Raw genomic sequence first — 103,382 nt, forward strand, 5'->3', positions numbered from 1 at the left:
TGGGGATCGGGCTTGGGGTTGGGCTTCGGGGCCGAGCCGGTGGCGGCGGGCGCCTCGTGCGGGGCGGCCATCGCGGTCGGCGGGGTCTCGGCGGGTGCGGCGCCCTCCCCCGGGGCCGGCTTCGGCTTGGCCGGATCGGCGGGGGCCGAGACCGCGATGCGCAGGGTCGGGCAGGCCTTGGCGAGGGCCGCCAGGGCATCGAGAACGGGGTAGAAGGACGGCGCCAGCGTCGCGCTGCCGGCCGGGAAGCGCAGGGACGCCCGGTCCAGCGTCGCGGCGGCCTCGGCCCGGCAGGCGGCCGGGTCGCGGGTCTCGGCGGGCTGGCGCGCGGAAACCGCGGCCTGCCCGGTCCAGCCCGGGGGAAGCGCCTCGGCCAGCCTGTCCGGCAGCCGGGCGGCGGCCTCGCGGTAGAGGCTCTCGCCGGTGAGCGTCAGCGCCCGGTCGGACACCGCGACCTCTCCGATGGCGAGGTTCACCACCAGGGGGGCGGCCGCGGCCAGCGCCGTGCCGAGATCCGGCGGGGCGCCGTCGGCCAGCCGGGTGCGGTCCACCACCGGCTCGCGGAACAGGCGCGGCCGTAAGGCAGCGAGCACCCGCTCCCGGGTCGCGTCGTCGGGCAGGTGGCCGGTCAGCGTCACCGCCTCCGGGGTCCGGCGGATCGCCACCCGGTAGGGCGAGAGCGGCCGGGCCGCCAGCGCCACCCGCCCGGCCTTCACCCCGGCGGGCCGGGCCTCGCGCATCAGCGCAGCAGCGTCGGGAATCGCCTGGGCGTCGATGGCGTCGCCGGTGACCGCGATGGTGTCCTCCGCGAAGGTGACGGTGCCGGTCTGGATCAGCTCGGCCAGCTTGAACGCGAAGCCGATCAGGGCCTTCGGGTCGATCGCCGGGTCGAGCCCCCGTGCGGTGAGCAGCCGGTCCTGCACGGTGCCGCCGGGCACCGCCTCCGCGGCGGCGCGCAGGGCCGCCTCCCGGTCCACGGCGGAGGGCGCGAAGCCGTCGAGCACGATCCCCCGGGCCGATTTCTCCACCGCGAACCGGAACTGCGCCACCGCGGGCGGCACGATCTCGATCCGCCCGATGCTGAACCCCGCGGGCGGGTTCGCCAGGGCGGACCGCAACGCCTCGTAGGCCGGCACGTCCAGGGCCTCGCCGGACAGGTTGAGCACGGTGTCGCTCACCGCCGCCCGGCCGCCCTTGGCGAGCCCTGACAGCCGGGCGGCCAGGAACGCCGCCGCGCTGGCGAAGTCCGGGGGCGCGCCCCGCGCTGCCCGGGCGGTGTCGTCGAGATAGGTCCCGGGCGCCAGCGCCCCGGTGATCCGCGCCTCCAAAGCCCGCCGTCCGATCTCCACCGGTCGGCTGCCCTCCAGCTCCACCCGGGCGGTCCCGGTGCGGATCGCCGCCCATTGGAACGGCGTGGCCGTCTCGACCAGCCCGACCTCCGAGACGATCCGCCGGGGCCCCTCCAGGGCGGCGAGCTTCGCCAGCACGGTCTCGCGCTCGCCGACATCGGGCGCCTCGCCCTCCGCTGCCAGGTCGCGCCCCCGTGCCTCCAGCCGCAGCCAGGGCTCGCCGGTGGTGGTGGCGGTGCCGGCGGCAACGCGCGCGCCGGCAGCCTCGAGGGTCTCGGCGATCTGCGGGGCGGCGTAGAGGGTCGCGCTCGCCCAGATCAGCGCGAGCGCCGGCAGCCCGGCGAGCCAGCCGGCGCTGCGCAAGCCTTGAGCGAACACATCTGGCAAGGGCACAATCGTTGGTTAAAGCGGATCCGGACCGCGAGACCATACCGTCAATCCGGCAGGATGAAGGCCAATTCTTCGGCGGGACGGGGCCGAATTCTTCGCCGGAACGCCGATCCGGTCGCCGAAAAAGCCGCTGCCTTCGCGGGATCCGCCTCAAAAATGCACGGCGCTTGCATCATCCCCGCAACCACCGCGAGACTACGCCACGGAGTTCGTCGCTTGGCCCGGACCGTCTGCCCGCATGATTGCCCCTCCGCCTGCAGCCTCGACGTGCAGGTGGCGGACGGCCGCGTTGTCTCGGTGAAAGGCGGCGACAACCCCTACACCGCCGGGGTGATCTGCGCGAAGGTCAGCCGCTACGGTGAGCGGGTCCACCATCCGGATCGGATTCTGCAGCCGCTGGAACGGGTTGGCCCCAAGGGCAGCGGCCAGTGGCGCCCGATCGCGTGGGACGCCGCCCTTGACCGCCTGGCCGGCGCGTTCACGGAGGCCGCCGAAAACCACGGTCCGGAGGCGGTCTGGCCGTACAATTCCGGCGGCACGATGGGGCTCGTCCAGCGCGACAGCATCCACCGGTTGACCCATGTGATGGGGTATTCCCGGCGCAAGCGAACCATCTGCACATCGATCGCCATCGCCGGCTGGAGCGCCGGTGTCGGCCGCGTCGCCGGCCCGGACCCGCGGGAAATGGCGCTCTCCGATCTGATCGTGGTCTGGGGCGGCAACCCGGTGAGCACCCAGGTCAACGCGATGAGCCACATCAGCCGGGCCCGCAAGACGCGGGGCGCCAAGCTGGTGGTGATCGATCCCTATCGCACCGGCACCGCGGCGGCGGCCGACCTCCACCTCGCGCCGCGGCCCGGCACCGACGGCGCCCTGGCCTGCGCGGTGCTCCACGTGCTGTTCCGCGATGGCTACGCGGACCGGACCTATCTCGCGGCCCATGCCGAGGACACGGCGGCCCTGGAGGCCCATCTCGCGACCCGAACCCCGGACTGGGCGGCGGCGATCACCGGCCTCACGGTCGCCGAGATCGAGGCCTTCGCGGCGCTCTACGGCGCGACGCCGCGCAGCTACATTCGCTGCGGCTTCGGCTTCACCCGGACGCGCAACGGCGCGGTCAACCTCCACGCGGTGACCTGCCTGCCGACGGTGACCGGCGCCTGGCAGCACGAGGGCGGCGGCGCCCTCTGGCAGAACGCCGCGATCTTCAACTGGGACAAGACCCTGACCGAGGGTCTAGACGTCAAGGCCCCGGGGGTGCGCGAGCTCGACATGAGCCGGATCGGCGCGATCCTGGCCGACGATCCTGACGCCCTGCAGGGCGGGCCGCCGGTGCGGGCCATGCTGATCCAGTCGGCCAACCCGGCGGCCTCCGCCCCGGACAGCAACCGCGTGCGCGCCGGCCTGATGCGGCCCGACGTGTTCGTGGCCGTGCACGAGCAGTTCCTGACCGAGACGGCGGCGCTCGCCGACCTCGTGTTGCCGGCCACGACCTTCCTGGAGCACGACGACATCTACGGGGCCGGCGGCCACAGCCACATCCAGTCCGGGCCGGCGCTGCTGGAGCCGCCGGGGGAATGCCGCTCCAACCACGACGTGATCGCCGCCCTCGCCGGCCGGCTCGGGGCCGCCCATGCGGGCTTCGCCTTGAGCGCCCGGGGCCTCGCCGACGCGACCCTGGCCCGATCCGGCTGGGGCGGCCTCGACCGGCTGGAGCAGGAGCGCTGGATCGACGCGCAGCCGAGCTTCGCCGAGAGCCACTTCCTCACCGGCTTTGGCCATCCGGACGGGCGCTTCCGGTTCAGTCCGGACTGGTCGGCACTGGGGCCGCGGGCCGCCGGCATGCCGGCCCTGCCCGACCATTGGGCGGTGTCCGAGCCCGGCGATGCCGAGCGTCCGTTCCGGATGGTGGCGCCGCCGGCCCGCCAGTTCCTCAACACCACCTTCACCAACAGCCCGGAATCGATCCGGCGCGAGGGCCGCCCGACCTGCCTGCTCCATCCGGCGGACGGCGCCCGCCTCGGGATCGCCACCGGCGACGCGGTGGAGATCGGCAACACCCGCGGCCGGGTCCGGCTGCATGCCCGCCTCGCCGAGGGGCAGCCGCTCGGGATCGTCGTCGTGGAGAGCCTGTGGCCGTCCGCCGCCTTCTCGGGCGGGCGCGGCATCAACGCGCTGATCGGCGACACCCCGGCCGCCCCCAACGACGGCGCCACCTTCCACGACACCGCGGTGTGGGTTCGGGCGGCCTGAACCGCCGGAACCCGCCAGAGGCGCCAGGGTTGGCCACGGACACACCGTCTCGTGGAAGCCGTCAGCCATGCGCGCCCTCCTCACCGCCGCCATGCTGCTCCCGTTCGCCACGTCGGCCTGGGCGCAGAACCTGTCCGCCACCGCGACCGCACCCTCGGCGGCCTCGCTGGAGCCGGTCACGGCGATTGCCAATCCGGGGCAGCTCAGCCTCGGCGGCGGATCGACCACAGGCCCGTTCCCGAGGCTCTCGGCGCAGGGCGGCGGCCTGGCGAATGCCGGACAGCTCAGCTTCGGCGGTGGCGGCTCCGGGGGCGGCAGCATCGCGCCGCCGACCAGCGCGAGCACCAGCACGCGTCAGCTCGGCCTCACGGGGTCCGGAACGACCGGTGGCGCCGGCATCACCGGTACGACGTCCCGGTCGGGCGGGACCGCGAGCACGATCGGGGCGACCGGGGCGCGCAGCGGCTTCAACACCGCCTCGCGTTCGGCCTCCGGGTCGATCTCGGGCAATGCCGTCTCGTCTTTCGGTCTGGGCGGGATCGGCGGGGGGGCGGCCATCGCCACCGGTCTGAACACGAACGGCAATGCGGCCGCGTCGGTGGCGTCGTCCGGGACGGGCGGCTTCGGCTTCGCCAGCGGCGCCGGGATCGGTGCCAGCGCGACGGGCCTCAACGTCGATCCGGCTGCGACCGCGACGGCCACCGCCGGCGCGGGCGGAGCTGCTGGCGGCGGCGCCGGCATCGCCGGCAGCGCGAGCGCGGCGATTGGCCGGGATCTCGACGCGGTCGACGCCGCCGGGGTGGCCCGCGGTGGCGGCGGGGCGGTCGGAGGCGCCGGGATCGCGGCCGGTTCCGGGCAGGTCGATACGGCCTGCAACGGGCCCCTGGCGGTGGCCTGTCTCGGCGGGGCGAACACCTTCTGACGGCCCTGCCGAAGCGGGCGGAACCGGGTTGGAGCGGTGCCGTTCCTTGTGTTCCGGCACCTCGGCCGGAGCAGGAGGCGACGATGCAGAGAGCCATGAGACCCGTCATGCTGGGCCGCGTTTCGCTCGCGGCTGTTCTGTTCGTGGGGCTGTCGAGCGCGGCTCTGGCGCGCGATGCGGGCGCACCGGCGCAGGGCGCCAAGGGCCGCGCGGGGAGCCTTCACGGCATCGGGTTCAACGCGCCGAAATTCGGCGCCGATATCCGGACCGGCAAGGACCAGCCCTATACCTGGCCGGTGAGCGACCGCTATCACCCGGTATCGAAGCCGTTCTACGGCCGGGCCTACTAGAGCGCTTGCCGCCGAAGTCGGTACTGGTCCGACGGAAGCGGGCACGTCACTTTGAAAGCCCACCCGGCCGGCGCGAGACGGCGCGCCGGCTGCCATCGAGCGGAGAGCCGCGGAGAGAGCGTCATGCCGGTGCGGTGTCGGCCGATCGTCTTAGCCCTGGTCTGCATGCCCCTGCAGGCTCAGGCGGGCGAGTTCGCTCACGTCCCGTCGGCTCAGGGGATGGTGATGCCCCTCCCCGATCCCGGCATGGCGAACAGCGCGCCCAGTCCGGCTCAGGAGCCCGAAGCGGCCCCGCCCGCGCCGCCGCCTCCGGTCGTCGATCCGGCCGGCGGTCGGCGTCGGTATCAGGCGCTCGGCAGCGGCTTCCCGTCGACCGATGGCCGGCTGCCGAACCAGCGGACCGGTCCCCGCCGGGAGCATGTGGTGCACGACATCTGCATCGGGTGCTGAGCGGGCCGCCCCGAAGCGGCGGGCAGGTCGGACCTTCCGATCACTGCAGCGCGTGGGATTCGGTGTTCGCCCGGATCCAGCGCGGCGACAGCACGTCACCCGCCTCGGTGATGATCCAGGGCTGCGCGTCGTCGGCGGCGATCGCCTCGGCTGCGGCGGCGAGCGCCTCCCGCAGCGTCGCGAACGGACGTCCCTGGGCGGATCGACCGAGCGAGCGGCTCGGCCACACGGTCAACTCGGCACGCTTGTCGAGGTCGGCGGGCGTCATGGTCGCGCTCCGGGCATTTGAAGATTGGATTCCGTCTAACCCACCTATGTGACGTGGGGCTGGCGATCGTGTTGCTGATTCGTGTCAGCGGGCTCGCGCGGTCGATCCGGGGGCGTCGGCCGCTTCGGCGAGGCGCCAGCCGCCCTTGCGATCTCATAGAGGCGGCTACGGACCTTCGGCGCAGTCGTGAGGCCGGTTTTACCGCCGGGGTGGAAAATTAAATCTCGATGCAGCGCAATTTATATTTGAGAGTTCATCGGATGAAATTTAGTTCATTTGCTGGGAACGCATAGCGCAAATCCTGACGGGACTGTTTTTTCCCCTGCGCAGCACGCGCGAGAACTGCAAAACTTTGCCGACGTAGCGGTATGTTGCAATGCGCAATCAGCATGCCGCAGCGCACAAATCCGTGGTCTCATGCACTCAGCGATTGCATCCCGCGATCGAACCGGAGTCGCACCATGCGCACGATCCTCATCCTCGCGTCGGCGGCGCTCACCTCCGCCTCCATCTTCACCGGCCCCGCCGCCGCCGACGACAGCCTGCACCTGACTCCGCCGCTGTACCGGGAGCAGGCCCGCGCGACCACGCAGGCCCGCGCCGTCGGCGACCTGACGACCACACCCCAGCCGGTCTCGGCCGCCCGTCCCGGCAGCCGCCCGGTTGCGGCCCTTCCGCGCTCGATCGTCCAGGCATCCGCCGACACGACCCGCTGAAGCCGCTCGCGGCGCTACGTTCGGCCCCCTCTCTCGGGGCCGTTTCAGACGATGTGCAATTCTTGGGCGGCGACGCTCGGGGAGACGCCGCGCTGGATCAGGCGGCGGGTCCGGGCCTGGTGCCCGAGTTCGCTGCTCACCGCAGCGCCCGTCGCGCGATAGCCCTCGAGGTACAGGTCCAGCCAGGCGTATTGCACCGCGACTGCGAGAAGGGCGGCATTCTCCGCCTGGCGGATGCTCAGCCGGATGGTCTCGTCCATCAGACGGCCCACCTCGCCGTACATCATCGGCAACTCCACATCCTAGATGGGCCGGCGGCACCAGGACACGTCGCCGGCCCAGGACCGGAGGCACCGGCTCCGAAGAACCCGCGCCTCAGGTCCGCGCGCTCAGTGCGACGCCTGATCGGCGGCGTGCTGCGTCTCCTGACCCATCTGCTGGGCCGCGTCCTGGCCCTGTTTTACCGCCTTGCGGGTCTCCTCGACACCCTGCTGCATCGCGGCCTTGGCGCGCTCGGCACCCTGCTGGAACGCGCCCTGGGTGAGGCCGCCGAGATCCTTGGCCTGCGCCTGCATGGCGGCGAAGCGCTCGCGCACGTATTCGGCCTGAAGCTGCATCGCCTCCGGGAAGGACTTGGCCGCGGCGAGCTTCTGCGCCAAGTCGAACGCCGCGCGGACGTTCTGCTCGGCATAGTCCAGGCTGCGCGCGTAGATGTCCTGCGCATTGGTCCGGGCCACGTCCGTCGAGCCCTGGAGGGTATCGGTCGCGCGGCGGGCGGAGCCGATGAAGGTTCCGAACGCCTTGCGGGCCTGCTCGACGCTGGTTTCGGCCAGATCGCGCATCTGCGGCGGGACCTCGAAGCTGGGAATATTCGCCATGACTGGTCTCCTTCGGCCGCACGTCTGGCCGCGGCCATCGCCGTTGTGCACTGCACAAGCGAGAAGGTCCAGGGATCGACGGGTGACGGGAACCCGTCTCTGTCAGATCTCGGTCTCGCGCCGGATGATCGCATCCTCATCGCTGCCCTTTTGCGACAGACCGACCTCCGGCTCGTCCTCTCCGGTCGGCAGTGGCTTGGTAGAGGGGCTCGACGCGATGTCCGCCAGTCCGGCCTCCGAAGCCCGATCGATCGGAGCAAGGGGCGGTTCCGGAACAGTCCTGGGCTCGCGCGGCTCTGTCATTCGAGGCCTCCCTGTCCCAGAGCAACGCGGCGCCGGCCCCGCGGGTCCCGGGGGCTCAGTATCGGTAGAGCGCGATCGCCTGCGCCGCGCTATATGCGGGCGTGAAAGCTAAGGAGAGCGTCGTGTTCACCGTTAAGGGGATCGATCCGTCCGGCCGCGTCATGACCTTCGCGTGCGGGACCGACGAGCAGGCCATGGAGAAGACCTGGGAGCTCGCCCGCCGCGGGTTCCGGGAGATCATGGTGGCCGATCCCAAGGGCAAGGAGATGTCCGCGGCCGCGTTCGAGCGGTCGCTGGACATCGATTGGGGCGAGTGAGCCGCAGCCGGGTTCGTCGCAGTCGACTGATGATTCGGCGCCCTCGCCCGCGCCGAATCGGTATTCGCGCCCGCAGCGTGCGCTTTAGCGGTTGCCGAGCGCCGGACCGCCCGCGGTGCCGCCGGTGCCGGGCGGCCCGCTCGTCGGGGTGCCGCCGATATTGACCCCCGGCGTCGTCCCCGGGACGGAGGAGTTGCTGGGGTTGGCCGTCGTGCCCGTGGTGATCTGGGCGTTCGGGCCGTTGCCCACGGTGCCGGCTCCGACGCCGCCCGTGGTGGGCGGTGCGGTCACGCCGGTATTGCCGGCACCGCCGGTGGTCACCTGCGCGGCGGCCGGGCCGGCCAGCAGGAGGGTCAGGGCGCCCGAGAGCGCCAGCGTCATGCGTGTCATGGATCCGTCCGTTGTCGGGTTTCGGACGCCAACGGATGCGAGCCGGCGAAGTTCACGGCGGCACGGCCGCGAACGAGCTCAGTGCAGTGCGTAGCAATTCGTGATGACGCGCGGGTTGCGCGTCACGTCGTACAGGATCGAGCACTGGACGAGGTATTTGGTGTCCTTCTTCCGAAACAGGATCAGGGAAGACCGATTGTCGAACGTGCCGGTATAGCCGGCGATCTCCCAGCCATCGGCGCTCAGCCGTTCGATGGTGAGCGGCTCGGCGGCGGAGGCCGCCGGGACCGCGCCCAGGGGGAGCGCGAAACCGAGGCTCCAGCGCATGGCCTTCACGGTCCCGGCACCGCGGCGATGTCCGGTGCGGGGTCGGGCTGCGGCGACCCGGAATCGTCCTCGGGAGGGGACGGGAGCCTCGGGGGCGGCATCTCGCCGGTGTTCGGCGGCGTCGGCAGGCCCTGGGGCAGATCGGGCACGGGCGCGTCGTCGGCGTTGGGCGATCGTTGATCCGGCATGGATGTTCCTCGCAGCGGCGCCGCAACCGGGATGGAGCGGGCCCGGCACGGAGTGAACACACGGTGCGGTCGAAGGTGACCCATCGGCCGCCGCAACCGTTCGACGGCTACGCGGTTCTGTCCCCACGTGGCCGATCCCGGCTACGCCAGCATGAGAGCCCCCGTGACCCGCTGCCTCGTTCCGTTCCTGACCGCCACCCTGATCGTGGGTGTCCTCTCGCCAGCCGCTGCGGTCACCCGGAAGGTGAAGGTGCCGAACCGCTACGACGGCGCCTGGACCATCGTGGCCACCACGTCCGAGGGGCCCTGCGCGGCGCAGACGAGCTATCAGGTCCAGATCAAGGACAGCGACGCCTCGATCCCCGGGGACGAGGTCGATATCGATGGCGGCGTGTCGTCGAGCGGCAGCGTGCAGGCCACGATCACCAGCGGCTCGAACACGGTTCCGATCGCCGGCAGCCTCGACACCCAGGGTGCTGGCAGCGGCACCTGGCGGACGACCGGCGGCGCGATCAGCTGCAGCGGCCGGTGGAGCGCGCGGCGCTCGAGCTGAGTCGCGGCGGGCGCGTCAGACCGAGGTGATGCCGCGCCGGATCCGCGATCGGGCCGACCGGTCGGCCTCCGGCTCGTTCGTCACCGCGCCGATCTCCTCCGCCTTACGCCAGACCGAGCGGCAGACCAGGATCTCGTTGCTCGCATCGAGGCTGAGGACAAACCTGTCCGGCACGATCTCGGCCTCCGGCAGGGCGACCCGAACGCCGCCCAGGGAGCGATCGTAGACGATGCAGGGCAGGCTGCGATGCTCGTCGATCGAGATGCTGCCGGTCTCGTTCAGGACCGTGCGCGGCGCATTCCGTCGATCAAGCATCGCCGTCTCGTGAACCTCGAAGCGCACAGCTTCGGCGCTGCGGGTTCAGATGACGTGTCGGAAACCCATCGGATTGTCCGCAATCCGGGCCTGCAGGCCGGCGCGCTATCCGGTGACCACCTCGACCAAGGTCGCGAGAAAGCCGAGCGCGACGGCGCCGATCCCGCTCATGAACATCACGTCCCAGCCCGCGAAGTCCTTCGACCGGGGGGCGCGGGTGAAGGCGAAGGCCGTGAGCGCAGCACCGCATACGACGAGCGCGACGGCGATGGTGATCGGTGTCGACATGGCGCAATCCTCCGACGCCGGTCTTCTAGCCCTTGGGGCTCTTGTCGGAACGATCACAGCCGGCGTGATCTGCTTTCACTCGTCCGCGCTCGAAACATGACAGACGTTCCCAGCGCGAACAAGGAGATAATCTGTTCTGCACTGCAGAACGGATGTTGAGGTCCGCGCCGATATCTCGTCTTCGGCGCAACTCTGTCTCGGGCCCGTCTCGGATATCTCGAACCGTGCGTTGCAACGGCCGGAGAGCATTGGGCGCCTCAGTCGACGAACACCCGGACGCCGTCGGTGTTGAGGATGTCCCGCTGGTCCGCGCACCATTGGTCCGCGCCGACCTCAGCGATCGTCCTGGCGACGCGCTGGCCTTCCTCGGCGATGGCGGCCTTCGCCTGACGACGGCCGATGGCGGAATCGAGCGCCCGTCGGACGGTCCGGGACAGGCCTTCGGAGACCGTGTCGTCCACGGTGTAGAGCTTGCGGCAATAGAGGACGATTCCGGCCTGGGCGCCGACGATCCGGACCAGCCCGTCGATCGTCTCGGTCCGCTTCGCGTCCTGCGCGGTCGCGGCTCCCGGAGCCAGGATCGAGGCGGCCAGCGCGGCGGCGAGCAGGGCGCGTCTCATGGGCGGGCGGATCCTCTGTGCTGGGGCCGGACCCGCGCCTGCCGGCACCGGTCCGCGACAGAGAGATAGGGCCGACAGCCCCGGATGCCGCCCCGGTCGAGGGCCTGGCGAAGCGACATCGGATCGCGGTTCGGCCGCTGCGCCGCGCGAGGCCCGTCGCGCCCGACCGTGGCCACGGCCCGCGGGGGCGATCTTAATCGGCGGCCGCTTACTTGCGGGCCGACATCATGTCGTGGGTGAGCACGGTCAGCTTGCCGATCAGGCTGGTGATGTCGGCGCCCTTGCACGACCATTGCGTGCCGATCGCCTCGCCATCCGTCGAAACCGAGACGACGGCCACCGAGCGCAGACGCCCCTCGCGGGCGAGGGCCAGTTGCTCCTGCAGCACCGCGATCACCGATGCGGTGTCCTCGTCGGCCACGGTCGGGGCGATATGCGCCGGGAAGGCCACGACGGAGTTCGGGTTCGTCTGCTCACGCTTCATCATGCTTCGATCCCGCACCTGTCACTCTCGGGAACCGGCGTGGGCATCTGCTTTGTGCAGAGTGTGGCAGCTTGTCCGTGTCACGCTACGTGCCGGACGTGTGTGGCCGCGCGGCAACGTTCGGGGGCGTCGGCAGGGCCGGGTTATCCACCGCGGCGGTTCATCGGCAGGGACGGCGGCACGCGGTCGACGAATGAGGGGCCGGATTGCGTGCGCGCCGGTCCAAGCGCGCGGCGGAACGACCTCGGCGGCGCCTGCCGCCGGAGGCGTTCAGGTGGTTCAAGCGGCCTTGCGGCCCTTGCGCTCGCGCTCGGCCATGGCACCGGGCTGACCCAACCCGATCGCCTTGGCGAGGGCGGAGCGCTGCTCGGCATAGCTCGGTGCGACCATCGGATAGTCGGCCGGCAGGCCGTAGCGCTCGCGGTAGCTCTGCGGGCTCAGACCGTTCGCGGTCAGGTGCCGCTTCAAGGTCTTGTAAGTCTTGCCGTCGATGAAGCTGACGATCCCGTCCTGCTGCACCGACTTGCGGATCTGGGCCGGGCTCGGCTTGTCGACCGTCTCGCGCGGCGCCGTACCGGCCGGAGCCGTGCCCGTACCGGAGGCGAGACCGGCGATCGCACCGTGCACGCGGGCGATCAGTGCCGGCAGCTCGGAGGCCGGAACGGGGTTGTTCGACACGTAAGCGGCGACGACGTCGCCGGCCAGCCCGATCAGATCTGGCGTGTGCACAATCGTTTCTTCTGTCACTTCATGGTTCCCAATGTGCCCCTCACGCGCGATTTGCTACCTCTCAGGGCCGAATGCAAGTTACAAAACCCTACAACGGGGTGCATCTCGGTCATGATCGCTGCGCATGCTCAAGCGCCGAGTCGGGAAATTCTGGCACAACCGCCAGGTGAACTGTCCTGATAGGCGGAGGTTTTGATAACCACTGCGCCAGTGTTTCCAGATCGTGGCCGCGGGCTCGCCGGTTTGTGGATCGAACCAGACGCCGGCACGGCGGGTGATTCGGCCCGTGCGCGGGCACGTACACGCGGCGACGATCTGGCTGAGCATCGCATAATTCGGCGCCGCATGCGCCGTTCTTCGACATTAAATAGTGTGTTCGTCCGGTTTAAGACAGATCTCGCTGATGGTGCGACAAATCTGTTCGGCGTTGTTCCAGTCCTCGACCGAGAGCCACGGCGGAGACCGGGCGGTCGTCGTCGAGCGTGCCGCGGAAAACCGAATCCTGATACGCCGTCGGAGGCTGCGATCGCGATCCGCAGCCCGATCAAGACTTTGATCCGTCAGCGGATCTCGATCCTGCCCGAACCCGCAACATGCGTAACCGGGTGACGGAGCTGTCCCCAAGTTCTCAACTTTCGAGCGAATAGCTTGGGCGGGTCGTGCCCCGCGCGCGGTGACGCGCGGGCGCGGCCGTGGCATTGCGCGCGGATGCTGCTGCTCGCTCTCCTTCTCGCCCTTCTGGTCGTCCTGGCCGTCATGATCATCACGCGGCGCTGGACCGGCCGGCTGGCCTCGCTCGCCACCTTGATCGCGGGGGCGATCATGGCGCTGTGGCTGGCCCAGGTCGGTCTGCTGCCGGGCTCCACCGGACCGCTGACGCCGGACCGGCCCCGTGTCCCGGGGCTCGACCGGTAACGCCCCGGTAACCGTCCCGGCGCGAGCATGGGCCATGCCCACGCTGTCAGCCCCGCGCCTGCTCACCTTCCTGGTCTCGGCCGTCCTCATCGGCCTGGCCATCGCGAGCCTCTACACCCGCATCCCCATGGTCGGACGGACCGTGGTGGCGCACCGGCAATGGTTCTTCATCGGCGCCTACGCGCTGCTGGCGCTCGGAGTCACGACGCGCAGCCTGTGACCGACGCGGCGCCGTGCAGCCGGCCCGCCTTCGAGATGCCGGCGGCCTTTGATCGCACGGCATCGGTTTCCGAATGCCGGCCACCACCTCTTGGGGCGATGCTCTATCGCAACCGTGCGGCGTGCTTCAAAGGTGGCGGTATGGCGATGAAGACGACATTCGTGGTGCAGCCGTTCGAGCTGCACCGGAAGCGGCTGCGGCCGGCTCGACAGGAGCCCGCCCAGAGCGAGTTCGGCGCCCTCAAGAAGGCCGAGGCCTTGGCCGGACGCATGCCGGGCGCGGCGGCCTTAAAGGTGGTCGCAGACGACGAGACCGGCGAGCTCGAGGGCGTGACGATCCTGGGCCAGTTCGGCGAGGTGCCGGAAGATTTCGCCGAGAGCCTCCAGGGCGGCTGAGGCGATCGGGCGCTCGCGCCCGGGTGCGACACAGGCGACGGCGGCTGGACACTACGTAGAAACAACGTAGCACGAAGCTGGCGAGCGAACGCGCGTCCAGAGCCACACTCCGTGCCCCGATACTTTATCGATCTCCATGACGGCACCAATCTGGTTCGTGATCAGACGGGTGTCGACCTGCCCGATCTCGCCGCCGCGCGGGATCAGGCGGTCCGCATGATGACCCGGATCGCGCAGGGGCTCTCGGATCCGCAGGTGCGCCAGGATTACGTGATCGCCGTCCGGGACGAGCAGGGAACCGTCCGCCTGCGGCTGCGCCTGTCCTACGATGTCGAGCCCGGTTGAAAGCCGGGGCGCCGGATCGCGACGGAAGCAATCCTGCGCGCGTTGGTGCCGTATCGGTTCGCTTACGATCAGGAGGCTGTATGGGACGCTCGAGGATCACGACCGGAGCGGCCCTGGCGGCCCTCGTCCTGCTGGTGTCCGCCGCCGGGCCGGCCGCGGCCCAGACGACGCCGCCACCGCAGGCCGGCTCGGCCGTGGCGACGCCCGACAACGGGATCCTGCTGACGGTCTTCCTGCGGCACGACCAGTCGCGGCCCCTGGCCGAGCTGAACGAGCAGCTCGCCAAGCAGGGCTTCTACAAGGCCTTCCCGCCGCCCGGCATCGAGGTCGTCTCGTGGAACGTCGTCATGGGGATCGGGCAGATCATCACCCTGCGGCTGCCCGCCACCCGGCTGCGCGAGATCAATCGCGTCCTAGAGGACACCGCCTGGGGCGCCTACCGGACCGAGTTCTACCCGACCTACGATTACAAGGCCGTGGGCCTCGCGGAGCACGACAAGGCCCGCTGAGCCGCATCGTCGGCGCTCACACCGCCCCTTCGGCAACCCGGACCGGGCCGGAGGCCAGCGCGTCGCTCCACAGGCAGGGATGGCCGAGCCGCTTGGCCCGGTACATCGCCGCGTCGGCCTGCTCGAGCAGCGCCTGCGCCTGGCAGGCGTGCTGCGGCGCGCGGGCAATGCCGATCGCGGCCCCGATCAGCACCGGCTGCCCGGCGCCGACATCGTAGGGTTCGGTGAGACGCGCGTGGAGACGCTGCGCCCGATCAAGCACGGTCGAGGCCGGAGCCTCGTCCAGGAGCAGGACGAACTCGTCGCCGCCGAGGCGTGCGGCGGTATCCCGGTCGCCGAGACCCTCCTGGAGCCGCCCGGCCATCTGCCGGAGCAGCGCGTCGCCGGCGGCGTGGCCGTAGAGGTCGTTGACCGGCTTGAACCCATCGAGGTCGATGCACAGCAGCGCGCAGCCCCGGCCGGCAGGCTCGGCCGTGGCCTGGTCGAGCCGCGCCTCGAACAGGTAGCGGTTGGGCAGGCCGGTCAGCGGGTCGTGATGGGCCCTGTGGCGCAGCAGCGACTCCGCTTTTCGGCGCTCGGTGACGTCCTCGTAGAGGGCGAGCCAGCCCCCGCCCGGTTGCGGCTGAAGCGCCAGGGCGATCTGGCGCCCGTCCGTGAGCGTCTGCAGCACGGTGCCGGGGTCGCGCCGGGCCAGGGCTCGGGACCGCTCCGCCCAGATCTGCGCCGGATCCCGCTCGGCCTTCAGGCCCTTGGCGGCGTTGAGCGCGATGAGCGTCCGGGCGTGCATGCCGGGACGGAGCTGCCCGGCGGGCTGGCCGAAGATGCGCCGGTAGCCGTCATTGGCGAAGAGCAGGCGGTCTCCGGCATCGAACAGGCAGAAGCCGTGCGGCAGGCTGTCCAGGGCTCGCATGATCCGGGTGCCGAGCCGCCGGTCCCAGCAGAGCCCGTAGGGACGGGGGATGACGATCGCCTCCCGCTCGCGCCGTGGCAGCCGCGCCGAAACCCTGTTCGCTCGCGCCATGATGGCGAACCCCCTTCAGGCGCCCGGCCGAGCCCAAGCCCCGCTCACGGCCGAACGCGCCGCCGAAGACTGCTCCTGGGCGGTCATAGAATGGGATTCCTTTCGCCAACCTTGACGAGATTATGTTTCGCTCAAGGAAGCTCGGTCATCGAGGCAGCCGCGCCCATCGCGGCACGAATTCCTTCCGGCCTCGGGGAAGTTCGCCCCAAAGAAAACCCCGCGGTTCGGCACCGCGGGGCTGGGGTCGTCTCTATCGGCGCGCCGCCTCCTCTCGGTGCGGCGGCGACCGTCGTCGTCTGTAGCCTTAAGGGGCGTCGTGGACGCCGTGATGCCCGTCGAGGACGGTGTCGCTGGTCGGGACCGTGTCGGCCACGGCTTCCGCCCGGCGGCGATCCGGGGCGGTGGCCTCGTCGACGAAGGCCGCCACCGCCTCCGTGAGCGGCAACGTCCGGGTCTGCTGGCTCCCGAGCCGACGGATCGAGACCGTGCGCTCCTCGGCCTCGCGGCGGCCCAGCGCCAGCAGCACCGGCACCTTGGCGAGGGAGTGCTCCCGGACCTTGTAGTTGATCTTCTCGTTGCGCAGATCGGCCTCGACCCGCAGGCCGGCCCGTTCCAGGGCGCGCACGACATCCCGGGCATAGGCATCGGCCTCGCCGGTGATCGTCGCCACCACCACCTGGACCGGCGACAGCCAGAGCGGGAAATGCCCGGCGAAATGCTCGATCAGGATGCCGGTGAACCGCTCCATCGAGCCGCATATCGCCCGGTGCACCATCACGGGCGGCTTCCGGGCGCCGTCGGCATCGATGTAGAAGGCGCCGAACCGCTCGGGCAGGTTGAAATCCACCTGGGTGGTGCCGCATTGCCAGTCGCGGCCGATGGCGTCGCGCAGGACGTACTCGAATTTAGGCCCGTAGAACGCGCCCTCCCCCGGATTGACCTCCGTGCGGATCCGGCCGGCCGACTGCGCCTCGATCTGCGTCAGCACCCGGGTCATCACATCCTCGGCGTGGTCCCAGAGCGCGTCCGAGCCGACGCGCTTCTCCGGCCGCGTCGAGAGCTTCACGACGATCTGGTCGAAGCCGAAATCCGCGTAGGTCGAGAGGATCAGGTCGTTGATCTTCAGGCACTCGTCCGCGAGCTGGTCCTCGGTGCAGAAGACGTGGGCGTCGTCCTGGGTGAAGCCGCGCACGCGCATCAGCCCGTGCATGGCGCCGGACGGCTCGTAGCGGTGGACCACGCCGAACTCGGCGAGCCGCAGGGGCAGGTCGCGGTAGGACTTCAGGCCGTGCTTGAAGATCTGCACGTGGCCCGGACAGTTCATCGGCTTGAGGGCGAACCAGCGCTTGTCCTCGGCCTCGTCGCCCGCCGATTGCGCGGCGAACATGTTCTCGCGGTACCAGCCCCAGTGGCCGGAGGTCTCCCACAGGGCCTTGTCGAGGATCTGCGGGGCGTTGACCTCGGCGTAGTCCCCCCGGAGCCGCCGGCGCATATAGGCGATCAGCTCCTGGAAGATCGTCCAGCCCTTGGCGTGCCAGAAGACGACGCCCGGCCCCTCCTCTTGGAAGTGGAACAGGTCCATCTCCCGGCCGAGCCGGCGGTGGTCCCGGCGCTCGGCCTCCTCGAGCCGGTGCAGGTAGCCGTCGAGATCGGCCTGGTTCGCCCAGGCCGTGCCGTAGATGCGGGTGAGCATCGGGTTGTTCGAATCACCGCGCCAATAGGCGCCCGCGACCTTCATGAGCTTGAAGGCGGTGCCGACCTTCCCGGTGGAGGTCATGTGCGGACCACGACACAGGTCGAACCATTCACCCTGCCGGTAGATCTTGAGATCCTCGCCGGGCGGGATCGCGTCGACCAGCTCGACCTTGAACTTCTCCTGCTTGCCCTCGAACAGCCCGCGCACGTCCTCGCGCGTCCAGACCTCCTTGGTGAAGGGCGCGTCGCGAGAAATGATCTCGCGCATCTTCGCCTCGATCTTCGGGAAGTCCTCCGGCGTGAACGGGGTCTCGCGATAGAAATCGTAGTAGAAGCCGTTCTCGATCACCGGGCCGATCGTCACCTGCGTCTCCGGCCACAGGCTCTGGACGGCCTCGGCGAGCACGTGCGCGCAATCGTGGCGGATCAGTTCCAGGCTGCGCGGGTCGGTCCGGTCCAGGAACTCGATGCGGGCATCCTGGGCGATCGGATCGTCGAGATCGGTGACGGTGCCGTCGAGCGCCATGGCCACGGTACGCTTGGCCAGCGACTTGGCGATGCCCTCGACCACGCTGCGGCCGGTGGTGCCGGCGGCGACCTCCCGCGTGTTGCCGTCGGGGAAGGTGAGAATCGGCATGGCTCAGGCTCTCCAGGCTCAGTCCTGCATACGCAGCAGGTAAGCGTTGTCAGGGTGCGTCTTCGGGGAGCGGCCGTGTAGACCGAATTTTTTTCCTTGGCGAGGGAATGGCGCGCAGTGCAGCCTCCCCTGTGGACGCCATCCTCCGGAGTTGTCCGGGGCGGGCCAAGCCGGCCCTCGGCCGAGACGGCTCCAAAGCCCCATTCAGCGGCGCGATCTTACAATCGGGCGCCGCATCGTCCTGGACGGGCCGGCGCGGGACCGTCTTCCCGTGTGATGACCCGTGCGGCATCGGTAAGCGGATCACGGCGGGCACGGACAAATCCGGAACCTTGTCCAGGTTGGGCGTGGGGGATTTGCGCGAACATCCGGATCCCGGCCCGCCGATACCGTGGCTGCGCTGCAAAGCTCGGGACCCCGAAAGCACCCACGTATCAAAATCTTGGACGCCTTTCGGCTTCGAAGTGCTTGCGGGCCTGCTGCACCCCGAACTGACACGGCGTTTTGTCCTGCGGCCGTGACAGCGCAGATCGGCGATCGGGCGCGGCAACGCCGGTTTCGGTAACGCCCCTCGACTTTCCAAATGGCCGGCCCGCCTCACCCCACGCGTTCGAGCCGGCTCGCGAAGAAGCCGTCCAGGCCGCCGCGGGCGCCCGGGACGTCCGGCAGGTGGCACGGCAGGGTGCGCAGGTCGCCGTTACCGTCGATCATCTCGGCCGCGCCGCCGACCTCCTCCGGCTGGACCGGCACACGCCGGTATCGGGCGTCGCGGGCCAGGAAGGCTGCGATCTGGGCCTCGCCCTCCTCGGGTTCCAGCGAGCAGGTGCAGTAGACGAGCCGTCCGCCCGGACGCACCAGCCCGGCCGCGTGGTCGAGGAGCTTGGCCTGGAGCGTCGCCAGCCGGGCGATGTCGGCCTCCGACTTGGTCCAGGCCACGTCCGGATGGCGCCGGATCGTGCCGGTGGCCGAGCACGGCGCGTCGAGCAGCACGGCGTCGTGGTCCTGCGCCTCCAGGGCCAGGGCATCGGCCACCGCGACGGTGACGTCGAGGCCGAGCCGGGCGACGTTCTCGCGCAGGCGCTCCAGCCGGGGCGCCGAGCGATCGACGGCCGTGACCTGTGCGCCGGTGGCGGCGAGCTGCATCGTCTTGCCGCCGGGGGCGGCGCAGAGGTCGAGGACGCGGGTGCCGGGCTGCGGGGCGAGCAACCGGGCCGGGATCGCCGCGGCGGCGTCCTGCACCCACCAGGCGCCCTCCTGGAATCCCGGCAGGTCGGGGATTGCCGGGCCGTTCTCCGGTAGCCGCAGGGAGCCGGTCGGCAGCCGCACCGCGCCGAGCGGCTCGACCCAGGCGGCGGCGTCCCCGCGCGGGGTCAGGTCGATCGCCGCGCCCGTGAGATGCGCCCGCGCGATGGCGGCAGCCCGCTCCGGCCCGTAGGCCGCGGCCCAGCGGCGGGCGAGCCAATCGGGCGTGTTGACGGCGAGCGCGTCGGCGGAATCCGCCAGGATCGCGTCGCGCTCCCGGGCGACCCGGCGCAGGACCGCGTTGACCAGTCCGGCGAGATGGGTGGTGCGATTGTCCCCCTTGGCGAGCCGCACGGCGCAATCGACGGCGGCATGATCGGGGACCGCGAGGTCGAGGATCTGAGCGGTGGCGGTGGCGAGCAGCGCCGTGAGCCGCGGCTTCTCGACCGGCAGGCCGCGCTCCAGCCGGGCCGCCAGGGCGGCGCGGATCAGCCCGTAGCGCCGGAAGGTCGCCACCGCGATGGCTCGGGCCAGGGCCGCGTCGGCCGGGCTCAGGGTCTCCGCCCGGATCGCCAACGCCAGCGTCTCCTCCAGGGCCGGGGGGCGCTCCTGGCCGATAATCTCGGCCACCGCCTGCAGGGCGGCCCGGCGCGCGCCGAGGCCCGCCGTGTCGGGCGCGCTCGTGCCCGTCGATGTCTCGCCCCGCGTGTTGCGACCTGTGTCCCGCGATGCCACTTCTACTCCTGACCCGATTGCCTTCAGACTCACGCCCTCACACCCGAGCGACCGCGATGCAAGACCCGAACGGACATGACGTGACCGAAGACGCGGCCACCCCGCGCACGCTCAGCCCCGCGGCGGAGCGCGCGCTGGCCGAGGCGGCCGAGCGCCGCGCCGCGATCGACGCCCGCGCGGCCGAGATCCGCGCGACCCCGGAGCGCCTGGGTCGCGGCGGCCTGGAGCCGGTCCGCTACCAGGATTGGGAAGTGAAGGGTCTCGCGGTCGATTTCTGAGGCCGCCAGCTGCCCTACTCGGCCGCGACGCCGCCATAGACCACCGGCGACGGTTCGGGCCGGGCCTCCGCGGCCCCCGCCCCGAACCGTCGGTACCAGAGCCCGGTCAGGATCGGCACGAGGATCGAGGTGACGATGATGCAGATCGTCACCAGCACGGTGGCGGTCTGCGCCACCGGAGCGAATTGCGGTGCCACGGCCGCGATCGCCAGCGGGTTGGCGGCGGCCGCGCCCGCCGTGGACGAGGCCGCGAGCCCCGCCGTCCCGGTGCCGCCGCCGATGGCCTTGTCGGCCAGGATCAGCGGGATGCCGGTGAGCACGATGACGGCCAGCGCCAGGACGATCCCGAGCCCGGCCAGCGGCGAGAGCAGGTTGTTGAGATCGACCGTGTTGCCGAGCGCGAAGGCGAAGAACGGGATCATCAGCTGGCTGCCCGGCGCGAAGAAGGCGCGCAGCTTCGGGTCGAGATTGCCCAGCAGGAAGCCGACGAGGAACGGCAGCACCGCGCCGATGAAGATCTGCGGCTCGAAATGCGCCGCTCCGGAGGCGCCGAGGATGATCATGCTCATCAGCGGCCCGGACTCGATCGAGGTCAGGATGAAGGCGCCGGCCTCCTCGCGGCTGCCGTAGGTCTGCATCAGCGAGGCGTAGAGGCCGCCATTGGTCATATCCATCGCGCACACGATCGCGAGGATCGACAGGCCCGCGAAGAACCCGGTCTGGATGCCCTCGGGCGGGATGAACAGCGACGCGACCAGCACGATCACCCAGGCGGAGAGCAGCTTGGTCACCACCAGGGTGCCGGATTTGCGCAGGACCGTGCCGGTGGCCTTCAGGCTGACCGACGCGCCCATGCAGAAGAACCAGACCGCCAGGATCGGGATCACGCCGGTCATGATGCCCTGCGTGAAGCCCTTGAAATAGGCCGGGGCACCCGGCGTGAACGTCTTGCACAGGGCGCCGAGCAGGAGTGGGACCAGCATCAGGCCGCCGGGAATCCTGTCGATCGCCGCCTTGATCTGCATGGCGCGTTCCCTCCGGTTGGTTCGCCGACGCGCCGGATCCCGGGTGTCGTGCCGGCCCACGCCTCTGTCGGGCGCCTGTTTGGACCGGTGCGACATCCTGTTGCGGCGAGCCGCAGGCCGTCAAGCGGCGGTCCGGGCTGTGGCCGCGACACCGGGCGCGGAACGTCGCGCGGCGGGCGCCGTTGGGCTCGTTCATCACCAGGAGGCTCAGATGGCGACGAAGGTATCGGCTCACGGCGCGGCCGCGGGACCGCATGGCGAGATCGCGCTCGCCCGCGGCGAGCGGCTCGGGATGCGGATGTGGCGGGCCGAGGAGCCGAACGCCGACAAGCCGATGACGTCCTCGCCGCACGAGACCGTGGGCTACGTCATCAGCGGCCGGGCCGAGCTGGCGGTCGGCGGCGAGACGGTCGCGCTTGCGGCGGGCGATTCCTACTGTGTGCCGGCCGGCGCGGAGCACACCTATCGGATTTTGGAGACCTTCACGGCCGTGGAGGCGACTGCGCCGCCGGCCAAGTAGGGCGCAGCGGCCGCCCGATCTGCGCGCGCCGCGGCTCGGGCGTCGGCGCGCGCCTGCGCATCGGTGCGGCATGTTGTACATCACGCGTCATGAGCCACGCCCTTGCCCGGGACAGGCTGTCGACGCCGCTCGCCGCGGCGAGCGCGTGATCCTGTTCGGAAGCCGGGCGCGCGGGGACCACGACGCGGATAGCGACTGGGATCTGTGCGTCCTGCTGAACGACGAAATCGCGCCGGGCCGCTATACGCCGGGCTTCCTGTGGGAGGCCGTGCGCGACCTCGGCGCGTCGATCCAGGTGTGCCGATGCGCAGGAGCGTATTCGAGGCCACCCGTCGCGACGTCAACGCGCTCGGCGCGACGCCTGCTGCTCGATCCGCCCGAACTTGAGGATGCCGCGTTCCACGTCCATCAGGCCGTCGGGAAGGCCACCTAAGCGGTCTTGTGGCGGAGGGCATTCGGTATCCGCGCGGCCGTGGGGCCGGCCCTGATCTCGACGCTCCGACCAGGCTGATACCGATCGCCAATTCGTTCCATGAACAGGCGAGGCAACTCGCGGGTCTGACGCCGTGGGCGACCGCCTTTCATTAACCCACGGATGATCGCCTCGCGGCCGAGCCGCTACCCTCTAAGGCGGACCTCGAACGCCATCTCGACGGTGTGGAGGCTCTCGTGGAAGCCGTGGCGCGCCATGTCACCACGGCGACCTGATCACGCCGTTGCTCCGATCCTCACTGGGTCACGTAGACCTGGGCGCCGACATCGACCCGGGCGTAGAGATCGACCACGTCCTGATTGTACATGCGGATGCAGCCGTAGGAGGCGTAGGTGCCGACCGAGCTCGGCCGGTTGGTGCCGTGGATGGCGTATTCGCCGCCGGCCAGCGTCATGGCGGCGGCGCCCATCGGGTTGTTCGGCGAGCCGCCGGCGATGAGGTTCGGCAGCCGCGGGTTGTCGCGCTTCACCTCGGCCGGCGGCGACCAGGCCGGGGCGACGTACTTGCCGTCGATGGACGCCGTGCCGAACCATTGCTTGCCGGGCCGGCCCACCGCCACGGGATAGCGGATCGCGGTGCCGTCGCCGTTCACCAGGTAGAGCTTGCGCTGGGACACGCTGATCACCACCGAGCCCGGTGCGACGCCGTTCTGGAACGGCACCACCTCCCGGGCCTGTGCCGTCCCGAAGCACCCCGCCAGCATCGCGCCGGCCATCCCGAATAAAGCCGCCACCCGACCCGACATCACCGACTTCCTCGACAAGCAAGAGATCATGCGGGCCAGTAATCCACGGCCGAGCTTGCCGTTCCACGAAAAGCTATGGTTGATGTGGCGTTGATCCCGGGAAGTCTTGGGGAGGGTAAAGGAGTAGCGTAAATCCGGGATCTCGACGGATCAGCGCTCGATCAACGCTGCGCCGCGCGGGTCTTCGACCTGCCAGCCGTGCCGCTCCAGTTCCGGGTCGAGATGCTCCTCGACCGGGTGGCCGACGCAGAGATAGGCGACGAGCCGCCAGGTCGCCGGCACGGCCAGGATCTCGGTGACGCAAGCGGGCTCCAGGATCGAGACCCAGCCGACGCCGAGCCCGCGCGCCCGCGCCGCCAGCCAGAAGCACTGCACCGCCCCGACCACCGAATAGGCCAGGGTCTCCGGCATGCTGGCCCGGCCGAGACCGAGGCCGGTCTCGGTGGAATCGTCGCAGAACACCGCGAGGTGCTCCGGCGCCTCGTTCAGCCCGGCGAGCTTGAGCGTTCGGTAGCGCGCCGCCCGCGCGGCGTCGTAAACCGTGGCGGCGGCGGCGTTGCAGCGGGAGAAGTCCTGCGCGACGGCGGCGCGCCGGGCCGGGTCCGACACGCGGACGAAGCGCCAGGGCCGGCTGTTGCCCACCGAGGGCGCCCGATGGGCCGCGGCCAGGCAGGCGCGCAGATGATCCGGATCGACCGCGTCCGGCCGGAAGCGGCGCACGTCGCGGCGCCACGCGAACAGCGTGTCGAGAGTCTGGATGAAGGCGTCGTCGAAGGCGGGCGGACCCATGATGCGGCTCGCCATACCTGTATCCCGCGGTCAACGGGAGACGGAAAGACGGCCATCCGGTCCGGCGGCCGGGAGAATCATAAAAAAGGCCGCCCGGAGGGGCGGCCTGAAGTCATTGGGTCTCGAAACCTCGGAGTGCCGAATCCTGGGATCTCGACCGGTGACCGAAGGCTGGGGAGCTGGGTTACGGTCGCCGGCCGGGCAAAACCCGGCGAGGTTCAGCGATTGTTGTGCCGCCGCAACGCGGCTCGCAAAAGGCACAAATCGGGCGGAACCGTGTTTTTTGCCGCTGGCCTGTGTCTCACGCGACACGGAGACCCGCCGCGACCACCCTTGCGGGGCGCGGCGGCGGGGGCCATCATCCGGCAAAGCATGAGCGCCACGGAGTGATGATGACGGAGCGGACGAGCGCGGGGTCGCGGCCCGACGATGCGGCGGGCCATGTCATTCCGTTTCCCGCCCGTGCGGAACCCCCGCAGATCGCCTTCAACCGGGACGAGCTGCGCACGATCTTCAACCTCTACGGCCGGCAGGTCGCCGCCGGCGAGTGGCGCGACTACGCGATGGATTTCCGCCGGGACAAGGCGGTGTTCTCGATCTACCGCCGCAGCTCCGAGATGCCGCTCTACCGGATCGAGAAGGATCCGAAGCTCGCCCGCCGCCAGGGCGCCTACGCGGTCATCGCCGCCAGCGGCCTGGTGATGAAGCGCGGGACCGAGCTGGCCCGGGTCCTCGCCGTGCTAGAGCCGCCGCCGCGCGCCGTCTGAGGTCTCAGGCGAGGTTCAAGGTCCGGACGGTGGCGACGATCTCGTCCCGGATCGCGGGCGCCAGCGGCAGGATCGGCCGCGGCGGCTCGGCCCGGCACAGGCCGAGGGACTCGGCGAGCGCATAGGCCACCCGCAGGCTCGAATGGGTCTGGAACAGTGTCCAGAGCGGTGCGAGTTCCGCGTTCAGCGTCCGGGCCTGCGCGATGTCGCCGGCCTGGACCGCGCGCGTGATCGCCAGGCACGTCTTCGGGAACAGGCCGCCCGCCACGCTGAACCAGGCCGTGCCCCCGGCAATCAGAGCCGCGGTCGCATTCCAGTCGCCGCTGACCCCGAGGGGAAAACCGGCGGGAACCGCGTCCGTGAGAGCCGAAACCCCGGCCACGGTAGCCTCCGGCGCCGGCGCGGGACATTTGGCCGCCACGACACCGGGCAGGCGCGCGATCCGGCCGATCAGGTCCGGGGAGAAACGGAAATGCGTGGTCGCCGGGTTGTCGTAGATCACCAGAGGCAGGCCGCCCTCGCCTGCCACGGCCTCGAAATGCCGGAACACCTCGTCGTCGGTGAGCGGCGTGTAGGAGACCGGGGCCAGCAGCCCGGCATCGGCGCCGGCTGCCCGGGCGTCCCGGGCCAAGCGGATCGCCTCGTCGGTGCGCAGAGCCCCGATTCCGACCAGGATCGGCACCCGGCCGCCGACCACCTCGGCAGCGATGGTCACGGCGCGGCGGCGCTCGTCCCGGGACAGGTAGGCGTAGGTGCCGGTGCTGCCGAGCAGCCCGACCGAATCGACCTGCGCCTCCGCGAGCCGCTCTAAAAGCCGGCGCAGGCCCGTTTCATCGACGCGGCCCTCGGCGTCGCTGGGGGTGATCGGGAAGGCGGAGAGGCCGGAGATCGACAGCATGCCGGCACGTTAGCGGCTGGCCACTGGCAGTACAGATAAAAAGAAACCCCGGCGGTTTCCCGCCGGGGCTTCCGATCAAGTCCGGTCTCTATCAGGGCCTAGCGGCGGTCGCCCATCAGGCTCAGCAGGAACTGGAACATGTTGATGAAGTCGAGATAGAGGGTCAGGGCGCCGTTCACCGACATCTTGGCCGCCATCTCGCCGTCGAAGCCGCCGTAGAGATACATCTCCTTGAGCTTCTGCGTGTCGTAGGCTGTGAGGCCCGCGAAGATCAGCACGCCGAGCACCGAGATGGCGAACTGCAGGGCCGACGACGCGAAGAAGATGTTCACGAGCGACGCCAGGATGATGCCGATCAGGCCCATCATCAGGAACGAGCCCATGCCCGACAGGCTACGCTGGGTCGTGTAGCCATACAGGCTCAGCGAGCCGAAGGCCGCCGCCGTGATGAAGAACACCTGGATCACGCTCGCCCCGGTGAAGACCAGGAGAAGCGAGGACATCGAGGCGCCCATCACCGCCGCGAAGGCCCAGAACATCGTCCGGGCCGACGAGGCCGACATCCGGTCCATCCGCATCGAGAAGACGAAGATGAACGCGAGCGGAGCGAGCATCAGGACCCACTTGAGCGGGCTGTTGTAGAGGGTCTGACCGAAGGGGGTCAGGATCGGGCGCGTACCCTGGTAGGCCGCGACCGACGCCATGTTCAGGCCGAGGGCAACGAGACCGGAGATCCCGAGCCCGACGACCATGTTGTTGTAGACGCCGAGCATGAAGGTCCGCAGGCCCTGATCGACCTGGACCTGGCTGCCCGCGCCAGCGTAGCCGGACGGCTGCTGGGCGCCGTACCGGAAGGGAGAGTTCTCGAATGCCATGGGAGTTTCCTTGCGGAGGCTCTCTCAGCGTGGTGTTTCGGGCGAGGCCCACGCAGGACCTCTGGCGCCAGGCTGGCGCCTCGGACAGGAATATGTTGCGCGGCCGTCCCCCGCACAAGTCCCCGGCCACGGTTGCCGGGCCGCTTTTCAGGTCCCGGACGATGTATTTTTGTCCATGATCGCAGGGATTAAAATGGATTCCCGTGATCACGATCGTCGGTTCGACTGACGGTTGCCCGGGTCACACCGTTTCGATGACTCGCGGTGAAGTCTTAACCACCCGCCGCGACCGGCTGGCCGGCCACGAAAACCGGCTCCTAGATCTGCCGAAGATAGGGCGCCGGCTTCTGGCCGAGGATGCGCCAGGTGCCGGCCAGGCCGAGAAGGATCGCCAGTGCCACCGCGGCCGTGGCGGCGACCAGCGCGCCCCACAGGTCGAGGCGGAAGTCGAGATGCATGACCTTCGCGACGATGACCCAGCCGGCGACGCTGCCGGCGGCGAGGCCGAACAGGGCGGTGGCGAGCCCGAGCGCCGCGTATTCGATGGCGTAGGCGGTGAGCAGCCGGGCCCGGCTGGCGCCGAGCACCTTGAGCACCACGGCGTCGTAGAGGCGGGCCCGATGGCCCGCCGCGATGGCGCCCGCTAGCACGAACAGGCTCGCCAGCACCGCCACCGCGCTGGCCCCGCGGATCGCCAGGACCAGGCGTCCGACGAGGTCGCCGATCGCGTCGAGCGCGTCCTTCACCCGCACGGCGCTCACCGACGGAAACGCCTTGGCGACGTCGCGCAGGATGTGGTTCTCGGCCCCTGCATCGGTGCCCCCCGGAAGCGACAGGGTGGCGAGGTCCGAATGCGGCGCGCCGCGGAAGGTGCCGGGCGAGAACACCATCACGAAGTTGATGCCGAGATTGCGCCACTCGACCCGGCGCAGGTTGAAGATCGTCGCGGTCAGGTCGCGGCCGAGCACGTTGACGGTGACGCTGTCGCCGACCTTGAGCCCGAGCTGGCGCGCGAGCTCCGCCTCGAACGAGACCAGGGGCTTGGCGCCCTGCTCGGCGCTCCACCAGGCGCCTTCGGTGAGGGTCGAGCCCTCCGGCACGGTGTCGGCGTAGGTGATGCCCCGGTCGCCGTCGAGGACCCAGGCGGCATCCTCCGGGGGCCGGATCTTGTTGGCCGGCACGCCGTTCAGGGCGACGATCCGGCCGCGCATCATCGGCACGTCCTCGATCTTGCCGTTGGGGGCCGAGCGCGCCAGGAACGCCCGGAACTCGGCCGCGTCGCGGGACGGGATGTCGAGGAAGAACAGGTTCGGCGCCCGCGCCGGCAGCGTCGCGCTGATCGTCCGGCGGACATTGGCGTCGATCAGGCTGAGGGTGACCAGCAGCGTCACCCCGAGACCCAGCGACAGCACGATGGCCGGGGTCAGGGCGCCGGGCCGATGGAGATTGGCCAGCGCCATCCGGGGCGCCGGCCAGCGCGGATGCGGCAGGCGGCGGGCGAGCGCCATCAGGCCGAGCGCCACCCCGTGCAGCAGCGCGAAGGCGATCGCCGCGGCGGCGATGAAGATCAGTGCCACCCGCCGGTCGAAGGCCGTGGCGACCGACAGGCCGACCAGCGCCGCCAGACTCAGGGCTAGCCATACCCGGTAGCGCCAGCGCGGGCTGACCCGGGCCGGGTCGACCGTGTCGCGGAACAGGCCGGAGACCGGCACGTCATGGGCGCGGCCCAGAGGCGTGATCGCGAACGCGAAGGCGGTGAGCAGCCCGTAGGCGGCGGCGAGCGCGAGTTCGAGCGATGCGAGGGTCGGGTTCAGCGGCAGGGGCAGGTCGGCGGAGAACAGCGCGTCCAGCACGAACGGCAGGCTCGCCCCGATCACGAGCCCGATCAGCGTGCCGATCCCGGCGATCAGCATCACCTGGGTGAGATAGATGGCGACCACCTGCGAGCCCGGCGCACCGACGCTCTTGAGCGTGGCGATCGACGGCCGCTTGCGCTCCACGAAGGCGTGGACGGCGTTGCCGACGCCCACCCCGCCGACGATCAGCGCGGTCAGACCGACCAGGGTCAGGAACTGGGTGAAGCGCTCGATGCTCTTGGCGAAGCGGGGATCGGCGTTGGTACGCGACCGGATCTCCCAGCCCGCCTCCGGGGTCGCGGCGCGGATCCGCGCCTGCGCGGCGTCGATATCCGAATCCCGGGCGGCGTCCTTGGGCAGGACGATGCGGTAGCTCCAGCGGTTGAGGCTGCCCGGCTGGACGAGGCCGGTCGCCCGCAGCGCCGGCTCCGAGATTAGCAGCCGCGGGCCGAAGCCGATGCCGCCGGCGATCTTGTCGGGCTCGGACGTGAGCGTGCCGCGGATCGTCACCGGGTGACCGGCCAGGGTGATCCGGTCGCCGACCTTCACGTCGAGGCGGGTGAGCAGGGCCGGGTCCGCCAGGGCGCCCGGCGCGCCGTCGCGCTCCGCCAGAAGGTCGACGAGCCGGCCCGGCGGGTCGGTGACGGGCTCGCCCGCCGCCGGGTAGGTCGCGGGGTCGACCGCCTTCAGCTCGACCAGCGCGGCGTCGCCGCTGCCCGCCACCGCCATGGCCCGCAGGGAGGCCACCGCGTCGATCCGGCCCTCCCGGGCCAGAGCCTGCCGCTCCGGGTCGGTCGCCTCGCGGTTGATGAGGTTGTAGGCGAGATCGCCGCCGAGGATCCGGCGCCCCTCCCGGCCGAGACCGTCGGAAAGCGAGCGCGAGATCGAGGCCACGCCGGCGATCGCCGCGACGCCCAGCGCGATGCAGGCCAGGAACACGCCGAAGCCGGACAGGCCGGCGCGCAGCTCGCGGAGGGCGAGGCGCAGGGTCAGCGGGATGCGCCGGGGCGCGGGTTCGGGACGCGGGATCGTGCCGTGCATCAGGCGGTCACCGCCTCCTCGATCCGGCCCGAGCGCAGGCGCACGGTGCGGTCGCACAGGCGCGCGAGGCCGTTGTCGTGGGTGACGAGGACGAGGGTGGCGCCGCGGTCGCGCTTGAGCCGGAACAGCAGGTCGACGATCTGGCGGCCGGTGGCCTCGTCGAGATTGCCGGTTGGCTCGTCCGCCACCAGGATCGCCGGATCGGGGGCGACGGCCCGAGCGATGGCGACGCGCTGCTGCTCGCCGCCCGAGAGCTGGGCCGGGTAATGGTGCAGCCGGTGGCCGAGGCCGACCGCCTCCAGCTCGGCGCGGGCCCGCTCCAGCGCGCCGGGCCGGTCCGCGAGTTCCAGCGGCAGCGCGACATTCTCGAGGGCCGTCATGGTCGGGACCAGGTGGAAGGCCTGGAACACGATGCCGATGCGCCGGCCCCGGAAGCGGGCGAGCGCGTCCTCGTCGAGGCGGGCGAGGTCGGTCTCCTCGATCACGACGCCGCCGGAATCGGGCCGCTCCAGCCCGGCCATGACCATCAGCAGGGTCGACTTGCCCGAGCCCGAGGGGCCGACCAGCCCCACCGCCTCGCCGCGATCGACGCTGAGCGAGATGCCGCGCAGGACGTGGACCCGCGCGGCGCCGCGGCCGAGGCTGAGATCGATGTCGGACAACGCGATCGCCGGCTCGCGCAGCACCTTGTCGTGGCTCACGAGGCGGCCGATCTGTGGGCGATGACGAGCATGGCGCGCGAGGTCCTGACTTGGCTTCGAACTTGGCTGCGAACTTGGCTGCACGGGCCGTTGATGCACCGCGATATGGGGGGCGCATTGGGGCCGCGCCATGACGGCACCCGCCGAGCCCGACGGGCGGCCCTGTTTGTCGCAGCGCTAGCGGGTCTGGTGCTCCCTTTCATGACAGAGAGTCACGCGGCATCACCCGGCCCGATCAAGCTCGTGGCGCTCGGCGACAGCCTCACGGCCGGCTACCGCCTGCCGTCGGACGCCGCCTTCCCGACCGTGCTGGAGCGCCTGCTCAAGGCCAAGGGCGCGGATGTGACGGTGGCCAATGCCGGCGTCTCCGGCGACACCGCCACGGGCGGGCTCGACCGGGTCGACTGGTCGGTGCCGGACGGGACCGCCGGGGTGATCCTGGAACTCGGCGCCAACGACATGCTGCGCGGCACCGACCCGAAGGTCACCGAGGGGGCGCTCGCGGCGATCATCGAGCGGCTGAAGGCCCGCGGGATCCCGGTGCTGCTGGCCGGCATGCAGGCCGCGCCCAATCTCGGGCCGGATTACAAGGCGCGGTTCGACGCGATCTACCCGACGCTGGCCAAGCGCTACGACCTGATCCTGTACCCGTTCTTCCTGGACGGGATCATCGGCGACCGCGCCCAGCACCTCGATGACGGGCTGCATCCGAATGCCCGGGGCGTCGAGACCATCGCGGCCCAGATCCTCCCCACGGTCGAGACTTTTCTCGGGGGCCTCCGGCAGGGGGCGTCGCGCTGATGCCGCGGCTGTTCACCGGGCTCGCCGTGCCGCCCGAGATCGCGGACGCGCTCCGGGTTTTCCGGGGCGGCCTGCCGGGTGCGCGCTGGATCGAGCCCGGCGATTACCACGTCACCCTGCGGTTCCTCGGCGATGTCGAGATCCCGGTGGCCGAGGACGTGGTCGAGGCGCTGGCCGAGATGCGCCTGCGCGCCACCCTGATGGTGACGCTCGACGGGCTCGGCATCTTCGGCGGCGACCGGCCGCGGGCGCTCTACGCCTCGGTGGCGCCGAGCCCGGACCTGATCGACCTCCAGGCCGAGCAGGAGAGGCTGGTGCGCCGGGCCGGCGTCGAGCCGGAGCGCAGAAAATTCACCCCGCACGTCACTTTGGCTCGCCTGCGGCGCGACGCCAGCCCGGAGGCGGTGGCGATGTACCTCTCGCAAGGACCGGCCTTCGCGTCGCTGACCTTCACCGCCGACCGGGTGACGCTGTTCTCGGCGAAGGAATCGACCGGGGGCGGACCCTACCTGGCGGAGGCCGAATTCCCGTTCGTGTGAGCGGTTACAACCGCCGCAAAGCCACGCTCTCGATCCGGTGGCTCGCGCCCTTGGTCAGGATCAGGCTCGCGCGCTGGCGGGTGGGTAAAATGTTCTCGCGCAGGTTCGGCAGGTTGATCGAGGTCCAGAGCCGGTCGGCAATGTCGAGCGCTTCGTGCTCGGGCACCTCGGCGTATTTGCGGAAGTAGGAGCGCGGGTCGCGGAAGGCGGTCTGGCGCAGGCGCATGAACCGGGTGACGTACCAGCGGTGCAGGTCGTCCTCGTGGCCGTCGAGATAGATCGAGAAGTCGAAGAAGTCGGAGACGAACGGGATCGCGGTGCCGTCTCGCGGCAGGCGGGCGGGCTGGAGCACGTTCAGGCCCTCGACGATCAGGATGTCGGGGCTCTCCACCACCCGCTCCTCGCCGGGCACCCGGTCGTAGACCAGGTGGGAGTAGAGCGGCGCCGTCACCCGCTTGTGGCCGGCCTTCACGTCGTGGAGGAAGCGCAGCAGCGAGGCGGTGTCGTAGCTCTCCGGGAAGCCCTTGCGCTCCATCAGGCCGTGCTGGGCCAGCTCGGCATTGGGCAGCAGGAAGCCGTCGGTGGTGACGAGGTCGACCTTCGGGGTGTTGGGCCAGCGCGCGAGCAGGGCGGCCAGGATGCGCGCGGTGGTCGACTTGCCCACCGCCACCGAGCCGGCCAGGCCGATGATGTAGGGCGCTTTGGTCTCGCGCTCGGCCAGCAGGAAGCGCTGGGTCGCCTTGAACAGCCCCTGCGTGGCCGCAACGTAGAGCGAGAGCAGCCGCGACAATGGCAGGTAGATCGCCACCACCTCCTCGACCGAGATCGGGTCGTTGATCGATTGCAGCCGCTCGATATCCTCGGCCTTGAGGGTCAGCGGCGTGTCGGCGCGCAGCTGTGCCCATTCCTCGCGGCTGAAGCGACGATAGGGCGAGAGCCGATCCGATTCGTCGAGGATCGCCTCGACCGAGCCCGGCAGCGCGGCCGCGTTCACGCGGGGCGCCTCGCGGCCTTCTCGGCGAGCCCGCTCTGGGCGGTGCGGCGCTCCAGCTCCGCCATGACGGCGTCGAGCTCGACGCCGCCCGCCCGGAGCAGCACGACCAGGTGGTAGAGCACGTCCGCGGCCTCGTTGCGCAGGCCAGTCTTGTCGCCCTGCACCGCCGCGATGGCGGCCTCCACGGCCTCCTCGCCGAGCTTCTTCGCCGCCTTGGCGGGCCCCTCGGACAGCAGCTTGGCCGTGTAGGAGGTCTCGGGATCGGTCCCGGCGCGGCTCGCGACGAGCTTGGCGAGGTCGGCGAGCGTGTAGGCGGTCATGAAGCGATCTGCATGTGAGGTCGGCCTTGCGGGTTCGGCCGAGGCCGTATTCGGCAGGAAACTGCGCTACGGCCGCCCTGTGGGCAAGCCGCGCGGGTGAAGGCGTCCCGGCTTTGTCCGACTTAAGCTTGATTTCGAGCGAGTCGGACGGCGGGCTCAGCTGTTCGGCAGGTGCCGGGCCAGCGCCTCCAACACGGCCATGCGCACCGCCACCCCCATCTCGACCTGCTCGCGGATCAGCGACTGCGCGCCGTCGGCGATCTCGGAAGAAATCTCGACGCCGCGGTTCATCGGGCCGGGATGCATCACCAGGGCGTCGGGCTTGGCGAGCGCCAGCTTCTCGCCGTCCAGGCCGAAATAGTGGAAATACTCCTTCACGGAGGGCACGAACGAGCCGTTCATGCGCTCGCGCTGGAGGCGCAGCATCATGACGATGTCGCAGCCCTCCAGGCCCTTGCGCATATTCGTGAAGGTTTCGACGCCGAAGCGCTCGATCCCGGCGGGCAGCAGGGTCGAGGGCGCGATCAGGCGCACGCGCGCGCCCATCGCCTGCAGCAGAATGATGTTCGAGCGCGCCACCCGCGAATGCAGGACGTCGCCGCAGATCGCCACCTGAAGGCCCTCGATCCGGCCCTTGTTGCGGCGGATCGTCAGCGCGTCGAGCAGCGCCTGGGTCGGGTGCTCGTGGGCGCCGTCGCCGGCATTGACCACCGCGCAATCGACCTTGCGGGCGAGCAGGTGGACCGCACCGGCCGATTCGTGGCGCACCACGATGATGTCCGGCCGCATCGCGTTGAGGGTCGCGGCGGTGTCGATCAGGGTCTCGCCCTTCTTCACCGAGGACGAGGCCACCGACATGTTCATCACGTCGGCGCCGAGCCGTTTGCCGGCGAGCTCGAACGAGGATTGCGTCCGGGTCGAGGGCTCGAAGAACAGGTTGATCTGCGTGCGGCCCCGCAGCGTCGTGCGCTTCTTCTCGACCTGCCTTGAGATGTCGACGGCGGCATCGGCCGCGTCGAGCAGCGCCTCGATATCGGGCCGGGTCAGCCCCTCGATGCCGAGGAGGTGCCGGTGCGGGAAGGCCGGGGGCGCGGAGGTCGTCATGATGAGTCCGGGGTGTAGGTCCGGCACGCTCTCCCGGCAAGGCGCGCCAGCCCCTGCGGCCTTTTTTCATCGGTTGGTAACTTGAGCATCCGCGCCACGTATCAGCCGGATCGGACGGAACCCGCACCGTCGCCACCCCCGCGAGACGCACGCTTGAGACCCGACAGCCTGAGAGCCGAACCTTTGGCCGGCGCCCCCGCGCTCGCAGCGCCCGAGACCGTCGACGCCTCCGGGCGCCGCTGGTTCTACCGGCATCCCGTGGTGATCCGGGTGGCGCACTGGATCAACGCCGGGGTGCTGCTGGTGCTGCTGATGAGCGGCCTGCAGATCTTCAACGCCCACCCGGCTTTGTACTGGGGGGCGGTCTCGACCTTCGACGATCCCGCTCTGGCGATCACCAGCGAGCAGGGGCGCGACGGCACGAATCGCGGCGTCGTGACGATCGGCGCGCACAGCTTCGAGACGACCGGCGTGCTCGGCCTGTCCCGCGAGGGCGGCACCGTGGTGGACCGGGCCTTCCCGGCCTGGGCGACCCTCCCGGCGGACCAGGACCTCACCACGGGGCGGCGCTGGCACTTCCTGTTCGCGTGGTTCCTGGTGATCAACGGCGCGGTCTATCTCCTCTACGGGCTGTTCAGCGGCCAGCTGCGCCGCCGCCTGATCCCGGACGGCGACCAGATCCGCGACTTCGGCGGCTCCGTGAAGGAGCATCTGCTGCTGCGCTTCCCCGAGGGCGAGGAGGCCAAGCGCTACAACGTGATCCAGAAGCTCACCTATCTCGTCGTCGTGCTGGGTCTCCTGCCCGCCATGGTCCTGGCCGGCCTCGCCATGTCGCCCGGCGTCGACGCGGCCTGGCACTGGCTGCCGGAGCTGTTCGGCGGCCGCCAATCGGCCCGCACCATTCACTTCATCGCCGCCGGGCTGCTGGTGCTGTTCGTGGTGGTCCACGTGGTGCTGGTTCTGGTCTCCGGCTTCGTCAACAACATGCGCGGCATGCTCACCGGCTGGTTCAGCCTCGGCCGTCCCGAGAAGGAAACCGCGCGATGATCCTGCACCGCCGCAAGCTGCTCACCGCCGGCGCCGGCCTCGCCGGGACCGCCCTGCTCGGCGGCTGCGACCGCTTCGCTGGGACAGAGGCCGGGCGCCGGACCCTCAAGGCCGGCGAGGACGCCAACCTGTTCGTCCAGCGCCTGCTGATGTCGCCCGCAACGCTCGCCCGGGAATACCCGGCCGCAATGATCTCGCCTTGGTTCAAGCCGAACGGCACCATCGACCCGCCGGACCGGGCGTTCCGCGCCCTGGCGGCAAAGAAATTTTCCGAGTTCAAGCTCACGGTTGACGGATTGGTGCAGACCCCGCTGTCGTTCAGCATGGCGGATCTGCGCGGGTTGCCGGGCCGCACCCAGGTGACCCGCCACGATTGCGTCGAGGGCTGGTCCTGCATCGGCCAATGGTCCGGCGTGCCGCTGGCCGAACTCCTGAACCGGGCCGGGCTGAAGCCCCAGGCGCGCTACGCCGTGTTCCACTGCGCCGACACGCTGGAATATGCCGGCGGCGGCCTCGAAGGCGGCGACGGCGCCTCCCTGTGGCGGCCCGAACATCCGGGCTCGGTCCGCGACGGCTATATTCAGCTCGCCGCCGCCGAGGATTGGGGCGGCGCACCGACCGCCACCGATGCGCCCAAGGACGATTGGGGCCAGGGCGCCCCGGAGCCCGAGCCGCCCGAGGATAAGCGCACGCCGATCCGCTACTACGAGAGCATCGACCTGTTCGACGCCTTCAACCCGCAGACGATCCTGGCCTACGACCTCAACGGCAAGCCGCTGCCGGTCTCGAACGGCGCCCCCTTGCGCCTGCGCGTCGAGCGCCAGCTCGGCTACAAGCAGGCCAAATACGTGATGCGGGTCGAGCTGGTGGAGTCGCTGTCGGGCTTCGGCCAGGGCAAGGGCGGCTACTGGGAGGATCGCGGCTACGAGTGGTACGCCGGGATCTGAGGCTTCAGCGACGCTTGAGTGCGCGCTCGCGCTCGACCACCTCCATCAGAAGGGCGTTGACGCGGGCCTGCCAGCCCGGGCCCTGGGCCTGGAAATGCTCGGCGATGGACGGAAGGAGATGGACCGAAACCGCCGCGTCGGAGCCCTCCGAAGGCCCGCGCCGCACGAACCGGTCGCCGACGTGAAACTCGGCACGCTGCAGCATCTCGTCGGTCAGCTCGGGGATCTCATCGTATTCCTCCGCCGTAATCTCGTGCGCGTCCACCTTCGCCAGATCGCTCTTGATCGAGGCCTCAGCGGATGAGCGGTGCGTAGCGCTTCTGCTCTCTGACATTGGCCTTCCTCATCGAAACGACGTGGCGGTCCCGGCCGCGTGGGGTCCAGATCACGATCACCATCCGGCCCGCCAGGACGCCGACTGTGACGATGCGATGCTCGCCGTAATCGCGGCGGATGTCCTCGAACGTGAAGCCCGGCCCTGCGAAAACGAGCTCCGCGTCCTCGAAATCGAGCCCTCGCTCGGCCAAGGTTCGGTCGCGTTTGGCCGGATCGAAGGTGATCGCCATCGATCGGCTATCATATCGGATTCGCGTGCTGCGTACGATGGCCCCAGTTGGCCGCTCGGCCGCGACTGCCATTTGACAACCCGCCGCCCGTAACCCACTTGTCCCCGGCGCGCGGCCCCGGCCCGACGGCGGGCACTCGTCCCACGCGAATTTCGAACAGAATTCGTCCGTCGCGCCCAGGCTCCGTCGAGGGGCAGAGGTCTGAATGAAAGTCGTCGTCGTCGAGTCGCCGGCCAAAGCCAAGACGATCAATAAGTATCTTGGCCGCGACTATGAGGTGATCGCCTCCTTCGGGCACATCCGCGACCTGCCGGCCAAGGACGGCTCGGTCGATCCCGAGCAGGATTTCCACATGGTCTGGGAGCTCGCGGACCGGGGCGCCAGCCGGGTCAGCGAGATCGCCAAGGCGGTCAAGGGCGCGGACAAGCTGATCCTGGCCACCGACCCGGATCGCGAGGGCGAGGCGATCTCCTGGCACGTCCTGGAGGCGCTGAACGCCCGCAAGGCGCTCAAGGGCATCCCGGTCGAGCGCGTGACCTTCAACGCCATCACCAAGGCCTCGGTCGAGGCCGCGATGCGCAAGCCGCGCGAGATCGACCAGGCTCTCGTCGACGCGTATCTGGCGCGCCGGGCGCTCGATTACCTCGTCGGCTTCAACCTCTCGCCGGTGCTGTGGCGCAAGCTCCCCGGCGCCCGCTCGGCCGGCCGCGTGCAGTCGGTAGCACTCCGGCTCGTGGTCGAGCGCGAGATGGAGATCGAGAGCTTCAAGCCGCGCGAGTACTGGTCGATCGTCGCTACCCTGACCACCACGGACGGCGCGACCTTCGAGGCGCGCCTGGTCGGGGCCGACGGCAAGCGGATCCAGCGCCTCGATGTCGGCACCGGCGACGAGGCGGCCGCGTTCAAGCGCGACCTCGAACTCGCGACCTTCCAGGTGGCGAGCGTCGAGGCGAAGCCGGCCAAGCGCCACCCGCAGCCGCCCTTCACCACCTCCACGTTGCAGCAGGAGGCCTCGCGCAAGCTCGGGATGGCGCCGGCGCAGACCATGCGGGTCGCGCAACGCCTCTACGAGGGCGTCGATGTCGGCGGCGAGACGGTGGGCATCATCACCTACATGCGGACCGACGGCGTCGACATGGCGCCGGAGGCGATCCAGGACACCCGCAAGGTGATCGGCAAGGAGTTCGGCGACCGCTACGTCCCGGACGTGCCGCGCAAGTACAGCGTCAAGGCCAAGAACGCGCAGGAGGCCCACGAGGCCGTGCGCCCGACCGACATGAGCCGCCTGCCCAAGATGGTGGCCCGCCACCTCGAGCCGGAGCAGGCCAAGCTCTACGACCTGATCTGGACCCGCACGATGGCGAGCCAGATGGAATCGGCCGAGCTGGAGCGCACCACCGTGGACGTCACGGCCAATGTCGGCCCGCGCCGGATCGACCTGCGCGCCACCGGCCAGGTCGTGAAGTTCGACGGCTTCCTGGCCCTCTACCAGGAGGGCAAGGACGACGAGGAGGACGAGGAGAGCAAGCGGCTGCCGCCGATGAAGGCCGGCGACCCGCTCACCCGCGAGCGCATCACCGCGACCCAGCACTTCACCGAGCCGCCGCCCCGCTATTCCGAGGCGAGCCTGGTCAAGCGCATGGAGGAGCTCGGCATCGGCCGGCCCTCGACCTACGCTGCCGTCCTCCAGACCCTTCGGGATCGGGAGTACGTCAAGATCGAGAAGAAGCGGCTGCAGCCGGAGGACAAGGGACGCTTGGTCACCGGCTTCCTGGAGAGCTTCTTCCGGCGCTACGTCGAGTACGATTTCACCGCCGACCTCGAAGGCCAGCTCGACCGGGTCTCCAACGCCGAGATCGACTGGCGGGCGGTGCTGCGCGACTTCTGGAAGGACTTTTCCGCGGCGATCGGCGAGACCAAGGAGCTGCGCGTCACCGACGTGCTCGAGGCGCTCAACGGCCTGCTCGGCCCGCACATCTTCCCCGACAAGGGCGACGGCTCGAATCCGCGCACCTGCTCGGTCTGCGGCACCGGCCAGCTCTCGCTGAAGCTCGGCAAGTTCGGCGCCTTCATCGGCTGCTCGAACTATCCCGAGTGCAAGTACACCCGCCAGCTCTCGGCCTCCGGGGTCGACGGCGACGGTGACGGTTCCTCGGCCGAGGGCGGCCAGCCGGGCGTCCGGGTGCTGGGCAACGATCCCGTGACCGGGATGCCGGTGACGATCCGGGACGGGCGGTTCGGGCCCTTCGTCCAGCTCGGCGAGGCCTCCACCGAGAAGGATGCGGCGAAGCCGAAGCGTTCCTCGCTGCCGAAGGGGCTCTCCCCCTCCTCGGTCGATCTGGACAAGGCCCTGGCGCTGCTGTCGCTGCCGCGCGAGGTGGCGCGCCATCCCGAGACCGGCGAACCGATCCTGGCCAATCTCGGCCGGTTCGGACCCTACGTGCAGCACGGGAAGACCTACGCCAATCTCGGCAAGGACGACGACGTGCTGGAGGTCGGGGCGAACCGCGCTATCGACCTGATCGTCGCCAAGGAGCAGGGCGGCGGCCGGGGCCGGCCGGCGGCCGATCCGGGCCGGCCGCTGGGCAAGGACGAGACGAGCGGGCGCGACCTCGTGGTCAAGGCCGGCAAATACGGCCCCTACGTCACCGACGGCGAGGTCAACGCGACGCTGCCGAAGACCATGAATGCCGAGGCGCTGACCCTCGACGAGGCGATCGCGCTGGTGAATGCCAAGCGGGCGTCGGGCGGCGGCAAGCCGGCCAAGCGGACATCGGCCCGGAAGGCGCCGGCTCGGGCGGCGGCCGCGGACAAGAAGCCGGCGGCCAAGAAGGCCCCCGCGAAGAAGCCGGCGGCCAAGAAGAGCCCGGCGAAGAAATCGGGTGCCGGCTGAGAGCCGCGCCCGATCCCTTTGAGGACTTGGCGCGAACGCTTCGGGCTAAGCCAGATAGGTGATGGTCGCGGCCAGGGCGGTGGCGACCGTCGCCAGCGCGATGGTCAGGCCGTTCATCAGGAAGCGAGCGGGCGGCACGGAGGCCGTCTCCTCGTCGCACCCGAAGACGGTGCCGGCGGCGCGCTCGAAACGGATCAGGGTGAGGCGGCGGGCCTCGATCGCGGCGTTGCTCATCGACGGCGGCTCCCTGACCACGGTCAAGCTCTTTCCCGGACAAACGCGGCCGGAGCCGCGCGGTTCCGATCCGGGCGGCAGCTGAGGAAGCCTTAACCCACGATTGTGCAACGTCGCGATGACGGCTCCGTCGCGCCGGGCCGGCCGCGCCCCTCGCTCGCGGCGGCGCAGCATGCGATGGTAAGGCCGTTCGGCGACGCACCGAACGCTCTGGATGTTTCTGTTTTGTTCCGCTATGATGCGGGGATGAAGGCGCATGCTGCACGATCCGACGCCCGTCTGCCCAACACCGAGCCGGCCGATGCGCCGCGTTCGCGGAGGCCGCGCGTGAGCGATCCGGCGCGCGACCTGTTCGGGCCCGGTGGCAAGCCCTCGGCCCCGCGTCCGGCGGAGCCGCGGCGGCGGCTCGCGGAATCCGCCTCGGTGCCGACCATCGCGGCGGCTGAGCCCGAGGCCGGCTACACCGCCTCCGACATCGAGGTGCTGGAGGGGTTGGAGCCGGTCCGGCGCCGGCCCGGCATGTATATCGGCGGCACCGACGAGCGGGCGCTGCACCACCTCTTCGCCGAGGTGATCGACAATTCCATGGACGAGGCGGTGGCCGGCCATGCCAGCTTCATCGAGGTCGAGCTCGAGGAAAGCGGCTCGCTGGTGATCACCGACAACGGCCGCGGCATCCCGGTGGACCCGCACCCGAAATTCCCAGGCAAGTCGGCGCTCGAAGTCATCATGACGACGCTGCACGCGGGCGGTAAGTTCGACTCGAAGGTCTACGAGACCTCGGGCGGCCTGCACGGCGTCGGCATCTCGGTGGTCAACGCCCTGTCCGACCTCCTCGAGGTCGAGGTCGCCCGCAACCAGACCCTCTACCGCCAGACCTTCTCCCGCGGCCACGCGCAGGGGGCGCTGGAGCTGGTCGGCCGGGTGCAGAACCGGCGCGGCACTCGGGTGCGCTTCCACCCCGATGCCGAGATCTTCGGCTCGCTGAAGTTCGACCCGCGCCGCCTGTTCAAGATGGCGCGCTCGAAGGCCTACCTGTTCGGCGGCGTCGAGATCCGCTGGCGCTGCGCCCCTGCCCTGCTCGAGGGCCTGGAGGACGTGCCGGCCGAGGCGGTGCACCGGTTCCCGGCCGGGCTGCGCGACTATCTTGCCCGAGATATCGAGGGCAAGGAGCTGGTCACCGAGGCGATGTTCACCGGCAAGGTGACAAAGCCCGGCTCGCACGGCTCGCTCGAATGGGCGGTGGCCTGGATGGTCGCCGAGGACGGCTTCTCGCATTCCTACTGCAACACGATTCCCACCCCGGAGGGCGGCACCCACGAGGCGGGCTTAAGGGTCGCGCTGCTGCGGGGCCTGCGCGAGCATGCCGAGCGCGTGAACCAGGCCAAGCGCATGACGGCGGTGACCACCGACGACGTCATGGCGACCTGCGCGTCCATGCTCTCGGTGTTCATCCGCGAGCCGGAATTCCAGGGCCAGACCAAGGACAAGCTCGCCACCGTCGAGGCGCAGCGCATCGTCGAGACGGCGGTGCGCGACGCCTTCGACCATTGGCTGGCCGCCTCCCCGGCCCAGGCCAACAAGCTGCTCGACTGCGTGATCGACCGGGCCGAGGAGCGGCTGCGCCGGCGCCAGGAGAAGGAGGTCGCCCGCAAGAGCGCGACCCGCAAGCTGCGCCTGCCCGGCAAGCTGGCAGATTGCTCGGCCGCCGGCACGGCGGGCTCCGAGATCTTCATCGTCGAGGGCGATTCGGCCGGCGGCTCGGCCAAGCAGGCCCGGGACCGGACCACCCAGGCGATCCTGCCCCTGCGCGGCAAGATCCTCAACGTCGCCTCGGCCTCCCGGGACAAGCTCGGCGCCAACCAGCTGATCTCGGACCTGACCCTGGCGCTCGGCTGCGGCACCGGCGCGGCCTTCCGCGAGACGGATCTGCGCTACGACAAGGTGATCATCATGACGGACGCCGACGTGGACGGCGCCCATATCGCGTCGCTGCTGATCACGTTCTTCTACCGGCAGATGCCGAAGCTGATCGACCGCGGGCACCTCTACCTGGCGATCCCGCCGCTCTACCGGCTGCAGCAGGGCTCCAAGGTTGCTTATGCCCGGGACGATGCCGACCGGGAGCGGATCACCAAGACGGTGTTCAAGGGCGGCAAGGTCGAGATCGGGCGCTTCAAGGGCCTGGGCGAGATGATGCCGGCCCAGCTCAAGGAGACCACCATGGACCCGAAGAAGCGCACGCTCCTGCGGGTCGCGGTGCTCGACGAGGCACGGGAATCCACCGGCGACACGGTGGAGCGCCTGATGGGCAACAAGCCCGAGGCCCGCTTCGCCTTCATCAGCGAGCGCGCGGCCTTCGCCGACGGAGTCGATCTGGATATCTGAAGCGACGGGGCGCCTACGGGATTGCGCTCCGTCATTGCGCGCGCAGCGAAGCAACCCAGGGTAGCCTGACCTGGAAAAACGTAGCGCCGCGCTGGGCTGCTTCGCTCCGCTCGCAATAACGGCGAGGGAATCGCGGACTGACTTTGAAGCGGCGCGCCTGGATCGCAACCGCATCCAGTCCGGTACCGGTCAAGCTACTCCGCCGCCATCGCCTTGACCGGGTCGAAGGGTTGGGCGGCCGCGACCGTGTCGGTGCTCATGTGGAGCACGGCCGAGAATCGCTCCCCGCCCGGGCGCAGCACCAGGGCGCCGGGCTCCACGGCGATGCGCTTGCTGCCGAGCCCCAGGGGGCCGCCGACATCCAGCACCACCGCCTTGAGGGCCCCGCCATCGGCGATCAGCAGGTCGTCGACCGTCCCGACCTTGTCGCCGGCCGCGTTGCGCACCGTGACGCCGATCAGGTGAGAGGCCAGGACGGTGGCCGGCTTGACGCCCTGCCGCTTGACCGCCGCCTCCGCGCTGGCCGCAATCGTCAATGGGCCGCCGCCAGCGCCGCCGGTCGATGTTCCCGGCCCGGTGCCCGGCAGCACCGTCTTGTTGCCGATCACGCTGGCATCCTGGGCTCGAGCCGGGAGCCCGGCGAGGCTGAGGAGAGCCAGCGGTAGCAGGAGAAGGGATTTGCGCATCGGGATCGCTCCGGCGCAGCCGAGCCATCCGCGCGCCGTCGGTGAAAAGCGGTCGCGGCGGCGGCTGTTCCCGTCGTCCCTGTCGCAGCGCGCATCCGGAAACGACGAAGGGCCCGACCTTGCGGCCGGGCCCCCGTTGAGACGGCGCCGGCTGGGCCGGTGCCGATCGTCGAACTTAGTACGAGCCGAACTTGTAGTTCAGGCCGGCGCGGACGACGGCGAACTCGGTGTTGGCGGCGGCGCCGTTGAGGTACGCCACGCCGTTCGGGGCCAGCAGGTTGCCGTAGAACACGCCACCGGCGGTGTTCTTCTGGCGGTCGAGGTTCACGTACAGGCCTTCGATCTTCAGGGTCACGGCCGAGGACTTGAAGAAGTTCAGGAACGAGTCGGTGGGCAGGGCGTACTCGATGCCGCCGCCGACGGCGTAGCCGGAGCGGAAGCTGTCGCGGAAGCGGTTGCCAGCGAAGTTCTGGTCGTCCTGGCCCGAGCCGTAGGCGTAACCGCCGGTGGCGTACACGAGGGTCCGGTCGAAGGCGTAGCCGAGGCGGCCGCGCACGGTGCCGAAGTAGTCGAGGCCGTTGCCGCTGGTGGCGACGAAGGCGCGGGGGGCCGAGAACGCGGTGCCCGGAACGCCGGTGACGCCGTAGTTCAGGGTGCCGTTGGCGCGGCGGGCGAAATCGACATACTGGGCGTCAGCCTCGATACCGACCACGACGCCCGAGCCCGGCGTGAACTGGTAGTTGTAGCCGATCTGCGCGCCGCCGGTGAAACCGTCGTTGTTGCTGCGGTTGTTGACGCTGACGACGGCGTTCGTGTTGGCCGAGTTAACGAGCGAGCCGGACGGCAGGGCGTAGTTGGTGGTGTTGCGGCTGCTGGCGTCGAAGCCGTAGCCCGCGTTCACACCCACGTAGAAGCCGGTCCAGGTGAACACCGGCACCGGCGTGAACACCGGCGGCGGCGCAGCGCGACGCGGCAGGTCGGCCGCGGAAGCGGCGACGGTCATGCCGGCGAGAACGGTCGATGCAAGAAGAACTTTTTTCATGGTGCCATTGGTCCTGGGGTTGGCTTGAGCCGGCTGCCTTCTAGGCGCTCTCGGTCAGCGGGTCTGTCGCTTTCCTGCAACAAGCTCGGCCAGACTAGCGTGGTCTCGTCAACGAAAGGTGAAGGTTACGCGCACAGATTCCCCGTCCCGGCGTGAAACTGTGTATCAGAAGCTGCATCAACGCCCCGACAAACCCTGAACATTAGTCGGTCGGTCTGACGGGGTGGCGATGGTATCTAGGCGGTCTGCGGGCCGTCATTGATCCGGGTGGCACAAACCGCGTTCGGCGACGCTGTTTTATTGCGGTCCGCCCGGCGCTCTAAAGCGCGGTCTTGTGTCAACAGGCGGTTAACCCTGTCGGCTTTAGGATCCGCTTCAGCCGTCGCCGGCTTCTCGGGCGACGGAGAGGAATGCCCATGCTGCCGCCCGTCGAACGGCCGACGAAACCGTTCGGGACCCGCCGGCCGGCCGCGTTCGACGCGGCACCGGGCGCGACGCCGGAGCCCAGGGCGGGTGGCGCGGCCCGGCCCGCGGGGTCCCTGGCCTGGGCGTTGCGCATCTCGGGTCTGGTCGGGCTGCTCGCCCTCGTGGCGACCCATCAGCTCGCCCGGCTCGGCCAGACCATCCCGGCACCCACTCAGCTTGCCCTCGGCGGGCGCGGGGTTCCGGCCGATCCCGAGACGACCGGCTCGATCACCGCCGCCGGTGCTGCGCGCGCGACCCACCTCGACCCCTGCTTGTTGCCCGCCCTGGACCGCCCGCACCCCTGATCGGCTGTGCGTGGGACCCGGATGCGCGCATTGCGAGATTGACAAGCAGCGCCAAGGCCCTAACTGACTGGCCCATGCGCCCCGCGGCCACGGGAGCGTTCGTGCGCCCTATCAGAGCCTTTCCGAGCCGTTGCCGCGACGGTGTCCACCGCGCCGGCCGGGCGCGCAACGGTTCCTGAACGCAGATGCCTTTTTCCGACCTGGGACTGAGCGAGAAAGTCCTCAACGCCGTCGAAGCGGCGGGTTACACCGAGCCGACGCCGATCCAGGCTCAGGCCATCCCCCATGTGCTGGCGCGCCGGGACGTCCTCGGCATCGCCCAGACCGGCACCGGCAAGACCGCGGCGTTCACGCTGCCGATGCTGACGCTGCTGGAGAACGGCCGCGCCCGGGCCCGGATGCCCCGCACGCTGATCCTGGAACCGACCCGCGAGCTGGCGGCCCAGGTGGTCGAGAATTTCGACCGCTACGGCACCAACCACAAGCTCAACGTCGCCCTGATCATCGGCGGCGTCTCCTTCGCCGACCAGGATGCCAAGCTCACCCGCGGCACCGACGTGTTGATCGCCACGCCGGGCCGGCTCCTCGACCATTTCGAGCGCGGCAAGCTGCTGCTCACTGGGGTCGAGCTGCTGGTGATCGACGAGGCCGACCGGATGCTCGACATGGGGTTCATCCCCGATATCGAGCGCATCGTGAAGATGGTGCCGTTCACCCGGCAGACCCTGTTCTTCTCGGCGACCATGCCGCCGGAGATCGAGCGGCTGGCCGACATGTTCCTGCACAACCCGCAGCGGATCGAGGTGGCGCGGCCGGCTTCCACGGCCTCGACCATCACGCAGCGGCTGGTGGCGGTGGGCTCCGACGGCCATGCCAAGCGCGAGCGCCTGCGCAGCCTGATCCGGGGCGAGGCCGAGCTCAACAACGGCATCATCTTCTGCAACCGCAAGCGCGACGTCGCGCTGCTGCAGAAATCGCTGGTGAGCCACGGCTTCGACGCCGCGGCGTTGCATGGCGACATGGACCAGCGCGCCCGCACCACGGCGCTCGACGCCTTCCGCAACGGCGAGACTGCGCTCCTCGTCGCCAGCGACGTGGCAGCCCGCGGCCTCGACATCCCGGCGGTCAGCCACGTCTTCAACTTCGACATCCCGCACCACCCGGAGGATTACGTCCACCGGATCGGCCGCACCGGCCGCGCGGGCCGCAGCGGCACCGCCTACACCCTGGTCGCCCCCGGGGACGACCGCTCCCTCGGCGCCATCGAGGCGCTGATCGGGCAGCCGATCCCGTGGTTCGACGGCGACCTGTCCACGGTGGCTGATCCGTCGGCCGATACCGGCACGCGCCATCGCGGCCGGTCGGGCGAGGGTCGCGGCGGGCGGCGTTCGGGCAAGTCCGAGGGCCGATCGTCCGAGAAGCGCGGCTCCGAGGGCCGCTCCTCCGAGGCCAAGGCGGTTGAGGACAAGCCCGAGGTTCGGGCCGAACCCGCGCGGGCCGAGGCCAAGTCCAATGGGCGCGGCGAGGCCGGCGGCCGTCAGCGGTCGCGCGGAGATTCGGCTGGCCGGCGCGGCGAGGGGCGTTCGGCCCCGCGTCCCGAGCCGGTGCGCGAGGAGCGGTCGCGCGAGGAGCGTGGGCGCCGCAACGATCCCGACGGCGATACGCCGATCGGTCTCGGGTCACATGTTCCGGCCTTCTTGCTTCGACCAGTCTTGGCAAAGAAAGATAAGTAACGTTCGGACATCCTAGCTTAACGTTCCTGCTACCAACCCGCCCTAGATTGGGATTCGGGCCGTGATGTCGCATTTCACCGGCGGCCTCGTACGGCGGGATGCGGATGAGCCAGGAGACCTATTCGGATCGTGACCGCAGCTTTGCGCTGGCGAAGCGCGCGCACGATCTGATCCGCGATTACGGTCCCTCGGCCACGCCGCGGGCCTACGCGGTCTGGTACGCCTACGTCTCGGGCGAGCTGCCGCTGCTCGGCGATTCGATCAAGCGCCTGACCACGCAGAACGGCAGCCTGACCGAATCCGATATCGACGACCTGCACGAGACCTATCTCGACGGTCGCCAGCTCACGAGCACCACCGGCGATGTCAGCCGCGGCATGCTCGACGAGATCGCGGCGGTGACCGAGATCCTCGACCTGTCGCTCGGCTCGACCGCGCAATACGGCGAGGCCCTGCGCGGGCTCGCCCAGGACCTGGCCCAGGGCATGCCGACCCGGGCCCGGCTCGGAGAGATCGTCTCGACCCTGGTCTCCACCACCCGCGAGGTCGCGGTGAACAACCGGGTGCTGGAAGCGCGGATGCGCGAGACCCGCAGCGAGATCGAGACCCTGCGCGAGAAGCTCGAGGCCAGCCGGCTGGAGAGCCTCACCGACGCGTTGACCGGCCTGTCGAATCGCAAGCATTTCGAGGAGACCCTGAAGGCGTCCCTCGAGGCCGCGCGGCTGGGGGCCACCCCGATGAGCCTGATCGTCCTCGACATCGACTTCTTCAAGCGGTTCAACGACCTCTACGGCCATCTCACCGGCGATCAGGTGCTGCGCCTCGTGGCGATCGTCATGCGCGAGAATGCCGGCAAGCAGGCGTTGCTCGCCCGGTTCGGCGGCGAGGAATTCGGCATCGTGCTGCCGGGCGCCGACCGGGCCCTGGCCCGGCAGGTGGCCGAGCAGGTCCGGGCCAGCGTCATGGGCCGGGAGCTGGTGAAGCGCTCCACCGGCGAATCGCTCGGCAAGGTCACGATCTCGCTCGGCATCGCGGTGCTGCATGCCGAGGATACGCCGGCCTCGCTGCTCGAGCGGGCCGATCTGTGCATGTTCGCGGCCAAGCGCGCCGGCCGCAACCGCGTCGTGGACGACGCGGCCGACTCGCTCTGTCAGGTCGCCTGAGAGCCGGGTTCAGGCCCGGGCCGGGATCCGGTCCTCGGAGACCGGCGTGATCGCCACCGATTCGCCGCAGCCGCAGGCGGAGGTCTGGTTCGGGTTGTTGAACACGAACTGCGAGGCGAGCTTGGTGGTGGTGAAGTCCATCTCGGTGCCGAGCAGGAACAGCACCGCCTTGGGATCGACGAACACCCGGACGCCGCGATCCTCGACCACGTCCTCGCCGGGCTTGGGCGCCTCGGCGTATTCCATCGTGTAGGACATGCCGGCGCAGCCGCCGTTCCGCACGCCGACCCGCAGGCCGGCGATCGGCCGGTCGGCATCTGCCATGATTGCCTTGATCCGCTCGGCCGCCCGATCGGTCAGCGACAGAACCTTGAACCCTGAAAACATCGTCACCCTCCCGCCCATCCGGGTTCAAGGCCCGGGAGCGCGCATTCTGACGGACATAAGATAAGCATCCGCCCCCGCCCGGTCCACCGGGGCGGAGACACAGGGCCGCGGCATTCGGCGCGTCAGGCGGTTTCGCCCACGAGCTGCGCGAAGGTGGCGAGGTCGACGTTGCCGCCGCTGATCACCACGCCGACGCGCTTGTCCTTCACGTCCACCAGTCCGTGCAGCACGGCCGCCGCCGCCAGGCAGCCGGTCGGCTCGACCAGAAGCTTCATCCGCTCGGCGAAGAACCGCATGGTCTCGACGAGCTGTGGGTCCGAGACGGTGAGGATGTCGGCGACCTCGCGCTGGATGATCGCGAAGGTCAGGTCGCCCAGCGCCGTCGATTGCGCCCCGTCCGCGATGGTCCGGGGCACCGGGATGGTCACGATCCGGCCCGTGCGGAACGATTGCTGCCCGTCATTGCCGGCCTCCGGCTCGACGCCGATCACCCGGCAGCCGGGCGACAGGGCGGCGGCGGCGAGCGCGCAGCCCGCGAGCTGGCCGCCGCCGCCGAGGCAGGCCACCAGCACGTCCAGCGGCCCGGCCTCCTCGATCAGCTCCTGGGCCAGCGTCCCCTGCCCCGCGATCACGTCGCGGTGGTTGAACGGCGGGATCAGGGTCATGCCCTTGGGCTCGGCGAGCTCGCGGCCCAGCGCCTCGCGATCCTGGGTGTAGCGGTCGTACAGCACGACCTCTGCGCCGTAGCCCCTTGTCGCGGCGATCTTGGTCGCCGGTGCGTCGCCCGGCATGACGATGGTCGCCGGGATGCCGAGCAGCTGGCTCGCCAGGGCGATCGCCTGGGCGTGGTTGCCCGAGGAGAACGACAGCACCCCGCGGGCGCGGACCGCCTCCGACAGGGCGCTGATCGCGTTGTAGGCCCCGCGGAACTTGAAGGCCCCGCCCCGCTGCAGGTTCTCGGCCTTGAAGAACAGTTTCGCGCCGGTCCGCGCATCGGCGGTGCGCGACGTCAGCACGGGGGTGCGATGGGCGATGCCAGCGATGCGTTCCGCCGCCCGGGCGACATCCGCGAAGGTCGGCGCGCCGCTCCGGGCCGCCATCGTCGTCTCTGCTTGCTCGGGCATCGTATCCTGCATCGCTCCTGGGCTCGTCCGCGCCGCCATCGGGTGCGGTTGCGCCGTCCCGACCGGACATGCGCACCTGCCGAAACCGCGATTCCCGTCGCCACCGCGCTCCGAGCCGAGGCGAGTCATAGGCAGGATTTGCGCCCGGCGCATCCGGCGGATTCACAGGACAAGCGGAGCCATTCGCTGGCCCGCCACTTGTATCTCCGGATCGGTTCGGGAGTAGCGTTGCCATGATCGTAGAATCGAGGATTCGAATCGCCCCTCCGGCCGGCCTGAAGCGCGCTTTCGCGGAGGTCCGATGAGCGACAGGACGCGCGACCGACGCGCCGGCGATGAGGCCACAGAGGTCACGTTCCGGGGCCGCGGGCTCGCCCTGCGCTCCGGCGGGCGGCTGATCCTGCTCGTCTGCCCGCTCTGCTCGCAGCGCAATGCCAGCCGCGGCGCCGAGCGCGGTATCTGCGAATGGTGCGCCTACGTGCCGTCGCAGGACCAGGCCGAGCCGGTGGAGCGCGGGAACGGCTGAGCCGTGCGCGGCGCGTGGGCCCGGTCCGTCTCCGGATCGCATCGCGGACTGCGGCGTCCAGGGACCCGTGCTGTATGCGAATAGCTAGTTTCCGCGATCGCAGCCTCGGCCGTCGGGGCCGCCGGCATCGCATGCGAAGCGAGGGCGGAAAACGCGCTCCCCCCCGGAGGACGGCGCCGCCGCGAGCGGTCGCACTACCCGTATCCCGAGAATGCCCGCGGTGCGTACTATTAAAGGTTGCAAAAATCCTTAAGATTTCGATTATAGGTCAGGGGGGCTGCCGACCGGGAGGTTTCATGCAACCGTCGGAATGCTGCATCTTTCGCATGATCATCGCGTCCGTGATCGGAAGCGGTGTGACGTTGCTCGTGGTCCGGGGCTTCGACCCCTGGGCCCTCGTGCTGATCCCCATCGGCGGCAGCCTGGCGACCGTGTTCGTGATCGCCCTGTTCCAGGGCATCAGCCTCGCCCTGACCGCCCGGTCGAGCGGGAATTCCGAGTCGCCGACCTAGGGGCGTTTCCGCGCTCCTGTGACGGTCTTTCGCAAGGCGAAAGCGGCACGTTTTCCGGGTTCTCGCCCCCCGATGGACGATGCAGCGTCCGGAGAGCCGGTCCCGAACGAGCCCAAACCGCTTCTTCCCTTGCGCGCTACCATGTTCGCACGTCGGCGCCTGAAGGCCGCGACATGCCTCTTCTCCCGTACGGGAGCGGGAACCCGTGCCTCACCGAGTCGACGATCTCTGAATCCGCCCGCCCACCCGGGGAGCGGACCCGAGTCCCGTCCTGAAGCCGATCCCCGGGTCGCCTCGCGCCTTATGCCCGCTCAGGTGTGGATCACCTTGCCGTAGGCGTCGAGCACGCTCTCGTGCATCATCTCGCTGAGCGTCGGGTGCGGGAACACCGTGTGCATCAGCTCCTCCTCGGTGCTCTCCAGGTTCATCGCCACAACGTAGCCCTGGATCAGCTCGGTCACCTCGGCGCCGACCATGTGGGCGCCGAGCAGCTGGCCGGTCTTGGCGTCGAACACGGTCTTGACCAGGCCGTCCGGCTCGCCGAGCGCGATCGCCTTGCCGTTGCCGGCGAAGGGGAAGCGGCCGACCTTCACGGCGAAGCCCAGCTCCTTGGCCTTGGCCTCGGTGAGCCCGACGCTGGCGATCTGCGGCTGGCAATAGGTGCAGCCCGGGATCTTGGCTTTGTCCATCGGGTGGGTGTCCAGGCCCTTGATGGTCTCGACGCAGATGACGCCCTCGTGCTCGGCCTTGTGGGCGAGCATCGGCGGGCCGGCGACGTCGCCGATGGCGTAGAGGCCGGGCACGTTGGTCCGGCCGAGCCCGTCGGTGACGACGATGCCCCGGTCGATCTTCACCCCGAGCTTTTCGAGGCCGATATTCTCGATGTTGCCGACCACGCCCACCGCCGAGATCAGCTTCTCCGCGGTGATCTGCTGGGTCTTGCCGTCGCCGCCCTCGATGGTCGCCGTGACGGAATCGGCGCCCTTCTCGACCTTGGTCACCTTGGCGCCGGTGAGGATCTTGATGCCCTGCTTCTCGAAGCGCTTGCGGGCGATGCCGGCGATCTCGGCATCCTCCACCGGCAGGATCTGCGGCAGCAGCTCCACCACGGTCACCTCGGCGCCCATGGTCCGGTAGAACGAGGCGAACTCGATGCCGATCGCGCCCGAGCCCATGACGAGCAGGCTCTTGGGCATGGTCTCGGGGACCATGGCCTCGTAATAGGTCCAGATCTGCTTCTTGTCGGGCTCGATCCCGGGGATCGCCCGGGGCCGGGCGCCGGTGGCTACGATGATGTGCTTGGCCTGGTAGGTCCCGGCACCCTTGGCGCCCTTGGGCGGCTCGGCGCGCTTGGACTCCTTGACGGTGACCTGGCCGGGCTGGTTGCCCTTGGCCACGCTGTCGACCGCGGCCTCGCCCCAGATCACATCGACCTTGTTCTTCTTGAGCAGCATGCCGACGCCGCCGTTGAGCCGGCCCGAGACGCCCCGCGAGCGCTTCACGATGGCGGCGGTGTCGAACGACACCTCCTTGGCCGACAGGCCATAATCGGAGGCGTGCTGCATGTAGTGGTAGATCTCGGCCGAGCGCAGCAGCGCCTTGGTGGGGATGCAGCCCCAGTTCAGGCAGATGCCGCCCAGGTGCTCCCGGTCGACCACGGCGGTCTTGTAGCCGAGCTGCGCCGCCCGGATCGCCGTGACGTAGCCGCCGGGCCCGGCGCCGATGATGAGGATGTCGTAGGTGTCGGACATTGCGTGCTCCGGCTCAGACCAACATGCCCATCGGGTTCTCGATCAGCCCCTTGAAGGCCGCGATCAGCTCCGCGCCGAGCGCGCCGTCGAGGACGCGGTGGTCGCAGGACAGGGTGCAGGTCATCACCTGGACCACGGCCGGCGCGCCGTCCTTCACGACCACGCGCTTCTCGCCGGCGCCCACCGCCAGGATGCTCGATTGCGGCGGGTTGATCACCGCCGTGAAGTGCTTGATCCCGAACATGCCGAGATTCGACACCGAGGTGACGCCGCCCTGGTACTCCTCGGGCTTTAGCTTCTTGGCCCGGGCGCGGGCCGCGAAGTCCTTCATCTCCTTGGAGATGGTGGAGAGCGTCTTCTCGTCGGCCCGGCGGATCACCGGGGTGAACAGCCCGCCGTCGATCGCCACCGCGACGCCGACCTCGGCCTGCTTGAAGCGCAGCACCCGGTCCTCAGCCCAGACCGCGTTGGCGGCGGGCACGCGGGTGAGCGCCAGGCCCATCGCCTTGATGACGAAGTCGTTCACCGAGAGCTTGAAGGCCGGCTTGCCGTCCTTGTCCTTGCCCGCTGAGGCATTGAGCGTCTCGCGCAGCTTCATCAGCGCGTCGAGCTCGCAATCGACCGTGAGGTAGAAGTGCGGGGCCACCTGCATCGCCTCCGTGAGGCGCTTGGCGATGGTCTTGCGCATGCCGTCGAGCGGCACCTCCTCGTAGGAATCCTTGGCGTAGAAACCCCGGACCTGATCGAGGGTGAGGCCGGCCGGCGCGCCGCCGGCGGGCGCGGCCTTCGGCGCGGGGGCGGCCGCCTTGGGGGCCTCGGCGGCGGCCTGCGGCGCCGGCGCCTTGGTGCCGCCGGAGGCCTTGGCGGCCTGGACGTCCCGGGCGATGATGCGGCCGTGCGGCCCGCTGCCTTCTACGGCGGCGAGGTCGACGCCCTCCTGCTTGGCGATCCGGCGCGCGAGCGGCGAGGCGAACACCCGGCCGCCCGCACCGGCCTGCTGCTGCGGCGCGGTCCCGCCGGGCTGGGCGCCCTCCGGCGCCTCGTTCACCCGCTCGTAGGACATGTGCCCGCCGCCGGGCGTGGTGTTCTGATCGGCCGGGGCCGGCGCCGTGGCGGATGTCGGCTCGGACTTCGCCTCGGCCTTGGCCTCCGGCGCAGCCTTGCCGCCGCCGCCCGCTGCCTGGACGCTCGACGGATCCTCGCCCTCCGCGGCGATCACCGCGATCAGGTCGTTGACCGGCACGTCCGCGGTCCCCTCGGGCACGACGATCTTGGCGAGCACGCCCTCGTCGATAGCCTCGACCTCCATGGTCGCCTTGTCGGTCTCGATCTCGGCGAGCACGTCGCCGGATTTCACGGCGTCGCCCTCCTTCTTCAGCCACTTGGCAAGGTTGCCCTTCTCCATGGTCGGCGAGAGGGCGGGCATGAGCACGTTGATCGGCATGGCATCAGGTCTCGGGCAAGGCCGGGGCGGCCGGATCGGCGAAGGGAAACAGATCGTCGAGGGGGAACGGGACGGCGTCGAAGGGCGCCAGCGCTACGGTCTCGCCGCGCTGGACGGTGGCCAACAGCAGCCAGTGCCCGTCCATCAGGGTGAAACCTTCCAGCACGCCCGCGGTCGGATCGAGCAGCCAAAGGTGATTGATTCCCGCCTCTGCATAGATGCGACGCTTCGGGCCACGGTCGAGGCGCATGGTGGATGGCGAGAGGATCTCGCACACCCAGTCCGGCGGAATCTCGATGAAGGCGTCCTCGGGTTCGGTCGGCATCCGCTCGCGGCGCCAGCCGGCGAGATCGGGCACCACCACCTGGAATCCCAGGTGAAGTTCTGGCTCGATGATGAAGACCCATCCGCCAGGACCGCCACGGCCGCGTGCGAAAGGCCGATCCAGCTCACCCGACAGGCGGGCCGCCGCGATCCCATGGCGGGGCCGCGGCCGCGGATGCGTTTCCAGAACCCCATCGATGATCTCGGCCACGAGATGGTCCGGGACCGCTTCGAGGTCCGCGTAGGTCGCCCGCCGGACAGCCGCTTCAGCCATGGTCGGAAGCCGCCATCGCTAGTTGAGGCCGCCGGGGTCGAGCCCCTCGGCCTCCCAGCCGGCGCGGATGCGCTCGAACGCCTCCTCCTCCGACATGTCGGTCTCCAGCGCGTAGGCGCGGGCCGCCTGCCGGCCGAGATCGATCAGCAGCCGGCCCCAGGTCGCGGGGTCGTCGAAGGAGCGGCGCAGGGCGACGCTCACGGCGCCGTCCACCACGGCCGCGCGCAGCACCTCGATGCCGCCCTGCGCGCGGGCGTCCGGCGGGATGGCGAGTTCGACGAAGTCCTGTTTGGGATCCTGGCTCATGGCGCGCCGGCTGGTTTCCGAACCCGGACGGGGCGGAGGGACGGGGCTGCGGGGCCGCCCGCGAATCCCGTCACTTGTAGCAGACGCTCTTGGCCGCCTCGACGACCTCGGCCACGTTCGGCAGGGCGAGCTTCTCGAGGTTCGCCGCGTAGGGCATCGGCACATCCTTGCCGGTGATGCGCAGGACCGGGGCGTCGAGATAGTCGAAGGCGTCGACCATCAGGCGGGCCACGATCTCGGCGCCGATGCCGGATTGCGGGAACCCCTCCTCCACGGTGATGCAGCGGCCGGTCTTCTTGACCGAGCGCACCACCGTCTCCGAATCCATCGGCCGGATCGTGCGCAGGTCGATCACCTCGGCCTCGATCCCCTCCTCGGCCAGGATCTGCGCGGCCTTGAGCGCGTAGGTCATACCGATCGCGAAGGACACGATGGTCACGTCCTTGCCGGTCCGGTGGACCCGCGCCTTGCCGATCGGCAGCACGAAGTCGTCGAGCTGCGGCACCGGGAAGGACTGGCCGTAGAGGATCTCGTTCTCGAGGAAGATGATCGGGTTCGGATCGCGGATCGCGGCCTTGAGCAGGCCCTTGGCGTCCGAGGCCGTGTAGGGGGCGATCACCTTCAGGCCCGGCACGTTCGAGTACCAGGCGGCGTAATCGTGGCTGTGCTGGGCGCCGACCCGGGCGGCGGCGCCGTTGGGGCCGCGGAACACGATCGGGCAGCCGAGCTGGCCACCGGACATGTAGAGGGTCTTGGCTGCCGAGTTGATGATGTGGTCGATCGCCTGCATGGCGAAGTTGAAGGTCATGAACTCGACGATCGGCTTCAGGCCGGACAGCGCCGCGCCGACGCCGATGCCGGCGAAGCCGTGCTCGGTGATCGGGGTGTCGACCACCCGCTTGGCGCCGAATTCCTGTAGCAGCCCCTGGGTGATCTTGTAGGCACCCTGGTACTCGGCGACCTCCTCGCCCATGACGAAGACATCGCCGTCCCGGCGCATCTCCTCGGCCATGGCGTCGCGCAGGGCCTCGCGCACCGTGGTGGTCACCATCGGGGTGTTGGCGGGGAACTCCTCCATCACCGGCTCGTCGGCCTTGTTGGTGATGATCGCCGGCGCCGCGGGCGCCTTCGGGGCGTCGGAGCCGGTCTTCGCGGCGGGGGCCGGCTTCTCGGCCATGCCCTCGGCCTGCATGTCCGGGGTCGGGGCCGGGTGGCCACCGGCGCCGTTGGGCTTCGGCTTGCCGCCGCTGGCCGCGGCCTCCGACACGTCCTCGCCCTCGCCGGCGATGATCGCGATCGGGGTGTTGACCGCGACGCCCTCGGTGCCTTCCTCGATGAGGATCTTGGCGAGCACGCCCTCGTCGATAGCCTCGACCTCCATGGTCGCCTTGTCGGTCTCGATCTCGGCCAGAACGTCGCCTGATTTGACCGGATCGCCCTCTTTCTTCAGCCACTTGGCGAGCTTGCCCTCCTCCATGGTCGGGGAGAGGGCGGGCATCAGGATGTCGGTCGCCATGCTCAGCTCTGCGGTCGTCTTTTCGGTCGGGGCGGCCAGGGGTTCGGGGACGCGCTAGGCGTGCGCATCCAGCAGGATGTCGGTCCAGAGCTCGGCGGGATCCGGCTCGGGATCGTTGGTGGCGAACTCGGCCGCCGCGTTCACGGTCTCGCGGACCTTGGCGTCGGTCGCCTTGATCTCCGCCTCCGGCACCCCGTGCAGCTCGAGCAGGCGCTTGCGCACCATCTCGATCGGGTCGTGCTCGTCGCGCATCTTCGAGACCTCGTCCTTGGTCCGGTACTTGGCCGGATCGGACATGGAGTGGCCGCGATAGCGGTAGGTCTGCATCTCGAGGATGTAGGGGCCCTGGCCGGAGCGGGCGTGCTCGACCGCCCGGGTCGCCGCCTCGCGCACGGTGCGGACATCCATGCCGTCGACCTGCTCGCCCGGGATGCCGAAGGAGAGGCCGCGCTTGGAGAAGTCGGTCTGCGCCGAGGCCCGGGCCACCGAGGTGCCCATGGCGTAGCGGTTGTTCTCGATCACGTACACGACCGGCAGCTTCCAGAGCGCGGCCATGTTGAAGCTCTCGTAGACCTGGCCCTGGTTGGCCGCGCCGTCGCCCATATAGGTGAGGCTGACCTTGCCGTTCTCCCGGTAACGGTCCGCGAAGGCGAGGCCGGTGCCCAGCGAGACCTGGGCGCCGACGATGCCGTGGCCGCCGAAGAACTGCTTCTCGCGGCTGAACATGTGCATGGAGCCGCCCTTGCCGCGGCTGTAGCCGCCCCGGCGGCCGGTCAGCTCGGCCATGACGCCCTTCGGGTCCATGCCGCAGGCCAGCATGTGGCCGTGGTCGCGGTAGCCGGTGATGACCTGATCGCCCTCGATCGAGGCCATCTGCATGCCGATCACCACGGCTTCCTGGCCGATATAGAGGTGGCAGAAGCCGCCGATCAGGCCCATGCCGTAGAGCTGGCCGGCCTTCTCCTCGAAACGCCGGATCAGCAGCATCTCGTGATAGGCGTGGAGGTCTTCCTCGCGGGTGAATTGCGGCATGTTCGGCGCGGGCTTGTGCGCCTCGACGGCCTGGGAGCTTCCAGCCTCCGGGCTCGCGACCTGCGGTTGCGAGGACGAAGCGTCCTTCGCAGGCTCCTTGGCGGCGTCCATCGGCGCTCTCCCCGTGATTCCACGCGACTGGAACGGGGTGTAGGACAGCACCGTTTGGAAAGCGAGGGTGGACGCTCTGACAGGTCGCCGCTCTTGTCAGAGGGGATCTCAGGCATCGTCCCGAACGGTGGCTGCCGGCTTTCGGGATGCGACGATGGTGATCTCAGGTCGCAGCCGCGCCGGTCCAACGGTGACCTCAGGGCGTGATGATGACCACGTCGTTGGCGTGGACGCGGCCAAGCACGATCCGGGCGCGCTCCTCGAGGAGGTCGCGGTCGATCTGGTCGCTCTTCAGCAGCGCGACCCGGTGCTCCCAGGTGGCGCGCTCCGCCCGCACGGCGGCGAGTTCCTGGGTGAGGCCGTAGGCGCGGATCTTGAGCACCTTCTTGGCTTCGAGGCCGCGATTGCCGCTCTCGGCCTGCCACACGAAGAAGCCGACCACGAGCGCCGACAGGGTCCAGAGACCCAGGGGCAAGAGGACCATTCTGACGCGGCGGCGGACGACCATGGCGGGAGCCTCGCGCGGAAAGGTTAACGGAGCTTTTCGGAGCTGGCGGATCGCGCCCGCCGGTTATGATTGTGGGCAGGCCGGACAGGTGGAGCGAAACCGCGCAGATGGATATGACCGACCTGACACGCTGGATCGCCGAGCACGCCACCGCGACCGATGACCACGACACGATGCTCGCGCGGGTCTGCGAGGCCCTGTGCGATGCCGGCGTCCCGCTCTGGCGGGTCAGCGTCATGACGCCGGCCATCGATCCGCTCGTGCGCGGGGTCAGCCTGAACTGGCATCTCGGCCAGGGGCTCAGCTTCGTGCCCAATCCGCACGGCGCCGAGCAGGAGGCGGATTGGCTGCGCAGCCCGATCTTCGCGATGCTGGAGCGGGAGGAGGTTTTCGGGCGCTGGCGCCTCGACCGCCCCGGCCCGGAGACCGACTACCCGGTCCTGCACGACCTGCGCGCCGAGGGCGGGACCGAATATGCGGTCCATATCGTCGGCTTCGCGCCCGGCACCGCGCTGCGCGGCGTCGCGATCTCGTTCTGCACCCGGGCCCGGTCCGGCTTCTCCCGGACAGACCTCGCGGCGGTCGCGGCGGTCCTGCCGGTCCTCGCGCTCGCGGTGGCCAAGCTCGGTCTCGGGCACACCCTGCGCGAGGTCTCGGCGACCTATCTCGGGCGTTCCACCGCCGAGCGGATCCTCGACGGCCAGATCCGGCGCGGCCAGGGGCGGGCCATCCCGGCCGCGATCCTGTTGACCGACCTGCGCGGCTTCACGGCCCTGTCCGACCGGGCCGACCCCTACGACATGGTCACCTGGCTCAACGAGCATTTCGACGCGCTGGGCGATCCCGTGGCGCGACACGGCGGCGAGATCCTGAAATTTTTGGGCGACGGCTTCCTGGCGATCTTCCCGGTGGCCGATGCCGGCACCCTGCCCTGCCCGGTCTGCAGCAGCGCCCTCGAGGCGGCCGCGGACGGGCTGGCGGCCAACACGGCGCTCAATCGCCGGCGCCGCGAGGCGGGGCTGCCGGAGCTGACGGCCGATTGCGTCGTGCATTTCGGCACGGTGGTCTACGGCAATGTCGGCACCGAGCGCCGCCTCGACTTCACGGTGATCGGGCGGGCGGTGAACGAGGCCAGCCGGATCGAGAGCCAGTGCGAGGCCCTCGGCCACACGCTGCTGGTCTCGGATTCCTTCGCCCAGCGATGCAGCCGGACGCTGGACCCGGTGGGCGTCATCGAGCTGCGCGGCCTAGCGCGACCGCAGAAGGTCTGGACGCTGCCGGCGGGGTAAGAGCTGGGGCAGGAGTGCCGGGATACCCACCCCGTCATTCCGGGGCGCCGCTGCCCGGCCCCGGAATGACACGGCGATTTATGTGGTCGCCGTAGCGATCCAAGGATCGGTCCAAGGCGTCACGCGGACTCCTCTGACCGATCGTCTTCCTTGCGCGAGCAAACGGGGCTCAGCCCCGAGCCAGGTGCTTGATCGCCGAGGGGCCGGCGTAGAGCGCTTGCGGGCCGAGGCCCTCCTCGATGCGGATCAGCTGGTTGTACTTGGCCAGTCTGTCCGAGCGGGCGAGGGAGCCGGTCTTGATCTGCCCGCAATTGGTGGCGACCGCGAGGTCCGCGATGGTCGAGTCCTCGGTCTCGCCGGAGCGGTGGGACATCACCGCGGTGTAGCCGGCGCGCTGCGCCATATCGACCGCCGCCAGGGTCTCGGTGAGCGAGCCGATCTGGTTCACCTTGATCAGGATCGAGTTGGCGGTGCGCTCGGCGATGCCCCGGGACAGGCGCTCGACATTGGTGACGAACAGGTCGTCGCCCACGAGCTGGCACTGCGCACCGATCTTGTCGGTCAGGAGCTTCCAGCCGGCCCAATCGTCCTCGGACATGCCGTCCTCGATCGACAGGATCGGGTAGTTCGCCACCAGCTGCGCCAGGTAATCGACCTGGGCCTCGATCGACCGGTTCGTGCCCTCGCCCTCGTAGGCGTAGGCGCCGTCCTTGAAGAACTCGGTGGCGGCGCAGTCGAGCGCCAGCGCGATGTCCTGGCCCGGCTTGAAGCCCGCGGCGCTGATCGCGTCCATCACGAAGTCGAGCGCGGCCTCGGCCGAGGGCAGGTTCGGGGCGAAGCCGCCCTCGTCGCCGACATTGGTGTTGTGGCCGGCCTTCTTCAGCTTGCCCTTGAGGGTGTGGAACACCTCGGAGCCCATGCGCACGGCGTCGGCGAGCGAGTCCGCGCCCACCGGCATGATCATGAATTCCTGGAAGTCGATCGGGTTGTCGGCGTGCGCCCCGCCGTTGATGATGTTCATCATCGGCACCGGCAGGACCCGGCCCTGAACGCCGCCGACATAGCGGTAGAGCGGCAGGCCCGAGGCCTCGGCCGCCGCCTTGGCGACCGCCAGCGACACGCCCAGGATCGCGTTCGCCCCAAGGCGCGCCTTGTTGGGCGTACCGTCGAGCTCGATCATCGCCTCATCGACGGCGACCTGATCCTCAGCCTCCATGCCGCCGATCGCGTCGAGGATCTCGGTCTGCGCGGCCTCGACCGCCTTCAGCACGCCCTTGCCGAGGAAGCGGCTCTGGTCGCCGTCGCGCAGCTCGACCGCCTCGTGGGCGCCCGTGGACGCTCCCGACGGGACCGCGGCGCGGCCGAACGAGCCGTCCTCCAGCAGGACATCGACCTCGACCGTGGGGTTGCCGCGGCTGTCGAGGATCTCGCGGGCGCTGATATTGGTGATCGCGGTCATGGAACGTCCTCTCGCGGGGCCGCTTGTCGGCGGCGGCAGCCCCGATCCGGGGTGCGGCGCATCGCGGCGGCTTATCCGTCAAGCCGCGTTCGGCGGCAAGCACCGGCGTAGGTCGCGCCTGTGCACGTGTGGTGACAGTCCGAGCCTCAACCCTACTGTGCTCGCGTCCCGGCAGCCGGATGGCGGATCGGCGTCGCGGCCAGAGACCGGTTCAGCTTGCGCAACTGTGCGTCGTCGCGCGCGCAGAGGTCGTGGCGGGTCATGGCGTCGAGCATGCGCTGGGCCGCGTCGCCGCCGCTTGCCCGGGCCGGTACGGTCGCGACCGTGACCAAGCCGATGAACGCGACGGCGATGAGACGCATGTTGCCGGGCCTCGGTCGGACGGTGCCGACAATCACCCGGATCCTGGCTGGGGACGGTAAAGATTTGGTCGCGCCGGCGACGGGTGCGCTACGCGGCGCGCGCCTTTATAGTGCGCGCATGACCGCATCTGAGACGCTCCAACTCGGCCAGGCCACGTCCCTGCCCGCCTCGCCGGACGAGGCCCGCCTCGACCGCGTGCCGAACCCCCATGCCGATACCGACTACGTGGCGCGTTTCACCGCGCCCGAGTTCACCTCGATCTGCCCGGTCACGGGCCAGCCGGATTTCGCGATCCTGGTGATCGATTACGTGCCCGGCGACTGGCTCGTCGAGTCGAAGTCGCTGAAGCTCTACCTCGGCGCCTTCCGCAATCACGGGGCGTTCCACGAGGATTGCACGGTGGCGATCGGCAAGCGGCTGCGCGACCTGCTCGAGCCGCGCTACCTGCGCATCGGCGGCTACTGGTACCCGCGCGGCGGCATCCCGATCGACGTGTTCTGGCAGACCGGCGAGCCGCCCAAGACCATCTGGCTGCCGGAGACCGGCGTCGCGCCCTATCGGGGGCGCTGAAGCGCATACGAAAAGGGCGACCGGCTCGCGCCGGTCGCCCTCTGATCCGTGGTATCGCTGCCCTTAGTAGGGCGAGCCGTAATAGCCATAGGCCGGGGCGCCGTAGCCGTAAGCCGGAGCGCCGTAGGCCGGGGCGTAGCCGTAACCGCCGCCGTAGCCACCGTTGTAGTAGTTGTTGGCCGCACCGGCGGCGACCGCACCGGCAGCGAGGCCGGCGATGCCGAGACCGATGGCCGCACCGGTGCCGATACCGCGACGGCCGCCGCGGTAGCCGTAGCCGTGACCATAGCCATGGCCGTAGCCGCCGTGGAAGCCGTACGGACGGGCTTCGGCGCCGGTCGTGGCAGCGACGCTGCCGAGAGCCAGAGCGGCGACGGTGGCGATGATACCAATCTTGCGCATAATGTTCCTTCTCGATCCGCGATCGAACATGCCCATTAACGTGGCCGCTCGGCGGTCGGTTCCAAGTTTTCAGAACCGATTTCAGGGGGAGGTCGGCTGCCTGAACAGCGGTTCATCTGCACGGCCCGCGGCGGAGTCGGTTTCCGAGGGTCGGGTTTGCAGAACTGTCCGTCGCTGCTCTTGTGAATAGTTTCCGCACCGTTGCAGCATCCGCCCTAAGGGGAGTTGCGCATCGGGCGGGCTAACGGGGCCGGACAGTCTTCCAGCGGGAATGACGCCGCGCGACGCATCCCGTTCCAACCGGGACTGTGCTTAGCTGCGCGCGCGCCCCTGAGCGGCGCCGGTCCGGAGAGCCCCGCCATGGATGCCCTGACGCTGATCCGCGAGACCTTCGCGCCGCTCCCGGGCAAGCGCCTCCTCGATATCGGCTGCGGGCCCGGGACCCTGGTCAAGCGGCTCGTCGCGGACGGCGCGGCGGTGACCGGCATCGATCCGGGCGTCGCGGCTCTGGAGACGGCCCGGGCCGCCGTGCCTGGGGCGCGGTTCGAGGCCACCTCGGCCGAAGCGCTGCCCTTTCCCGCGGCGAACTTCGACGGGGCCGTAATGTTCAACGCCCTGCACCACGTCCCGGACCCGGCCGCGGCGCTTGCCGAGGCGGCGCGGGTGCTGGCGCCGGGCGGCCTGCTGGTTGTGGTGGAGCCCGTGGCTGAGGGCAGCTTCTTCGACGCCCTGCGCCCCATTGAGGACGAGACCGCAGTCCGGGCCGCCGCGCAGGACGCCATCGCGGCGGCGCTAGATGCCGGCGCCTTCCTGTGCCGACAGGACGTGACGGTGATGCGCCGCGAGAGCTTCGCCTCCCTCGACGCCTTCCTGGCGCGGGTCAGCGCGGTCGATCCGGCCCGCGCCGCGACGATCGAGGTGCGGCGCCCGGTGGTAGAGGCGGCGTTCCACGAGGCGGCCGAGCGTGAGGCCGACGGGCGCTACGCCCTGGTCCAGCCCCTGCGCATCCACGTCCTCCAGCCAGCCTGACGCCGGATCAGGCGTGGCGCTTCTTGGCGAGCCGGTCGAAGGCGATCAGCTCTTCGAGCAGCCCCGGCATATCCCGAAGGGCCACCATGTTGGGGCCGTCCGAGGGGGCCCGGTCCGGATCGGGGTGGGTCTCGATGAACACCCCGGCGACGCCGACCGCCACCGCGGCCCGGGCCAGCACGGCGACGAATTCCCGCTGGCCGCCGGAGCTGGCGCCCTGCCCGCCCGGCTGCTGCACGGAATGGGTGGCGTCGAACACCACCGGCGCCCCGTGGGTCACCTGAGCCATGATCGGCAGGCTGCGCATGTCCGAGACCAGGGTGTTGTAGCCGAAGGAGGCGCCGCGCTCGGTGACGATGACGTTCGGGTTGCCGGCCTCGGTCACCTTGGCGGCGACGTGCTTCATGTCCCAGGGCGCCAGGAACTGGCCCTTCTTGATGTTGACCGCCCGGCCGGTGGCGGCGGCGGCCAGGAGCAGGTCGGTCTGGCGGCACAGGAAGGCCGGGATCTGCAGAACGTCCACCGCCTCGGCCGCCGGCGCGCATTGCTCGGCGGCGTGCACGTCGGTGAGGACCGGCAGGCCCAAAGTCTCGCGGATCTCGGCGAAGACCGGCAGGGCGCCTTCGAGGCCGATGCCCCGGGCCGCGGTGCCGGAGGTCCGGTTGGCCTTGTCGAACGAGGTCTTGAACACGAGGCCGATCCCGAGGCCCGCCGCCATCTCCTTGAGCGCAGCGGCGATTTCCAGGGCGTGGTTGCGCCCTTCGAGCTGGCAGGGCCCGGCGATCAGCGTGAGCGGCAGGTGGTTGGCGAAGCGTGCTTCGCCGACCTGGACGACGGGGCCGGGTGTTTCGCGTGTCGACATGGGCTGCGCTCTACCCCGCGCGGCGGATTCGCGAAACCCCGGCCCGGGGTGCGACGCGGCAGACCGTGAGGTCGTCCCGGAGCCCGTCCGTCCGCGGTCCGGTCTCGCACAGCATCAGCGCCCGGGCGGTGCCGCCCCGCTGCGGCGCGTCGGCGAGCAGGCTGTCCTGATGGAGGTTGAGCGCCAGCACCTCCGCGCCGGGGACGTCCGTCCCGGTGAGGGCTCGGGCGGCGAGCCCCACCAGGGTGAAGTAGGCGCGCGGCGGCTCCCGGTCGCGGGAGGCGATCGTGATCCGGGCCGGCGCCCGGCAATCGAGGCTCATCCGCTCGGCATCCTGCGCGCGGAACACCGCGAACGGGCCTTCCCGCCCGGCGAGCGAGGCGCCCGTGATCCGGATCACCTTGGCCGCGAGAGCGTCGCAGGCATCCGCGGCGAGGGCCGGCGCCGCGGCAAGGACCAGGGCGCCGGCGAGGGCGGCCAGGATGGGGAGGCGCATCGGTGTGGGCTCCTGCGCGCCGGGCCAGGAGCCGGCGGGACCCTCCGAGAGATAGCGCGGGCGCATGCAACCGCGAAGATCCGCTGGGCCGGCGATTGGACAGGACGGCGTCGATGCCCGATTTGGGCGGGCGAACGCGCGCTCCCGCCGTCGCAGATCCAGGCAGCCCATGCTCCGATCCGTCCTCGCCGCCCTTTTGGCTTTGATGCTCCCCGGCGCCGCTTTGGCCGCGCCCGCCTACGGGCCGGAGCTCGAAGGGTTCGACTACCCGTTCCCGGTGGAGCGCTACGCCTTCACGTCGCAGCGCCAGCCCCTGCAGATGGCCTATCTCGACGTCCGGCCGGAAAAGCCGAACGGGCGCACCGCGGTGCTGCTCCACGGCAAGAACTTCTGCGCGGCGACCTGGGAGAGCCAGATCCGGGCGCTCACCGGGGCCGGCTACCGGGTGATCGCCCCGGACCAGGTCGGGTTCTGCAAGTCGAGCAAGCCGGCCGCCTATCAGTTCACGTTCCGCCAGCTCGCCGAGAACACCCGCGCCCTGCTGGACACGCTGGGGATCGCGCGGCCGATCCTGGTCGGGCACTCCACCGGCGGCATGCTGGCCGCGCATTACGCCCTGCTCTACCCGAAGGACGTGGCCCAGCTGGTGCTGGTCAACCCGATCGGGCTGGAGGATTGGAGCGCCAAGGGCGTGCCCCCGACCTCGGTGGAGCAATGGTACCAGCGCGAGTTAAAGGTCTCGGCGGAGTCGATTCGCGCCTACGAGACCGCGACCTATTACGCCGGCCAGTGGGAGCCGCGCTACGAGCCCTGGGTGACGATGCTGGCGGGGCTCAACGCCGGCCCGGGCAAGGAGGCGGTCGCCTGGGACTCGGCGCTCCTCTACGACATGATCCTGACCCAGCCGGTGGTCTACCGGCTGCCGCAGATCGCGGTGCCGACCCTGCTGATGATCGGCCAGAAGGACAACACGGCGATCGGCAAGGACCTCGCCCCGCCGGAGATGCGGGCCTCGCTCGGGAACTACCCGGAGCTGGGCAAGGCGGCCGCGAAGGCGATTCCCGGCGCCAAGCTGGTGGAATTCCCGGCGCTCGGCCACGCGCCGCAGATGTCCGACCCGGAGGGGTTCAACAGGGCGCTGATCGCGGGGATTTCGGTGCCGTGAATGTTCGGTCGTCTGCTTCCCGGAGCGGACGCATCGGAAGGCATGCTCGACTTGTCTATCCCATCCTCGGCCTCATCCTGAGGTGGCGGCGCGCAGCGTCGGCCTCGAAGGAGCCCTGCAGAAGTCGCGGTGGATCCTGGAGGGCTCCTTCGAGGCCGAGCGATCTTCGATCGCCCGGCACCCCAGGATGAGGGGAGAGGTTTGGATGTCCGGTGTTCGCCGACGACCCGCGATGGCGGTGGTCGGAGCGAGCAGGTCCTAACCCTAAAAATACGACTTCAGCACGCCGCGGCGGCGGACGTCGAGGGTGGCGCAGTGGAACGAGCCGCCGAACGGGCCGTAGCTGAGGAACGGCGCCGGGATCGGGTCGAAGCCCCAATCCTTCAGAGCCTTGATCAGGGTCGGCTGGCTCTGGTCGACGACGATCTTCTTCTCGGTGATCGCCAGGACGTTGATCGAGGTCCAGGGCGAGCACATCGAGATCTTGCTCATGAAGCCCTCGACCGGGTCGGGGCGCGGGGCGATCAGCACGTCCCACTTCTTGAGCACGGCGGGCAGCTTCTCGACGTCGATGTAGTCCGGGTTCACCAGCACCTTGCCGGGCGCCAGCGGCATGAACGACGAGTCGATGTGCATCGGCTGCGGGCAGCGGCTCTCGATCTCGTGGATGCGGAAGCCCGGGCCGAGATGGCGGCGCAGCCACTCGATGCCCATCAGGTTGGTCACGTTCGAGCGGGTCACGAACAGGTCGCGGCCGCAGCGGACGAAATCGGCGGCGTCGAAGACCGGCTCGAACTCGTTGACCGTGAACTGCATCGGCTCGCCGGCCTTCAGGTTCGGCACCCGGTAATCGTAATTGTAGAGGTCGTCGGTCAGCTGCGGCCGCGGGGCCGAGGTCCAGCGGGCGCCGGCGCGGAAATATTCCTTGAACAGCGACCGGTAGGCGTCGCCCTCGAAGTAGCGCGAGCGCCAGCACATCGGGCTCTCGATGATCTCGTCGCCGATGACCAGATACGGGTCGCGCGGGCAGGCGACGCAGAAGCCCCGGGAGGTCCAGCGCGGCGCCTTGAACTTGCGCGAGAAATCCACCGCGTCGGGGCGGCGGATCTTCACGCCCTCGCCGGCCAGGATCTTGATGAAGTTGTCGAGCTCCTGCTGCGCCAGCTTCTTCATGAACTTCGGATATTTCCAGCCGCTGGCGAAGCGGTAGAACGGCTGGGCCGCCCGCGGCAGGTTGAAGATCACCGTGAGATGGTGAGTCGGGATGGTGGCGCCGTCGAGGGATCCGACGATCACCTCCTCCAGCGGGTCCCACTCGTTCCAGGCCATGACCGGGGAGTGAGGCGCCGGCACGCCCGGCGCCATTCCGCCCTGGGGACCGCCGGCATGCGTGTCGTCGCTCACGGCCTCGACGGCCGTGATCGGTGATTCGCGCTCCATGACGTGTGCCCCTTCTGCGACGTGCCGCGGTCTTCTGCGTAGGCGCCTTCGCCCCGCCACCGCTTTGGCTCCCGGTGTGTCAAACGGGTGATAGACACCGGTAATCCGTGCTGCAACGTGGCAGAAACGTTCTTGGTCGCCCGGACCTATTTCTGCCGCGACCGTGACCGATTTCCCGCATCAAGCCATTTGCGAGCTTGAAAGACCATTATGAAGCGCCTGACGACCTTGGCCTCGATCGCCGGTCTCTGCACAGTCGTCGGCCTGTTCATGTCTTCCGGCCTGGAGGACGTGTCGGCCGCCGTCATGAGCGCCGGCTGGGGCGCCGCCCTCGTGGTGGTCGCCCGCCTTGCGGCCGTCGCCTGGGCGGGGCTCGGCTGGCACGTGGTGTTCCCGGCGGGCGCGGCCCGGTTGGTCGACTGCGTCTCGCTGCGGTTCGTGCGTGAGGGAATCAACACGCTGCTGCCGGTGGCGACCGTGGGCGGCGATTTCGTCGGCGCACGGCTGATGTCCAAGCGCGGCGTCCCGGGCGCGATGGCCGGCGCCAGCATGTTCGTGGACCTGATGACGCAGGCGCTGACGCAGCTCCTGTTCACCGTCATCGGCCTCGGCCTGCTGGTCCTGATCGCCGGCGACGGCCCGATCGCCCGGACGGTGGCGGGCGGCCTGGCCGTGGCCGTGCCGGCGCTGGGCGCCTTCTATCTTATCCAGCGGCGGGCCGGGCACCGGATCATCCAGGGCCTGATGAGCCGCTTCGCCTCGGGCCGCGAGTGGCGCGCCTTCGGCGCCATCGACCAGCTCTACGACAGCCTGCGCCGGATGTACGGCAATCACGGCCGCTTCGTCGCCGCGCTGGCGATCCACCTCGTGGGCTGGGTCATCGGCACCCTCGAAGTCTATGTCTGCCTGCATTTCATGGGCTACCCGGTCGATTTCGCCCAGGCCCTGGTGATCGAGAGCCTGGCTCAGGCCGTCCGCGGCGCCGCCTTCGCGGTGCCGGGCGCACTCGGCGCCCAGGAGGGCGGCCTGATCGCCCTGTGCGGCCTGTTCAACATTCCCGCCGAGGCGGCCCTCGCCCTCTCGCTGGTCAAGCGCTTCGCCGATCTTGGGGTCGGCGTGCCGGGCCTCCTGCTCTGGCACCGGATCGAGGCCAAGCTCGCGGCCGAGACCGTGGTGGAGACCGATCGCGAGCCGGACGTCGCCATCGGCCGCACGGCCAAGCTGGTGCCGCAGCCGGCGACGCTCGGCCCGTTCTACAGCTACGCCCCGCCCCGCATGGGTTCGCGGATCGGCGATGGCGAGGAGTTGAAGAAGTGCGCCTGACCCGTCGGCTCGCGGCCGCAGCCTTGCTGGCCGCCCCCCTCCTCGCTCCCGTCTCCGCCTGGGCCGCGGACGATCCCGCGGTGCAGACCGTGCGCGATCTCTACGCCGCCTTCACCGACGCCTTGAAGGATGGCCCGAGCCCCCTGCCCGCCCGGGTCGCGGCCGTGGGGCCGGCGCTCGAGAAGGCGTTCGACTTCCCGGCCATGACCCGCGTCGCGGTCGGCTCGAAATGGTCGGGCTTCACCCCGGAACAGCAGGCGGCGGTCACCGACGCATTCAAGCGCAGCCTGACCGTCACCTACGCCAATCGCCTCGCCCGGGCCGCCGGTGGCAAGTTCGAGGTGACCCCGAAGGTCGAGGAACGCGGCAGCCAGCGCGTCGTGCCGACCCGGGTCACCGCGGCCGACGGCGACGATTCCGCGGTCGATTTCGTGGTCAATGCCGAGAACCGCATCCAGGACGTGCTGCTCAACGGCGACGTCAGCGAGATCGCCGCGCAGCGCAACGCTTTGTCCGCCCCGTTGAAGTCGGGCGGCGCCGACGCGGTGGTGAAGTTCCTCCGTCAGCGCGCCGACGGCATGCTCGCCGCAAAACCGACACCGTGACTACCGACGCCGTGCGTGCCGCCCTGATCGGGCCGCACGCGGCCATCGCCGCCTGAGGCGGCCGGACGACCGCACGGACCCGACCGGATGGATTTCACCGCCCTGGCGCTCACCGCATTGTCGTGGCTCTCGCTGCTCTGCCTCCTGCTGGCGGCGGCGGGCTGCCTCTATGCGCTGGCGGCCGCCTACCTGGCCGACCGCTTCGCCGCCCGGCCCGTGCCGGCTCTGGCGGCGGACGCGCCCCGCCCGTCCGTGACGGTGCTCAAGCCGCTCTGCGGCCTGGAGCCCAACCTGTACGAGAATCTCGAGACCGTGCTGCGCCAGGATTATGCCGGCCCGGTCCAGATGGTGTTCGGTGTCCAGAAGGCCGCGGACCCGGCCATCGGCGTGGTCGAGCGGCTCAAGCAGGCCTATCCGGCCGCCCGCATCGACCTGGTGATCGACGGCCGGCAGCACGGCTCGAACCGCAAGGTCTCGAACCTGATCAACATGGCCGAGCGGATCGCCCACGACGTGATCGTCCTGGCCGACAGCGACATGGTGGTCCGGCCGGATTACCTCGAGCGGCTGGTCGCCGAGCTGTCGCAGGACGGCGTCTCCGGCGTCACCTGCCTGTATCACGGCGTCCCGGCCTTCCGGGGCCTCTACGACCAGCTCTCGGCGCTGGCGATCGACGTCCAGTTCCTGCCCAACGTGGTGATGGGCCTGAGCCTCGGGCTCGCCAAGCCGTGCTTCGGCTCGACCATCGCGTTCACCCGGGCGAACCTGGAGGCGGTGGGCGGCTTCCGCCGCTTCCGCAACGACCTCGCCGACGATTACGCGATCGGCGCCGCCCTGCGCGGCCTCGGCGGCCGGGTGGTGATCCCGAGCTTCACCATCGGCCATACCAGCGTCGACACCGACCTCTCCGGCCTGTGGCGGCACGAGCTGCGCTGGAACCGCACGATCCGCAACGTCGACCCGGCCGGCTATGCCGGCTCGATCGTGACCCACGCCTTCCCGCTGGCCCTGGTGGGCGCGCTCCTGCCCGGCGCCGGCACCGGCGCGCTGGTGGTGGCGGGCCTGGCGCTCGCCGGCCGGATCGTCCTGTGCCGGCAGCTCGAGCGGGCCTTCGGCCTCGCCCCGCACCCCTACGGACTGTTGCCGATCCGCGACATCCTCTCGTTCCTGAACTTCTCCTGGGCCTTCGTGTCGGGGGCGGTGACATGGAAAGGTCATGATTATCACGTGGTTGCGGACGGTACTCTGATCCCGGACGCCGACCTCGGTCACGACGCCGGCGCGCCCACCCGCTGATCCCGGCTTTCGCTTCCTCACCCCTCCCCCGGCAACGCCCTGAGGCCTTGAACCCCATGCGCACGCTCTTCCTCCAGGCCCCCACCTTCGACGGTTTCGACGGCGGTGCCGGCTCCCGTTACCAGGCCAAGCGCGAGATCAAGTCGTTCTGGTACCCGACCTGGCTGGCCCAGCCGGCCGCCCTGGTGCCGAACTCGAAGCTGATCGACGCCCCCCCGCACAACATCAAGCTTCCCGAGATCGTAGCCCAGGCCAAGGATTTTGACCTCGTCGTGCTCCACACCTCGGTCCCGTCGTTCAAGTCCGACGTGAAGACGATCGAGGCGCTCAAGGCCGCGAACCCGAAGCTGATCGCCGGCCTGATCGGCGCCAAGGTCGCGGTGGACGCCGCCGGCGCGATGGCTCAGGCCCCGGTGGTCGATTTCTGCGCCCGCAACGAGTTCGACTTCACCGTCAAGGAAGTCGCCGACGGCGTCCCGATGGCCCAGATCAAGGGCCTGTCCTATCGCGATGCGAACGGCGTCGTGGTCCATAACGAGGACCGCGAGATCATGACCGACATGGACCAGCTGCCCTTCGTCACCAGCGTCTACAAGCGCGACCTGGAGATGGAGAAGTACTTCATCGGCTACCTGAAGCACCCCTACATCTCGTTCTACTCGGGCCGCGGCTGCAAGAGCCGCTGCACCTTCTGCCTGTGGCCGCAGACGGTCGGCGGACACACCTACCGCACCCGCTCGGTCGCCCACGTGATCGAGGAGATCAAGTACTGCCTGAAGGAGTTCCCGCAGACCAAGGAGTTCTTCTTCGACGACGACACCTTCACCGACAACCTGCCGCGCGCGGAGGAGATCGCCCGCGAGCTCGGCAAGCTCGGCGTCACCTGGTCGTGCAACGCCAAGGCGAACGTGCCGCGTGAGACCCTGAAGGTGCTCAAGGAGAACGGCCTGCGCCTGCTGCTGGTCGGCTACGAGTCCGGCAACCAGACCATCCTGCACAACATCAAGAAGGGCATGCGGGTCGAGGTCGCCGAGAAGTTCACCAAGGATTGCCACGAGCTCGGCATCGCCATCCACGGCACCTTCATCCTCGGCCTGCCGGGCGAGACCAAGGAGACGATCCAGGAGACGATCGCCTTCGCCAAGCGGATCAACCCGCACACGATCCAGGTCTCGCTGGCAGCCCCCTACCCGGGCACCTTCCTGTACAAGCAGGCGGTGGAGAACGGCTGGCTCGACATCGAGAACGCCGAGCTCGTCGACGAGAACGGCGTGCAGGTCGCGCCGCTGCACTACCCGCACCTGTCGCACACCGAGATCTTCACCTCGGTGGAGGAGTTCTACAAGAAGTTCTACTTCCGGGCCCCGAAGATCGCCTCGATCGTCGGCGAGATGGTGCGCTCCCCCGACATGATGAAGCGTCGCCTGCGCGAGGGCGTGGAGTTCTACCGCTTCCTCAAGGAGCGTCAGGGCACCGCCAAGGCGGCGTAAGTCAGGGATCCGGGGCCTGCCGGCCCCGGCGGGGAGCGGGGCGGAGCCCCGCCCCTACCCAGGGCTCCGCCCTGGACCCGCGAGAGGGCTCGCCCTCTCGACACCCCTTACGAGGTCGTTGTGAAGCGTCTTGTCGTTACGGCCGATGATTTCGGGCTGAGTCTCGAGGTCAACGAGGCCGTCGAGCAGGCTCACCGGGGGGGGATCCTCACCGCCGCGAGCCTGATGGTCTCGGCGCCTGCCGCCGCCGATGCCGTGGCCCGGGCGAAGCGGATGCCGTCCCTGCGGGTCGGCCTCCACCTCGTGCTCGTCGAAGCCTGGCCGACCCTGCCGGCGGCGCAGCTGCCCGACCTGACCGATGCCGACGGCCTGATGCGCGCCGATATGGCCCGGGTCGGCCTCGACCTCGCCCGCAAGCCCGCCGCCCGGCGCCAGCTCGCCGCCGAGATCACGGCACAGTTCGAGGCCTACCGGGCGACCGGCCTGCCCCTCGACCACGTCAACGCCCACAAGCACTTCCACGTCCATCCGCTGATCGCCGGCGCGGTGCTGCGCATCGGCCGCGACTACAACATGCGGGCGATCCGCGTCCCCCGGGAGCCACGCCAGCTGCTCCGCCGGGCCGAGGCCAGCGCCCGGCCCCGGCCGGCCCTCGACATCGCCCCCTGGTCGGCCCTGCTCGCCGTGCGCGCCCGCCAGGCCGGCCTGCTGATCCCCGACCGGACCCTCGGGCTCGCCTGGTCCGGCGCCATGACCCTGCTGCGCGTGGCGGCGCTCCTGGCGCAGCTTCCGGACGGCCTCACCGAGCTCTACACGCACCCGGCCACGGAAGGCGGCTTCCCCGGCGAGGCGCCGGGCTACCTCTACGCCGCCGAGCGCGACGCGCTGATCGCCCCCGCCTCGCGGGCGGCGGCGGATGCGTCGGGTGCGGTCAGGGGCGGGTTTTCGGACATCCTCGAGTAAAAGCTGAGCCCGCCCGGCAGCGCCGATTGACCGCCCATAATGTCTGACTAAGGTCAGCTATTATGACGTCCGATTCGATCGCCCGCTTTCGCCGCTTCGCCCGTGCCGTCACCGCGGAGGTCGGCGCCCTCGACAGCTCGTTCCTCGGCCGGGGGCGGCCCCTCGGGGCGGCCCGGGTGGTGAACGCGATTGGCGCCGGGCGCATGGACGTGGCCGAGATCCGCGCCTACCTGAATCTCGATTCCGGGCTGATGAGCCGACTGCTGCGCAGCCTCGAGGACGAGGGCCTGGTCACCACCGAGCCGCATCCGGACGACGCCCGCCGTCGAGTCGCGCGCCTCACGGAGGCGGGGCAGCGCGAGTTTTCGGCCTACGAGGGCCTGTCCGACGCGCGCGCCTCGGCCCTGCTGGAGCGCGCGCCGCGCGCCGAGGAGCTCCTGCGCGCGATGGATCTGGTTGCCCTGACGCTCGGCCGCGACCGGATCACCATCGCGGAAGCCGACCCGCGCGGCGAGGCCGCCCGATCCTGTCTGGAGGCGTATTATGCCGAATTGGCGCGCCGGCTGGAGACCGGGTTCGACGTCAAGTTGTCGTGCGATCCCGAGGCCGCGGCGATGGCCCGACCGCGCGGGGCGTTCCTGCTCGCGATGGCGGACGGCCTGCCGGTCGGATGTGTCGGCCTGAAGGGCAGCGGCGGCCCGGTCGCCGAGGTCAAGCGGCTCTGGATCGACCCCGCAGCCCGGGGCTTCGGCCTCGCCCGCCGGCTGATGCAGGCCGTCGAGACGGCAGCCCGCGAGCTCTCGGTCGCGGTGCTGCGCCTCGACACCAACAGCGCGCTGGCGGAAGCCCTGGCGCTCTACCGCAAGACCGGCTGGGTCGCGATCGATCGCTTCAACGACGACCCCTACCCCGACCACTTCTTCGAGAAGACGCTCTGAGCGCTCCGGTGCCGGCCTACTTGGCCGGGACCGGATCCGACGGGGCGGTGCTCTTGCGCAGCGCGGCTGCGGCGGCCTTCTCGCCCTCCGGGCGGTCGTCGTCGCCCTGCGCGGGCGGCTCGCCCAGGGTCGCCGGCACCACGAAGAACGCCGCGATCAGGGTGAAGAACAGCGACAGCGCCAGCAACTTGCCCATGCTGGCCGTGCCCGGATGGCTCGACAGGACCAGGGAGCCGAAGGCGCTGCCGGTGGTTAGCGCCGAGAAGAAGATCGCCCGGGTCAGGCTGGAAGCCAGCATGTCGGTCACGCCCGCCCGCCACGCGATCACGTAATAGATGTGGAACGCGACGCCGACCGCGAGCATCAGCGGCAGGGCGATGATGTTGGCGAAGTTCAGCGGCATGTCGATCAGGCGCAGGGCCATCAGGGTCCACAGGGTCGCGATGACCAGCGGGCCCAGGGTCATCGCCACGTCCCAGGGCTTGCGCAGGGCCACCGACAGGATGACGAAGATCAGCACGAACGCCGTGATGGCGGCCTGCACGAAGGCGCCCAGGATCGTGTAAGTCGACCGCGTCGTGGCCACCGGGGCGCCGGTGGCGTGGGGGGCGACCTTCAGCACCTCGTCCGAGAAGGTGCGCAGCACCTCGTCGTCGTTCGAATCACCCTTGGGGTGAACCTCGATGCGCGCGCGTCCGTCCGCCGCGACCCAATCGGCCTTCAGCTGCGGCGGCAGGTTGTCCAGCGTGATCTTCTCCGGATGGAGCAGGTCGCGCAGGCGCTGGAGCAGCGGCACGAGATCCTTGGTCAGGGCGACCGAGGCCGCCTCCCGCATCTGCACCGGGCTGCCGGCGAGCGTGTCGAGGGTGCCGGCGAGCTGCTTGGCATTCTGGGCGCCCGCGGCCTCCTTGCCGTCGCCCGCGACGCCGTTGAGCGCCGCGGCGGCGTCCTTGAGCGCCTTGACGTTCTCGGCATCGGTCGGCGGCGGCGGCTTGCGGCCGGGATTGAGCACCGGATCCAGGAGCTGCGCCGTGTCGGCGATCGCCGCGAGCTTCTTGTCCTGGTCCCGCGGCACGAAGGTGTCGATGCTGTTGACCGACGAGGTCACCGGCAGCGCCGCCAGCGTCTTCGACAGGGCCGGGACCGCGTCGACGTTCGGGGCCAGCACGTCGATCAGGTTCGGGCTGGTCTCGGGGTTCTTGATCAGGTCGAGATAGGTCGCGATCGATTCCGTCTTCGCGCTGCGCAGGTGCATCGGATTGGAATCGAAGGGCAGGTGCCAGAGCAGCGGCGCCCCGGCCAGGGTCACGACGCCGACCGCGATCAGGATCGGCTTGCGCTTGCGGATGATCCACGGATCGACGCCGACCAGCCACGCGGTCTGCACCGCTTCCTTCTCGCCCTTGGGCTCGAACACCGCGATCAGCGCCGGCAGCAAGGTCAGGGAGAACAGGTAGGCCACGACCATGCCGACGCCGGCGATCAGGCCCAGCTCCGAGACGCCCCGGAAGGCGGTGGGCAGGAAGGCGAAGAAGCCGGCGACCAGCGACACGGCGGCCAGCGTCAGCGACCAGCCGACCCCGCGGGCGGCGGCCCGGATCGCGCTCTGGAGTGTCGGCTGCTCGTAGCGGTCCGCCCGGTAGCGCACCGAGAACTGGATGCCGAAATCGATGCCGAGCCCGACGAAAAGGGCCGCGAAGGCCACCGAGATCGGGTTCAGCTCCTTGACCATGATCAGGCCGAGGGCGGCGGTGACGATGAGGCCCGCGAAGGTGGTGATCAGCACCGCGCCGACGAGCTTGCCGGAGCGCAGCGCGAGCCACAGGAACAGGACGATCGCGCCGACGATAATGCTGTTGTTGAGGGCCGCATCCTCCGAGAGCGTGGCGAATTCCTCGTCCGCCACCGCGACCGTGCCGGTGAGCCGCATGCGCAGGCCGTGCTCGGAATCGATCTTGAGATCCTGCGCGACGTTGCGGATCAGCTTGGTCGCCTGGTAGCCGGGCTCCAGGGCGTTGAAGTCCAGCACCGGCTGGATGATCACGAACTTCATCTTGTCCGTGACGCTGCTCTGGCCGTTGGCCAGCAGCTCCTGCCACGACATCCGCGCGGGCTTGCCGGCAAGCACCTCCTGTAGGGTGGCGTCGATCTGGCCCATGGGCTTGTCGAGGTCTTCGAGCTTGGCGTCGCCGGACTTCACGCCGCGCGCACCGAGCGACAGCACCCGCATGACGCCGCGCAGGGACGGATCGGCGGCCAGCGGCCCGAGCAGGCCCTGCTGCTGGGTCAGCTCCTCCAGCGTCTTGTCGAGCTGGGCCTGGGGCATCAGCAGCAGGCCGTTCTTGTCGAAGAACGGGCCGCCATCGGGCCGGTAGACGGTCTCGATCAGGTTCTTGTGGGCGGTCAGCGCCTTGGCCAGGTTGGCGGCTGCCTCCTCGGTCTCCTCGGGCGTCTCGCCGTTGATGACCGCCACGATGGTGTTGCCGCGCTGCGGGAACGCCTTCTCGAAATTGATCTCGTCCTGGCGCCAGGGCTCCTTCGGGTCGATCAGCCGCTCGACATCGGTGTTGATGCGGAACAGATGCGCCGCGACTCCCAGGCTCGCGACCGTGATGAACGCCATCAGGGCGATCACGATCCACCGATACCGCACCGAGAACGCGACGAGACCTTCGATCACGAGCACCCTGCCTGTTCGCCCCGGACGCGCCCCATGCGCGACCGGCTATTCCCAACCGTCCCGGCCGGATCGGCGCGACCGGCCCTGCCGGATTCGAACGCCCACATGAAGGCCGCCGCGCGATCCGCGCGAGCGCCCTTCGCATTCGGGGGACGCCGCACCGCCCAATCTGGTCGCGCGACGCGCGGGTGCAAGCCGGGCCTGTCCCGGACGGGACGCTGCGCAGCCGCTCGCCGCGGGCCACCCCTTGCAACGCGGCCACAGGGCTCAGTAAAGAGGGCGTCCCCAGATTGCAACGCGATCGCCGCGGCGCGGTCCTTGCCTCGGCCGATGTGCGATAGCGCACTGCAATCCTGGGATGGGGACAAGAATCTTGGGATTACGGTCGCATTGCCGACGCAATGCACGTGCTGTCCTCAACCGTCAGGCGACCCGACCCGCCGATACCACCGCGTCAAGCGCGTGTGGCTCGGTTGCGTCAGGAGCAGAATAAGTCGTTATGGCCTCGCCGAAACGGGGTCGTTTCAGATTAGTTCCAAGCTACATCGCTGGAATTCGAGTTTTTTTCGCGGTAAGCACCCCGACGCCCCGGGGCCGACGCAGTAAGGAGCCGCAATCTTGGGTATCCCCCTCCGGTACGTCGCGAAGATCGGCGGCTACATCCTCAAGCAGCACCTCACGGGCCGCAAGCGCTACCCGCTGGTGATGATGATGGAACCCCTGTTCCGCTGCAATCTCGCCTGCGCCGGCTGCGGTAAGATCGATTACCCGGACGAGATTCTGAACAAGCGGCTTCCGGTCGCCGACGCGCTCGAATCCGTACGCGAGTGCGGCGCCCCCGTGGTGGTGATCGCCGGTGGCGAGCCGCTGCTGCACAAGGATCTGCCGCAGATCGTCCAGGGCATCATCGATCAGAAGAAGTTCGCGATCGTCTGCACGAACGCGCTTCTGCTCGAGAAGAAGATCAAGGACTACAAGCCGAGCCCGTACTTCACCTGGTCGATCCATCTGGATGGCGACAAGGAGATGCACGACCAGTCGGTGTGCCAGCGCGGCGTTTACGACAAGGCGGTCTCGGCCATCGCCAAGGCGAAGGAGATGGGCTTCCGGGTCACTATCAACTGCACCTTCTTCAACAATTCCTCGCCCGAGAAGATCGCCGACTTCTTCGACAGCGTGACCCGGATGGGCATCGACGGCATTACCGTCTCCCCCGGCTACGCCTACGAGCGCGCCCCCGACCAGAAGCACTTCCTGAACCGCAAGGCGACCAAGGAGCTGTTCCGCGGCGTGTTCCGGCACGGCAAGGAGAAGGGCCGCGAGAAGTGGACCTTCCAGCAGTCGGGCCTGTTCCTCGATTTCCTGGCCGGCAACCAGACCTACCATTGCACCCCCTGGGGTAACCCGACCCGCACCGTGTTCGGCTGGCAGAAGCCCTGCTACCTGCTCGGCGAGGGCTACGCGGCGACCTTCAAGGAGCTGATGGAAGAGACCGACTGGGACGCCTACGGCACCGGCAACTACGAGAAGTGCGCCGACTGCATGGTCCATTCGGGCTACGAGGCCTCCTCGGTGGTCGATTCGGTCCGCAAGCCCTGGAAGCCGCTGGTGCACGCGATCCGCGGCATCAAGACCGACGGCGCCATGGCGCCGGAGGTCAGCCTGGAGAACCAGCGCCCCGCCGAGTTCGTGTTCTCGCGCAACGTCGCCCAGAAGCTCTCCGAGATCAAAGCGGCCGGCGTCGACACCAAGCAGGAAGCCCGCAAGCGCACGGCTGCCTGATCGGCACGCACTATCGCGTTCAAGAGGCCGCCGCGGGGTTCCGCGGCGGCCTTTTTCGTTCGTGCCGCCCACCAGCGGAATGACCGGTCAAAGCAGACATACAGGTGTCATCCGAGTTTCCTAGCTGCGGCCAAGCTTGGGGGCGAGATGATGGCACGAGGAACGCGCGCGGCGCAGGTTGCGGGGGCGATCGGACTGTTGGTGGCAGCGGCCAGTTCAGCCGCCGCTCAGTCGCAGGCGGTCAGGACGCCGAACCTGATCTATGCCGACGGCCCGGTCGCGGTCGATCTCAACGGTTCGACCTTCGTCAATCACGGTCTTCAGGGTGTCGGGCGGATCTCCGCCTCGACGCGCGACTTCCTGGGCGACACGCTCGGCTCGTTCTCGTCGCTCGCGATCGATCCGAGCACGTGGCGGCGCACCGGCGCCGGCTATAGCGGCACGCTCTACACCTTGCCGGACCGGGGCTATAACGATCCGAGCGGCGGCCTGTTCTCCGACTATGCCGGCCGCCTGAACCGGTTCACGTTCACCCTCGTGCCCGAGCCGGGCGTGAATCTCCCGCAATCGACGGCCTCCCAACGGCAGATCACGCTGACGCCGAGCGGTGGGATCGTCCTGACCGACGCGAACGGCCAGCGCTTCAGCGGGCTCGACCCGAGCACGGGCACCACCGTGCAGCTCGGTCGGGTCCTGCCTTCGGCCGCCACCGGTCCGAGCGCCGGCCGGATCAGCCTGGACGCCGAGGGTTTGGCCCGGCGGCTCGACGGATCGTTCTACGTCAGCGACGAGTACGGCCCGAACATCTACTATTTCAACGCGAGCGGTCGGCTTCAGGGCGTGCTCGGCATTCCCGACGCGTTCCGGCCGGTCACGAACGGTCAGGTGAACTTCAATTCCGTGACCCCGCCTGATACGGGGCGGCGCAACAACCAGGGATTCGAGGCGCTCTCGCTGACGCCCGACGGCCGCAGCCTCGTCACCATCCTGCAGAGCGCCACGCTGCAGGATTCGGGGCCGGGCCAGCAGCAGCGCGCCAACACCCGGATCCTGGTCTACGACATCTCGACCAATCCGACCCCGGCGGCGCCGGTGCGGGGCTACGCCCTGCAATTGCCGGTCTACCGGGACAACGGCGATGGCGGCGCGCCGAACCGCACGGCGGCGCAGAGCGAGATGCTCGCCCTCAACGACACCCAGTTCCTCGTCCTCTCGCGCGACGCGAACGGCCTCGGCACCGGCAACACGACGCCGATCGTGTTCAAGAGCGTGCTGCTCGTCGATATCGGCGGGGCGACGAACCTCGCGGGCACGGTCTTCGACGGGACGACCCCGATGGCGCCCGGCGGCGTCCTGCGCTCCGACATCCGGCCGGCCCAGGCGACCGAGCTGGTGAACATGCTGAACCCGGTCGAGCTCGGCCGGTTCGGCATGAACCTCAACACCAATTCGGCGACGCGCACGACCCTGTCGGAGAAGATCGAGGCGATGGGCCTCGTCCCGGTCCTCAGCGAGCTGGCCCCCAACGATTACTTCCTGCTGGTCGGCAACGACAACGACTTCCTCACCCGCCGGGGCGTCGTGAACGGCGAAGCCTACGATGCCGGGATCGAGAACGATTCGATCCTCCTCGCCTACCGGCTGACGCTGCCGACTTATGTCGATCCCTACTCCCTCGCCGTGATGAAGCGGACCGCACCCATCGTCCTGCAGGGGCTGGGCAGCGCGACGCTGGGCTACGCGGCGTCGGCGACGCAGGGCGTCCAGGACCATCTCTCCGCCCTGCGCCGGGGCACCGGCCTCGCCGGCCCGTGGAGCCAGGCCGGCGGCGTCTGGGTCGGCGGCAACTTCCTGTTCGCCGATCAGCCGCGGAACGGCGATCTCACCCTCGACCGGACGATCCTCCAGGGCAGCGCCGGTCTCGACCTGCCCCTCGACGGCCCCTGGCGGGCCGGCGTCGCCCTGGGCGGCGGCGGCGGCACGCTCAGCCGTCCGGGCGGGTTCCGGCAGGAGCACAGCGCCTTCACGGTCTCGGGCTATGCCGGCTATTACGAGCCCGACTTCTACGTGCAGGGCATCGTCGGCGGCGCCCCCGATATCGCCCTCGACCGGATCACCCGCCCGGCGGCCTACGGGCTGACCGCCAGCGCCCGGACCTCCGCCAGCGCCCTCGCGCTCGACATCGAGGCGGGACGCCCGTTCCGGATCGGCGATTTCGGCCTGACGCCGTTCGTCGGGCTGACCCATCTGGCCGGTCACGTCGACGGCTTCACCGAGACCGGCGCGGCCGGCAACAACGTCGCCTATCGCGGGCTCAACGTCTTCCAGACCACCACCCGGCTCGGGGCCGAACTGGCCTTCTACGGCTTCGGCGACGTGATCCCGTCGCTGCGGGTCGCCTACAACCTCGCCACCGGCCCGCAGGGCAGCACCGGCTTCGCCCGGCTCGCCAGCGTCCAGAACCCGCTGGCCGGGGCCTCGATCCCGGTGCCGTTCCTGCGCGACGATTTCGTGAGTGCCGGGGCCGGCCTGCAGGGCAGCCTGACCGAGCAGCTGGGCTGGCGCGTCGACTACCTCGCCTCGGTCGGCACGCGCGCCGGTATCGGCCACGGCGTGACGGTGGGCCTGCGCTATCAGTGGTGAGCGGGGCGGCCGATCGGAGGATGGACATCGCCGAGCCGGTGTTCACGCCCACCTGTCCATGGCAGGTTCCCCCGGATCCGTGCCGATCGGAGCCAGCCCTGGTCCCGATATCACGGTGTCTGCTGCGCCCTGTGTTTCACACGTAGAATTTCTACGACGCCGGCGTCAGGACGTACCCGATAGAAGACGATGTAATTCCGGTGCACGACCAACTCGCGCACGGAGTCCGGCAGGCCAGGCCGTCCTGGCCGGCCGAGTTTCGGATGCCGCGCGAGCGGCAAGGTCTTGTCGTGGAGCGATCGAACGAAATCTCGGGCTTTGGCCGGGTCGTCCTGGCCGATATACCGAATGATAGAACGCAAATCCTCGCGCGCCTTTGGCCGCCACGCAATTCGATAGGACGCCTCTGCTCGCGGCATCTGTCAGGCCCGGCGGCCCAACGAGGGGTATTCGTCAGGTCAGCCCAGATCCGGTGGCAAGCTCGGTCAGGTCCTCGCGCAGATCAGCCATGAGTTCATCGTGCGAGAGATTCGGTCTCGGGTCGTCGAGAGAATCCTGAATCTCGGCGGCGAGCCAGTCGGAATGGGCGGCGCGGTGAGCTTTGCGGATGGCCTCCGCCCGCCTCTGATCGCCGGTTGCTTCCACTTTCTCGGCCGGATCCCAGGCGCTGGCGTCGAAACAGCCGACGCTGATGCCGACGCCACGCAACACGCTCAGGGCTGCGAGCGGATTGTCGAAGCGGCGCGGCTCCAAGCTGCGGGCCTTTGTCAGCACTGCCGCTGTCCCGCTGCGCGTTGCAATCTCGACGAGAAACGTCCCGCCCACGCCTTTCAGCGTCACGCCTGTCACACCGCCCGCAACGTTGGTGGCCCGGAGCTGCTCGATCGTCATACTCTGCATGAGTCGCGCTCTCGAAAGGATGCTCTCTGCGACGAGAAATACGCATGGTTCCGCGAAGACATGCAACTGTCGGCGGGGCTGAGGCGACGCTGTACTCCAGCGATCTCACCCGGTCCGAATGCGGCGTCCGACGAACAGCCACGGCAGCACGCAGGCCGCCGACAGGGCGATCGAGACCGCGTAGGCGGTGACCATGTCGGTCCGGCCGAGCAGCAGGTGGATGCAGACGTAGAAGGCCAGCACGCCGAACGCCCCCTGGGCGCTGCCGCGGACCACGTCGAGGGAGGCGCGCACGCCGTCCTGGAACCGCGCGAAGGCGATGAGCGGCCAGGAGATGATCGGGATCGGCGCCAGCAGGCCGCTCAGGCCCGAGCCGAGATAGGGTGCGAGCGTCGAGACCAGAAGCACCAGCGCGGTCGCCGCAGCCAAGCGCGCCGGCATGTCCCAGCGCGGCGGCCGCGGACGGCGGGTCGGCGCAGCGGGCCCTGCCGCCCGCGGGCACAGCGCCACCACGAGCGCCATGATCGGCACGTCGATCGCGGTTGCGAGCCATAGACCGGGCCGGATCAGCCCGTGCAGCACGAGGCCGCCGAGTATGAAGGCCGACAGGGCGGCGCAGAGGGAGGCGACCGGCCCCATCCGCGGGGCGCAGACGGCGTAGGCGAGATAGCAGAGCGTCACCGCCCCGAGCCCCTCCACCGAGCCGATCGCGGCCTCGGCGGCGAAACCCGCGCCCTGCTCGAGGGCGAGGTAGATCGAGATCGGCGCCGAGGTGAGCGGCAGGCCCGACAGCACCCCGCCGACCAGGCTGCCCCAGCGGCGTGACGCCGCCGACACGGCCCACATCAGCGTCGGGGTGATGGCGATCTTGGCGGCGATCAGGCTCATCGCGGGTTCCCGTCGCCCGCTCCGCTCACGCCGCGTCCGGCGGCTCCCCATCGTCCGGCACGGCCGGCGAGTTCAAGATATCCTCCAGCTCGTCCACCAGCCGGTCGATCTGATCCTCGGTGGCGAGCACCTTCAGGACCTCGCCGGATTCGGTCTCCACGGCCAGCTCGATATGCGGCCCGACCCGAGTCGTCAGGACCCGGGCCAGGATCTTGATGGCGCTCATGCGAATGTATCCTCCGAGGCGATGAGGCCGACCGCGACGGCCGGCCCGCAGGTCGAGATCCAGTCGGGCTCGCCGGCGACGCGCTCGCGCAGCAGGTCCACCAGCAGGCGGGCCGGACGCCCGAGCCGCTCGGCCAGGCGTGGTCCGAGGAACGCACCGGCGCCGCAGACGATCAGGGGGGCATCCGTCGGCAGGTCCGGCCGGGAGAGCAGGGTCGCGGCCGCATCGTGCAGCAGCCGCAGCTGCGCCTCGGCGAAATGCGCCGCCAGCAGCGCCCAGGCCTCGGGTGTGCCCTCCCCCCGGTCGCGCCCGACGATCCGGGCGAGCCGGGTCTCGCTCTCGGGGATGGACTTGCCCTTGCGGTCGCCGCTGGCCTGCTGGTCGGCGCCTTCGGGGAGCAGGCCGAGGATCCGGTACACGTCCGCCATATGGGCGAAGGTCTCGGTCATCAGCCGAGTGCGGCGGCCCTTGAACGGGGCATCGTGGGCGAGCGCGATCACCGGGGTGCGGACGATCCCGGTATAGACGAGTTCCCCCGTCTCCAGCCGCTCGGCGTCGCTGTAGCCGGCGGCGGCCGGGCGGCCGCCGACGATGGGGATCAGGTCGGCGGTGGTGGAGCCGATATCGACGAGGAGCGCGTCCGGGGCGTGCCGCCCGGCCAAGGCCGCGGTGGCGTGCCAATTGGCCGAGGCCACGTCGGCGAACAGGTCGGCCGCCGCCTCCGGGGCGACCAGGCCGGAGCGCCCAGCATAGATCCGCACGCGGCCGGACAGATGCTTGCCCGCCCAGTTCGAGAGCGCCGCGACGCCCTCGCGCCGGTCGGCGAAGCAATCGGTCAGCTCCCCGGTCATGGTCACGGCGTGACGCGCCTCGCCGCGGGCCCAGTCGGGCAAGGCCGCCAGGGAACCGTCGAGAGCCGCGACGCCCTGCCAGAGCGGGCACGGGACCTGGGACGCCGCGACCACCCGGCCCGCCTCGACCAGGGCGGCCTTGACGTGGACCCCGCCGAGGTCCCACCCGATCTGCTTTGCGACTGGCATGGGCATATGACCGCGACGCGCGCCTCAACGGATGATGGATTCGGGCATCCCGGCTTCGCGGTGATCCCGGTGCTCGACCTGCGCGGCGGCCGCGTGGTGCGGGCGCGCCGGGGCGAGCGCTCCTCCTATGCCCCGATCGAGACGCCCTTGGCAAAGGGCTCCGAACCCGCCGCCGTGGCGCGCGGGCTGCTCGCTGCGTGGCCGGCCCGGACCCTCTACGTCGCCGATCTCGACGCGATCATCGACGCGGCCGCTCCGGATCTCGCTACTCTCGACGCCATCGCCCAGGCCTGCCCGGGGATCGGCCTGTGGGTGGATGCGGGCTTCGCCGCGTTCGAGGGCGTCGCGGCGTTCCTGGCCGCCGGCCTGGGACGGCCGGTGATCGGCAGCGAGAGCCAGTCGGATGCCGGGCTCGTGGCACGCCTCGGCGACCGCGCCGTTCTGTCCCTCGACACCCGAGGGACCGAGCGTCTCGGCCCGGCGGCGCTGCACGACGATCCTGCGCTCTGGCCGCCCGACGTGATCGCGATGACCCTCGCCCGGGTCGGGGCCGGGGCCGGTCCCGATCTCGAAGCCCTCCAGGCCCTGCGGACGCCGGGCCGCCGGGTCTACGCGGCCGGCGGCGTGCGCGGGCCGGACGATCTGCGGGCGTTGCGGGAGGCCGGGATCGCCGGAGCTCTGGTCGCCTCCGCGCTCCACGACGGCACCCTGCGGTACGGCGAGGCTGGGGACCTGGCCTGACGCTTCCGGGCGGCCCCCGAGGCTGCTAAACCGCCCCCAGACCCAGCCTTCAAGAGCCTGCAGACGATGGAAAAATTCACCACGCTGGAGGGCGTCGCGGCGCCCATGCGGATCATCAACGTCGACACCGACCGGATCATCCCCAAGCAGTACCTGAAGACGATCAAGCGCACCGGTCTCGGCAAGGGCCTGTTCGCCGAGATGCGCTACAAGGACGACGGCTCCGAGAACCCGGATTTCGTGCTCAACAAGCCGGCCTACCGGAACGCCAAGATCCTGGTCTGCGGCGACAATTTCGGCTGCGGCTCCTCCCGGGAGCACGCCCCCTGGGCGCTGGCCGATTTCGGCATCCGCTGCGTGATCTCCACGAGCTTCGCCGACATCTTCTTCAACAATTGCGCGAAGAACGGCATCCTGGCGATCACGGTCTCGCCGGAGGATCTGGAGAAACTCTTCGAAGACGCCGAGCGCGGCTCGAACGCGACCCTGTCGGTGGACCTCGAGGCTCAGACCATCAAGGGTCCGGACGGCGGCACCCTGCATTTCGACATCGACAGCGGCCGCAAGCACAGCCTGCTGAACGGCCTCGACGAGATCGGCCTCACCCTGCAGCGCGGCGCCGCGATCGACGCCTACGAGCAGAAGCTCGCCGCACGGGAATGGGCCTGATCGGTCAGCTCCTGGAATGCCGGATCTGCGCCCGATCGCAACGGGATCGGGCGCAGCCTTGAGGTCGTGATGAGCCCTCTGCTCAGGCCGCCTTCACGTCCGCCAGGAAGGTGGCGACGGCGCGGCTGAGGTCGTTCGAGTTCTGCGACAGGCCCTGGGCTGCGCCGAGGACCTGGGACGCCGCCGAGCCGGTCTCGCCGGCGGCGCGCTTGACCTCGACGATGTTGCCGGTCACCCGATCCGTCCCCGAGGCGGCCTGCTGGACGTTGCGGGCGATCTCCTGGGTCGCCGCGCCCTGCTCCTCGATCGCCGCCGCGATCGCCGTCGAGCTGGTGGCAATCTCGCCGACGATGCGGGCGATCGACCGGATGGCCGAGACCGCGTCGCCGGTCGCCGTCTGGATCGCGCCGATCTGCGCCCCGATCTCCTCGGTGGCGCGGGTCGTCTGCCCGGCCAGCTCCTTGACCTCGCTCGCGACGACGGCGAAGCCGCGCCCCGCATCGCCGGCGCGGGCCGCCTCGATCGTGGCGTTGAGCGCCAGCAGGTTGGTCTGCCCGGCGATCTGCGAGATCAGGGCGATCACACTGCCGATCTTTTCCGCGCTCTCGGCCAGCACCTGCACGGCGCCGTCGGTCTGGATCGCCTCGTCCGAGGCCGCGCTCGCGGCCTGGGCCGCGCGGGTCACCTGGCTGTTGATTTCCCGGATCGAGATCGACAGCTCCTCCGTGGCCGCGGCCACGGTGTTCACGTTCGAGGAGGCCTGCTCGGCGGCGCTGGCCACCGTTTGCGCCTGCGCGTCGGTCTCCTCGGCGATGCCGGTCATCGACTGTGCGGTCGCCTCGAGTTCGGTGGCCGCGCCGGCCAGGGCCTGTGTCAGGCCGGAGACCTCGGTCTCGAAACGGTGCACCACGGCGTCGAGATGGGCGGCGCGGCGGGCCTTGGCATCGGCTTCCTGGGCCGCCGCCGAATCCCCGGCCCGCTTGGCGATCAACGCCTGCTTGAACACCTCGACGGCCGCGGCCATCCGGCCGATCTCGTCGCGCCGGTCGCTGCTCGGAACGGCGACGTCGAGGTTGTTGCGGGACAATTCACCCATCACCAGCGTCATGGCACGCGTCGGGACGGCGATCAGGCGGGTCAGCAGGACGGCGCCCGCGATGGCCGCGGCCAGCAGGGCGACCAGGGAGATCAGCGTCGTCAGATAGGATGTCGAGAAGGCTTCGGCGGCGTCGGCTTGGCGGCTCGCCAGCAGCGTGCGCTCGCGCGCATCGATCTCAGCGACCTTGGCCCGGATCCCGTCCATGAGCGTCTTGCCGGCCCCGCTGGCCTCCCGCGCCCGCGCCTCGGCCTGCGTGCCCGGCTGACCCATCAGCGCGATCTCGGGCTCCGCGATGTCGGCCTGCCACCGCTTGGCCAGGGTCTCGATCGCGGCGATGCGGGTCTGCTGCTCAGGGTTGTCGCTCGTCAGCGTCCGCAGCCGCTGGAGGGCGGCGTCGAAGGCCTTCGCGCCGCTCTGGTAGGGAGCCAGGAAGACCGGGTCGCTTGCCACCAGATAGCCGCGCAAACCGGTCTCACGATCGATCAGCGTGGTGATCAGCGACGCGTTCACGTTCAGCACGTCGTAGGTGTGCTCGGACCAGCCGATCGAGGTCTGGATGAAGGAGAGTTTCCGAAAATTGATGAGCCCGGTGCCGATGGCGATAAAGATCAGTATCGCGAATGCGCCCACGACTTTCTTCGCGATCGAGAGGTCCGACAGGCGCATGACTGATGTTTCTCCCGATGCGGCGGCGACGATTTCCGACTCTATGGACGGTCGAGAATGAATCAATTGCCGTCAAGAATATCCACAATTTGCTTGAGATCACAAATCCTGCGCCGCAGCGAAGCTTGTTTCCGCTTATGATTAAACAAAGCTATTCATCTCATGTCTTCGATATTCATATTAGAATTTGTAGGCATTGCAAAGTGCGTGTCCGTCCAAGTCTGTCGTCCGGCGCATAAAGGCGAGAATACCGGACTATCCGGCCATCATCACGCTTCACGCCCGCCCGGCGAACGCCCGCGACGGGCCGGGCCGCATTGCCGAGGAGGGCCGTGCCTCGGCGCAGGGATCGACCGTCATGCGGCTGCGTGAAGGTGGGGTCGCTTGCCGCCCTGCCGGTGCCGGGCGTCCGGACGCCGGCGAGCCGCCACCTCGGGCGGCCGATCATGCGCGACCTAACCGGTCCTTAACCCTCGTATTGCCTGATTCGAACACCATACAACGAACGTCGAACGGGAACGCCAGGATGCGGATTCACACCCTCGGATCGGGCGTCGCGCTCGGGTTCGGTCTGCTCGCAGGCCTGGCTTCGGTGCCCGCGCGCGCCGATTTCGACTCCTGCCTCGCCGGCCTCCAGGGTCAGGCGGCTTCGGCCGGTGTGTCGGCCCAGACCTTCCAGGCAGCCACCCGCGGCATCAGCTTCGACGACAAGGTGATCGAGCTCTCGCAGGCCCAGCCCGAGTTCAAGACACCGATCTGGGACTACATGGCGGCGCTCGTCGACGACGAGCGGGTCGAGGACGGGCGCGCGGCCATGCGGCAGCACGCATCCGCCCTGGCCCAGGCCGAATCGCGCTACGGGGTCGACCGCTACACGATCGCGGCGGTCTGGGGCGTCGAATCGAATTTCGGCAAGAACCTCGGCAAGATGCCGCTGGTGCAGTCGCTGGCGACGCTCGCCTGCTCGAACAACCGCCGCCGGGACTTCTTCCGCGGCGAGCTGATCGCGACCCTGCGGATCATCGAGCGCGGCGACATCGCGCCCGAGCGGCTCACCGGCTCCTGGGCCGGCGCCTTCGGCCAGACCCAGTTCATGCCGACCACCTATCACCGGCTCGCGGTCGATGGCGACGGCGACGGCCGGCGCGACGTCGTCGATTCGGTCGCCGACGCGGTCGGCTCCACAGCGAACTTCCTGCGCGTCGCCAAGTGGCAGAACGGCCAGGTCTGGGGCTACGAGGTGAAGCTGCCCCGCGGCTTCAGCGTCGGCGCGGCCGGGCGCAAGAACAAGAAGCCGATCGCGCATTGGGCCTCCCTCGGCGTGACCCGTGTCGATGGCCGCCCGCTCTCGGGCGAGGGGCCGGCCGGCATCATCGCACCCGCCGGCATCGATGGGCCGGCCTTCCTGGTCACCAAGAACTTCGATGCGATCTATTCGTACAACGCGGCCGAATCCTACGGGCTCGCCATCGCGGTCCTGTCCGACCGCCTCCGTGGCAAGGCCGGCGTCCAGGCCGCCTGGCCCACCGACGATCCGCCCCTGTCGCGGGCCGAGCGGCGCGATCTCCAGACCCGGCTGGCCGCCCGCGGCTACGATGTCGGCGAGCCCGACGGCAAGGTCGGCCAGAAGACCCGCGACGCGATCAAGGATGTGGAGCGCAAGCTCGGCATGACGCCCACCGGCCGCCCCGGCGGCAAGGTTCTCGAGGCCCTGCGCGGAAGCTGAGCCCGATCCCGGTCGCGCATGGGTGTGATCCGGCGGCCGGCGGCGCACCTGGCCGCCGGGCGCAGCGATCGCGGGACGCTGATCCCGATCACGCCTCCAGCTTGCACCCGCCCACCCGGTTCGAGACGGGACCTCGGCGACCGCGATGGTCTCGGTGGGAGGCAGGCGCTTCTGCGCGACGGAGCATTAATCCGTCCCCGATCGCGGATCAGCCATGCAATGAAGAGATGGATCGGCGGCGCTGTAGCCGAACTGTCGTATTCATCAATATATGTATATGCATAATTTCTCGATGCCGTTGAAGGCGCGGCGCGCAAAAATAGTATGAGATCCAAAATATAGATATCGGCCGTGTCTAATATTAAATAAATTCATAATACCAATACGTTTTTTCGGATCTAAATCTTGAGTTGCGTGCGTCTGCTGGGATATATTAGTTCCGACGCGCGTTAAATTGAGATTAAAATGAACATCTCGCTCGCAAATTTGTCATTGTCGCACAAGCTTTCGCTTCAAACGCTCCTGACATGTCTGATCATCGCGCTGATCGGCGGCGTGGGATTGAAACTATACGATCGCGAAATGCGCGACGAGCGCGTGCAATCGCTGCGGACCATCGTCGAGCTGGTGCAGTCGCGCGCCCAGGCTCTCGACGAACGGGTGAAAGCCGGGACCCTGACCAAGGATGCGGCCCTGTCCGAGCTGGCCGAGTCCACCATGACGATGCGCTACAGCGGCGGGACGAACTACATCGCGATCTACACGATGGACGGCGTCGCCCTCGCCGCGATGAACCGCAAGGATATCGGCAAGAACCAGATGGATCTCGTCGTCAACGGCGTGCCGATCATCCGGGCGTTCATCGAGCGCCTGAGAGCGTCCGATTCGGCGATGCTGGAATACGAATATCTCCGGCCCGGACGGGAGGGCGTCTTCCCGAAGGTGTCCGTGGCGACCCGGTTCGCGCCCTGGGACATCTTCATCGTCACCGGCGCCTATATCGACGACATCGCCGCGGCATTCCGCTCGCTGGCCTTCACGGTGCTGGCCCTGCTGGTCGGTATCGTCGGGGTCTCGGTGCTCGGCTCCCTGCTGATCGGGCGCAGCATCACCCGGCCGCTCGGGCGCCTGCACCGGCGGATGCGGACCCTCGCGGAGGGCGACATCACGAGCCCGGTCTCCGATACGGAGCGCGGCGACGAGATCGGCCGGATGGCTGAGGCCGTGGAGGTGTTCCGTCAGGCCATGGTCGCCAAGGGCGAGATGGACGTGGCTGCGGCGCGGGATGCCGAGGCCAAGATCGAGCGGGCGCAGGCCCTCGACGCCCTGACCCGTCAGTTCGAGGGCAATGCCGGGACCCTGATGCAGGGCCTGACCTCGGCCGCCACGGAGATGCAGGCCAGCGCCGCCACGATGGCGCAGAGCGCGGCGCGGACGAGCACCCGCTCGGCGCAGGTGGCCGAGGCCGCGCAGGAGACCTCCGCCAGCGTGCAGACCGTGGCTGCGGCGACCGAAGAGATGTCCACGACGATCCGGGAGATCTCCGGCCAGATGGCCCGCTCGTCGGCCATGATCGGGCAGGCCGCGACGGAGGCGCAGCGCACCGACGCGATCGTGCGCGATCTTGCCGAAGGCGCGGAGAAGATCGGCGCCGTCGCCAGCATGATCGCGGCAATCGCCAGCCAGACGAACCTGCTCGCGCTCAACGCCACGATCGAGGCGGCGCGGGCCGGCGAGGCCGGCCGCGGCTTCGCGGTGGTCGCCTCCGAGGTGAAGGAACTCGCCGGCCAGACCGCGCAGGCGACCGCGGAAATCGCGACCCGGGTCGGCGCGGTGCAGGCCTCGACACGGCAGGCCGTGGAGGCGATCCAGGAGATCGGCCGCACGGTCACCGAGGTCAACACGCTGGCCACCAGCGTCGCGGCCGCGATCGAGGAGCAGGAGGCGACGACCGGCGAGATCGTGCGCAGCGTCGCGCAGGCGGCCGACGGCACCAGCACGGTGACGGGCAACATCGCCGACGTCTCGACCGCCGCCCAGGAATCCGGGAAGGCGGCCGAGCAGGTTTTGGCCGCCGCCTCCGAGCTCGCGCAGAAATCCGGGCGGCTCTCCGCGGAGATCACCCACTTCCTCGACCGGGTCCGGGCCGCCTGAGCGGCGGGCCTAAAAAAAACCGGCCCGGCAGAGCCGGACCGGTTGAAACCCTCGGAAATCCCCCGGCTGCGCGCCGGGGGCGTCCCGCATCTTACTCGGCGGCGGCCGGCGCGGCGGCCGAAGCCTCCTTGGCGGCGTCCTTGGCCTTGTAGCGGTCGGTGCGCTCGACGATGCGGGCCGACTTCCCGCGACGGTCGCGCAGGTAGTAGAGCTTGGCGCGACGGACCTTGCCGCGGCGGGCGACCTTGATCGAATCGATCATCGGCGAGTGGACCGGGAAGACGCGCTCGACGCCCTCGCCGTAGGAAATCTTGCGAACCGTGAAGCTCTCGTTGAGGCCGCCGCCCTGGCGACCGATGCAGACGCCCTCGTAGGCCTGGACGCGGGTGCGCTCGCCTTCCTTGACGCGGACGTTGACGATGAGCGTGTCGCCCGGCTCGAAATCGGGAATGGTCTTCGCGAGGCGCGCGACTTCCTCGCGCTCCAGCTGCTCGATGATGTTCATGGCATAGCTCCAGCCGTTGCGCCGTGCCGCCCCTCATGGGCAACCGGCACCAGGATTTCGGCGATCCTGTTGTGAGTTGGGCGGCTCTCTACAGGATCGCCGCCGGCTTGTCGATTGGGGATGCGCGGCGCCGCGTCAGGCGCGATCCGCCCGCAGCGACGTGCGTGTCACCTCGGGCAGCACGCAGGCCGACAGGAAGGCCGCGAGATCGTCGGTGATGTGGTCGATATGCGGTTCGCGTACCGCTTCCTGCTCGAAGGCTTCGCGGTAGGGGTCGACGATCTTGGGCACCACCAGCACGGTGGCCATGCCGAGATCGTGCGGCACCGCGAGGTTGCGGGCGATGTCCTCGAACAGCACCGCTCGGGTCGGCTCGACCCCGTGCGCCTCGAGGAACCGCTCGTAGGTCGATCGCTCGGGCTTGGGGACGAAATTGGCGGCCGCGATGTCGAACACGTCCTCGAAATGGTCGAGGATGCCGAGCTTGGCCGCGACGTTCTCGGCGTGCCGGCGCGAGCCGTTGGTCAGGATCAGCTTGCGGCCGGGCAGCCGCTCAATCGCGTCGCCGAGATTCTGGTCGAGCTTGATCGTCGAGTGGTCAATGTCGTGGGCGAAATCGAGGAAGTCGTGGGGATCGACCCCGTCCTCGGTCAGCAGGGCCGTCAGAGTCGTGCCGTAGCGGTGGTAGAAGTATTTCTGCAGGGCGCGGGCCGAGATCCCGTCGAGCCCGTAGAGACGCATGACGTAGAGCGTGATGCGCTCGTCCACCTGCGGCCAGACCTGCGCGTCGCTCGGATACAGCGTGTTGTCGAGGTCGAACACCCAGGTGTCGACATCGGAAAACCCCCGGGCGGCGGGAGTGGTGAACTGGGCTTTCTCCGGGTGGTGCACCGTGTCCCTTTGAAATCCTGATCCGGCGGGATTCTAGGGCCATGCCCGATCGCGTTGCAATCGGATGCGGTCCTCACCCCTCGGTGCGGCGCGGACCCGGCCGCCGATCCTCGCGGAATCGGCGGCCTGGGAATGGTCAGGCTCGCAGCGCAGGCTTGCGCCAGCCTGAGCCCGGACAACGACAATGCGCGGGCGGAACGGGCGTTTCCGCGTCCGATTGGCCCATCGCCGTCCGCTTCGTGGCGGCTCTCAGCTCAGCCCCGCCGGATCAGCGTGCCGGCACCGTAATCGGTGAACAGCTCCAGCAGCACCGCGTGGTTGACCTTCCCGTCCAGGATCACGACCGCCTCCACGCCGCGCTCGATCGCGTACATGCAGGTCTCGATCTTGGGGATCATGCCGCCCGTGATGGTGCCGTCCGCGATGAGGCGCCGGCAATCCTCCACGGTCAGCTCGGGAATCAGTTTCTTGTTCTTGTCGAGCACGCCCGGGACATCGGTGAGCAGCAGCAGGCGCTTGGCCCGCAGCGCGCCCGCGATGGCGCCCGCGAAAGTGTCGGCGTTGACGTTGTAGGTCAGCCCGTCGGCCCCGTAGGCCACCGGGGCGAGGACCGGGATCAGCTCCGCCTTCAGCACCGCGTCGAGCACGCCGCGCTCGACATGGTCCGGCTCGCCGACGAGGCCGAGATCGATGGCCTGCTCGGTGTGATTCTCGGGATCGATCACGGTCTTCATCGCCCGCTTGGCGCGGACCATGTTGCCGTCCTTGCCGCACAGGCCGATGGCCCGGCCGCCCTCGGCCGAGATCCAGCCGACGATCTGCTTGTTGATCGAGCCGGCCAGGACCATCTCGACCACCTCGACGGTGGCCTCGTCGGTGACCCGCAGGCCGCCGCGGAACTCGGACTGGATGCCGAGCCGGTCGAGCATCTTGCCGATCTGCGGGCCGCCGCCATGCACCACGATCGGCTTCACGCCGGATTGCTCCAAGAGGACGATGTCCTCGGCGAAATCCTCGGCCGCCGCGCGGTCGCCCATGGCGTGGCCGCCATACTTGATGACCACGATCTCCTGGTCGTAGCGCTGCATATGGGGCAGCGCCTGAGACAGGACTTCGGCGCGCACGTGCACGTTCGGCAATTCGGTCATCGCGGTCCTTCGCCGATCCTTTGAATGAGCCTCGGAGGGGGCTTGGGAGGTGGCTTGGGAGGGGGCTTGGCGGCGCCCGGCCTCGCCCGGCCGGCGGGCGCGCTTCTACAGGAAACCGCCCGCGCTGCGAACCCGCGAACACATATGTTCGGGGGCCGCGGCGGCGACAAGCTCCGGCCGGCGTCAAGCCGGCTTCGGGTCCACTGTCAAAAAACAGTCGTGTTTCCGCGGTGTTGCATCGTCGCGACAGAAACGGGCGCTGGCGCGCGGCCCGGGTTGCATCGCCGCTGGTCCCGGATCATGCTGCATTGCAGCAAGCCGCGCGGCGGGCTGCCGGGAGGGCCGGATGCGGATTGCGATGATTGGGGCCGGGTATGTCGGCCTGGTATCCGGGGCGTGCTTGGCCGATTTCGGCCACAGCGTGGTCTGCATCGACCGCGACCCGGACAAGATCGCCAGCCTGAACGCCGGCCGCATGCCGATCTACGAGCCCGGACTCGACGCGCTGGTCGCCGAGAACGTCCGCCAGGGCCGGCTCGCCTTCGGGACCAGCCTGCGCGATGCGGTCGCTGAAGCGGATGCGGTGTTCATCGCCGTGGGGACGCCCTCGCGCCGGGGCGACGGCTTCGCCGACCTCTCCTTCGTGTTCGATGCCGCCCGGGAGATCGCCGCGGCTCTGTCGGGCTTCACCGTGGTGGTGACCAAGTCGACCGTGCCGGTGGGCACCGGCGACGAGGTCGAGCGCATCATCCGCGAGATCCGGCCCGAGGCGGACGTCGCCGTGGCGTCGAACCCGGAATTCCTGCGCGAAGGCGCGGCGATCTCCGACTTCAAGCGCCCCGACCGCATCGTGGTCGGCACCGAGGATCCCCGGGCCGAGGCGGTGATGCGCGAGGTCTACCGGCCGCTCTATCTCAACGCCGCGCCGATCGTGGTGACGAGCCGGCGCACCGCGGAGCTGACGAAATACGCCGCCAACGCGTTCCTGGCGGCCAAGATCACCTTCATCAACGAGATCGCGGATCTGTGCGAGGAGGTCGGTGCCGACGTCCAGCAGGTCGCCCGCGGCATCGGGCTCGACAACCGGATCGGCGGCAAGTTCCTGCACGCCGGGCCGGGCTACGGCGGCTCCTGCTTCCCCAAGGACACGCTTGCCCTCGTCAAGACTGCCCAGGATGCGGGCACGCCCCTGCGGCTGGTCGAGACCGTCGTGGCGGTCAACGACCAGCGCAAGCGCGCCATGGCCCGCAAGGTGATCAAGGCCTGCGGCGGCAGCGTCCGGGGCAAGACCGTGTCGCTGCTCGGCCTGACCTTCAAGCCCGACACCGACGACATGCGCGAGGCGCCGTCCCTGTCGATCGTGGCGGGCCTGCAGGATGCCGGCGCCAAGGTCCGCGCCTACGATCCGGAAGGGATGGAGCAGGCGCGCGCCCTGATGCCGGATGTGGATTATGCCGAGAACGCCTATGCCTGCGCGGAGGGGGCGGACGCGCTGGTGATCGTCACCGAGTGGAACGCCTTCCGGGCGCTCGACCTCGACCGGCTGCGCCAGATCATGGCATCCGCCGGCCCCGCCCCGGTGCTGGTCGACCTGCGCAACATCTACGACCCCGAAACGGCCGAGCGCCACGGTTTCACCTATCGCGGCGTCGGACGATCCAAGGATAGCGCCAAGGATAAGGCCGGTCCGGACGCGTCTTGAGCGTCGGCCCGACGGCGTCGAGCCGTCGCATTGCGGCGCCTGATCTGCAGGCTGCTGCAAAGATGTCTTTGGAAAACCCCGGCGGCACCGCTAGACGGGACCCGCCTGCCGGCGCGCAACTGTGGCATTTCGATGGTCGCGTGACCGTCTCAACAGGCGGTGAAGCGATGCAAACTTGGCATTTCGGGCGTCGGCACTGGACTGCATTCTGATGAATACATGTCACAGGCCACCGCAATCTGCCCGAGCAGGGATGACGTTGCCTGGGGGCAGGTTGGACACCGCAATGGTGCCACAGTAAGGAGTGAGAGGGTACTCACTCGTCGCGAGCCGAGCCGACTTCCGATAACGAGCGTGTGCGAACCGAACGTGACACAACGTACAGATATTGCGATCGTCGGACGCGCATGCCGACTGCCCGGGGCCCCCAACGTCGACGGGCTGTGGCAACTCCTGTCCGAGGGCCGCTGCGCCGTCAGCAAGGTCCCGAGTGACCGCTTCTCCCTCGACCGGTTCGCGCATCCGCGCGCCCAGGAGCGCGGGAAGAGCTACACCTGGGCCGCGGGCATCATCGACGACATCTGGTCGTTCGACCCGGCCGTCTTCGGCATCTCGCCCCGCGAGGCCGAGCAGATGGATCCGCAGCAGCGGATGCTGCTGGAGCTGACCTGGGAAGCGCTTGAGGATGCGGGCCTGCGCCCGTCGAGCGTGGCCGGCAGCAACATCGGCGTATTCGTCGGCGCCTCCTCGCTCGATTACGGCAACCTGCGCATCCTCGATGCGGCCTCGGGCGACGCCTACGCGGCCACCGGCAACACGCTCTCGATCATCTCGAACCGCATCTCGTACATCTTCGACCTGAAGGGCCCGAGCTTCACGGTCGACACGGCCTGCTCGTCCTCGCTCGTCGCCTTCGACAACGCCGTGCAGGCGATCCAGTCCGGCCGCGTGGACACCGCCGTCGTGGCCGGCGTCAACGTGCTGGCGAGCCCGTTCAACTTCATCTGCTTCTCCACCGCGCAGATGCTCTCGCGCACCGGCCTGTGCCAGGCGTTCTCGAAGAACGCCGACGGCTACGTGCGCTCCGAGGGCGGCGTGGTGTTCGTGCTGCAATCGGCCGAGGCCGCGCGGCGCAACGGCGCCACCGTGCGCGCCCGGATCGTGGCGTCGGGCATCAATTCCGACGGCCGCACCACCGGCATCTCGCTGCCGTCGGGCTACGCCCAGGGCGCCCTGCTGGAGCGCGTGTACCGCGACGCGGGCATCCGGCTCGACGACCTCGCCTTCATGGAGGCGCACGGCACCGGCACGCCGGTGGGCGATCCGATCGAGGCCTCGGCCATCGGGACCAAGCTCGGGCGCGGCCGCCAGGCGCCGCTGCCGATCGGCTCGATCAAGACCAATATCGGCCATACCGAGCCGGTCTCCGGCCTCGCCGGCCTGATGAAGGCGACGCTGGCGCTGGAGCACGATCTCGTGCCGCCGTCGCTGCACGCGGCCGAGCTCAATCCCGACATCCCGTTCGACGAGCTCAACCTGAGCGTCGTCCGCGAGGCTCTGCCGATCACCCGCGGTCCGCGCGAGCGCTATGCGGGCGTGAACTCCTTCGGCTTCGGCGGCACCAACGCGCACGTCGTGATCACCGACGGGAATTCGGGCGCGCAGGCAAAGGCCGATGCGCCGGCGCCGTCCGCCCAGGTGCTGCTGCTTTCGGCCCAGAGCCGCGCTGCCCTGAACGAGCTCGCCCTCGATTACGCCGAGCGCCTCGAAGCCGAGCCCGACCGGGTCGCCACGGTGGCCGCCGCCGTGGCGCATCGCCGCGAGCGCATGCCCGCCCGCCTGGCGATCGCGCTGGACGGGAAGATCGACGTCGCCGCGGCTCTCCGCGCGGTCGGCGAGGGCGAGGACGCCCAGGACGCCTTCACCGGCACCGCGGTCGACCGCGCCGCCGAGGTGGCGTTCGTCTATTCCGGCAACGGCAGCCAGTGGGCCGGCATGGGCCGCGAGGCCTACGAGGAGAACCCGACCTTCCGGGCCGCCTTCGACCGGGTCGACACCCTGTTCCAGACCTATGCCGACTGGTCGTTGAAGCAGGCCCTCTACGCCGAGGATCTGGACGAGCGCCTGGCGCTCACCAGCGTCTCGCAGCCGCTGATCTTCGCCATCGAGAGCGCCTCGACGGCGGCCCTCAAGGCCAAGGGGCTGATCCCCTCCTACGTGCTCGGCCACAGCGTCGGCGAGATCGCCGCCGCCGAGGCGGCCGGCATCCTCAGCCTCGAGGATGCGGTCCGGGTCATCTACTACCGCAGCCACCATCAGGAGACGACGCACGGCCAGGGCACCATGGCGGTGCTGCTGATGCCGGCCGAGGAGGTCGAGTCCTTCCTCAAGGATTACCCGTCGCTCGACATCGCCGCCTACAACAGCCCCAAGGCCGTCACGGTCGCCGGGCCGGTCGCCGATATCGAGGCCGCCCTCAAGGCCCTGTCGCGCAAGCGCCGCCGCGGCCGCAAGCTCGACCTCGCCTACGCCTTCCACGGAAGGCTGATGGACCCGACCGAGAAGCCGCTGCTGCGCGACCTCGCCGGGCTGAAGGCCCGCGCCGGCACCACCGCGATGGTCTCCACCGTCACCGGCAGCGTGCTGGAGGGCGACAATTTCGGCGCCGGCTACTGGTGGCGCAACATCCGCGAGCCGGTGCGGTTCAGCGAGGCCGTGCAGGATGCCACCCGTCGCGGCACCCGCGTCTTCGTCGAGGTCGGCCCGCGCGCGACCCTGATGTCCCATGTCGGCGACGCGGTCGAGCCGCTCGGCATCGAGACCGCCACGGTCGGCGTGATGCACCGCAAGGCCTCGGGCGGCGACCCGATCGCCAAGGCGGTCAGCGCCGCCCTGGTCCAGGGCGCGCAGGTCGACGAGTCGCTGATCTTCGGTGACGCGCCCCTGGGCGATGTCCGCCTGCCCACCTATCCGTGGCAGCGGCGCCCGTTCCGCCTGGCCGACACCCCCGAGAGCGTCGGCGCCATGAGCGCCCGCCCCTACCACCCGCTGATCGGCTCGCGGACCACCTTCGACGGCCTGGAGTGGAACGGCTTCGTCGATCCGGCCACCCTGCCCGAGCTGGAGGATCACCGGGTCGACGGCCAGGTGATCATGCCCGGCGCCGGCTTCGTCGAGATGGCGCTGGCCTGCGTCCGCGAGGCGATGCGCCACGACGAGGTGGTGCTGGCCGATTTCGAGATCCTCTCGCCGATGGTCTTCGCCGAGGAGGCCCTGCGCGAGGTCGCGGTGCGCCTGTCCGGCACCGGCAACGGCATCCAGGTCCTCAGCCGCCCGCGCCTGACCCAGACCCCCTGGCAGCTCCACGCCCAGGCCAAGATCGTCGACGGCACGTTCACGGCCCCGAAGGCGCCCGATCTGGACGGGTTCGACTTCGACAGCGCCGGCGAGCAGGTCCTGAGCGGCGAGGCGCTCTACGCCCGGGCCCGCGCTTCGGGCCTCGGCTTCGGCCCGAGCTTCCAGCAGGTCGCCATGAGCGCCCGGCTGGATGACGCCACCATCGTCTCGGACCTGCTGCCGGCCGAGCCCGACACCCGCTTCGCCCTAGTCCCGCAGCGGCTCGACGCCTGCTTCCACGGGCTGATCCTGCTCTTCGCCGACCTGCTCGGTGAGAATGCCGGCAAGGCCTACATCCCGGTGCGCTTCGGCGAGGTGCGTCTGCTGCGCCCCGGCGCCGTGATCGCCCGCTCGATCATCCGGACGCGCCGCTGCAACGAGCGGTCGATCCTGGCCGACTTCACCCTGCTCGACGCCGACGGCGCGGTGGTCGCGACCATCCGCGAGGGCCGCTTCCAGGCCCTGCGCGCCAAGGGCGGCGGCGACCTCTCGGCCTTCGCGATCTCGCAGGTGCCGGAACTCGCCACCGAGCCGACCGCGATCCCGATGGAGCGCCGGCCGAGCGTGGCCGCGCGCCTGCGTCCGCTCACCGCCGAGGCGAAGGGGCCGGCCGATGCCGCCCTGTCGCCGGGCCACCTCCTGCTCGAAGGCTGGGCGACGTCGCTGGCCTACCGCCTCGCCTCCGGGCTGGCGGAAGGCGAGACCGTCTCGGTCACCGACCGGCGCGTGCCGGAGGCCCTGCGCCCCTGGCTGCTGAACGCCCTTTACGCCCTGGAGAGCAGCGGCCTGGCCGAGCGTGCCGGCCAGAACTGGACCCTGGGTGACGGCTCGGCGCTGCCGGCGCCGGACGAGATCATGCGCTGGATCGCCGGCGACCATCCGGATCTCTCCGCCGAGCTGGTGCTGATCGCCGATGTCGGCGCCATGGTCGACCGCCTGCTCGCGGGCAAGCTGACCGAGGCCCCGGCCCTGCCGCAGGGTGCGATCGACGCCTTCGTGATGCGCTCGGCCACCGCGCGCCACACCGCCGACGTGGTCGCCGAGCTGATCGAGAAGAGCCGCGGCCAGCTCCCGAAGGAGCGCGCGCTGCGGGTCCTGCAGGTCGGTTTCGGCCCGCTCTCCGCCCAGGCCGCGGCCTTCGCCGCTGCCGCCGAGGCCCGTCTCACCGTGTTCGAGGCCGACCGCCGGCTTGCCGAGCGCGCCCGCCTGTCGCTCACCAACGGCGCCGCCGTGGTCGAGGCGGCCGACGAGCTCGCCCCCGGCAGCTTCGACCTGATCCTGGCGGCCGGGAGCCTGCATCGCGGCGAGCGCGCCCTGCCGGGCCAGCTCGCCGGGGCGCTCGCCACCGGCGGCCTGCTGGTGGCCGTGGAGCCGGGCGCGTCCCTGTTCCGCGACCTCGTGTTCGGCCTCACCAGCGGCTGGTTCGAGGAAGCCGTCGGCGGCATGCCAGTCGGACGCCTCGAGGATATCGAGGGCTGGCAGCGCACGCTCAGCGCCCACGGCCTGGTCAAGGTCGCGGTCGAGCGGGCGGCGTCCGCCAACGGCGACGACCTTCTGCTGGTCGCCGAGGCTCCGGTCCGTCCGGGCCCCGCCCCGGCCCAGACCTTCGCCTTCGTGATCGGGTCGGACGACGAGTTCGCGGCCGAGACCGCCTCCTCCCTGGCGACCCTGCTGGTCGCGGGCGGCGTGCATGTCTCGATCATCCTCGACTCCGAGACCTCACTGATGGAGCTGGAGAAGGAGACCCCCGACACGGTGGTGTTCCTGGCCGGCGCCTTCACCCGCGGCGGCGAGGCGGCCGAGCGGCTGCGCGACCGCTGCCTCAGCCTGAAGCGCTGCGCCGAGCATCTCGGCGCCCGCCCGACCCGCCTCTGGGTCGTGGCGCCGGGCGCCACCCGCGATCGCGGCGGCCAGACCACCAACATCGAGGCCGGTGTTTGGGCCTTCTCCCGCACCCTGGCCAACGAGGCGCCGAACCTCGACGTGCGCCGGATCGACCTCTCCCCCGAGATGTCGTCGAAGCGCGCCTCCGAGCGCCTGCGCGACCTCATCCTCTCCGGCACGCCGGAGACCGAGATCGTGCTTGACGACGAGCGGACGCAGGTCGTGCGCTTCCATGCCGGCCGGCCGAAGCACCGGGATCCGGCGGATGCCGTCCCGGCCGAGGCCGCGCGCCTGGAGCGCAGCAACACCGGCGGCCTCAACGAGATGGTCTGGGGTCCGGCCGAGCGCCGCACCCCCGGCAAGGGCGAGATGGAGATCGCGGTCGAGGCCACCGGCCTCAACTTCCGCGACGTTCTGTGGGCGCTCTCGATGCTGCCCGAGGAGATCCTGGAGGACGGCTTCGCCGGCCCGCGGCTCGGCCTCGAATGCGCCGGCCGGGTCACGGCCGTCGGTCCGGGCGTGAAGGGCTTCAAGGTCGGCGACCCCGTCGTCGCCTTCGCCCAGTCGGGCTTCGCGACCCACATCGTGGTGCCCGAGCTCGTGGTCGCGCCGAGCCCGCAGGGTCTCGACCCGATGGCGGCGGCGACCGTGCCGGTGGCCTTCCTCACCGCCTATTACGGCCTCGTCTCCTGCGCCCGGATGCGGCGCGGCGAGTGGGTGCTGGTCCATGGCGGCGCGGGCGGCGTCGGCCTGGCCGCGCTGCAGATCGCCAAGCTGAAGGGCGCACGGGTCATCGCCACCGCCGGTTCCCGCGAGAAGCGGGCCCTGGTGAAGGCGCTCGGCGCCGAGCACGTGCTCGATTCCCGTTCGCTGGCCTTCGTGGACGAGGTCCGGGCGATCACCGGCGACGGCGTCGACATCGTGCTGAACAGCCTGTTCGGCGAGGCGATGGAGCGTTCGCTGAACGCGCTGCGGCCGTTCGGCCGCTTCGTCGAGCTGGGCAAGCGCGACTACGTCGCCAACACCCATATCGGCCTGCGCCCGTTCCGGCGGAACCTCAGCTACTTCGGCGTCGATCTCGATCAGGTGATCCAGCACCAGGGCGACGACGGCGCGCGGATGTTCCGCGAGGTGATGGCGCTGTTCAACGACGGCGGCCTCAAGCCCCTGCCCTACCAGCCGTTCACGGCGGCCGAGACCTCGGACGCCTTCCGGCTGATGCAGCAATCCGGGCATATCGGGAAGATCGTGATCAGCCCGCCCAAGGCCGGCACGATCATCAAGGATACGCGCCGGCCGTTCACGGTCTCGGAGAACGGCGTCCACCTGGTCACCGGCGGCCTCGGCGGCTTCGGCCTGGAGGCGGCGCGCTGGCTCGTGGACAAGGGGGCCAAGCACCTCGTGCTCGCCGGCCGCAAGGGCGCGACCACCGACGAGGCCAAGGCGATCGTCGCCGAGCTAACCGGGCGCGGCGTGAAGGTCGAGGCCAAGGCGGTGGACATCACCAGCCGCTCGGCTGTCGACCGGCTGCTGGCGGAGATCGAGCAGGGCGGCAGGAAGCTCGCCGGCGTGCTCCACGCCGCCGCGGTCCTGCAGGACGGCCTGATCGCCAACATCGACGCCGCGGCGCTCGACACGGTGATCGGCCCGAAAGTGATCGGCGCCCAGCACCTGGACGCCGCCACCCGGGACCGGAGCCTCGACTACTTCGTGATGTTCTCGTCGGCGACGACGTTCATCGGCAATCCCGGCCAGGGCTCCTACGTGGCCGCCAACGGCTTCATGGAAGGCTTGGCCCGCCAGCGCCGCCGCCGCGGCCTGCCGGCTCTGGCGGTCGCCTGGGGTGCGATCGGCGATGTCGGCATGCTCGCCCGCAACAAGGCGGTCATGGAAGGTCTCGCCGGCCGCGTCGGCGTCACCCCGATGGAGGCCCGTCGCTGCCTCGAACTGATGGCCGACGCCCTGGAAGCCCAGGGGACCTCGCCGGACGAGGCGGTGATCGCCATCGCGGCGATGCATTGGGGCAAGGCGCGCGAGCGGCTCGCCACCATGCGCTCCCCGAGCTACGCCGATCTCGGGTCGGACCAGCAGGTGGAGGCCGGCGGCGTCCAGGCGATCAATATCGGCGCGCTCCTCAAGGGGGGCGACGTCGACGCGGTCCGCAAGACCGTGTCCGACGCGATCGTCGAGGACATCGCCCGCATCCTGCGCCTGCCCAAGGACGATATCAGCCGCGTGCGCCAGCTCTCCGAGATCGGCCTCGACTCGCTGATGGGCGTCGAGCTGGGTGCCAGCCTGCAGGAGCGCTTCGCCCTCGACGCGCCGCCCGCCGGCCTGTCGTCCGGCATGACGGTCAACGAGCTGTCGGAGTCCTTAATTCAGGCGGTTTCGGCCCCCATGGATGAGGCGGCCGGTGTCGCGATGAGCCTCGTCTCGAAGCATATCGGCGGTGAGATCGATGCGCAGATGATGGCGCCGCTCAGGGAACTCATCGAGCAGACCTCCAGCGAGATCAAAGAGACCAACTCATGACCGATACGGCACGGCCTGACGGCGGGCGCGCGGCGCTCGCCGGCTTCGTGACGAACCGCCTCGGGCGCGCGACCCCGCGCCCGGCCCCCGTCAAGGCGGCCTCCCCGGCCGGGAAATCGGCCGCGCAGAACTTCGAGAACCTGCCCGGCTACCGCGAGCTGCAGCTGCAGCGCCAGGCGGCGCAGCTGATCGGCCTGGGCAACCCGTTCTTCCGCGTCCACGACGCCAAGGCCGGCGCGACCACGCGGATCGACCAGAAGAGCTTCACCAACTTCTCGTCCTACGATTATCTCGGCCTGAACGGCCATCCGCGGGTGAGCAACGCGGCCCGGGAGGCGATCGAGGCCTACGGCACCTCGGCCTCGGCGAGCCGCGTGGTGGCGGGCGAGCGGCCCGGCCATATCAGCCTCGAACAGGCGCTGGCCAAGCACTACCGGACCGAGGGCTGCATCGTGATGGTGAGCGGGCACGCCACCAACGTCACGACCATCGGCGCCCTGCTGGAAGCCGGCGACGTGATCTTCCACGACGCCCTGTCCCACAACAGCATCGTCACCGGCGCGCAGCTCTCGGGCGCCCAGCGGCGCTCCTTCGCGCATAACGACCTCGACGCCCTGGAGAGCCTGCTTCAGAACACCCGCCACGAGCACCGCCGCGCGCTGATCGTGGTCGAGGGGCTGTACAGCATGGACGGCGATGCGCCGGACCTGGCCGGGCTCATCGCCCTCAAGAAGCGCTACGACGCCTGGCTGATGGTCGACGAGGCCCACGGCCTCGGCGTCACCGGCCGTACCGGCGCCGGCCTGTTCGAGCATTGCGGTGTCGACCCGAACGAGGTCGACATCTGGATGGGCACCCTGTCCAAGACGCTCTCGACCTGCGGTGGCTACATCTGCGGCCCGATCGCGCTGATCGAGTACCTCAAGCACACGGCCGGCGGCTTCGTGTACAGCGTCGGCATGTCGCCGCCGCTCGCCGCCGCCGCCGAGGCGGCCCTGGCGGTGATGCATGCCGAGCCGGAGCGGGTCGAGCGCCTGCGCCAGAACGGCACCCTGTTCCTCGCCACCGCCAAGAAGCTCGGCCTCGATACCGGCTTCAGCCTCGGCCTGGCCGTGGTGCCGATCATCGTCGGCGACTCGCTCAAGGCCGTGACCCTGTCGGACCGGCTCTTCCGCCGGGGCATCAACGTCCAGCCGATCATCCACCCGGCGGTGCCGGAGCGGGCCTCGCGCCTGCGCTTCTTCCTGACCTCCGAGCACACCGCCGACCAGATCCGCGACACCGTGAGCGCGGTGGCCGAGGAGATGGCGGCGATCGACAAGGGCGGCTCGCTGATCGAGCAGCTGCTGGCCAAGCGCGGCTGAGGTCTTTTCGGACTGCGCCGAGGTCCGGCGCGGTCCAGGGCTCAAAACGCAAACAGGGCGCGGATGGCATCCGCGCCCTGTTTGCGTTTCCGGGATCTCGAAACCGCCGATCCTGAGACCGGCGGGTCGGCCTCTCTATTTCGCGTAGGCGTAAGCCGTGGCGGCGGAGCTGAGCGGTCCGGTGACGCCGCTGAAGGCGGTCAGCACCTTCGACACTTCGGT

General features: G+C 69.8%; 102 protein-coding genes. 46 read left to right on the forward strand and 56 right to left on the reverse strand.

Features of this window, described 5'->3' with window-relative positions:
- Positions 1–1,742: hypothetical protein (locus WYO_RS20600; protein ID WP_244424241.1), on the reverse strand; the 1,742-nt coding region annotated here is incomplete at its 3' end.
- Positions 1,743–1,955: 213 nt separating this feature from the next.
- On the opposite strand from WYO_RS20600, the gene WYO_RS20605 reads away from it, so the two are divergent.
- From WYO_RS20605 to WYO_RS20620, 4 genes are all read left to right on the forward strand, one after another.
- Positions 1,956–3,992, forward strand: coding sequence for a molybdopterin oxidoreductase family protein (locus WYO_RS20605; protein ID WP_007566076.1), 2,037 nt, complete (start codon positions 1,956–1,958; stop codon positions 3,990–3,992).
- Between the two features lie 67 nt (positions 3,993–4,059).
- Positions 4,060–4,914 carry a hypothetical protein gene (locus tag WYO_RS30500; protein WP_007566078.1) on the forward strand — a complete coding sequence of 285 codons (855 nt, stop codon included), beginning with the start codon at positions 4,060–4,062 and terminating at the stop codon, positions 4,912–4,914.
- Positions 4,915–5,021: 107 nt separating this feature from the next.
- Complete coding sequence (locus tag WYO_RS20615; RefSeq protein WP_244424243.1) at positions 5,022–5,264, forward strand: hypothetical protein; 243 nt, start codon at positions 5,022–5,024, stop codon at positions 5,262–5,264.
- A 123-nt stretch (positions 5,265–5,387) separates the two neighbouring features.
- The gene (locus tag WYO_RS20620) at positions 5,388–5,714 is read left to right on the forward strand and encodes a hypothetical protein (protein WP_007566083.1); all 327 of its coding nucleotides are present in this window, start codon (positions 5,388–5,390) and stop codon (positions 5,712–5,714) included.
- Between the two features lie 40 nt (positions 5,715–5,754).
- Here WYO_RS20620 and WYO_RS20625 read toward each other — a convergent pair whose 3' ends face one another.
- Positions 5,755–5,982 carry a hypothetical protein gene (locus WYO_RS20625; RefSeq protein ID WP_007566086.1) on the reverse strand — a complete coding sequence of 76 codons (228 nt, stop codon included), beginning with the start codon at positions 5,980–5,982 and terminating at the stop codon, positions 5,755–5,757.
- A 461-nt stretch (positions 5,983–6,443) separates the two neighbouring features.
- Here WYO_RS20625 and WYO_RS20630 point away from each other — a divergent pair, with 461 nt between their 5' ends.
- Positions 6,444–6,698: a hypothetical protein gene (locus tag WYO_RS20630; RefSeq protein ID WP_007566088.1), complete on the forward strand. Its 255-nt coding sequence runs from the start codon at positions 6,444–6,446 to the stop codon at positions 6,696–6,698.
- Between the two features lie 44 nt (positions 6,699–6,742).
- Here WYO_RS20630 and WYO_RS20635 read toward each other — a convergent pair whose 3' ends face one another.
- From WYO_RS20635 to WYO_RS20645, 3 genes are all read right to left on the reverse strand, one after another.
- A complete protein-coding gene (locus WYO_RS20635; RefSeq protein ID WP_007566090.1) occupies positions 6,743–6,985 on the reverse strand; it encodes a hypothetical protein in 243 nt (80 codons plus the stop codon).
- Between the two features lie 102 nt (positions 6,986–7,087).
- The gene (locus WYO_RS20640; protein WP_007566092.1) at positions 7,088–7,576 is read right to left on the reverse strand and encodes a phasin; all 489 of its coding nucleotides are present in this window, start codon (positions 7,574–7,576) and stop codon (positions 7,088–7,090) included.
- A 102-nt stretch (positions 7,577–7,678) separates the two neighbouring features.
- The gene (locus tag WYO_RS20645) at positions 7,679–7,879 is read right to left on the reverse strand and encodes a hypothetical protein (RefSeq protein WP_007566094.1); all 201 of its coding nucleotides are present in this window, start codon (positions 7,877–7,879) and stop codon (positions 7,679–7,681) included.
- 122 nt (positions 7,880–8,001) lie between these two features.
- Here WYO_RS20645 and WYO_RS20650 point away from each other — a divergent pair, with 122 nt between their 5' ends.
- Positions 8,002–8,196, forward strand: a complete 195-nt coding sequence (locus WYO_RS20650) for a hypothetical protein (RefSeq protein WP_007566096.1) — start codon at positions 8,002–8,004, stop codon at positions 8,194–8,196.
- A gap of 84 nt (positions 8,197–8,280) precedes the next feature.
- Here WYO_RS20650 and WYO_RS20655 read toward each other — a convergent pair whose 3' ends face one another.
- The 3 genes from WYO_RS20655 to WYO_RS20665 form a co-directional block, all read right to left on the reverse strand.
- A complete protein-coding gene (locus WYO_RS20655; protein WP_007566098.1) occupies positions 8,281–8,586 on the reverse strand; it encodes a hypothetical protein in 306 nt (101 codons plus the stop codon).
- A gap of 78 nt (positions 8,587–8,664) precedes the next feature.
- Positions 8,665–8,913, reverse strand: coding sequence for a hypothetical protein (locus WYO_RS20660; RefSeq protein WP_007566100.1), 249 nt, complete (start codon positions 8,911–8,913; stop codon positions 8,665–8,667).
- Between the two features lie 5 nt (positions 8,914–8,918).
- Entirely contained in the window at positions 8,919–9,101 is a 183-nt protein-coding gene (locus WYO_RS20665; RefSeq protein WP_007566102.1) for a hypothetical protein, read from the reverse strand.
- 163 nt (positions 9,102–9,264) lie between these two features.
- On the opposite strand from WYO_RS20665, the gene WYO_RS20670 reads away from it, so the two are divergent.
- On the forward strand, positions 9,265–9,654 hold the full coding sequence (locus tag WYO_RS20670) for a heme utilization protein (RefSeq protein WP_230365981.1): 390 nt from the start codon (positions 9,265–9,267) through the stop codon (positions 9,652–9,654).
- Positions 9,655–9,669: 15 nt separating this feature from the next.
- Here the strand turns inward: WYO_RS20670 and WYO_RS20675 are convergent, their stop codons facing one another.
- The 5 genes from WYO_RS20675 to WYO_RS20695 form a co-directional block, all read right to left on the reverse strand.
- Positions 9,670–9,969: a PilZ domain-containing protein gene (locus tag WYO_RS20675; RefSeq protein ID WP_007566106.1), complete on the reverse strand. Its 300-nt coding sequence runs from the start codon at positions 9,967–9,969 to the stop codon at positions 9,670–9,672.
- Positions 9,970–10,074: 105 nt separating this feature from the next.
- Entirely contained in the window at positions 10,075–10,257 is a 183-nt protein-coding gene (locus WYO_RS20680) for a hypothetical protein (RefSeq protein ID WP_007566108.1), read from the reverse strand.
- A 257-nt stretch (positions 10,258–10,514) separates the two neighbouring features.
- Positions 10,515–10,877, reverse strand: a complete 363-nt coding sequence (locus WYO_RS20685) for a hypothetical protein (protein WP_007566110.1) — start codon at positions 10,875–10,877, stop codon at positions 10,515–10,517.
- Between the two features lie 208 nt (positions 10,878–11,085).
- The gene (locus WYO_RS20690; protein WP_007566112.1) at positions 11,086–11,364 is read right to left on the reverse strand and encodes a hypothetical protein; all 279 of its coding nucleotides are present in this window, start codon (positions 11,362–11,364) and stop codon (positions 11,086–11,088) included.
- Between the two features lie 276 nt (positions 11,365–11,640).
- Positions 11,641–12,108: a MucR family transcriptional regulator gene (locus tag WYO_RS20695; protein ID WP_007566115.1), complete on the reverse strand. Its 468-nt coding sequence runs from the start codon at positions 12,106–12,108 to the stop codon at positions 11,641–11,643.
- A gap of 690 nt (positions 12,109–12,798) precedes the next feature.
- On the opposite strand from WYO_RS20695, the gene WYO_RS20700 reads away from it, so the two are divergent.
- From WYO_RS20700 to WYO_RS20720, 5 genes are all read left to right on the forward strand, one after another.
- Entirely contained in the window at positions 12,799–13,005 is a 207-nt protein-coding gene (locus tag WYO_RS20700; RefSeq protein WP_007566117.1) for a hypothetical protein, read from the forward strand.
- 34 nt (positions 13,006–13,039) lie between these two features.
- Positions 13,040–13,225, forward strand: coding sequence for a hypothetical protein (locus WYO_RS20705; RefSeq protein ID WP_007566119.1), 186 nt, complete (start codon positions 13,040–13,042; stop codon positions 13,223–13,225).
- A 140-nt stretch (positions 13,226–13,365) separates the two neighbouring features.
- A complete protein-coding gene (locus WYO_RS20710; protein ID WP_007566121.1) occupies positions 13,366–13,620 on the forward strand; it encodes a hypothetical protein in 255 nt (84 codons plus the stop codon).
- A 111-nt stretch (positions 13,621–13,731) separates the two neighbouring features.
- Entirely contained in the window at positions 13,732–13,965 is a 234-nt protein-coding gene (locus WYO_RS20715) for a hypothetical protein (protein ID WP_007566123.1), read from the forward strand.
- 80 nt (positions 13,966–14,045) lie between these two features.
- Positions 14,046–14,474 (forward strand): hypothetical protein, encoded by a 429-nt coding sequence (locus WYO_RS20720; RefSeq protein WP_007566125.1) that lies wholly within the window; start codon positions 14,046–14,048, stop codon positions 14,472–14,474.
- Positions 14,475–14,490: 16 nt separating this feature from the next.
- Here the strand turns inward: WYO_RS20720 and WYO_RS20725 are convergent, their stop codons facing one another.
- The 3 genes from WYO_RS20725 to WYO_RS20735 form a co-directional block, all read right to left on the reverse strand.
- Positions 14,491–15,495, reverse strand: a complete 1,005-nt coding sequence (locus WYO_RS20725; RefSeq protein ID WP_007566127.1) for a diguanylate cyclase — start codon at positions 15,493–15,495, stop codon at positions 14,491–14,493.
- A gap of 304 nt (positions 15,496–15,799) precedes the next feature.
- Positions 15,800–17,827, reverse strand: a complete 2,028-nt coding sequence (gene thrS / locus WYO_RS20730) for a threonine--tRNA ligase (protein WP_007566129.1) — start codon at positions 17,825–17,827, stop codon at positions 15,800–15,802.
- Between the two features lie 597 nt (positions 17,828–18,424).
- On the reverse strand, positions 18,425–19,804 hold the full coding sequence (locus WYO_RS20735) for an RsmB/NOP family class I SAM-dependent RNA methyltransferase (protein ID WP_007566131.1): 1,380 nt from the start codon (positions 19,802–19,804) through the stop codon (positions 18,425–18,427).
- A 56-nt stretch (positions 19,805–19,860) separates the two neighbouring features.
- Here WYO_RS20735 and WYO_RS20740 point away from each other — a divergent pair, with 56 nt between their 5' ends.
- Complete coding sequence (locus WYO_RS20740; RefSeq protein ID WP_007566133.1) at positions 19,861–20,082, forward strand: DUF1674 domain-containing protein; 222 nt, start codon at positions 19,861–19,863, stop codon at positions 20,080–20,082.
- Between the two features lie 14 nt (positions 20,083–20,096).
- On the opposite strand, the gene WYO_RS20745 is transcribed toward WYO_RS20740, so the two are convergent.
- Entirely contained in the window at positions 20,097–21,107 is a 1,011-nt protein-coding gene (locus WYO_RS20745) for a 2-keto-3-deoxygluconate permease (protein WP_007566135.1), read from the reverse strand.
- Between the two features lie 211 nt (positions 21,108–21,318).
- On the opposite strand from WYO_RS20745, the gene WYO_RS20750 reads away from it, so the two are divergent.
- Positions 21,319–21,627: a cupin domain-containing protein gene (locus tag WYO_RS20750; RefSeq protein WP_007566137.1), complete on the forward strand. Its 309-nt coding sequence runs from the start codon at positions 21,319–21,321 to the stop codon at positions 21,625–21,627.
- A gap of 145 nt (positions 21,628–21,772) precedes the next feature.
- Entirely contained in the window at positions 21,773–22,060 is a 288-nt protein-coding gene (locus WYO_RS29090) for a nucleotidyltransferase domain-containing protein (protein ID WP_007566139.1), read from the forward strand.
- Positions 22,061–22,355: 295 nt separating this feature from the next.
- On the opposite strand, the gene WYO_RS20760 is transcribed toward WYO_RS29090, so the two are convergent.
- Positions 22,356–22,865: a L,D-transpeptidase gene (locus WYO_RS20760; protein WP_007566141.1), complete on the reverse strand. Its 510-nt coding sequence runs from the start codon at positions 22,863–22,865 to the stop codon at positions 22,356–22,358.
- A 150-nt stretch (positions 22,866–23,015) separates the two neighbouring features.
- Complete coding sequence (bluB, locus tag WYO_RS20765) at positions 23,016–23,654, reverse strand: 5,6-dimethylbenzimidazole synthase (protein ID WP_039903586.1); 639 nt, start codon at positions 23,652–23,654, stop codon at positions 23,016–23,018.
- 392 nt (positions 23,655–24,046) lie between these two features.
- Between bluB and WYO_RS20770 the strand changes: the two genes are divergently transcribed.
- Entirely contained in the window at positions 24,047–24,421 is a 375-nt protein-coding gene (locus WYO_RS20770) for a DUF2794 domain-containing protein (RefSeq protein ID WP_007566144.1), read from the forward strand.
- A gap of 4 nt (positions 24,422–24,425) precedes the next feature.
- On the opposite strand, the gene WYO_RS20775 is transcribed toward WYO_RS20770, so the two are convergent.
- From WYO_RS20775 to WYO_RS20790, 4 genes are all read right to left on the reverse strand, one after another.
- Positions 24,426–25,319: a dihydrodipicolinate synthase family protein gene (locus tag WYO_RS20775; RefSeq protein WP_007566147.1), complete on the reverse strand. Its 894-nt coding sequence runs from the start codon at positions 25,317–25,319 to the stop codon at positions 24,426–24,428.
- 98 nt (positions 25,320–25,417) lie between these two features.
- Complete coding sequence (locus WYO_RS20780) at positions 25,418–26,194, reverse strand: Bax inhibitor-1/YccA family protein (RefSeq protein ID WP_007566149.1); 777 nt, start codon at positions 26,192–26,194, stop codon at positions 25,418–25,420.
- A 317-nt stretch (positions 26,195–26,511) separates the two neighbouring features.
- Entirely contained in the window at positions 26,512–29,091 is a 2,580-nt protein-coding gene (locus WYO_RS20785; RefSeq protein ID WP_007566151.1) for an FtsX-like permease family protein, read from the reverse strand.
- Entirely contained in the window at positions 29,091–29,774 is a 684-nt protein-coding gene (locus tag WYO_RS20790; RefSeq protein WP_085985813.1) for an ABC transporter ATP-binding protein, read from the reverse strand. The genes WYO_RS20785 and WYO_RS20790 overlap by 1 nt, the downstream gene beginning before the upstream one ends.
- Before the next feature lie 219 nt (positions 29,775–29,993).
- On the opposite strand from WYO_RS20790, the gene WYO_RS20795 reads away from it, so the two are divergent.
- Both WYO_RS20795 and thpR read left to right on the forward strand, forming a co-directional pair.
- Positions 29,994–30,593, forward strand: coding sequence for an arylesterase (locus WYO_RS20795; protein ID WP_007566155.1), 600 nt, complete (start codon positions 29,994–29,996; stop codon positions 30,591–30,593).
- The gene (gene thpR / locus WYO_RS20800; protein ID WP_007566156.1) at positions 30,593–31,132 is read left to right on the forward strand and encodes an RNA 2',3'-cyclic phosphodiesterase; all 540 of its coding nucleotides are present in this window, start codon (positions 30,593–30,595) and stop codon (positions 31,130–31,132) included. Before WYO_RS20795 ends, thpR begins: the two co-directional genes overlap by 1 nt.
- A gap of 4 nt (positions 31,133–31,136) precedes the next feature.
- Here the strand turns inward: thpR and coaA are convergent, their stop codons facing one another.
- The 3 genes from coaA to WYO_RS20815 form a co-directional block, all read right to left on the reverse strand.
- On the reverse strand, positions 31,137–32,126 hold the full coding sequence (gene coaA, locus WYO_RS20805; RefSeq protein ID WP_007566159.1) for a type I pantothenate kinase: 990 nt from the start codon (positions 32,124–32,126) through the stop codon (positions 31,137–31,139).
- Complete coding sequence (locus tag WYO_RS20810; protein WP_007566161.1) at positions 32,123–32,446, reverse strand: phosphoribosyl-ATP diphosphatase; 324 nt, start codon at positions 32,444–32,446, stop codon at positions 32,123–32,125. Before WYO_RS20810 ends, coaA begins: the two co-directional genes overlap by 4 nt.
- Before the next feature lie 156 nt (positions 32,447–32,602).
- On the reverse strand, positions 32,603–33,550 hold the full coding sequence (locus tag WYO_RS20815) for an aspartate carbamoyltransferase catalytic subunit (RefSeq protein WP_007566162.1): 948 nt from the start codon (positions 33,548–33,550) through the stop codon (positions 32,603–32,605).
- A 183-nt stretch (positions 33,551–33,733) separates the two neighbouring features.
- On the opposite strand from WYO_RS20815, the gene WYO_RS20820 reads away from it, so the two are divergent.
- Positions 33,734–34,597 (forward strand): cytochrome b/b6 domain-containing protein, encoded by an 864-nt coding sequence (locus WYO_RS20820; protein WP_007566164.1) that lies wholly within the window; start codon positions 33,734–33,736, stop codon positions 34,595–34,597.
- Positions 34,594–35,544, forward strand: a complete 951-nt coding sequence (locus tag WYO_RS20825; RefSeq protein ID WP_007566166.1) for a molybdopterin-dependent oxidoreductase — start codon at positions 34,594–34,596, stop codon at positions 35,542–35,544. The genes WYO_RS20820 and WYO_RS20825 overlap by 4 nt, the downstream gene beginning before the upstream one ends.
- 4 nt (positions 35,545–35,548) lie before the next feature.
- Here WYO_RS20825 and WYO_RS20830 read toward each other — a convergent pair whose 3' ends face one another.
- Both WYO_RS20830 and WYO_RS20835 read right to left on the reverse strand, forming a co-directional pair.
- Positions 35,549–35,809, reverse strand: coding sequence for a BrnA antitoxin family protein (locus tag WYO_RS20830; RefSeq protein WP_230365966.1), 261 nt, complete (start codon positions 35,807–35,809; stop codon positions 35,549–35,551).
- A gap of 28 nt (positions 35,810–35,837) precedes the next feature.
- Positions 35,838–36,110 (reverse strand): BrnT family toxin, encoded by a 273-nt coding sequence (locus WYO_RS20835; RefSeq protein WP_007566170.1) that lies wholly within the window; start codon positions 36,108–36,110, stop codon positions 35,838–35,840.
- 205 nt (positions 36,111–36,315) lie between these two features.
- Here WYO_RS20835 and topA point away from each other — a divergent pair, with 205 nt between their 5' ends.
- A complete protein-coding gene (topA, locus tag WYO_RS20840; RefSeq protein ID WP_007566173.1) occupies positions 36,316–39,003 on the forward strand; it encodes a type I DNA topoisomerase in 2,688 nt (895 codons plus the stop codon).
- Between the two features lie 45 nt (positions 39,004–39,048).
- Here the strand turns inward: topA and WYO_RS20845 are convergent, their stop codons facing one another.
- Positions 39,049–39,237 carry a hypothetical protein gene (locus tag WYO_RS20845; protein WP_007566176.1) on the reverse strand — a complete coding sequence of 63 codons (189 nt, stop codon included), beginning with the start codon at positions 39,235–39,237 and terminating at the stop codon, positions 39,049–39,051.
- 327 nt (positions 39,238–39,564) lie between these two features.
- Here WYO_RS20845 and parE point away from each other — a divergent pair, with 327 nt between their 5' ends.
- The gene (gene parE / locus WYO_RS20850) at positions 39,565–41,625 is read left to right on the forward strand and encodes a DNA topoisomerase IV subunit B (protein WP_007566177.1); all 2,061 of its coding nucleotides are present in this window, start codon (positions 39,565–39,567) and stop codon (positions 41,623–41,625) included.
- 194 nt (positions 41,626–41,819) lie between these two features.
- Here the strand turns inward: parE and WYO_RS20855 are convergent, their stop codons facing one another.
- Together WYO_RS20855 and WYO_RS20860 are read right to left on the reverse strand one after the other, a co-directional pair.
- Positions 41,820–42,311, reverse strand: a complete 492-nt coding sequence (locus WYO_RS20855; protein WP_007566178.1) for a PRC-barrel domain-containing protein — start codon at positions 42,309–42,311, stop codon at positions 41,820–41,822.
- Between the two features lie 175 nt (positions 42,312–42,486).
- Positions 42,487–43,353 carry a porin family protein gene (locus WYO_RS20860; protein WP_007566179.1) on the reverse strand — a complete coding sequence of 289 codons (867 nt, stop codon included), beginning with the start codon at positions 43,351–43,353 and terminating at the stop codon, positions 42,487–42,489.
- A gap of 416 nt (positions 43,354–43,769) precedes the next feature.
- Between WYO_RS20860 and WYO_RS20865 the strand changes: the two genes are divergently transcribed.
- From WYO_RS20865 to WYO_RS20875, 3 genes are all read left to right on the forward strand, one after another.
- Positions 43,770–44,123, forward strand: a complete 354-nt coding sequence (locus WYO_RS20865; protein ID WP_007566180.1) for a hypothetical protein — start codon at positions 43,770–43,772, stop codon at positions 44,121–44,123.
- 185 nt (positions 44,124–44,308) lie between these two features.
- Complete coding sequence (locus WYO_RS20870; protein WP_007566181.1) at positions 44,309–45,856, forward strand: DEAD/DEAH box helicase; 1,548 nt, start codon at positions 44,309–44,311, stop codon at positions 45,854–45,856.
- Between the two features lie 104 nt (positions 45,857–45,960).
- Positions 45,961–47,019, forward strand: coding sequence for a GGDEF domain-containing protein (locus tag WYO_RS20875; RefSeq protein ID WP_007566182.1), 1,059 nt, complete (start codon positions 45,961–45,963; stop codon positions 47,017–47,019).
- Positions 47,020–47,028: 9 nt separating this feature from the next.
- On the opposite strand, the gene WYO_RS20880 is transcribed toward WYO_RS20875, so the two are convergent.
- The gene (locus WYO_RS20880; RefSeq protein WP_007566183.1) at positions 47,029–47,406 is read right to left on the reverse strand and encodes an iron-sulfur cluster assembly accessory protein; all 378 of its coding nucleotides are present in this window, start codon (positions 47,404–47,406) and stop codon (positions 47,029–47,031) included.
- 122 nt (positions 47,407–47,528) lie between these two features.
- Positions 47,529–48,542: a threo-3-hydroxy-L-aspartate ammonia-lyase gene (locus tag WYO_RS20885; protein ID WP_007566184.1), complete on the reverse strand. Its 1,014-nt coding sequence runs from the start codon at positions 48,540–48,542 to the stop codon at positions 47,529–47,531.
- 289 nt (positions 48,543–48,831) lie between these two features.
- On the opposite strand from WYO_RS20885, the gene WYO_RS20890 reads away from it, so the two are divergent.
- Together WYO_RS20890 and WYO_RS20895 are read left to right on the forward strand one after the other, a co-directional pair.
- Positions 48,832–49,056, forward strand: a complete 225-nt coding sequence (locus WYO_RS20890) for a hypothetical protein (protein WP_007566185.1) — start codon at positions 48,832–48,834, stop codon at positions 49,054–49,056.
- A 296-nt stretch (positions 49,057–49,352) separates the two neighbouring features.
- Positions 49,353–49,568, forward strand: coding sequence for a hypothetical protein (locus WYO_RS20895; RefSeq protein WP_007566186.1), 216 nt, complete (start codon positions 49,353–49,355; stop codon positions 49,566–49,568).
- Between the two features lie 311 nt (positions 49,569–49,879).
- Here the strand turns inward: WYO_RS20895 and lpdA are convergent, their stop codons facing one another.
- From lpdA to WYO_RS20930, 7 genes are all read right to left on the reverse strand, one after another.
- Positions 49,880–51,319 carry a dihydrolipoyl dehydrogenase gene (gene lpdA, locus WYO_RS20900; protein WP_007566188.1) on the reverse strand — a complete coding sequence of 480 codons (1,440 nt, stop codon included), beginning with the start codon at positions 51,317–51,319 and terminating at the stop codon, positions 49,880–49,882.
- 13 nt (positions 51,320–51,332) lie between these two features.
- Positions 51,333–52,763 carry a pyruvate dehydrogenase complex dihydrolipoamide acetyltransferase gene (locus tag WYO_RS20905; protein WP_007566189.1) on the reverse strand — a complete coding sequence of 477 codons (1,431 nt, stop codon included), beginning with the start codon at positions 52,761–52,763 and terminating at the stop codon, positions 51,333–51,335.
- A gap of 4 nt (positions 52,764–52,767) precedes the next feature.
- The gene (locus WYO_RS20910; RefSeq protein ID WP_007566191.1) at positions 52,768–53,361 is read right to left on the reverse strand and encodes a Uma2 family endonuclease; all 594 of its coding nucleotides are present in this window, start codon (positions 53,359–53,361) and stop codon (positions 52,768–52,770) included.
- An 18-nt stretch (positions 53,362–53,379) separates the two neighbouring features.
- Positions 53,380–53,667 (reverse strand): DUF5076 domain-containing protein, encoded by a 288-nt coding sequence (locus WYO_RS20915; protein ID WP_007566193.1) that lies wholly within the window; start codon positions 53,665–53,667, stop codon positions 53,380–53,382.
- Positions 53,668–53,737: 70 nt separating this feature from the next.
- Positions 53,738–55,183 (reverse strand): pyruvate dehydrogenase complex E1 component subunit beta, encoded by a 1,446-nt coding sequence (locus tag WYO_RS20920; RefSeq protein WP_007566195.1) that lies wholly within the window; start codon positions 55,181–55,183, stop codon positions 53,738–53,740.
- Between the two features lie 54 nt (positions 55,184–55,237).
- Positions 55,238–56,215 (reverse strand): pyruvate dehydrogenase (acetyl-transferring) E1 component subunit alpha, encoded by a 978-nt coding sequence (gene pdhA / locus WYO_RS20925; protein WP_230366225.1) that lies wholly within the window; start codon positions 56,213–56,215, stop codon positions 55,238–55,240.
- Between the two features lie 307 nt (positions 56,216–56,522).
- Entirely contained in the window at positions 56,523–56,834 is a 312-nt protein-coding gene (locus WYO_RS20930; protein ID WP_007566199.1) for a septum formation initiator family protein, read from the reverse strand.
- 113 nt (positions 56,835–56,947) lie between these two features.
- On the opposite strand from WYO_RS20930, the gene WYO_RS20935 reads away from it, so the two are divergent.
- Positions 56,948–58,123 (forward strand): adenylate/guanylate cyclase domain-containing protein, encoded by a 1,176-nt coding sequence (locus WYO_RS20935; RefSeq protein WP_039903592.1) that lies wholly within the window; start codon positions 56,948–56,950, stop codon positions 58,121–58,123.
- 169 nt (positions 58,124–58,292) lie between these two features.
- Here WYO_RS20935 and eno read toward each other — a convergent pair whose 3' ends face one another.
- Positions 58,293–59,582, reverse strand: coding sequence for a phosphopyruvate hydratase (gene eno / locus WYO_RS20940; RefSeq protein WP_007566202.1), 1,290 nt, complete (start codon positions 59,580–59,582; stop codon positions 58,293–58,295).
- Positions 59,583–59,734: 152 nt separating this feature from the next.
- On the reverse strand, positions 59,735–59,944 hold the full coding sequence (locus WYO_RS20945) for a hypothetical protein (RefSeq protein WP_007566204.1): 210 nt from the start codon (positions 59,942–59,944) through the stop codon (positions 59,735–59,737).
- A gap of 118 nt (positions 59,945–60,062) precedes the next feature.
- Between WYO_RS20945 and queF the strand changes: the two genes are divergently transcribed.
- A complete protein-coding gene (gene queF / locus WYO_RS20950; RefSeq protein WP_007566206.1) occupies positions 60,063–60,515 on the forward strand; it encodes a preQ(1) synthase in 453 nt (150 codons plus the stop codon).
- A 63-nt stretch (positions 60,516–60,578) separates the two neighbouring features.
- On the opposite strand, the gene WYO_RS20955 is transcribed toward queF, so the two are convergent.
- Complete coding sequence (locus WYO_RS20955) at positions 60,579–60,917, reverse strand: hypothetical protein (protein WP_007566207.1); 339 nt, start codon at positions 60,915–60,917, stop codon at positions 60,579–60,581.
- 360 nt (positions 60,918–61,277) lie between these two features.
- Between WYO_RS20955 and WYO_RS29095 the strand changes: the two genes are divergently transcribed.
- Positions 61,278–61,946 (forward strand): methyltransferase domain-containing protein, encoded by a 669-nt coding sequence (locus WYO_RS29095; RefSeq protein ID WP_007566209.1) that lies wholly within the window; start codon positions 61,278–61,280, stop codon positions 61,944–61,946.
- Between the two features lie 7 nt (positions 61,947–61,953).
- Here WYO_RS29095 and kdsA read toward each other — a convergent pair whose 3' ends face one another.
- Both kdsA and WYO_RS20970 read right to left on the reverse strand, forming a co-directional pair.
- Positions 61,954–62,808, reverse strand: coding sequence for a 3-deoxy-8-phosphooctulonate synthase (kdsA, locus tag WYO_RS20965; RefSeq protein ID WP_007566211.1), 855 nt, complete (start codon positions 62,806–62,808; stop codon positions 61,954–61,956).
- Between the two features lie 10 nt (positions 62,809–62,818).
- Positions 62,819–63,304: a hypothetical protein gene (locus tag WYO_RS20970; RefSeq protein WP_007566213.1), complete on the reverse strand. Its 486-nt coding sequence runs from the start codon at positions 63,302–63,304 to the stop codon at positions 62,819–62,821.
- 169 nt (positions 63,305–63,473) lie between these two features.
- Between WYO_RS20970 and WYO_RS20975 the strand changes: the two genes are divergently transcribed.
- A complete protein-coding gene (locus WYO_RS20975; protein WP_007566215.1) occupies positions 63,474–64,469 on the forward strand; it encodes an alpha/beta hydrolase in 996 nt (331 codons plus the stop codon).
- Positions 64,470–64,733: 264 nt separating this feature from the next.
- Here WYO_RS20975 and WYO_RS20980 read toward each other — a convergent pair whose 3' ends face one another.
- Positions 64,734–65,909: a hypothetical protein gene (locus WYO_RS20980; RefSeq protein WP_007566217.1), complete on the reverse strand. Its 1,176-nt coding sequence runs from the start codon at positions 65,907–65,909 to the stop codon at positions 64,734–64,736.
- A 210-nt stretch (positions 65,910–66,119) separates the two neighbouring features.
- Between WYO_RS20980 and WYO_RS20985 the strand changes: the two genes are divergently transcribed.
- The 6 genes from WYO_RS20985 (at position 66,120) to WYO_RS21010 (ending at position 72,524) form a co-directional block, all read left to right on the forward strand.
- A complete protein-coding gene (locus WYO_RS20985) occupies positions 66,120–67,232 on the forward strand; it encodes a flippase-like domain-containing protein (protein WP_007566219.1) in 1,113 nt (370 codons plus the stop codon).
- Positions 67,223–67,837 (forward strand): ABC transporter substrate-binding protein, encoded by a 615-nt coding sequence (locus WYO_RS20990; protein ID WP_007566221.1) that lies wholly within the window; start codon positions 67,223–67,225, stop codon positions 67,835–67,837. Before WYO_RS20985 ends, WYO_RS20990 begins: the two co-directional genes overlap by 10 nt.
- Positions 67,838–67,924: 87 nt before the next feature.
- Positions 67,925–69,133, forward strand: a complete 1,209-nt coding sequence (hpnI, locus tag WYO_RS20995; protein ID WP_007566223.1) for a bacteriohopanetetrol glucosamine biosynthesis glycosyltransferase HpnI — start codon at positions 67,925–67,927, stop codon at positions 69,131–69,133.
- A 56-nt stretch (positions 69,134–69,189) separates the two neighbouring features.
- Positions 69,190–70,623 (forward strand): hopanoid biosynthesis associated radical SAM protein HpnJ, encoded by a 1,434-nt coding sequence (gene hpnJ / locus WYO_RS21000; RefSeq protein WP_007566224.1) that lies wholly within the window; start codon positions 69,190–69,192, stop codon positions 70,621–70,623.
- 120 nt (positions 70,624–70,743) lie between these two features.
- Positions 70,744–71,586 (forward strand): hopanoid biosynthesis-associated protein HpnK, encoded by an 843-nt coding sequence (gene hpnK / locus WYO_RS21005; RefSeq protein ID WP_007566226.1) that lies wholly within the window; start codon positions 70,744–70,746, stop codon positions 71,584–71,586.
- Positions 71,587–71,648: 62 nt separating this feature from the next.
- On the forward strand, positions 71,649–72,524 hold the full coding sequence (locus WYO_RS21010) for a helix-turn-helix domain-containing GNAT family N-acetyltransferase (RefSeq protein ID WP_007566228.1): 876 nt from the start codon (positions 71,649–71,651) through the stop codon (positions 72,522–72,524).
- Positions 72,525–72,540: 16 nt separating this feature from the next.
- Here the strand turns inward: WYO_RS21010 and WYO_RS21015 are convergent, their stop codons facing one another.
- Positions 72,541–75,204, reverse strand: a complete 2,664-nt coding sequence (locus WYO_RS21015; protein WP_007566230.1) for an MMPL family transporter — start codon at positions 75,202–75,204, stop codon at positions 72,541–72,543.
- Between the two features lie 618 nt (positions 75,205–75,822).
- On the opposite strand from WYO_RS21015, the gene hpnH reads away from it, so the two are divergent.
- Positions 75,823–76,986: an adenosyl-hopene transferase HpnH gene (hpnH, locus tag WYO_RS21020; protein ID WP_007566232.1), complete on the forward strand. Its 1,164-nt coding sequence runs from the start codon at positions 75,823–75,825 to the stop codon at positions 76,984–76,986.
- A 201-nt stretch (positions 76,987–77,187) separates the two neighbouring features.
- Positions 77,188–79,629 carry an esterase-like activity of phytase family protein gene (locus WYO_RS21025; protein WP_244424247.1) on the forward strand — a complete coding sequence of 814 codons (2,442 nt, stop codon included), beginning with the start codon at positions 77,188–77,190 and terminating at the stop codon, positions 79,627–79,629.
- Positions 79,630–79,739: 110 nt separating this feature from the next.
- On the opposite strand, the gene WYO_RS30080 is transcribed toward WYO_RS21025, so the two are convergent.
- The 5 genes from WYO_RS30080 to WYO_RS21045 all read right to left on the reverse strand — a co-directional run bounded on the left by WYO_RS30080 (position 79,740) and on the right by WYO_RS21045 (position 82,689).
- A complete protein-coding gene (locus tag WYO_RS30080) occupies positions 79,740–80,048 on the reverse strand; it encodes a type II toxin-antitoxin system RelE/ParE family toxin (RefSeq protein ID WP_081497017.1) in 309 nt (102 codons plus the stop codon).
- A gap of 34 nt (positions 80,049–80,082) precedes the next feature.
- A complete protein-coding gene (locus tag WYO_RS21030) occupies positions 80,083–80,529 on the reverse strand; it encodes a hypothetical protein (RefSeq protein ID WP_007566236.1) in 447 nt (148 codons plus the stop codon).
- Between the two features lie 105 nt (positions 80,530–80,634).
- Positions 80,635–81,417, reverse strand: a complete 783-nt coding sequence (locus tag WYO_RS21035; RefSeq protein WP_007566238.1) for a hypothetical protein — start codon at positions 81,415–81,417, stop codon at positions 80,635–80,637.
- Positions 81,418–81,442: 25 nt separating this feature from the next.
- Positions 81,443–81,643, reverse strand: coding sequence for a hypothetical protein (locus WYO_RS21040; protein ID WP_007566240.1), 201 nt, complete (start codon positions 81,641–81,643; stop codon positions 81,443–81,445).
- Positions 81,640–82,689: a hydantoinase/oxoprolinase family protein gene (locus tag WYO_RS21045; RefSeq protein ID WP_039903576.1), complete on the reverse strand. Its 1,050-nt coding sequence runs from the start codon at positions 82,687–82,689 to the stop codon at positions 81,640–81,642. The genes WYO_RS21040 and WYO_RS21045 overlap by 4 nt, the downstream gene beginning before the upstream one ends.
- On the opposite strand from WYO_RS21045, the gene WYO_RS21050 reads away from it, so the two are divergent.
- Together WYO_RS21050 and leuD are read left to right on the forward strand one after the other, a co-directional pair.
- Positions 82,690–83,424 (forward strand): HisA/HisF-related TIM barrel protein, encoded by a 735-nt coding sequence (locus WYO_RS21050; protein ID WP_007566244.1) that lies wholly within the window; start codon positions 82,690–82,692, stop codon positions 83,422–83,424. It begins immediately after the preceding gene.
- 66 nt (positions 83,425–83,490) lie between these two features.
- Complete coding sequence (gene leuD / locus WYO_RS21055; RefSeq protein ID WP_007566245.1) at positions 83,491–84,093, forward strand: 3-isopropylmalate dehydratase small subunit; 603 nt, start codon at positions 83,491–83,493, stop codon at positions 84,091–84,093.
- An 82-nt stretch (positions 84,094–84,175) separates the two neighbouring features.
- On the opposite strand, the gene WYO_RS21060 is transcribed toward leuD, so the two are convergent.
- Positions 84,176–85,858 carry a CHASE3 domain-containing protein gene (locus WYO_RS21060; protein ID WP_007566248.1) on the reverse strand — a complete coding sequence of 561 codons (1,683 nt, stop codon included), beginning with the start codon at positions 85,856–85,858 and terminating at the stop codon, positions 84,176–84,178.
- Positions 85,859–86,384: 526 nt separating this feature from the next.
- Between WYO_RS21060 and WYO_RS21065 the strand changes: the two genes are divergently transcribed.
- Both WYO_RS21065 and WYO_RS21070 read left to right on the forward strand, forming a co-directional pair.
- Positions 86,385–87,584, forward strand: coding sequence for a lytic murein transglycosylase (locus WYO_RS21065; RefSeq protein WP_007566250.1), 1,200 nt, complete (start codon positions 86,385–86,387; stop codon positions 87,582–87,584).
- Between the two features lie 582 nt (positions 87,585–88,166).
- Positions 88,167–89,738 carry a methyl-accepting chemotaxis protein gene (locus tag WYO_RS21070; RefSeq protein ID WP_244424248.1) on the forward strand — a complete coding sequence of 524 codons (1,572 nt, stop codon included), beginning with the start codon at positions 88,167–88,169 and terminating at the stop codon, positions 89,736–89,738.
- Between the two features lie 91 nt (positions 89,739–89,829).
- Here the strand turns inward: WYO_RS21070 and rplS are convergent, their stop codons facing one another.
- From rplS to argB, 3 genes are all read right to left on the reverse strand, one after another.
- Positions 89,830–90,243, reverse strand: a complete 414-nt coding sequence (gene rplS / locus WYO_RS21075) for a 50S ribosomal protein L19 (RefSeq protein WP_007566254.1) — start codon at positions 90,241–90,243, stop codon at positions 89,830–89,832.
- A gap of 135 nt (positions 90,244–90,378) precedes the next feature.
- A complete protein-coding gene (locus WYO_RS21080) occupies positions 90,379–91,134 on the reverse strand; it encodes a pyrimidine 5'-nucleotidase (RefSeq protein ID WP_007566256.1) in 756 nt (251 codons plus the stop codon).
- A 254-nt stretch (positions 91,135–91,388) separates the two neighbouring features.
- A complete protein-coding gene (argB, locus tag WYO_RS21085; RefSeq protein WP_007566258.1) occupies positions 91,389–92,282 on the reverse strand; it encodes an acetylglutamate kinase in 894 nt (297 codons plus the stop codon).
- A gap of 346 nt (positions 92,283–92,628) precedes the next feature.
- Here argB and WYO_RS21090 point away from each other — a divergent pair, with 346 nt between their 5' ends.
- The 3 genes from WYO_RS21090 (at position 92,629) to WYO_RS21100 (ending at position 103,160) form a co-directional block, all read left to right on the forward strand.
- Complete coding sequence (locus tag WYO_RS21090; RefSeq protein ID WP_007566260.1) at positions 92,629–93,984, forward strand: UDP-glucose/GDP-mannose dehydrogenase family protein; 1,356 nt, start codon at positions 92,629–92,631, stop codon at positions 93,982–93,984.
- Between the two features lie 369 nt (positions 93,985–94,353).
- Positions 94,354–101,796, forward strand: a complete 7,443-nt coding sequence (locus tag WYO_RS21095; protein WP_193375361.1) for a type I polyketide synthase — start codon at positions 94,354–94,356, stop codon at positions 101,794–101,796.
- Positions 101,793–103,160 carry an aminotransferase class I/II-fold pyridoxal phosphate-dependent enzyme gene (locus WYO_RS21100; RefSeq protein WP_007566264.1) on the forward strand — a complete coding sequence of 456 codons (1,368 nt, stop codon included), beginning with the start codon at positions 101,793–101,795 and terminating at the stop codon, positions 103,158–103,160. The genes WYO_RS21095 and WYO_RS21100 overlap by 4 nt, the downstream gene beginning before the upstream one ends.
- Positions 103,161–103,382 lie beyond the last annotated feature (222 nt).

Source organism: Methylobacterium sp. GXF4 (assembly GCF_000272495.1).
GTDB classification, from domain to species: domain Bacteria; phylum Pseudomonadota; class Alphaproteobacteria; order Rhizobiales; family Beijerinckiaceae; genus Methylobacterium; species Methylobacterium brachiatum.

Coding starts and splice junctions, on each gene's coding strand:
- WYO_RS20955 (WP_007566207.1), bottom strand. CDS start 60,917: ATGCGCAAGATTGGTATCATCGCCACCGTCGCCGCTCTGGCTCTCGGC.
- WYO_RS20660 (WP_007566100.1), bottom strand. CDS start 8,913: ATGCGCTGGAGCCTCGGTTTCGCGCTCCCCCTGGGCGCGGTCCCGGCG.
- WYO_RS30500 (WP_007566078.1), top strand. CDS start 4,060: ATGCGCGCCCTCCTCACCGCCGCCATGCTGCTCCCGTTCGCCACGTCG.
- WYO_RS20930 (WP_007566199.1), bottom strand. CDS start 56,834: ATGGTCGTCCGCCGCCGCGTCAGAATGGTCCTCTTGCCCCTGGGTCTC.
- bluB (WP_039903586.1), bottom strand. CDS start 23,654: ATGGGTCCGCCCGCCTTCGACGACGCCTTCATCCAGACTCTCGACACG.
- WYO_RS20615 (WP_244424243.1), top strand. CDS start 5,022: ATGCTGGGCCGCGTTTCGCTCGCGGCTGTTCTGTTCGTGGGGCTGTCG.
- WYO_RS20785 (WP_007566151.1), bottom strand. CDS start 29,091: ATGCACGGCACGATCCCGCGTCCCGAACCCGCGCCCCGGCGCATCCCG.
- eno (WP_007566202.1), bottom strand. CDS start 59,582: ATGACCGCGATCACCAATATCAGCGCCCGCGAGATCCTCGACAGCCGC.
- WYO_RS20645 (WP_007566094.1), bottom strand. CDS start 7,879: ATGACAGAGCCGCGCGAGCCCAGGACTGTTCCGGAACCGCCCCTTGCT.
- WYO_RS20675 (WP_007566106.1), bottom strand. CDS start 9,969: ATGCTTGATCGACGGAATGCGCCGCGCACGGTCCTGAACGAGACCGGC.
- WYO_RS20725 (WP_007566127.1), bottom strand. CDS start 15,495: ATGGCGCGAGCGAACAGGGTTTCGGCGCGGCTGCCACGGCGCGAGCGG.
- WYO_RS20885 (WP_007566184.1), bottom strand. CDS start 48,542: ATGCAGGATACGATGCCCGAGCAAGCAGAGACGACGATGGCGGCCCGG.
- WYO_RS21045 (WP_039903576.1), bottom strand. CDS start 82,689: ATGCCCATGCCAGTCGCAAAGCAGATCGGGTGGGACCTCGGCGGGGTC.
- WYO_RS20945 (WP_007566204.1), bottom strand. CDS start 59,944: ATGCGTCTCATCGCCGTCGCGTTCATCGGCTTGGTCACGGTCGCGACC.
- WYO_RS20935 (WP_039903592.1), top strand. CDS start 56,948: ATGACCGACCTGACACGCTGGATCGCCGAGCACGCCACCGCGACCGAT.
- WYO_RS21060 (WP_007566248.1), bottom strand. CDS start 85,858: ATGCGCCTGTCGGACCTCTCGATCGCGAAGAAAGTCGTGGGCGCATTC.
- WYO_RS21050 (WP_007566244.1), top strand. CDS start 82,690: ATGACCGCGACGCGCGCCTCAACGGATGATGGATTCGGGCATCCCGGC.
- hpnJ (WP_007566224.1), top strand. CDS start 69,190: ATGCGCACGCTCTTCCTCCAGGCCCCCACCTTCGACGGTTTCGACGGC.
- WYO_RS21040 (WP_007566240.1), bottom strand. CDS start 81,643: ATGAGCGCCATCAAGATCCTGGCCCGGGTCCTGACGACTCGGGTCGGG.
- WYO_RS20770 (WP_007566144.1), top strand. CDS start 24,047: ATGACGGAGCGGACGAGCGCGGGGTCGCGGCCCGACGATGCGGCGGGC.
- rplS (WP_007566254.1), bottom strand. CDS start 90,243: ATGAACATCATCGAGCAGCTGGAGCGCGAGGAAGTCGCGCGCCTCGCG.
- WYO_RS20775 (WP_007566147.1), bottom strand. CDS start 25,319: ATGCTGTCGATCTCCGGCCTCTCCGCCTTCCCGATCACCCCCAGCGAC.
- WYO_RS20750 (WP_007566137.1), top strand. CDS start 21,319: ATGGCGACGAAGGTATCGGCTCACGGCGCGGCCGCGGGACCGCATGGC.
- WYO_RS20740 (WP_007566133.1), top strand. CDS start 19,861: ATGCAAGACCCGAACGGACATGACGTGACCGAAGACGCGGCCACCCCG.
- WYO_RS20690 (WP_007566112.1), bottom strand. CDS start 11,364: ATGATGAAGCGTGAGCAGACGAACCCGAACTCCGTCGTGGCCTTCCCG.
- WYO_RS20975 (WP_007566215.1), top strand. CDS start 63,474: ATGCTCCGATCCGTCCTCGCCGCCCTTTTGGCTTTGATGCTCCCCGGC.
- WYO_RS20640 (WP_007566092.1), bottom strand. CDS start 7,576: ATGGCGAATATTCCCAGCTTCGAGGTCCCGCCGCAGATGCGCGATCTG.
- WYO_RS20880 (WP_007566183.1), bottom strand. CDS start 47,406: ATGTTTTCAGGGTTCAAGGTTCTGTCGCTGACCGATCGGGCGGCCGAG.
- WYO_RS21070 (WP_244424248.1), top strand. CDS start 88,167: ATGCGCGACGAGCGCGTGCAATCGCTGCGGACCATCGTCGAGCTGGTG.
- WYO_RS30080 (WP_081497017.1), bottom strand. CDS start 80,048: ATGCCGCGAGCAGAGGCGTCCTATCGAATTGCGTGGCGGCCAAAGGCG.
- WYO_RS20720 (WP_007566125.1), top strand. CDS start 14,046: ATGGGACGCTCGAGGATCACGACCGGAGCGGCCCTGGCGGCCCTCGTC.
- WYO_RS21035 (WP_007566238.1), bottom strand. CDS start 81,417: ATGAGCCTGATCGCCGCCAAGATCGCCATCACCCCGACGCTGATGTGG.
- WYO_RS20875 (WP_007566182.1), top strand. CDS start 45,961: ATGAGCCAGGAGACCTATTCGGATCGTGACCGCAGCTTTGCGCTGGCG.
- WYO_RS20895 (WP_007566186.1), top strand. CDS start 49,353: ATGCAACCGTCGGAATGCTGCATCTTTCGCATGATCATCGCGTCCGTG.
- WYO_RS20915 (WP_007566193.1), bottom strand. CDS start 53,667: ATGAGCCAGGATCCCAAACAGGACTTCGTCGAACTCGCCATCCCGCCG.
- WYO_RS20810 (WP_007566161.1), bottom strand. CDS start 32,446: ATGACCGCCTACACGCTCGCCGACCTCGCCAAGCTCGTCGCGAGCCGC.
- WYO_RS20635 (WP_007566090.1), bottom strand. CDS start 6,985: ATGATGTACGGCGAGGTGGGCCGTCTGATGGACGAGACCATCCGGCTG.
- WYO_RS20855 (WP_007566178.1), bottom strand. CDS start 42,311: ATGCGCAAATCCCTTCTCCTGCTACCGCTGGCTCTCCTCAGCCTCGCC.
- WYO_RS20890 (WP_007566185.1), top strand. CDS start 48,832: ATGAGCGACAGGACGCGCGACCGACGCGCCGGCGATGAGGCCACAGAG.
- WYO_RS20700 (WP_007566117.1), top strand. CDS start 12,799: ATGCTGCTGCTCGCTCTCCTTCTCGCCCTTCTGGTCGTCCTGGCCGTC.
- WYO_RS29095 (WP_007566209.1), top strand. CDS start 61,278: ATGGATGCCCTGACGCTGATCCGCGAGACCTTCGCGCCGCTCCCGGGC.
- WYO_RS20680 (WP_007566108.1), bottom strand. CDS start 10,257: ATGTCGACACCGATCACCATCGCCGTCGCGCTCGTCGTATGCGGTGCT.
- WYO_RS20795 (WP_007566155.1), top strand. CDS start 29,994: ATGACAGAGAGTCACGCGGCATCACCCGGCCCGATCAAGCTCGTGGCG.
- thpR (WP_007566156.1), top strand. CDS start 30,593: ATGCCGCGGCTGTTCACCGGGCTCGCCGTGCCGCCCGAGATCGCGGAC.
- WYO_RS20845 (WP_007566176.1), bottom strand. CDS start 39,237: ATGAGCAACGCCGCGATCGAGGCCCGCCGCCTCACCCTGATCCGTTTC.
- thrS (WP_007566129.1), bottom strand. CDS start 17,827: ATGCCGATTCTCACCTTCCCCGACGGCAACACGCGGGAGGTCGCCGCC.
- pdhA (WP_230366225.1), bottom strand. CDS start 56,215: ATGCCGCAATTCACCCGCGAGGAAGACCTCCACGCCTATCACGAGATG.
- WYO_RS21090 (WP_007566260.1), top strand. CDS start 92,629: ATGCGGATTGCGATGATTGGGGCCGGGTATGTCGGCCTGGTATCCGGG.
- kdsA (WP_007566211.1), bottom strand. CDS start 62,808: ATGTCGACACGCGAAACACCCGGCCCCGTCGTCCAGGTCGGCGAAGCA.
- WYO_RS20985 (WP_007566219.1), top strand. CDS start 66,120: ATGAAGCGCCTGACGACCTTGGCCTCGATCGCCGGTCTCTGCACAGTC.
- WYO_RS20710 (WP_007566121.1), top strand. CDS start 13,366: ATGGCGATGAAGACGACATTCGTGGTGCAGCCGTTCGAGCTGCACCGG.
- WYO_RS20620 (WP_007566083.1), top strand. CDS start 5,388: ATGCCGGTGCGGTGTCGGCCGATCGTCTTAGCCCTGGTCTGCATGCCC.
- WYO_RS20760 (WP_007566141.1), bottom strand. CDS start 22,865: ATGTCGGGTCGGGTGGCGGCTTTATTCGGGATGGCCGGCGCGATGCTG.
- WYO_RS20630 (WP_007566088.1), top strand. CDS start 6,444: ATGCGCACGATCCTCATCCTCGCGTCGGCGGCGCTCACCTCCGCCTCC.
- WYO_RS20745 (WP_007566135.1), bottom strand. CDS start 21,107: ATGCAGATCAAGGCGGCGATCGACAGGATTCCCGGCGGCCTGATGCTG.
- WYO_RS20905 (WP_007566189.1), bottom strand. CDS start 52,763: ATGCCGATCAACGTGCTCATGCCCGCCCTCTCGCCGACCATGGAGAAG.
- WYO_RS20865 (WP_007566180.1), top strand. CDS start 43,770: ATGCTGCCGCCCGTCGAACGGCCGACGAAACCGTTCGGGACCCGCCGG.
- WYO_RS20870 (WP_007566181.1), top strand. CDS start 44,309: ATGCCTTTTTCCGACCTGGGACTGAGCGAGAAAGTCCTCAACGCCGTC.
- WYO_RS20815 (WP_007566162.1), bottom strand. CDS start 33,550: ATGACGACCTCCGCGCCCCCGGCCTTCCCGCACCGGCACCTCCTCGGC.
- WYO_RS20780 (WP_007566149.1), bottom strand. CDS start 26,194: ATGGCATTCGAGAACTCTCCCTTCCGGTACGGCGCCCAGCAGCCGTCC.
- WYO_RS20705 (WP_007566119.1), top strand. CDS start 13,040: ATGCCCACGCTGTCAGCCCCGCGCCTGCTCACCTTCCTGGTCTCGGCC.
- WYO_RS20910 (WP_007566191.1), bottom strand. CDS start 53,361: ATGGCTGAAGCGGCTGTCCGGCGGGCGACCTACGCGGACCTCGAAGCG.
- WYO_RS20860 (WP_007566179.1), bottom strand. CDS start 43,353: ATGAAAAAAGTTCTTCTTGCATCGACCGTTCTCGCCGGCATGACCGTC.
- WYO_RS20825 (WP_007566166.1), top strand. CDS start 34,594: ATGATCCTGCACCGCCGCAAGCTGCTCACCGCCGGCGCCGGCCTCGCC.
- WYO_RS20920 (WP_007566195.1), bottom strand. CDS start 55,183: ATGGCGACCGACATCCTGATGCCCGCCCTCTCCCCGACCATGGAGGAG.
- WYO_RS21010 (WP_007566228.1), top strand. CDS start 71,649: ATGACGTCCGATTCGATCGCCCGCTTTCGCCGCTTCGCCCGTGCCGTC.
- hpnI (WP_007566223.1), top strand. CDS start 67,925: ATGGATTTCACCGCCCTGGCGCTCACCGCATTGTCGTGGCTCTCGCTG.
- lpdA (WP_007566188.1), bottom strand. CDS start 51,319: ATGTCCGACACCTACGACATCCTCATCATCGGCGCCGGGCCCGGCGGC.
- argB (WP_007566258.1), bottom strand. CDS start 92,282: ATGACCGAATTGCCGAACGTGCACGTGCGCGCCGAAGTCCTGTCTCAG.
- leuD (WP_007566245.1), top strand. CDS start 83,491: ATGGAAAAATTCACCACGCTGGAGGGCGTCGCGGCGCCCATGCGGATC.
- WYO_RS20625 (WP_007566086.1), bottom strand. CDS start 5,982: ATGACGCCCGCCGACCTCGACAAGCGTGCCGAGTTGACCGTGTGGCCG.
- WYO_RS20685 (WP_007566110.1), bottom strand. CDS start 10,877: ATGAGACGCGCCCTGCTCGCCGCCGCGCTGGCCGCCTCGATCCTGGCT.
- WYO_RS21030 (WP_007566236.1), bottom strand. CDS start 80,529: ATGCAGAGTATGACGATCGAGCAGCTCCGGGCCACCAACGTTGCGGGC.
- WYO_RS20835 (WP_007566170.1), bottom strand. CDS start 36,110: ATGGCGATCACCTTCGATCCGGCCAAACGCGACCGAACCTTGGCCGAG.
- WYO_RS20980 (WP_007566217.1), bottom strand. CDS start 65,909: ATGGAGCGCGAATCACCGATCACGGCCGTCGAGGCCGTGAGCGACGAC.
- queF (WP_007566206.1), top strand. CDS start 60,063: ATGACCGCATCTGAGACGCTCCAACTCGGCCAGGCCACGTCCCTGCCC.
- topA (WP_007566173.1), top strand. CDS start 36,316: ATGAAAGTCGTCGTCGTCGAGTCGCCGGCCAAAGCCAAGACGATCAAT.
- WYO_RS21100 (WP_007566264.1), top strand. CDS start 101,793: ATGACCGATACGGCACGGCCTGACGGCGGGCGCGCGGCGCTCGCCGGC.
- WYO_RS20970 (WP_007566213.1), bottom strand. CDS start 63,304: ATGCGCCTCCCCATCCTGGCCGCCCTCGCCGGCGCCCTGGTCCTTGCC.
- WYO_RS21065 (WP_007566250.1), top strand. CDS start 86,385: ATGCGGATTCACACCCTCGGATCGGGCGTCGCGCTCGGGTTCGGTCTG.
- WYO_RS20665 (WP_007566102.1), bottom strand. CDS start 9,101: ATGCCGGATCAACGATCGCCCAACGCCGACGACGCGCCCGTGCCCGAT.
- WYO_RS20655 (WP_007566098.1), bottom strand. CDS start 8,586: ATGACACGCATGACGCTGGCGCTCTCGGGCGCCCTGACCCTCCTGCTG.